Raw genomic sequence first — 113708 nt, 5'->3', positions numbered from 1 at the left:
CCGCCGAAGCACTGCGCACGCTGGTGCGCGTGCTCGGCGAGCGCCACCCCGAAGTGCCCGTCGCCGGCGGGTTCTTCGGTGCGCCGGGCGCGCCGCTTCCGGTCGCCGAGGCCGTCGACGAGCTGGTCGCCCGGGGCGCGACGCACATCGCCGCGATACCGCTGCTGCTGGCCCCGTCCGGCCCGGTGGCCGAGCCGCTGTCCGCCGCGCTGGAGCGGGCGGCCGAACGACACCCGGGGCTGCACTACGCCTGTGGCGCCGAGTTGGGACCGCACCCCCGGCTGCTGGACGCGCTGGAGCGGCGGCTGGACGAGGCGCTGGGCGCGGGCTCCCGCCGGCCCGAGGACCGGGCCCGGACGACGGTGCTGCTGGTGGGGCGCGGCGCGACCGATCCGCACGCCAACGCCGAAGTGGCCCGGGCCGCGCGGCTGCTGTGGGAGGGGCGGGGCTTCGCGGGGGTGGAGACCGCGTTCGTGGCGCAGGCGGCGCCGGACGTGCCGGCCGGGCTGGACCGCTGCCGGGCGCTGGCCGCCGCGGCTACGGGGGTGGCCGCCCCGCAGCGGCGGATCGTGGTCGCGCCGTACTTCCTCTTCCCCGGCGCCCCGTTCGAGCGGCTGTGCATGCAGACCGAGGGCTGGGCCGCGGCGCACCCGGACGTCGAGGTCTACGGCGCGCAGGCGATCGGCACCGAGCCCGAGGTCGCCGACGTGGTCATGGAGCGCTACCGGGAGATCGTGGCGAGCGGCCCGCTGCCCGGCGGGGCCGCGAAGGGCGCCGAGAACACCAAGGACGCCGACGGCGCAGCGCGGCACGCCTCGACGGCAGCGGGCGCCGGGGACCGGTGAGCATGCCGACGACCACCGACCCGGTACGCCCGCGCCACCCCGGCCCGGCCGCCCCCGAGCACCGGCCCGACGGCCGCGGTGGCGCACCGGAGGAACCCCGCACCGCCGCCGCCCCGGCGCCTTCCGAACCCGATCTGCGGCACCACGGCGACGCCGAGGTGCGGGACGCCGACGGCGGGTTGACGGACCTGGCGGTCAACGTCCGCGCGGGCACTCCCCCAGCCTGGCTCAAGGACCGGATCGCCGCGTCGCTGGACGGCCTCGCCGCGTACCCGGACGACCGGGCGGCGCGGGCGGCGGTCGCCGAGCGGCACGGCCTGCCGGTGGAGCGGGTGTTGCTGACGTCGGGCGCCGCGGAGGCCTTCGTCCTGATCGCGCGCGCGTCGGGGGCCCGCCGGCCGGTCGTGGTGCACCCCCAGTTCACCGAGCCGGAGGCGGCGTTGCGGGACGCCGGGCACGACGTCGGGCGGGTGCTGCTCACCGAGCGGGACGGCTTCCGGCTGGATCCGGGGGCGGTGCCCGAGGACGCCGACCTCGTCATCGTCGGCAACCCCACCAACCCGACCTCCGTTCTGCACCCCGCCGCATCGCTGGCCCGGCTGGCCCGCCCCGGCCGGACGCTGGTGCTCGACGAGGCGTTCATGGACGCGGTGCCCGGTGAACGGGAGACGCTGGCGGGCCGCACGGACCTGCCGGGCCTGGTCGTGCTGCGCAGCCTGACCAAGACCTGGGGGCTGGCCGGACTCCGCATCGGCTACCTGCTGGCGGCGCCGGACACCGTGGCCACCCTCCAGCGTGCGCAGCCGCTGTGGCCGGTCTCCGCCCCCGCGCTGGCCGCGGCCGAGGCCTGTAGTGCGCCCCCGGCGCTGGCGGAGGCCGCCGCGGCGGCCGAGGAGATCGCCGCGGACCGGGCCCATCTGCTGGCCCGGCTGGGCGCGTTCGGGCAGATCCGCGCGGCCGGTCCGGCGGCGGGACCGTTCGTCCTGGTCCACCTGCCGGGGGCGCAGGGGGTGCGCACCGCACTGCGGTCCCGGGGCTTCGCGGTACGCCGTGGCGACACCTTCCCCGGCCTCGGTCCCGACTGGCTCCGCCTCGCGGTACGCGACCGCGCCACCACGGACCGCCTGGTGACGGCGCTGACCGAGGTGCTGTCCGAGAGCGTGGCCGACGGCCCGCAGCACTGACCGGCGGGCCCGGCGCCGCCTCGCCGGGGACCCCGTCGCGCCACGCGCCTCGGGCTCCCCGGCGGGGGGGGTGGGGTACACCGCACCGACCGCAGGGGTCGGGGAGGCGCACCCCGGGCCGTACCCCGCACACGGCGCCCCCACAGCACCGGCACGGGGTACGGGGCCGTCAACCGCGGGCGCCCTGCGGGGCGTCGCCGCGGCGCCGACGGGCGAGGACCAGCGCACCGGCACCCGCGGCGAGCAGCAGGGCCGCGCCGCCGGCGAGGTACGGGGTGGCCGAACTGCCGCCGGTCTCCGCGAGGTTCTGCGTGCCGGACCCGGTCCGGCTCACCTCGGTGCCGCCCCCGGCGGGCTTGCTGCCGCCGCTGCTGCCGCCCGAGGAACCGCCGGTGCTGCCGCTGGTGGCGCCGCCTGTGGCACCACCGGAGGTGCCGCCGGAGCCGCTGTGGTCGGACGGCTCACCGTGCGGCGCGGTGCAGCTCGCCCGGGCGAGGGTGACCCGGCCCTGCACGTCGGCGACGTTCAGCTTCAGCGGGTTGACCGAGACGTTCAGGTCGAGTGCGGTGGCCGCGGCGCCGGTGGACGTGGTGCTCTTCTTGGACAGGTCGAGCCGCACCTCGCCCACGCCCGGCACCTTGACGTCGGTCGTACCGCCCGCCGTGAGCGTGACCTTCTTGCCGAGGACGAGCACGCTGCCGAGCACATTGGCCTCGGCGCGGGGCCGCTTGCCGGCCTCGCACACCGCTTTGGCGGTGACCTGCTGGACCTCGATCAGGGAGAGCAGCGGCAGGCCGGGCAGGTGCACCTTGGCGTGCACGAGGTTGGCGTAGCCCTCCGTCCCGCGGCGGTCGGCGGTGGCCCGGGCGGTGGCGACATCGGCCCGCAGCAGGCTGAACGGGCGGCCCTGGTCGATGCCGTCGAGCTTGACGGTGAGCGCGGTCTTGGCCGCGGTGGCCGGGGCGTGCACGTCGTTCAGGACGGCGTTCAGCGGGACGTCGAGCGTCTTGTTGAGCAGGCCGACGTTCAGGCCGGTGCGCAGCACGACCGCGTCGGCGGTCCCGCGGGCCGGGCCGTGGCCTCCGGTGGCATGGGCGGGCGCGGCGCCGAGCAGGACGGCGGGGCCGGCCGTGAGCGCCGTGGCGACGAGGGTCGCGGCGAGGCGTCCGGGCATGCCGGAGGAGGAGGTGGAGCTGCTGGACACGTGTGTGGAACCCCCACGAGAGAAGTGGAGCCGCCGGCCGCGCCGATGGGGGACATCGCGCCGGCCGACGACCTCGACCCGCACATCGTGTCCGCACTGAGGGTGAACGAGCAGCCACGTGAGGTTAGTTCACCCCAAAGGGTGGTTTCCGTGTCCGTATTCGATTCGTGTGGCACGACACCCCCTCACGCCACAGCCGCCCCACCGCAGGGGTGAGGCGGGTTGACCGCCCCCGTTCACGGTCACCGCAGCAGGGGGCGCCCCGGGGCGACACCGTCAGCCGACGACCCGCCCCCGCAGCACCACCCGGCGTGGCGCCGCCAGGACCCGGACGTCCTCGCGCGGATCGCTCTCGTAGACCACCAGGTCGGCCGAGGCACCTTCGGTGAGGCCGGGGCGGCCGAGCCAGTCCCGGGCGCCCCAGGTGGTGGCGGAGAGCGCGGCCACGGCGGGCAGCCCGGCCCTGGTCAGCTCGACGACCTCGTCGGCGACCAGGCCGTGGGCGAGGGAGCCACCGGCGTCGGTCCCGGCGAAGACGGGCACGCCGGCGTCGTAGGCGGCCCGGACGGTGTCGTAGCGGCGGGCGTGCAGACGCCGCATGTGGTCCGCCCAGCGGGGGTACTTCGCCGCGCCGCCGGCCGCGAGCTCCGGGAAGGTGGCGATGTTGACGAGGGTGGGGACGATGGCCACGCCGCGCTCGGCGAACAGCGGGATGGTGTCCTCGGTCAGTCCGGTGGCGTGCTCGATGCAGTCGATACCGGCCTCGACGAGCGGGGCGAGGGAGTCCTCGGCGAAGCAGTGGGCGGTGACCCGGGCGCCGAGCCGGTGCGCCTCGGCGATGGCGGCCTCCACCGCGCCGCGCGGCCAGCAGGCGGACAGGTCGCCCGTGGAGCGGTCGATCCAGTCGCCGACGAGCTTGACCCAGCCGTCGCCGCGGCGGGCCTCCCGGGCGACGTAGGCGACCAGGTCCTCGGGCTCGATCTCATGGGCGTAGTTGCGGATGTAGCGCTTGGTGCGGGCGATGTGGCGACCGGCGCGGATGATCCGCGGGAGATCCTCCCGGTCGTCGACCCAGCGGGTGTCGGACGGGGATCCGGCGTCGCGGATCAGCAGGGTGCCGGCGTCACGGTCGGTGAGCGCCTGCTTCTCGCTGGTCGGGTCGTCCACCGGGCCGTGGGCGTCCAGGCCGACGTGGCAGTGGGCGTCGACCAGGCCGGGCAGCACCCAGCCCTGCACGGTGGTGGCATCGCGTGCCATGGTCGGCCGGTCGTAGGTGACCCGGCCGTCGACGACCCACAGCTCGTCGCGCACGTCGTCCGGCCCGACGAGGACCCTCCCCTTGAGGTGCAGCACCGCACCTTCACTCATGGACGTCATACAGGCACTTTAGGGGGGCGCGACCCGGGCGGTGGGGGCGGTGGCCGCCGGGCGAGGGCAGGGGCGCCGGGCACACCCGCGCCAGGCATCGCACCAGGCGTCGCGCGAGGCTCGCCGGCGCGAATTCGCGCACTGTTCCAACAAAACCCACCGCATGTTCTCACGGATCGCGTCGCAGGTCTTGTCAGGCGCGTGCCCCACAGGTTTCCATGAGTCCGGTCAGACCTTCTGCAGGCGAATTTCCCTATTCTCGGAAGCGCAGCTTCCCGTATTCTTCTGCCCGCTTTTACGGAGCTCAAACGCCAAGATTTCGCTAGTGCCGAATCTCGTAATTCGGACGCATCTCGCGGGCGTTACGGAGCTGTGACCGACTACACAGGGTGCCCGTTTTGCCCCAAATCTACCGGTCAAATCGGGACGAAATTTGGACCCATCGCGTACCCGGGCGCGCCCGCGCGATAACACATCCCGCACGCTCGCGTAACCCCTGCCCGCGATGCAATTTCCTTTTCCCCTGGGTAAATTTAATTTCTATGACCGCCGCACAAGCAGACCATGCAAGTGCCCGCAGCGATATCAGAGAATTGCCGGAGGGCTTCAAGCTCGACACCCCACGAGTGGCCGACGGTGCCGCAATCTGGCGCATCGCCCGCGACTCGAAGGCACTGGACCTCAACTCGTCGTACAGCTACCTGCTGTGGTGTCGCGACTTCGCCGCCACCTCCGTCGTCGCCCGCGACGCGGCGGGGGAGCCGGCCGCGTTCGTCACCGGCTACGTCCGTCCCGAGCACCCGGAGACCCTCGTCGTCTGGCAGGTCGCCGTCGACGACGCGCACCGCGGCAAGGGACTGGCGGCCGCGCTCCTGGACGGGCTGACCACCCGCGTCGCGGACGAGCTGGGCATACGTTTCGTCGAAACCACCGTCACCCCCGACAACACGCCGTCCAACCGGCTGTTCGCGTCCTTCGCCGAGCGGCACTCGGTGCCGGTCAGGCGTGAGGTGCTCTTCGACGCGGGGCTGTTCCCCGAGCAGGGCCACGAGCCGGAGGTGCTGCACCTCATCGGCCCGTTCGCACCAGCGGCCCCCGGGCAGTAGCTCCCCCGAGCCACCGCGGCGACGACGCCGCAACGGCCGTGCGACCGGCCAGGCTCCGCCCGCCACCCGCCCGTGAGCCCGCCGGCACGGCCCGCCCCGACAGAACCTCCCCATCCCCCGCACTCATCTCCCAGGAGCATGCTGTGACCATCACCCAGCCCGATCTGAGCGTCTTCGAGACCGTTGAGTCGGAGGTGCGCAGCTACTGCCGTGGCTGGCCCACCGTCTTCGACCGCGCACAGGGCAGCCGCATGATCGACGAGGACGGGCACGTCTACCTCGACTTCTTCGCCGGTGCCGGCTCGCTCAACTACGGCCACAACAACCCGGTGCTCAAACGCGCCCTGATCGACTACATCGAACGGGACGGCGTCACCCACGGTCTGGACATGTCCACCACGGCCAAGCGGGCGTTCCTGGAGTCGTTCCAGAACATCATCCTGCGGCCGCGCGACCTGCCCTACAAGGTCATGTTCCCGGGTCCGACGGGCGCCAACTCCGTCGAGGCGGCGCTGAAGCTGGCCCGCAAGGTCAAGGGCCGCGAGTCGATCGTGTCCTTCACCAACGCCTTCCACGGCATGTCGCTGGGCGCGCTCGCGGTCACCGGCAACTCCATGAAGCGGGCCGGCGCCGGCATCCCGCTGGTGCACGGCACCCCGATGCCGTTCGACAACTACCTGGACGGGCAGGTGCCCGACTTCCTGTGGTTCGAGCGGCTGCTGGAGGACCAGGGCTCCGGCCTCAACAAGCCGGCGGCCGTGATCGTGGAGACCGTGCAGGGCGAGGGCGGCATCAACGTGGCGCGCGCCGAGTGGCTGCGGGCGCTCGCCGCCCTGTGCGAGCGCCAGGACCTGCTGCTGATCGTCGACGACATCCAGATGGGCTGCGGCCGTACGGGTGCCTTCTTCTCCTTCGAGGAGGCGGGCATCGTGCCGGACATCGTCACCGTCTCGAAGTCCATCAGCGGCTACGGCCTGCCGCTCGCGCTCACCCTGTTCAAGCCGGAGCTGGACATCTGGGAGCCGGGCGAGCACAACGGCACGTTCCGCGGCAACAACCCGGCGTTCGTCACCGCCGCCGCGGCGCTGGACACCTACTGGGCCGACGGCCAGATGGAGAAGCAGACCCTCGCCCGCGGTGAGATCGTCGAAGCGCACCTGAAGGCCATCGTCCAGGAGCACCCGGGCACCTTCGCCGAGTACCGCGGTCGCGGTCTGGTGTGGGGTCTGGAGTGCAACGACAAGCCCCTCGCCGACAAGATCGCGAAGCGCGCCTTCGAGCTGGGTCTGCTGATCGAGACCTCCGGCCCGGAGAGCGAGGTCGTCAAGCTGCTCCCGGCCCTGACGACCACCCCCGAGGAGCTGGACGAGGGCCTTCGCGTCCTCGGCCGCGCGGTCCGCGACTGCGCCTGAGCACGGCAGAGCTCCCCGACCGTTTCACAGAAAGGCACCACTCACCGTGATCGTCCGATCCTTCCAGGACATCGAAGGCACCGACCGCCACGTCAGGGCCAAGTCCGGCACGTGGGAGAGCAAGCGCATCGTGCTCGCCAAGGAGCGCGTCGGCTTCTCGCTGCACGAGACCGTGCTGTACGCCGGTACGGAGACCTCGATGTGGTACGCGAACCACATCGAGGCGGTGGTCTGCGTCGAGGGCGAGGCCGAGCTGACCAACGACGAGACCGGCGAGAAGCACACCATCACGCCCGGCGTGATGTACCTGCTCGACGGGCACGAGAAGCACACCATGCGGATCAAGAAGGACTTCCGCTGCCTGTGCGTCTTCAACCCGCCGGTCACCGGCCGTGAGGACCACGACGAGAACGGGGTGTACCCGCTGCTGACCGAGCCGGACACGGAGCCCGAGCCGGTCTGAAGTCCCCCTGCCCCGTCCGGCAGCCGAGGAGGGCACGCACCGCGTGCGTACGCCGGAATCCGTACGAGAGGAGAGGAAGGCACCACCATGACCACCGCACCCGAGCGCACCGCCGACCTGTACCCGACCCGAGGCACCGAAGAGGTGCTGCTCGACCGCAAGGACCCGGTGGTGTGGTCCGAGCCGGGGGCAGCGGGGCCGATCACGGCCGACGACCTGGCGGGGTTCGAACGGGACGGGTTCCTCGCGATCGACCAGCTGATCACCCCGGACGAGGTGGTGGGCTACCGCGCCGAGCTGGAGCGGCTGATCAACGATCCCGCGATGCGGCAGAACGAGCGCGCCATCGTGGAGTCGCGCTCCCAGGAGATCCGCTCGATCTTCGAGGTGCACAAGATCAGCGAGGTGTTCGCCCGGCTGGCGGCCGATCCGCGGGTGGTCGGGCGGGCCCGGCAGATCCTGGGGTCGGAGGTGTACGTCCACCAGTCGCGGATCAACGTGAAGCCGGGCTTCGGTGCGACCGGCTTCTACTGGCACTCGGACTTCGAGACCTGGCACGCGGAGGACGGTCTGCCGAACATGCGCACCGTGTCGGTGTCGATCGCGCTCACCAAGAACCACGACACCAACGGCGGGCTCATGATCATGCCGGGGTCGCACAGGACGTTCCTGGGCTGCGCGGGTGCCACGCCCAAGGACAACTACAAGAAGTCGCTTCAGATGCAGGACGCGGGCACGCCGTCGGACGAGGCGCTCACCAAGCTGGCGTCGGAGTACGGCATCCGGCTCTTCACGGGTGAGGCCGGTTCGGCGACCTGGTTCGACTGCAACGCGATGCACGGCTCGGGCGACAACATCACGCCGTACCCGCGCAGCAACGTCTTCCTGGTCTTCAACAGCGTGGAGAACGCGGCGGTGGAGCCGTTCGCGGCTCCGGTCCGGCGGCCGGAGTTCATCGGAGCCAGGGACTTCACGCCGGTGACGTAGCAGACGTACGGGCATCGACGTAGCAGACGTACAGGCATAGGGGTACCGGCGGCGCGGCCGCCGCACGGCAGGGACCGTGCGGCGGCCGCGCCCCGTCGTGCGCGGGGGCGGTCAGTCGTCCAGGGCCGGGTAGTCGAGGTAGCCGGTGTCGTCGCCTCCGTAGAAGCTCGCGCGGTCGGGGGTGTTGAACGGGCCGCCGGCCGCCAGCCGCCGGGGCAGGTCGGGGTTGGCGAGGAACAGCGCACCGTACGCCAGCAGATCGGCCGCGCCCTCCTCGACGAGCGCCAGCTCCTCGGGGCCGGTGGGCCGGCCGTCGGTGGCCGGGTTGAGGACGAAGGTGCCGCCGAAGCGCTTGCGCAGCCCGGCCAGCAGCTCCTGGTCCCGGACGTCGCAGGTGTGCAGATAAGCCAGGCCCAGCGGGGCGACGGCCTCGACCAGGGCGGTGTAGGTGGCTTCCGGTGCCGGCTCGGAGATGTCGTTGAAGGGGTTGCCGGGTGAGATGCGCAGGCCCGTGCGGTGGGCGCCGATCGCGTCGGCGACGGCCCTGACGACCTCGATGGCGAAGCGGGCCCGCGCCGCGTCGGAGCCGCCCCACTCGTCGGTGCGCAGATTGGTGTTGGGCGCCAGGAACTGGTGGATCAGATAGCCGTTGGCGCCGTGGATCTCCACTCCGTCGAACCCGGCGTCCAGGGCGTTCCGGGCCGCGGCGGCGAACTGGGCGATGGTCTCGGCTATCTCCGCGCCGGTCAGCTCGCGCGGGGTGACGAAGTCCGTCGGACCCTCCTGGGTGAAGCCCTGCCCGGCCGCGGCGACCGGGGAGGGCGCGACGGGCACCAGGCCGTCGGGCAGCAGCACCGGGTGGCCGATCCGACCGCCGTGCCACAGCTGCGCGAAGATCCTGCCGCCGGCGGCGTGCACGGAGTCGGTGACCGCGCGCCACCCGGCGGTCTGCTCCGGGGTGTGCAGACCGGGGGTGAGCGGGTAACCACGGCCGACGACGGCGGTCTGGGTGGCTTCGGCGATGATGAGCCCGGCCGAGGCCCGCTGGGTGTAGTAGCGGACCATGGACGGGGTGGGGACGCCGTCGGCGGTGGCGCGGTTGCGGGTCATCGGCGCCATCACGATGCGGTTGGCGAGGGGGATGCCGGCGAGGTCGACGGGGTCGAATGCGGTGGTCACTGAGGGCCTCTCAACTGCTGCTCGGGACAGGGTCGTTACCCGTTGATCATCGGCCTCAACACCACCGGCCGGCCCGCCTATTCCCACCCGACCCGCGCAGCTTGTCCCCCACCCGACCCACCCGGTTGTCCCCCGGGACCGCCTACGTCAGCAGTCCCAGCAGCCGGTCCACGTCGTCGGTGGAGTTGTAGAGGTGGAAGGCCGCGCGGAGCAGGCCGCCGCGGACCGAGATCCGTACGCCCGCCTCGGCGAGCCGGGGTTCGGCACCGGTGAGCCCCGGGGTGGAGACGATCGCCGAACCCGGCGCGGGCCGGGGGTCGAGGCCCCGGTCGGCCAGTGCCTCGCGGTAGTACGCGGCGAGCGCGGTGTTGTGGTCGTGGATGGCGGCCACGCCCAGCTCCTCGATGAGGGCGAGGGACTGCTCGGCGCCGACGTACGAGAAGAAGGCGTGCGGTTCGTCGAAGCGCCGGGCGGTGGCGGCCGGGGTGATCAGGCCGTAGTTGGAGTCGCCGCGGTCCTCGCCGGCCACCCAGCCGGCGTGCAGCGGGGCCGGCCGGTCCGGCCCGTCCGTCCGCTCCCCGCCGAACGCCAGGAAGGTCGTCCCACGCGGGCACAGCAGCCACTTGAAGGCGCCGCTGACGAGGTAGTCGAAGTCGGTGGCGCGCAGCGGCAGCCAGCCGGCGGCCTGTGTGGCGTCGACGAAGGTGCGCGCCCCGTGGGCCCGGGCGGCCTCCCGTACCGCGGTCAGGTCGGCGATCCGGCCGTCCAGCGACTGTACGGCGCTGAAGGCGACCAGCGCGGTGCCGGGGCGCACCGCGTCGGCGAGCGCCTCCAGGGGGACGGTGCGCAGGGTGATGCCGGGGTGGGTGCCGAGGGGGTTGATCAGGGAGCTGAAATCGCCTTCGGGGGCGAGGACTTCGGCGCCCGGCGGGAGCGAGGCGGCGATCAGGGCGGACTGTACGGCGACCGAGCTGCCGATGGCGACGCGCTCGGCGGGGATGTCCATCAGGCGGGCGAAGGCGGCCCGGGAGGCGGTGGCGGCCGCGAAGTAGTCGCGGCCCATGGTGCCGTGGGAGGTGGATTCGTCGACGGCCGCGCGCAGCGCGTCGGCGCTGCGGCGGGGGAGGAGTCCGCTGGAGGCGGAGTTCAGGTACGTCGTCTCGGGCGCGAATTCGGCCCCGCCGAGTGGCTCATGTCGCTGCATGATCCCACTGTGCTCGGCGGGGCCGGCCACGTCCACGGTCCCGCGGCCGCGCTCAGGCCCGGGGGACCGCGCAGCCGTCGTCCCCGCAGGTCTCCGCGTCGCCGGCGGCCAGGACCCAGGCCGCGCCGTCGGCGTGCGCGCGCTCCAGGGCCTGGCGGAAGACCTCGGCGGGCTGGCCGCCGGAGATGCCGTAGCGGCGGTCGATGACGAAGAACGGCACTCCGGTGGCGCCGAGCTCGGCGGCCGCGCGCTCATCGGCGCGGACGTCCTGGGCGTGGGCGTCGGGGTCGGCGAGGACCCGGGCGGCCTCGGCGGCGGGCAGTCCGGCGGCCACGGCGATCTCGGTCAGCACGGCGGGGTCGCCGAGCGGGCGGGCCTCGGCGAAGTTGGCGCGGTAGAGGGCGTCGAGCAGGGCGTCCTGGACACCGTGGGCCCGTGCGGCGTGCAGCAGGCGGTGCAGGTCGAAGGTGTTGCCGTGGACGCGGTCGGAGCGGTACGCAAGCCCCTCCCCCGCGGCCGCCTCGGCGACCCGGGCCTCCATGGCCTCGGCCTGGGCGCGGCTCACGCCGTACTTCGCGGCGAGCATGTCGAGCACCGGGACGTCCGTGGGGGCGGGCGCCGAGGGGTCCAGCTCGAAGGAGCGGTGCACCACCTCGACGGTGTCGCGGTGCGCGAACGCGGCGAGCCCGGCCTCGAAGCGGGCCTTGCCGATGTAGCACCAGGGGCAGGCGATGTCGGACCAGATTTCGACGCGCATGAGCTGACTTTCCTCATCGGGGACGTGTTTCGGGTCCAACGTCGTGGGGTGGCGGACTATTCCGCGGGTACCGTCCGGGCATGACCTCGCCACAGGGATTCCTCGACTTCTGGGAGACGACCGGGTCCGCCAAGACGTTCACCCATCCGCTCGACCGGGCGCTGCTGGACGCCCATGTGCCGCGGTCCGCGCGGGTGCTGGACTACGGCTGCGGCTACGGGCGGCTCACCGCCGAGCTGGTCGGGCTGGGGTACCGGGAGGTGCGCGGGGTGGACGTCTCGGCGGCGCTGATCGCGCGCGGCCGGCAGGAGCATCCGGAGCTGGACCTGATGCGGTGCCCCGGGCATCCGCTGCCCTTCGAGGCGGGCACGTTCGACGCGGCGCTGTTGTTCGCGGTGCTCACCTGCGTGCCCGGGGACGCCGAGCAGTCGACGATCGTGGCGGAGCTGGGGCGGCTGGTGCGGCCCGGCGGGGTGCTGTACCTGAGTGACGTGCCGTTGCAGGGCGACGCGCTGAACCAGGAGCGGTATGCGCGGTTCGCGGAGTGGTACGGGACGTTCGGGGTGTTCGCGACCCCCGACGGCGGGGTGTTCCGGCACCACGCGCCGGAGCGGCTGCGGGGGCTGGTACGGGCGGCGGGCTTCTCGGTGGTGGCGGAGCGGACCGGTTCGGTGGCGACGCTGGACGGGCGGACGGCCGAGCGGCTCCAGCTCATCGCCCGGCGGGAGCCGACCGGCCGGCCGGTCGCAGCTCCAGCGCCAGGGTGAGGTGGGTGGCGTCCGGGGCGGGGCGGCGGTCGGGGTCGGGGCGCCAGCCGAGGCGGCCGTAGAAGGTGCGGGCGCGGTGGTTGTGCCAGCGGACGTCGAGGACGGCGCGGGCGAAGCCGGCGGTGCGCCAGGCGCGCAGGCAGGCGATGTGCAGGGCGTGGCCGACTCCGGTGCCCCAGTGGGCCGGGTCGACATGGAGCTGATGGAGCGTCACGGTGGGGCGGGGGCGGTCGGTGCGCGGGCGGTCCCCCCGCGCCGTCGAGGCGTGCGGGAGGTAGGCGGCGACGCCGACGACGGCGCCGTGCCGGACGGCGCAGAGGGTGGGCGTGTCCGCGCGACCCAGGACGCGGTCCCAGGCGGCGTGCCGGCGGGCGTGTTCGGCGGGGGCGTCGAAGGGCGCGTCGGGGTGGCGGGCGCGGTGGTGGGCGGCGTGGGCGGCGGCGTGCAGGGCGGCGATGGCCGTCAGGTCGGCGCGGCCGGCGGCACGGATGCGGACGCCGGCCGAGGCGGCGGCCCCGTCTGACGCGCGGATGGCTACGCCTCCTCGGGACGGCCGTCGATGCGGCGGGGCAGCCCCAGCGGGTTGTCCTCGCGCAGCTCGGGCGGCAGCAGTGCGGGCGGGGCGTCCTGGTAGACGACCGGGCGCAGCCAGCGTTCGACGGCGGTGCCGCCGACGGAGGTGGCGGTGGAGGTGGTGGCCGGGTAGGGGCCGCCGTGGTGCTGGGCGGGGGCGACGGCGACGCCGGTCGGCCAGCCGTTGACGACGACGCGGCCGGCGAGCGGGGTGACCTCGGCGAGCAGCCGGGCGCCGCGGCCCCCGTCGTCGGCGCCGGCGCCCTCGGCCTCGCCAAGCTGGAGGGTCGCGGTGAGGTTGCCGGGGAGCCGGGCGAGCACGGCGCCGATCTCGGTCTCGTCGGCGTAGCGGACGAGGACGGTGACCGGGCCGAAGCACTCCTGGAGGAGGAGGTCGTGCGGTCCGTCGGCGGCCAGGCGGGCGGCGGGGACGGTGAGGAATCCGGGGCTGACGGTGTGCTCCCCGCCGGCGCCCGGGGTCACCGGGGCCTCGACGTCCGGGAGCGCGGCGCGGGTGCGGACACCGTCGAGGAACGCGTCGCGCATCCGGTCGTCGAGCAGCACCCCGGACTCGGTGTCGCTGACCGCGGCGGTCAGCGACGTCAGCAGCCGGTCGCCGCCCTCGCCCCGGGGCACCAGGACCAGGCCGGGCTTGACGCAGAACTGGCCGACACCGAGCGTCATGGAGGCGGCCAGCCCGGCGCCGATCTGCTCGGCGCGCTCCTCCGCCGCGGCCTCGGTGATCACGACCGGGTTGAGGCTGCCCAACTCGCCGTGGAAGGGGATCGGGTGCGGGCGGGCCGCGGCCTCGTCGTGCAGGGCGCGGCCGCCGCGCACCGAGCCGGTGAAGCCGGCCGCGGCGATCAGCGGATGGCGGATCAGGTCGATACCGGCCTGGAAGCCGTGCACCAGGTTCAGCAGGCCCGCCGGCAGGCCGGTGTCGCTGGCGGCGCGGCGCAGCAGCGCGGCGCACAGCTCGGAGGTGGCCGGGTGGTCCGGGTGGGCCTTGACGACGACCGGGCAACCGGCGGCGAGGGCGCTGGCGGTGTCGCCGCCGGGGACGGAGAAGGCGAGCGGGAAGTTGCTGGCGGAGTAGACCGCGACCGGGCCCAGCGGGATCCTGTAGCGGCGCAGGTCGGGGCGCGGCGGGGTGAGGCCGGGGTCGGGGCGGTCGATGCGGACGTCGAGGAACCCGCCCTGGTCGACCAGGTCCGCGAAGGTCCGCAGCTGGTAGGTGGTGCGGCCGAGTTCGCCGGTGAGCCGGCCGGGGCCGAGCGCGGTCTCGGCGTCGGCGGCCTCGATGACCGTGGCGCCGGCCTCGTCGAGGAGGTCGGCGGCGCGGCGCAGCAGGGCGGCGCGGGCGCCGCGGTCGGCGAGCGCGCCACGGGCGGCGTGCGCGGCCCGGACCGCGGTGTCCACCTCGTCGGCTGTGGCCTCCACCGCAACCTGTTCCCGCCGCTTCCCGGTGCGGGGGTCGACACTCCAGACTGGTGCTGCTGCCACCGTGCATTCCTCCCGGGCGATGCCGTGCCGAGTGGTTCCGGGCCCGATCGGTCTTGCCGCCCACTGGACGGCGTTCGATATGCTGAACGATGTCCCGGACCATGAACATCTGGGACTCTATGGCTGTCCGAACAGAGGGGTCAAGGGCGATGTCAGCTGCCGATACCGGTGGATCGCAGGTCAAGTCCGCGGTGCGGACGGTGGAGTTGCTCGAATACTTCGCCTCACGCCCCGGAATGCACTCCCTTGCCTCCGTCCAGGAAGCCGTCGGCTACCCCAAGTCCAGCCTCTACATGCTGCTGCGCACCCTGGTCGACCTGGGCTGGGTCGAGACCGACGCGACCGGCACCCGCTACGGCATCGGCGTCCGCGCGCTGCTGGTGGGCACCTCGTACATCGACGGCGACGAGGTGGTGGCCGCGGCCCGGGCGACGCTGGACCGGCTCTCCGACGACACCACCGAGACCATCCACCTCGCCCGGCTGGACGGCACCAACGTCGTCTACCTGGCCACCCGTCAGTCGCAGCACTACCTGCGCCCCTTCACCCGGGTCGGCCGGCGGCTGCCCGCGCACTCCACCTCGCTGGGCAAGGCGCTGCTGGCGACGTACACCGACGACCAGGTGCGGGCGATGCTGCCGCCGACCCTCGCGGAGCTGACCGAGCACACCCTCACCGACCGCGAGAAGCTGATCGAGGAGCTGCACGCGGTGCGCGAGCAGGGCTATGCGGTCGACCGCGAGGAGAACACCCTGGGCCTGCGCTGCTTCGGCGTCGCGATCCCCTACCGCACCCCCGCCCGGGACGCGATCAGCTGCTCGGTGCCGGTGGCCCGGCTGACCCCGGACCACGAGCAGATGATCAAGGACATGCTGTTCGACGCCCGCGACCGGCTGACGCTGGCCACCCGGCGGCTCTGACCCCACGACCGGCGGCGCCTCCCCCACACGGCGGAGGCGGCTCGTCGCTGCGGCCGAGGCGGCCGGGCCGCACCTCCGGGAGCCTTTCGGCTATGAGTCCACCGACCGGCCACGCCACCGTCGAGCCTGACCTACGCTGTGCAGATGATCGCGGGGATACGCGTGGAGATGCCGGCCTTCCCCGTGGCCCCGAACGGGCCACGGGCAGTGCCCCCATCCGGTGCCCACCGCTTCGCCGAACGCGGGGCCGCGCCGTGCCCCTGACCGGCCGGCGGCGGGCGTGGCTCCGGCTGGCCGGCGGCCGATGGGCCCATCTCATCCTGGGCGGCGCCCTGTTGATGCCGTTCTACCTGCTGACCGCGGTCGCCGTGCCGCTGCTCGTGGACGGCGCCGACCCGATGCGCGAGGTGCCCTGGCAGTTCGTCACCTTCGGCTGCGCACTGCCGCTGGCCGCGCTGGCCGGGCTGGTGTTCCCGCTGCTGCGGCCGCTGGAGGCGGCGGCGGTCCGGTCGCTGTGCGGGGTGCCGGCCGCCCGGCTGGCGGACGGACCGGCCCTCACCTGGGCGGCCCGGTGGCGCAGCGCGCTGTGGTTCGTGGCGCATCTGCTGGCCGGCGGGATCGTCAGCGGGATGACGCTGTCCGCGCCGCCGGCCGCGGTGGTGCTGATCCTGCTGCCGGTGTCGCGCCCGTTGCAGCACTCCGGGCTGCCCTGGACGGGGGCCCTGCCCAGCGTGTTCGGCCCGCTCGCCGGGCTGGTGCTGCTGGCCGTGCTCCTGGGCACCGCCTGGGCGGCGGGGGCGCTGCTGGCCCGCTGCGCCCCGGTGCTGCTGGGGCCCACGCCCGCCGACCGGCTGACCGCGGCCGAGCACCGGGCCGCGGACCTGGCGGCCCGCAACCGGCTGGCCCGCGAACTGCACGACGCGGTGGGGCACGCGCTGAGCGCGGTCACCCTTCAGGCCGCCGCGGCCCGCCGGGTCCTGGACGCGGACCCGGAGTTCGCCCGGCAGGCCCTGGCCGCCATCGAGGACACCACCCGCGAGGCGGTCGCCGAACTGGACACCGTGCTGGGCCTGTTGCGCGAGGAGGACGGCGGCGATCCGACGGCGCCGGCGCCGACCCTGGACGACCTGGACACGCTGCTGCACCGGACCCGTGCGACGGGCATGGCGGTGGCCGCAACGGTCGAGGGGCGGTGTACGGGGCTGCCGCCGGTGGTGTCGCGGGAGGCGTACCGGATCGTCCAGGAGGGCCTGAGCAATGCGCTGCGGCACGCCGGCCCGGTGCCGGTACGGCTCCGTCTGCGCCGGGACGAGCGGGAGTTGACGCTCCTGCTGGAGAACCCGTCGCCCGGCACGAAGACCGCCTCCGCCTCCCCGTCCGCCGTCCGGTCAGCCTGTTCGGGCGGCGGCCGGGGGCTGCGCGGGATCGCCGAACGGGCCCGGCTGCTGGGCGGCGAGGCGACGGCCGGTGCCGGCGACGGCGACGGCGTCTGGCGGCTGACCGCCCGGCTGCCGTTGGCCCCGGCACCGCGCGAGGAGCACGACGACGGGTTCCGGGCGGACCGCACCACGAACGAGGGGAACGGGGCATGACCACGATGCAGGACGACGGCCCGCACCAGGCCGGCGGCGACGGCGTCCGCCCACTGCGGATCGTCCTCGCCGACGACGAGCGGATGGTGCGTACCGCGCTGCGCGCGATCCTGGGCGCGGAGGCCGACATGGAGGTGGTCGGCGAGGCGGCGACCGGCGCGGAGGCGGTGCCGGTGATCCGCGAACTGCGCCCGGACGTGGTGCTGATGGACGTGCGGATGCCGGAGATCGACGGGATCCGCGCGACCGAGCAGGTGCTCGCCGGGATGGACCGGCCGCCGCGCATCATCGTCGTCACCACCTTCGAGAACGACGCCTATGTGTACGACGCGCTGCGGGCCGGTGCCAGCGGGTTCCTGCTCAAACGGTCCGGGGCGGAGGACCTGGTCCAGGCCGTGCGGCTGGTGGCGCGCAGCGACTCGTTGCTGTTCCCGGCGGCGGTGCGCCGGCTGGCCGCCCACCACGCGGGGCAGCGGGCCGCGCAGGACACGGTGCGGGCGCTGCGGGCCCGGCTGTCCGAGCGGGAGCAGGCGGTGCTGCGGCTGATGACGGCCGGGATGACGAACGCGGAGATCGCGGACCGGCTGGGGGTGGGGCCGGCCACCGTGAAGACCCATGTGGCGGGGGTGCTGGCCAAGCTCGGGGTGCGGGACCGGACCCAGGCGGTGATCGCCGCGTACGAGTGCGGGTTCGTCCGGCCGGGGTGAGCCCGCCCGGTCCGGACGGGCACGCCCAGGTCCGCCCCGGTACCCGCCCGGACCACTCCGTCACCCGAACACACCACGTCAGCGGGCCCGGCCAGGCCCCGTCGGCGTATCTGGGACTCAGGAGGCGCGGAACCCCACCCCCTTCCGTGGCGCGACGGTGTGTCACGCCCGCGCCTCGTGGAGGTCCTTGAGATGCGCTCCACCCGACTGCTCACCGGCGCCGTGCTGTCCGCCTGCGCCCTCGGCCTGACGTCCGGCACGGCGTACGCCGGTGACGTCGGTGCGGTCGGGGCCTCGCCCGACCCGGCGCGGCCCGGCAGCACGGTGTCGCTGTCCACCGCGGACTGCGGGAACGGCCGCTCCGCCCGGGTCGACGCCAGCGCGCTGGGCGGCGGCACCCTCGTCCTGACCCGCGGTTCCGGCCGGGGCCGGCTGGCCGCCCGGCTGGCGATCAGGGCCGATGTCCGGCCGGGCACCTACGGCGTGGGCGGCGCCTGCGAGGGCGGCGCGGAGATCATCGGCACGGTCCATGTCGGCTCGGGCGACGGTGGCGGCGACCGGCGCGACCGGCAGCGCGCCCGCGCCGCGCTGCCGCCGCTGGGCAGGCTGACGGCCGCCGCCGGCAGCGCCGCGGCGAGCGAGAGCGCCCCCACCACCGAGATCGCCGCCGGCACCGGCGCGCTGCTGGCCGCGGTGGCCGGCGGCATCGGGTTCCTCCGCCGCCGGCGCGCGGCCGGCCGGACCTGAGGCCGGGCCCGGCCGCCCGACGCCGCCGTCACCCCGGCTCGCGCAGCGCCTTCGCCACCGCGGCCAGGTCCGCGTCGCTCGCCAACCCCGCGTGGTAGAGCCGCAGTTCGTCGGCGCCCAGACCGGCGGCGTGGGCGGCGTCGGCGGCCAGGGTGTGCGGGCTGCCGCCCATGCCGGAGACCACGGTGAGGTTCGCGGCGACGGTCTTCACCGCGGCGGGGGACGCGGCGGAACGGTCGGCGAACGGGGCGAGGACGTCCGTGCGGACGGCGGCACCGCCGGTGCACGGCAGGACCACGCCGTCCGCGTACGTCAGCACCTCGACCGGGTCCACCCCGACGTTGGCGCCGCAGCGGTGCGCCGCCGGATCGGCGTGCAGCAGCACCCGGAAGCCGTCCGCCGCGGCGTCCCGTACGGCGCGCACCGCGGCGCGCTGAAGCGTACGGGCGGCCCGGTCCCGCCAGGTGCGCAGCACCCCGGCCGGCTCCACGCCGAGCAGCGCCTCGACGGCCGCCCACTCCCCCGCCCTCCCCCGAGGACCTCCGACGGGCTCCGGCCCCGGCGCGGCCCCGGGCGCCGGCCCGACGCCACCGGTCGTCCACAGCGGTTCCAGGGCGCGCACCACGGCGCTACGCAACTCCGGTGCGGGGATGCCCAGTTCACCGTAGCCCTCGGCGCACACCGTGCAGAAGCACACCGACATCAGGTACTGGGCCGCGCCCGACAGCGGCACTCCGGCGATCTTGTCGTGGGCGTGCAGATGGGCCAGCCCGTACCAGCCGCAGGACTCCAGCTCGGTCCCCCGGGCACCGGGTCGCACCGCGGCCTCGGCGGCGAGGTCGACGAGGTAGTCGCGCACCTCTGGGCGGGCGATGCACGGCGCCCACGGGTACCGGTCGCCGTAGGCGTTGTGGACCACGGTGGACGGATGCTCGGCGCCGAGGCGGGAGTTGTGCGCCAGGACGACCCAGGTGTGCACCTCCAGCCCGGCGTCGGTCAGCGCCCGTGCCGCCGCGCCGAAGGGGTCGGGTCCGGCCACCCAGTCCTGGGGGTGGGGCCTGAGGTCCCGGCCGGCCCAGCGGGCGGCGTCCGGCGGGTAGAGGACGGCGGCGTGCCGGGCGGTGACGATGCGGTGGTGAGGGTGGCGCGGGGTGAGGGCTCGGGCGGAGTGGTAGGCGGAGGCCAGGGTGATCTGCTGGACGCCGAGGGCGGCGAGGCGTCCGGCGGCGTGCGGGTCGCCGACCACGTCCCAGGGGTAGAGGAAGGCAGCGGTGCGCATCAGGCGCCCGCCCCCGGCCCGGCCGCCACCAGGGCCAGGCCGTGGTCGATCAGCTCGGCCAGCTCCTCAAGGTGGGCGGGCGCCGGTTCGGCGAGGGGTGGCCGGACCTCCCCGACGTCCAGGCCGCGCAGCCGTACGCCCGCCTTGACCAGCGACACGGCGTAGCCGCGGCCCCGGTTGCGCAGTTCGACCAGCGGGCGGTAGAAGCCGTCGAGCAGGCGGTCCACGGTCGCGCGATCGCTCGCGGTCAGGGCGTGGTGGAAGGCGAGGGCGATCTCGGGGGCGAAGGCGAAGACCGCGGAGGAGTACAGGCGGACACCCATGCCCAGGTAGGCGGGGCCGGTGAGCTCGGCGGTGGGCAGGCCGTTGAAGTACAGGAAGTCCGCGTCGGGGGCGTCGGTGCGGACCGCGCTGATGATCCGTTGCAGCAGGTCGAGGTCGCCCAGGCCGTCCTTGAGGCCGATGATGCCGGGCGTCCTGGCGAGGGCGGCGACGGTGGCGGGGGTGAAGACGGCGTTGTCGCGCTGGTAGACGATGACGGGGAGCGCGCTGGCGGCGGCGAGTTCGGCGTAGTGCCGCAGCAGCCCTTCCTGGTCCGCGACGACGAGGTAGGGCGGCATGGCGAGCAGCCCGTCGGCGCCGGCCTCCCGGGCGAGGCGGGCGAAGTGGACGGCGAGGGCGGTGCCGTAGCCGGTGCCGGCGACGACCGGGACGCGGCCGCCGGCCTCCTCGACGGCCGCGGCGACGCAGTCGGCGAACTCCCGGGGCGCGAGGGCGTGGAACTCGCCGGTGCCGCAGCAGGCGAAGACCGCCGCCGCGCCCGCGTCGACACCGGCCCGCACATGGGCGCGGAAGGCCGCCAGGTCCAGGGCGCCGTCGGGTGCGTACGCGGTCACGGGGAAGAACAGCAGTCCGTCGAGGCGGTCGGCGAGCTGCGGGGACCACCCAGCAGGAGCTGGGGGAGGGTGTGCGGTCACGGGCTCTCCCTGGAATGCTCGTGCATGTTTCTGATCGGCATCCATATCTCTGAACGTCAGCACGCTAGAGCAGTCACCCGCACCGGTCAAGGGCACACAACTGCCGTGACACAAGCGGATTTACCCGGTCCGTCAAGTGTCTTGACCGGCTCCGAGCCGGCTCCCTAGCGTGATCGCGCAACGCCGTCATGTCCACGCATATGAATGGCGTTCGGCATATCGTTCATGAACCGACCGTCCTTGCGGCTGCCGTGCCGCCGCGCCGCCCTGCGACCCGCACCGCAGCCCGCCCCCGTCCACCGTGACGCCCAGCCGAAGGAGTACCCACCCATGACCGCCCCCCGCACCGTTCTGCTCACCGGCGCCGCCGGCGGGCTCGGCACCCTGATGCGCGCACTGCTGCCGCCCTACGGGTACCGGCTGCGCCTCTTCGACCAGCGGCCCGTCGAGGGCGAACCGGACGCGATCACCGCCGAGTTGGCCGACGAGGAGGCGCTGCGCGAGGCGGTCCGCGGGGTCGACGCGATCGTCCACCTCGCCGGCATCTCCCTGGAGGCCCCGTTCGAGAAGGTCCTGCGCGCCAACATCGAGGGCACCTACCGGCTCTACGAGGCGGCGCGAGAGGCGGGCGTCCGCCGGGTCGTCTTCGCCTCCTCCAACCACGCGGTCGGCTTCACCCCGCGCCCCGCGGACGGCTCCGGCGCCATCCCGGTCGACACCCCCCGCCGCCCGGACACCTACTACGGCCTGTCCAAGGGGTTCGGCGAGGACCTCGCCTCGCTCTACTGGGACCTGCACGGCATCGAGACCGTCTCCGTCCGCATCGGCTCCTGCTACCCGGAGCCGACGACGGTGCGGATGCTGTCGATCTGGCTGAGTCCCGCCGACTGCGCCCGCCTGCTGCACGCCGCGCTCACCGCACCCGACGTCGGCCACACCGTCGTCTACGGCTCCTCCGCCAACACCCGCCTGTGGTGGGACCTGTCGACCGCCCGCGCCCTCGGCTACGCACCCCAGGACGACTCCGAGCCGTACGCCGCACGGCTCATCGCCGCGCAGGGCGAACTGGACCCCGGCAACCCCGAACACGCCCACCTCGGCGGCGCCTTCTGCACCGACCCGCCGCAGTGGCCGCACTGACCGCCCGCCGACGAGTGGCCCGCACCACGCCGCGGAACCCGCGCGGCCCGGGCGGCGTCCTGGTGTGTGTACCAACCCTCCGCGCAGGAACGAGGAACGCATCATGGGCATCGTCAGCTGGCTCGTACTGGGCCTGATCGCGGGCGTCGTCGCCAAGGTCCTGCTGCCCGGACGGGACCCGGGCGGACTGGTCGGCACGACCCTGATCGGCATCGTGGGGTCCTTCATCGGCGGCTGGCTCTCCACCAAGTTCCTGCACCGCCCGATACCCAAGGACTTCGGCGAGCCGTCCATGTGGATCGCGTCCATCGCCGGCGCGCTGGTCCTGCTCATCGGCTACCGGCTGCTCTTCGGCAACTCCCGCGAACGGTGAGGCCCCGGCCGGGCGGCCATCCGGCCGCAGGTAATGGAACCGCAAAGGCGAGCCGATCGTTGGTCCGGTCATGACCGCTATGACTCCTGGCTCGAACCTCCCGCTCACCGCCGCGCGGGTGGCGGTGGACGTCACCGCCCCCGTGCGGCTCGACGTGTCGGGCCTGCTGCTCGCCGCCGACGGCAAGGTCCGCTCCGACGACGACTTCGTGTTCTACAACCAGCCCGACGGACCGGGCGTGACGCACTCCGCGGCGACCGGCCGAGCGGCCGGTGGCGACACCATCACGGTGGACACCGCCGCGGTGCCCGACGGCATCGAGAAGATCGTGGTCACCGCGAGCCTGGACGCGCCCGGCTCCACCTTCGCCGGTACGGAGCCGACCGGCACGGTCCGCAACGCCGACGACGGCAGCGTCATCGCCTCGTTCACCCCGCCGCGACTGGGCCCGGAGACCGCCCTGGTGGTCGTCGAGATCTACCGCCGCGCCGGCGCCTGGAAGGTCCGCGCCGTCGGCCAGGGCTACGCCGACGGACTGGCGGGGATCGCCACCGACTTCGGCGTCAGCGTGGAGGAACCGGCCGCGCCGGCCTCCCCCAAGGACCTTCGACAGGCTCCGGTCCAGGGGGGACCCCCGTCCCCGCCCGCTCCCCCGGCCCCGGCCGCACCGCCCGCTCCCCCGGCTCCCCAAGGGACGCCCACCGCACCGCCGGCCCCCGCCGATCAGTGGGCCCCACCGACCGGTGCCCCGGCCCCGGTCGCCCCGCCGACCGCGGCAGCCGCCCCCGCGCCGGCCCCCGGCACCGGCACCGGCACCGGCACCGGCACCGGCAAGGTCAACCTCGACAAGGGCCGGGTCAACCTCCAGAAGAACCAGACGGTCTCCCTGGTCAAGGGCGGCCGCCCGCTGCTCGGTTCGGTCCGGATGGGCCTGGGCTGGGAGCCCGCCTTCCGCGGCCGGAACATCGACCTGGACGCCTCGGTCATCGCCTACGGCCCGGACCGCAAGAAGGTCGACAACTGCTTCTTCGGCAAGCTGATGATCCTCGGCGGCGCCGTCCAGCACTCCGGCGACAACCTCACCGGCGACGGCGCCGGCGACGACGAGACGATCACCGTCCACCTCGGTGGCGTCCCCCCGGAGGTCACCGGCCTGGTCTTCGTGGTGAACTCCTTCTCCGGCCAGAAGTTCTCCGAGGTCGCCAAGGCCTACTGCCGCCTGGTCGACGCCCAGACCGGCGAGGAACTGGTCCGCTTCGACCTCACCCACGCCGAGCCCCGTACGGGCGTGATGATGGCGAAGCTCATCCGCCAGTTCTCCGGCGAGTGGGAGATGACCGCGATGGGCGAGTTCGTCGACGCCCGCACGGTCCGGGGAATGGTCAAGCCGGGCGGCCAGGCGCTGTAGGAATCAGCAGGTCAGGGCACCTTTGGCGCCCGATTCGACCAATGGGCGGGTGGGTGGCTGCCTGAGAGGGAGAGCGGCACTCGCCCGGCCCATCGTGGAGATTCGCGCGTCTCTGCGCATCTCCGTGCAACGAACCGCCATGATCATCCCCCACTTCCTCTCCCACTCGGTTCCCATGAAAGCCGGCCCCGGGCCACCCACTTGGGAGGTGGGATGGCGACCCGGGGCCGGCGCTTGAGGCCCTCGTGCATGTATACAAGTGGGCCCTGCCGTTCCTCCCCTGGCGATCCAAACGGAAACAAGATCGCCAAGGGGCTGTGATGGAGGCTGCGCACCGTCGCGTCGCAGCCGACCTCATCCGTCGCCGCCTCTCTCCTCCTGGCGGGGGCGGGCAGTTCAGGCGCCGTCCTTCTTTCCTACCACCCAGACGACACCGATCACGACCAGCATGATCGTCGAGGACGTGATGATCCAGGCCATCGCCGCCTTGCTGGTCCTCGTCGTCGGGTCCTCGACCCACCGGTAGTAATCCCGGGTGATCTGGCCGCGCACCGGGGCGAGCATGAGAGGGAACATGACCATGGTCGCCGCGTACAGGTAGAGCGTGTCGGCCCACGCGTAGCTCTCGGCGAGGCCGCGTGCGCCGACGCAGACGGCCCCGATGACCGGAAACCAGAACTGTTTCTTGCGGTACTTCGGTATCTGGATGATCCACTGCATGGCGGCCAGGTTGACGAGGGTGGCACCTGCCGCGATCAGAATCCAGACGCTGGTGGACAGCGACAAAAACAAGCAGGTTCCCTTCCGGGCCGGAACCACATGTCACTTTCCGAGCCACGAAGATCTTGGCCCCACATCGGGCGCTAACAGGCAGGCCCGCAAGCCTGATCCGCGGGCCAGCATAAGGGGCCTTGATCACTTGCGACCAGTCATCGGCGGAGTCGACCATCTGAAGCCGTAGCCGTTTCGTGACCCCGGAGGGAGGCGTTCGGGGCTACGTCCGGGAGATCGCAGAGAGTACGTCGATGCCAGTGATGCCATCGCGTCGCGCGCAGTCGCGGCTGGTGGCATACGAGGCGACGCCCCGCTCCCAACAAAGGCGTCGGACGTGTCGGTAGGTGATGAGGCAGGTGGTGACGAGCTTGTGGCAGCGGGCGAACGGGCGCCAAGGAGATGAACTCACGGGGCGTCACGGCCGCTGTGGTCGGGCGAAGTAACTGCTTGCCCAGGAAGAAAGTTGACGTCGACCCACGTCCAGGCCGGGCGTGAAATGGCTGGTGCGCGGATGTCGAAGGCGGTTACCTTGTCGCTTATGCATATCTCCGATCCGCACTGACAGGTCGCCTGTCCGCTCCCGCGCCGACTCCTCGCGACGAGTGATGGTCGGCGGGGCGGAACGCTGATCCGTCATGCCCGCGCGTGACCGGACGAGGCCATGGCCAGGCGCCGGCACGCCCACTTCGGAGAACCTCATGCCAAGCCCTGACAGGGGCGGTGCGTCCTATCGCGCTGTCCTCACGCTGCCCCATGCCCGCAACTTGTTCGCCGCCGCTATGCTCGCGCGGCTCTGCTACGGACTGCTCGGCCTCCCGCTGTTGCTCGCGGTGCGGGAGGGCACCGGCTCCTACGCCACGGCCGGTGCGGCCACGGGTTTGTTCGGACTGGTAGCAGCCGTACTCGGACCCGTCAGGGCCCGGCTGGTCGAGCGTCATCACGCCGCGCTGATGCTCCTGGCCGTCTGCTACGCCTTGCTTCTGGCCGCACTGGCCGCCGCCTGTGCCGCCCGCGTACCAGCCCTGCTCACTGTCTCCCTCGCCGTACTGGCGGGGGCGTGCTCGCCCCCGGTCGGCCCGCTGATGCGGACACTGTGGGGCAAGCTGACGACGGACGAGGCTCAGCATCAGTGTGCGTTAAGCCTGGACACGGCAGCGGAGTCCACCGTCTTCGCGCTCGGTCCCGTCCTCGGTGGACTCCTCGTCGCGGCCTCCTCCGCACCGGCAGTGCTCACAGTGTGCGCGGCACTGGTCATCACCGGCTTCGGCCTGCTGGCGACGGGCTTGCGTCGGACCCCTGAGAGCGTACGTGTGGGCTCACCCGCCGCTCGCCCTCGAAGCCCCCTGCGAGCCGCAGGGTTCACACCGCTGCTGTTGCTCACGCTGGCTGTCGCACTTGTCCTGAGCCTCTTCGAGGTGGCGGTTCTCGCCGCCTGGGGAACGCTGGTGGCCGGGGTGCTGACCACCCTGTTCTCAGTCGGTGGTGTACTCGGCGGCCTGGTGTACGGCCGCCGCCGCTGGCGCGGCACCCTCGTCCGCAGACCGCTGGTACTGGCCGCCTCCTCCACAGTCTGCTACGCCCTCCCCGCAGTGGTGTACTCCGCACCAGCCGCAGGCATAGCCCTGCTGCTCGCAGGAGCGTGCACCGACGTCCTCCTGATCACGGCCTACCAACGCATCGACAGGCTCGTCCCCGAGGGCTCACGCACCGAAGCCGGCGCGTGGATCAACACCGCCTACAACCTGGGGGCAGCAATGGGGACGGCCGTCGGCGGTGTCCTCGTCGACCGCTCCGGTCCACCAGCAGCCTTCGCCGTCGCAGCTGGGCTGCTCGGCGTCTGCACGCTGATCTGCGCGCCGCTCACACTGCGGCGTCACACGATGGACGCCGCAGGAGATCCAGCACTGACCCAACCCGAACCGATGGCCGCCCCACCAGGGCCGGCCTGATCACCGGCGCCCGTGATCACTGGTACCGCAGCTTGGGGCACCGACGGAACTCGTCGACCTGTGGAGAACTGGTCCCGTTGCTCCCGACATGATGCGGTGGATGTACGACCTGGATACGCCCGCGGTGGCTGCGAGGCCGTGGGCCGTCAGGTCGGGGTTGGCGCGGCGCAGGTAGAACAGGGCGCACGGGAGGGCGTAGCCGGGTTCGCCGGGAAGCAGCGCATGGGTGGCGAAATCCGCTCTGACTACCCCGACTGTTCCTTTTCGGCCAGTTCCTCTGGCGTGCCGACGAAGGCGCGACCGCAGCCCGGCGGGAGTCGCTCGACCACCATCGCGATGGCGGCCTCCGCGGTCGGGGCGGGGCCGACGCTCTGGGACCGTGCGGGCCCGCTGACGAGGAAGCCGCCGCCCATCATCGGGGCGATGAACGGGACGTCCCAGGTCCAACGCAATTCCGTGCACCGGCTGAAGTGCAGTTCGCCCATGCCAACCCAGGGGAACAGCTGCCGTAGTCGGGGCTCGGCGTAGGCGGCGTGTAGCAACCGGCCGTCCACACGATGGGCCGTAAGCAGCTTCTGCCATGCGGCTTCGATGATGTCTTCCTCGGGTGCACCCTCCGTCATGTCTCGCATTCTGCTGGACACCGAAAGGTTTCGGCCAGCTCGCGGTGATAACTCTTGGCCCCGTTCCGGGCGCGCCTCAGCTCCGGAGGGCGAACGTTTCGTGTCGACCCGTGTGGGCCAGGCGGAGGGATTCTTCCTGGGCAAGCGCAGGAGCGGTCGCTGTACTGCCGGCGGTGTCCGGCGCGGTTCCCGCACGAGGAGGCCGTGACCGTCTGAACTTGCCTGCCGGAAGGGCGTCGCCGGGCTTCGTCGTGCCAGTTCTGTCATGCGTCGCGTTCGTTGTCTCGCGACAAGGCTTCTTTGCATGCGGTGAGGAAGTCGCTGAAGGCCGCACCTACGCTCGCGCTCACGCCGGCTTCGGAGGGGCGCCTAACCCTGTCGTCGGCCCGTCTCAGCAGTTCGGATGCTGCTTCTTCGACGGAGTCGGGTCCGAAGAGGGCGAGTTTTTTGCAGGCCACGCCGAGTTCGGCTTGTCGGAGGTATGTCTCCGTGGTGTCTCCTCCGAGCCCAGATCTGAGTAGCGCCGCGTTCCTCGTGAGGTTCATGTATGCGTCGATCACTGATGCGTAGGCGGCCCTGCGTTCTTGTCGCACCCAGTGTCTACGTTCGTTGACGGCCTGACCGGACAGCTGTTCCATCGTGGCCCGCAGGGCCGCGTCTGCGCTGTGGCGTGCTGCTCGCCAGCTGGCCCATCCGCCGACTGCGGTGCCGATGACGGCCGCGACGAAACCGATGATGGCGGCGTAGAGGGCCGCCCTCCCCTCGTCCACGTGTCCCCCTACTGCTCGTCTTCCTGCTGAGTGCCGTCGTATCCGAGGGCTTTGCCGGCTTCCAGGATGTACTCGTCGCGGGCTCCGAAGAAGTCGTGTGGTGCGTCGGCTCCGGAGTGCGGTTCGTCCGGGTTGAAGGGGTTGCAGTCGCTCAGGTGGACGACGGCTTGGTTGCCTGTTGCGACGACGCGCTGTGCGGCGATGCCGACAGCCCAGGGGCCTTCGATGTGGACCCATGGCTTGAGCACAGCCAGTTCTTGCTGCCGTTCGTCGACTCGGCGGAGGAAGTCAATGGCGTCGTTGCTGTTCCCTCGGACACGGGGGATGGCTTCGAGCAGGGCTTCTTCGCATGCGATCTGAAGGTCTTCATGACCGTAGCACCGTGCACAACTCCTGGAGCCGGAGAGCCGGAGAGCCGGATGACGAACTGCCGAAGTGGCATCTGAGCGTCGGCCGTCACGGGCTGGAGATGCGGGCAGGCCGATACCCGATGGCCGCAGTATCGCCGGCGTTGTTGGCGTGGCTGGTCAGCCTTGGGGCTGGTGGCGCCGCCGCGCACTGGCTGCTCTGACGAGGGCTACCACGATGCCCCGCCTTCCCTGGGCGGGGCATTGCCTTGGCGGCGAGTACCGCGCCAGATCGTTTAGTGATCGTTTAGTGGGGCTCGGCAGGATGTGAAGCGTCGAGAAGGATCCTTCACAGGGGACGGTATGGCCAAGCTGTATCTGGAGAAGCTCAAGTGCGTCACGACTGAGGGCTGGAGCGGCTCCGATGAGCCGAGGCTTGTTGTCCAGGATCGCGGCACTGTGTGGAATGGAACGGTGCTGGGAGATCGGATGTACACCGTCAAATACGACTGCGACTTCACGGGGACGATTGCTGTCTCTCTCGGGGAAGCCGGCGCCTCGGGTGGGGATGGCAAGCTCGGGGAGCAGTGGATTTCGGATACGCCTGGTGAACGCAGTCTGCGCTTCAGGGCGCATGGTGCTGAGTACCGGCTGCTGTATGCGGTGGAGTAGGTGGCCCGACCGGTAGCAGGTAGACGCCCGCCGGCCTCGGATGGAGTCCTGGTGTGCCGAACGGAAGATGCCCCCCGTCCAGTCCGACGGGGGGGCATCTTCGTCTCTGGATCCGGTCAGTCTCCGACGGGGTTGTGGGCACGCTTTTGGGTGCCTGGGTCACGTACTCGTTCCAGCGGCGGGGCGCGGAGCAGGCGGAGCGACTGCATGCTCAAGAACAGCTTAGGCAGGAGCAGTTGGCTGCCTACAGTGCGTTCATCGGCATCTTGATGGAGTATCGGAGGAACCTGTACTTCCGGTGGAGGCTGAAGGAAGAAGAAGCTCCGGAGGAGCAGCGCGCGCAGGAGCGGGCAGAGACGTACGTACCACCTTCGTTCGGAGGCTGAGAATGCGTTGGCGCGAGCTCGTCTGGTGACTGATGACGTCGCACCCAGGCGGCGTCACATCGGGCACCCGAGCGAACTGATCCCGCGCGGGCTGGCGGCGGGCCGTGGACGGGATGTCGAAGTGCACTCACTGCCAAGCATGGTGTGAACCGAGTGCTAATGACTGTTCGGTGGGGCTCCGGGATCCTTGACACACACGGGGCCCGACGAAATGGGGCTTCGAACGACCCACGACACAGGGGATTTCCTTGCAGATTCGATTCACTGCCATAACCATGAAGCGCGCTATTGCCGCTGCGGCCGTAGGTGTTGCTGCGTTCACCGTCCCGGTGGCTGTGGCTGGACCAGCCATGGCGGACAACCACGCGCCGATCGTGGCGGGCGACAACCACGCACCGATTGCGGCAGGCGACAGCCACCAGCCGGTCGCAGCAGGCGACAAGCACATGCCGGTCGCGGCGGACGACAACCACCAGCCGGTCGCAGCCGGCGACAACCACACGCCGCTCACAGCAGGCGACAACCACACACCCCTCGCGGCAGGCGACAACCACCAGCCGGTTGGTCGCCAGTAAGCCAGTCAGCATCCATGGGGCCGGACCGTGCCTCTCGGACCGCTGACAAGCCGGCAGTCCGTGACGACGCCGCCGAGAAGGCCCCCGCCCGGGATCGGGCGGGGGCCTTCGGGCTTGGATCCGCTCAGTCGTCGACGGGGTCGTCGACGTGCCTGAGCGCCATGCGCGCCTTCACGAGGTCGGGACCGCCAACCCGGCGACCCGGGCCAGCCGCTCGTAGGACTCCAGCAGCGCCGGGCGCTCGTAGGTACTGGTGGTGACCAGCACCTCGTCCGCGGCGCTGTCCTCGATCAGGGTGCCGAGGGCGTCGGCGACCTGCTCCTCCGTGCCGTGGATGTGGCCGCGGAGGGCGTCCTCGTAGAAGCCGCGCTCGCGCTCCGGCAGCGCCGCCGGCGCCCTCGGGTCGTCCTCGGCGGGCCGCAGCGGCGGGAAGACGCCATGGGTGCGGGAGTACGCCAGCGAGCGGGCCTCCGGCAGCAGCAGCCGGCGGGCCTCCTCGGCCGTGCCGGCCACCGCCACCGTCCCCGAGACCACGACGTACGGGCGCTCCCAGAGGCCCGAGGGGCGGAAGGCGTCCCGGTAGGCGGCGATGGCGTCCAGCACCTTGGGGCGGGTGCGGAGATCGCCGATGACCAGGGCCAGGCCGGCCCGCGCGGCGATTCCCGCACCGGCGCCGGTGGCCAGCACGAACGCCGGGATCCGCAGGCCCTCGGCGGGCCGGGCGTGGACCTGCGGATGGGCCGTCTGGGTGCCGGTGAAGTAGCCCAGCAGCTCGGCGAGCCGGTCGCCGAAGTCCTCGGCGGCGTCCTTCTCCGTGCCCAGCGCCCGGCGGATCCCGCCGGTGAAGCCCACCGAACGGCCCAGCCCCAGGTCGATCCGGCCGGGGAAGAGCGACTCCAGCACCCCGAACTGTTCGGCGACCACCAGCGGCCGGTGGTTGGGCAGCATCACCCCGCCCGTACCGACCCGGATCGTCGAGGTCGCCGAGGCCACCGCGGCGGCCAGCACCGTGGGCGCGGACCCGGCCACCCCGGGCACGCCGTGGTGCTCGGAGACCCAGAAGCGGTGGTAGCCCAGCCGCTCGGCGCGCCGCGCCAGGTCCACGGTGTCCCGCAGCGCCGCGGCCGCGGGGTGTCCTTCCCTGGTACGGGAACGGTCCAGGACCGAGAATCGTGTCGTCCGTATCGTCGAGCTCACCACCTCTCCTTCAACACCCCCAGGCCCCCAGGATTCCCCCACCCCTCCCCAGGACCGTCGACGGTCCCCGGTCTCCGCTCCGTTCGGCCGGGAACCCCCGTCGGTCCGAGGGGCCCCACCGGCCCGCACGAGGAGCGTTCGATGGCGCAGCACCCACCGCCGGCCGGCGCGGCCGGACCCGCTGACCACCCGGACGGCGCAGCGCCGGCGCCGGAGATTCCCGACCGGGTCGCCCGGACCTACGGCGAGGACGACCTGAGCACCGTCCCGGCCTTCGCCGGCGGGTTCATCAACTTCGGCTACTGGGCGGGGGTGCCGGACCTCGCCGGCCGGACGCTGACCGAGGCGGACCGGGTCCGCAGCGAGCAGGACCTCTACCGGCTGGTGCTCGCCACGTTCGACCAGGCGCCGGGCCGCACCGCCCTGGAGGTCGGCTGCGGGCGGGGGCTGGGCTGCGCGCTGGCGCTGCGGGAGTTCGCCCTGGACGCGGTGATCGGCCTGGACGCGCACCCCGACCAGATCGCCCGGGCACGGGCGGCGAACGCGGCGCTGATGGGCCGACCAGCCGACGGTCGCCCCGGTCGCCCCGGCCGGCTGGACTTCCTGCTGGGTGCCGCCGAGCGCATCCCGCTGCCCGACGGCGCCGTCGACTGCCTCTACTCCGTCGAGGCCGCCCAGCACTTCCGGGACCTGCCCGGTTTCGCCCGGGAGTCCGCCCGGGTGCTGCGGGCGGGTGGCCGGCTGACGCTGACGACCTTCTTCGCCCGCACCCCGACGGCGGCCCGTGCCCTGCCCGACCTGCTGCCGCCGTACGCCGACGGCCTGGACGTCCCGTACGTGGTCGACGAGGTCGCCGCGGTGCTGGCCGCGGCGGGCCTGACGGACGTCCGGGTGCGGGCGATCGGCGACGGGGTCTGGGAGCCGTACGACCGCTACATGGCGCAGCAGCCCGACCTCCGCGACCTGTGGCCGCGCCGCTATCTGACGGCGTACGAGACCGGGCTGCTGGACTACTACCTGCTGACCGCCGGGACGTGTGCTACGCGCCCCGGCCCTGCCGCTGCCGGCGCTGCCGCTTCCACGGGCCGGTGATGGCGAGCATGATGCCGGGCTCCTGGATGTTGGCGAACAGCGTCCGGCCGTCGGGCGAGAAGACCGGGCCGGTGAACTCGCTGAACTCCGGCGCGTCCGCGGTGCCCCCCGCCGCGCCAGCGGCTGGTGTCAACGCGAGCTCGTTGCGGGCGATCGGGTAGGTCCGGCCGTCGTCGGTGGTCCCGAACAGGTGCTGGACGCCCTCGCCGTCCTCGGCGATGATCAACCCGCCGTACGGGGAGACGGTGATGTTGTCGGGACCGTCGAAGGCGCCGTCCTTCGACGGGTCGGGGTTCACGCCCAGCAGCACCTTCAGCGTCAGGGTCCGCCGCCGCGGGTCGTAGAACCAGACCTGCCCGTCGTGCCGGACCGGGCTCTCCTCGCGGGCGTAGGAGGACACGATGTACGCGCCGCCGTCCCCCCACCACATGCCCTCCAGCTTGCGGGCGCGGGTGACCTGACCGTCCGTGAACTGCTTGCGCACCGAGACGCTCCGGGCGTCGCGGTCGGGAACCGGTGTCCAGTCGACGCCGTAGACGGTGCCGGCCTTGGTGGCGCGGGAGAGGTCGTCGACGAACCGGCCGCCGGAGTCGAAGCACGTGAAGGCCGCCAGCACACCGGCGTCGTCGGCGAGGGTGCCCAGCCGGCCGCGGCCGTGGTGGAAGCCGTGCGGCGGGGTCCAGCGGTAGAGCAGGCCGTTGGGGCCGGCGGCGTCCTCGGTCAGGAACAGGTGGCCGCGCTGCGGGTCGACGACGACGGCCTCGTGGGCGTAGCGGCCCAGCGCCTTGACGGGCCGGGGGTCACGGCCGGCGCGGACGTCGTGCGGGTCGACCTCGAAGACGTACCCGTGGTCCTTGGTCATGCCGTGCTGGCCGGCCTTGTCCTCGGTCTCCTCGCAGGTGAGCCAGGTGCCCCAAGGGGTGGTGCCGCCCGCGCAGTTGGTGGACGTGCCGGCGATGCCGACCCACTCGCCGACCGGCGTGCCGTCCTTGGCGACCTCGACGACGGTGCAGCCGCCGGCGGCCGCCGGGTCGTAGACCAGTCCTTCGGCGAGCGGCACCGGGTGCGGCCAGTCGGTGCGCGGGCCCTTGAGCTCGTGGTTGTTGACCAGGAGGGTGGTACCGCGGTGACCGGCGAAGGTGCCGGTGCCGTCGTGGTTGGACGGGGTGGGCTCACCGCTGTCGAGCGTGGTGACGCCGGAGTGGGTGACGATCCGGTACGAGAACCCGGCGGGCAGCGCCAGGATGCCCTCCGGGTCCGGGATCAGCGGGCCGTAGCCGACACCGTGGCCGTCCGCCGCGCCCGCCGCACCGTCCGGGCCGGCGTCCGGTGCGCCCTCGGCGATGGCCCCCGGCGCGGTGGCCAGCACGCCCACGCTGCCGGCCAGCGCGACCCCCGCGCCGGTGAGGGCGGAACGCCTGGCGAAGTCTCTCCGGGTGAGCGACATTGTCATCTCCTGGATGGCCGGTTTCTACTCCCCTGTGCCTGCGTCGCACACGCTCTCGTGCGCCCTCGAACTCCAGTTGAACGGGGCGCGACATCCAGGAAGCGATCGGGGCGGGCCGGGCCCTCACCGGCCCGGCCCGCCCCGTGGCGTCGAGGGGGCGTCAGCCCTGCCGCGAGCGGGCCTTGAACGCGGCCTTGCGGGCCTCCTTGGCGGACTTCTTGTCGGGGTGCAGCCGGCCCATGGCCTCCAGGACGTCGGCGGTGGCCGGGTGGTCCACCCGCCAGACGCTGTCGAAGAACCCGCTGTGCTGGACGGTCAGGCCCGTGACCAGATCGCGCAGTTCGGCTTCGGTGTCCTCGTCGGCGCTGTCCAGTTGGGCCGCGAGGGTGTCCACCGTCAGCCAGAAGATCATGTCCTGGGACGGTTCGGGGATGCCCGGCAGGCCGCGCTCGGCGAGCCAGACCCGGGCCAGGCCGCCCAGCTGCCGGTCGTCGAGCACCTCGCGCAGCCCGGCCTCGGCCTCCGGTGCGACCAGGGAGAGGGTCTGCTGGGCGGCGAGCCGGCGGCGCGGGGCGCCCGGGTCGTCGCCGCGGGCGGCCGCGAGCAGGTCCCGGGCGGCCTCCAGCGGCGTCCGGGCGGCGAGCCACTGCTCGGACTCGATGCGGGCGAGCCCCTCGGGGTAGTCGGGCAGCGCGTCCAGGAGGACCTCGGCGCCCTTGTCGGCGAGGTCGCCGACCGCCGGGGCGTGCACACCGGCGTCCAGCAGCCGGGCGCGGACCGCGTAGACGCCGAGCGGGGTGAGCCGGACCAGGCCGTAGCGGGAGACGTCCTCGTCGGTGAGCGGCTCGGCCGGATCGGAGCCCGCCGAAGGTCGCTGCGGGAGGGTCGTCTCGCCCTGCTCGTCCAGCTCCTCGATGAGCGCCTCGTCGACGGGTCGGTAGGCGACCAGGCCGATCGGCTCCAGCACCCGGAACTGGTCGTCCAGGCGCATCATCGCGTCGGAGACCTCTTCGAGGATGTCGTCGGTGGGCTCGTCCATGTCGTCCGGAACGATCATGGAGGCGGCCAGCGCGGGCAGCGGCACGTCCTGGTCGGGACGGTCGGCGAGGGCGGTGAGGAGGTAGAGGTTGCCGAGGATGCCGTCGAGCAGCTCGGCCTCCTCCTCCGGGTTCCAGTCGAGCGCGTCCAGGTCCAGCTCGCCGCCCTCGGTGAGCTGGTCGGCGAGGTCGGCGAGGTCCGGGGCGGCCGCGTCGGCGAGCACGGTCTCCATGCCGCCGAGCCAGATGTCGAGGACGTCCTGGGGGCTGCCGGAGGTGAGCAGGCTCAGTTCCTCGCCCGGGGTGGCGGTGCCCACGGCGGCGTCGTCGGGCAGCTCGGCGCCGTCCTCGGCGCTCCCGGGGGTCGCCGTCCCCTCGGACTCCTCGATCTCGACCAGCCCGGTGTCCACGGCGAGCTGCCAGGCCTCGGCGGTGTAGGCCGGCCCGTCCTCGTCGTCGGCGAGCCCCAGGTGCTCGGTGGCGGCGGCCAGTGCGTCCTGGAGGATCTCCCCGCCCACGCCCACCGGGACGCCCCGCTCGGCCCAGCGGGCGAGCTTGGCGGCCCGGGCCATCAGGGGGGCGCTCAGCGCGTCCCGGGCCAGCTCCGCTTCGGAGTGCAGCCGCACCGGCGGCAGGGTGGGGCGGTCTGCGGACATCGGCTGCTCAGCTCCTCGGGCGGACTACGGCTGGGGTACCTCCCAGCGGTAGCTGGGGAGTGCGCCGCCCAAGCGTAGACGGAATTCTCCGTATCTCGGACGGTTCACCCCCACGCCACTCGCCGGTCACCCGGAGAACCTTGACAACTCCCTTGCGCACACCGGAGATTGACGCGCGTAGCGCGCAGGGTCCGGCCTCCGCGCACAGATTGCCGTGACCCCTCACATTCACCCCCCATTCCCCCTCGGAGGCATGCATGCCGTCCCGTCGTCCGCTCCGCAGACCGGCCACCATCGGTGTGGTGGTCGCCGCCGCCCTCGCCGGCGGACTGCTGACCGCCACCCAGTCCGCGTCCGCGGCCGGCACCCGGATCCACGACATCCAGGGCAGCACCCGAATATCCCCGCTGGCCGGGAAGCAGGTCAGCGGCGTGCCCGGCACGGTCACCGCGGTCCGCGCGTTCGGTTCGTCGCGCGGCTTCTGGGTGCAGGACCCGCACCCGGACGACGATCCGGCCACCAGCGAGGCGGTCTTCGTCTTCACCGGCAAGCAGACGCCCGAGGTGAGCGTCGGCGACGCGATCACCTTCGCCGGCACGGTCAGCGAGTACTACCCGGGCGGCAAGGACGCCGGGTCGCAGTCGGTCACCGAGATCACCGGCGCCACCTGGAAGACCCTCTCCACCGGAAACCCGCTGCCGGCCGCCTTCCGGCTCAACCCGGCCTCGGTGCCGAACCGTTACGCCCCCGACGCGGGCGGCAAGAGCATCGAATCCCTGCCGCTGCACCCCTCCTCGTACGCGCTGGACCGCTACGAGTCGCTGGAGGGCATGCGGGTCTCGGTGTCCGACGCCCCGGTCGTCGGGCCGACCAGCCAGTACCACGAGCTGTGGGTGACCGCCGAGCCGAAGCACAACCGCACCGCCCGCGGCGGCACGCTGTACCGCTCGTACGCGGACCCCAACGGCGGCCGGATCAAGGTGGCCTCCCTGATTCCCTTCTCCCAGCGGCCGTTCCCGGTGGCCGACGTCGGCGACCGACTGACCGGCACCACCGCCGGGCCGCTGGACTACGACGGCTTCGGCGGCTACGCCCTCCAGGCCACCGAGCTCGGCACGCTCGCCGACCACAGCGCGGCACCGGAGACCACCCGCAAGCAGAAGCCCGACGAGCTGGCGGTGGCCACCTACAACGTCGAGAACCTCTCCCCCGCCACCCCGCAGGCGAAGTTCGACCGGCTGGCCAAGGCGCTGGTGCACAACCTCTCCACCCCCGACGTCGTCGCCCTGGAGGAGGTGCAGGACGACAGCGGGCCGACCGACGACGGCACGGTCACCGCCGGGGACACCCTCACCAAGCTCACCGACGCGATCAAGGCGGCCGGCGGCCCGGCGTACGCCTGGCGGCAGATCGACCCGGTCAACGACCAGGACGGCGGCCAGCCCGGCGGCAACATCCGGGTCGCGTTCCTGTTCAACCCCGCGCGGGTGTCCTTCACGGACGTCAAGGGCGGGGACGCCACCACCCCGGTGAAGGTCGTCGCCGACCACGGCCGGGCCACGCTCTCCGCGTCCCCCGGCCGGATCGCGCCCACCGACCCGGCGTGGAAGACCAGCCGCAAGCCGCTGGTCGGCCAGTTCTCGCTGAAGAGCCGCCCGGGCAGCCGGGTGTTCGTGATCGCCAACCACTTCAACTCCAAGGGCGGCGACCAGGGCCTGGACAGCCGTTTCCAGCCACCGGCGCGGAGCTCGGAGACCCAGCGCACCGCGCAGGCGAAGCTGGTCAACGCCTTCGTGAAGGACCTGCTGGCGAAGGACCCCAAGGCCGAGGTCGTGGTGGCCGGTGACCTCAACGACTACCCGTTCTCGCCGGCGCTGAAGGACCTCACCGCGGGCGGTGTGCTCACCGACCTGGTGAACGGGCTGCCGGCCGCCGAGCGGTACGGCTACGTGTACAACGGCAACTCGCAGGTGCTCGACCACATCCTCACCAGCCGGCAGCTGTCCCGGCCCGACTACGACATCGTGCACCTCAACGCCGAGTACGCCGACCAGGCCAGCGACCACGATCCGCAGGTGCTGCGCATCCGGCCGTGACCAGGCGCCGGTCACCCTGCGTCATGCGGACGTCACCCGATCGGCCCCGGTCCAGGGGCCGGCTGTCGCCGAGAGTGCGCTACTGGAACACGTAAGCAACATTCGGCGAGACATGAGGAGTCATCATGCCGAAGGCGCAGAACCGTAAGTCGGGCAACAAGGACCGTGCCGCCGAGCGGCGCTCCGACCAGCAGAAGCGGAGGTCGTCGGAGGAGTCCGCATCCGAGCGCACCCAGGACCTGAAGCGTTCGCGGAACGGCCTGACTGACGCGTGATGGGCCTGTGAAGCCCGGGCGGCCGTCGCACCGACAGGTGCGGCGGCCGCTCCGCGTTGCCCGGACGCGTCCGCCCCGAGGCCGCGCCGCCCGGGCGGCACTCCCCCAATCCCGTAGCAACCCTTAAGAGATAACCCAGCACAACTAAGTGGACGTGAACGATGGGAAGATCGCACACTGCGGACATGGACCCTGTGACCGCACCCCTGGCACCGCCCGTGGCCGCCGCACCGTTCGGCCGTGCCGCCGTCGCCATGATCACCCCGTTCACCGCCGACGGAGCGCTCGACCCGGCCGGCGCACAGGCGCTCGCCGTCCCCCTCGTCGACGAGGGCGGGTGCGACGCGCTGGTGCTGAGCGGGACCACCGGCGAGTCCCCCACCACGTCGGACGCCGAGAAGGAGACCCTGCTGCGGGCCGTCGTCGAGGCGGTCGGCGACCGGGCGCGGATCACCGCCGGGGTCGGCACCAGCGACACCCGGCACTCCGTCGCCCTGGCCCGCGGCGCCGAACGGGCGGGCGCACACGGCCTGTTGGTGGTCACGCCGTACTACTCGCGGCCCACCCAGGAGGCCGTCGCCCACCACCTGCGCACGGTGGCGGACGCCACCGGACTGCCGGTGATGCTCTACGACATCCCCGGCCGCACCGGCACCGCGCTGACCGCCGAGACACTGCTGCGGCTGGCCGACCATCCGCGGATCGGGGCGGTCAAGGACTGCGGTTACGACCTGCTGAAGTCGTCGAAGGTGCTGGCCGGGACGGGGCTTGCGTACTACGCGGGCTGCGACGAGCAGATCCTGCCACTGCGGGCGCTCGGCGCCACCGGCTGCATCAGCACCGCCGCCAACGTCGCCCCCGGGGCCGTCCGCGCCGTCCTGGACGCCTATGACGCCGGTGACACCGCCGGGGCGGCCCGCCGTCAGCTCGCGCTGGTTCCGCTGGTCGAGGCGGTCACCGGTTCTCAGACGCCCGGCGCGGTCGCCGTGAAGGCGCTGCTGGGGCACCTCGGGCTGCCCGCCGGGCCGGTCCGCGGCCCACTGCTGGACGCGGACGACCTGCTCACCAGCCGGCTGGTGGACGCCCTGCGGACGACCCTGGACCGGACTGCGGATGCGGGTACGGGGGTGCCTGCGGCGACCGGGGCGGCTGTCCCTGGGTAGCCGCGAACGGGGCGGGCGCCGGGCCGAAGCCGGCCTCGCCGGCGGCCTCGTCCGGCGCGGGCGGCTCCTCGGCCGGCACCAGGTCCCGCACCAGCAGCGTCGCCCCGGCCACCGCGCCCGGCATCAGCACCACCGCGATGAACGGGACCAGGAAGAGCAGCACGAGGGGGGTGCCGAAGCCGACCGCGAGCCCCTTGCGGCCGCGCAGCAGCCGCAGCCGCTCGCGCACCGGGACCTCCCGGCGCTGCATCGCCACCGAGGTCAGCTCGACGGCGAGGAAGAAGCCCGAGACGCAGAAGCCGATCGCGGGGATCACGGTCTGGCCGAGGAACGGCACGAATCCGAGGGCGAACAGCAGGATCCCGAACCCCGCGGCCCGCAGCAGCACATGGACGCTGTCCCGCAGGGCGGTCCAGATCTCCTGCCACAGCGGCCGGTCCGGGCCGGGCGGGCAGTACCCCTCGCTCTCCTCGACCTTCTCCGAGAGCGACTCGTAGAAGGGGTCGCCGATCAGCAGCGTGACGGCGGTGAAGGTGAGCACCGACAACGTCAGCCCGCCGGCGAACAGCAGGGCCACGAACACCCCGCGCAGCAGGCCCTGCCAGGGCGAGCCCCAGTCGTCGGCGAACGGCGTGGCCCAGGCGGCGAGGTCGCCGGACCAGATGGCGAGGGCGGTGAGCACCGCGGCGTACAGCACCAGCGCGATCAGCGCCGGAATCAGCCCGAAACCCCACCACCGGCCGTGCTGGGCGACCCAGCGCTGGCCCTTGCCCAGATACCGTATCCCCGCCGCAAGATCACGCATGACGCACAGCCTAGCGGCGCCCGGACGGGGCGGGCACCGGGTGGCCGGGGCGCCCGGGAGGCGAGGGCGCCGGCGGCCCGCCCGACGGCCGACGGCCCGGCGGAGCGTCTCCGCCGGGCCGTTGCCGTTGCCGCGTCCGCTCAGTTGTGGCTGTGCAGGATCTCGTTGAGGCCGCCCCAGGCCGCCTTGTTCGGCCGGGCCTCGACCGTGCCGGTGGTGGAGTTGCGGCGGAAGAGGATGTTGTCGCCGCCGGAGAGCTCCGCGGCCTTGATGATCTGCCCGTCGGGCATGGTGACGCGGGTGCCCGCGGTCACGTACAGGCCGGCCTCGACGACGCACTCGTCGCCCAGCGCGATGCCGATGCCGGACTCGGCGCCGAGCAGGCAGCGCTCGCCGATCGAGATGATCTGCTTGCCGCCGCCCGACAGGGTGCCCATGGTCGAGGCACCGCCGCCGATGTCGCTGCCGTCGCCGATGACCACGCCCGCGCTGATCCGGCCCTCGATCATGGAGGTGCCCAGCGTGCCGGCGTTGAAGTTGACGAAGCCCTCGTGCATGACGGTGGTGCCGGCCGCCAGGTGGGCGCCCAGGCGGACCCGGTCGGCGTCCGCGATCCGCACGCCGGCGGGCGCGACGTAGTCGGTCATCCGCGGGAACTTGTCGACGCCGGTGACCTGAAGGTGCAGCCCCTCGGCACGGGCGTTGAGGCGCACCGTCTCCAGCCGGTCGACGACCACCGGGCCCAGCGAGGTCCAGGCGACGTTGGCGAGCAGACCGAAGATGCCCTCCAGGTTCTGGCCGTGCGGCTTGACCAGCCGGTGGCTGAGCAGGTGGAGGCGGAGGTAGACGTCGTGCGCGTCCAGCGGCTTGTCGTCGAGGGAGGAGATGACCGTCCGGACGGCGATGACCTCGACCTCGCGGACCGGGTCGGGACCGATCGCCTTGAGCACGGCGGCGCCCAGCAGTTCGACGGCGCGCTCGTCGTCGAGGCGCTCGGTGCCGGCCGGGCCGGGGCCCTCGGCGGTCGCGCCGACCAGCTCGGGCGCCGGGAACCAGGTGTCGAGAACGGTGCCGTCGGAGGCGACGGTGGCGAGCCCGGCGGCGACGGCGCCGGGGATGGGGGCACCTCCCTGCCCCTTCAGGGCTTGGGGGAGGGGAACGGAAGTAGCAGCATCGGTCATGTCCGAAACCTAACCGGAGGGCGCCCACCGAGGCGAACCGGTCTCAGCGATCGGTCCCGCTCCGTACGGTCGCACAACCGCCTTCGTAGGGCCGCACGAGCGCGGCCGCCGCGGCACCGCCCGCGGGTTTCGGCGCGGACGACCGTGCCCGCCGTCGCGTACGGTCGTGCACATCCCGGTCGCGGTCAGTCGGCCTTCGGCGCCAGCCGGGCCAGGGCCGCGCTCAGCGCCTCCGTACGGGGCCGGTAGCGGGTGTTGTGGAACGCGCGGATCAGCCAGTCGCCGCCCGCGGGCTCCCGCGAGATGTCCGACCCGCAAGGTGACGCCCTGCTGCCGCAGCACGCCGACAGCTGAGGACGAACTGCGGGTCCTGTTGCGCTACTTCACCGCCGCGGCGCCAGCGCTGCGGGCCGCCACCGCGGAGACCAAGGGGCTGGCCGAGGGCTGACGCCACGCGGCGGGCGGGCACACAAACGGCCGTGCCCGCCAGATAGGACTGGCGGGCACGGCCGTGGGGACGCTCGCGCGGTGCGGGACCGCGTCAGACGTTGAAGCCCAGCGCGCGAAGCTGCTCGCGACCGTCGTCGGTGATCTTGTCCGGGCCCCACGGGGGCATCCAGACCCAGTTGATCTTCAGCTCGTTGACGATGCCGTCCGTGGCGGACTTCGCCTGGTCCTCGATGACATCGGTCAGCGGGCAGGCCGCGGAGGTCAGCGTCATGTCGATGGTGGCGATGTTGGCGTCGTCGATGTGGATGCCGTAGATCAGCCCGAGGTTGACCACGTCGATCCCCAGCTCGGGGTCGACGACGTCGTACAGCGCCTCGCGGACCTCTTCCTCGGATGCCGGCTTGGTGGTGGTCGGGGTGTCGGTCATGCGGTCTTTGCCTCCTCGGAGAGCGCCTTGGCCGTGGCGTCCTTCCAGGCCATCCAGCTGAGCAGGGCGCACTTCACGCGCGCCGGGTACTTGGAGACGCCGGCGAACGCCACCGCGTCCTCCAGCACCTCCTCCATCGCGTCGTCCGGTTCGACCTGCCCCTTGGACTGCATCAGCTCCAGGAACGTCTCCTGGATCTTCTGCGCCTCGCGGAGCTCCTTGCCGACCAGGAGGTCGTTGAGCACCGACGCGCTGGCCTGGCTGATGGAGCAGCCCTGGCCCTCGTAGGACACGTCCTCGATCGTCGCGCCGTCCAGTCGCACGCGCAGCGTGATCTCGTCACCGCACGTGGGGTTGACGTGGTGCACCTCGGCGTCGCCGTCCCGAAGACCGCGCCCATGGGGGTGCTTGTAGTGGTCCAGGATGACGTCCTGGTACATGGAATCCAGCTTCACGGCTCAGTCAGTCCTCGTCCTCATCCGCTGTGCCTTATTAACCGAAAAAGTTGCGGACGTGCTCCAGGCCCTCGACCAGGGCGTCGACCTCGGCCGGGGTGGAGTACAGGTAGAACGACGCTCGCGTGGTCGCAGGAATTCCGTAGCGCAGGCAGACCGGACGCGCGCAGTGGTGCCCCACCCGGACCGCTATGCCCTGCTCGTCCAGCACCTGGCCGACGTCGTGCGGATGGATGTCGCCGAGGGTGAAGGAGATCGTCGCCCCGCGGTCCTCGGCCGTGCTCGGGCCGATGATCCGCAGGTCGGGAACCTCCAGCAGCCGCTTGACGGCGTACTCGGTGATCGCGTGCTCATGCGCGGCGATCTTGTCCATACCGATCGAGGTGAGGTAGTCCACGGCCGCGCCGAGGCCGACGGCCTGGGCGATCGGGGGCGTACCGGCCTCGAACTTGTGCGGCGCCGGGGCGTATGTCGAGGAGTGCATCGAGACGGTCTCGATCATCTCGCCACCGCCCAGGAACGGCGGGAGGTCCTCCAGCAGCTCCTGGCGGCCCCACAGCACGCCGATGCCGGTCGGGCCGCACATCTTGTGGCCGGTGAAGGCCACGAAGTCGGCCTGGAGCGCCTGCACGTCCAGCACCATGTGCGGGGCGGCCTGCGAGGCGTCGATGCAGACCAGCGCGCCGACCTCCTGGGCACGGCGGATGATCGTCTCGACCGGGTTGATGGTCCCCATCAGGTTGGAGACCAGGGTGAAGGAGACGATCTTCGTCCGGTCGGTGATGACCTCGTCGATGTTCGACAGATCGAGCCGGCCGTCGTCGGTCAGACCGAACCACTTCAGCTTCGCGCCGGTGCGCTGCGCGAGCAGCTGCCACGGGACGATGTTGGAGTGGTGCTCCATCTCGGTGATGACTATCTCGGTGTCGCGGTCCACCCGGTAGGGCTCATCGGCCCAGCCGAGCATGTTCGCCACGAGGTTGAGCGACTCCGAGGCGTTCTTGGTGAAGATCACCTCGTTGCGGCTCGGTGCGTTGATGAAGGCGGCCACCTTGTCGCGGGCGCCTTCGTAGAGCGCCGTGGCCTCCTCGGCGAGCACATGCACGCCGCGGTGGACGTTGGCGTTGTGGCGTTCGTAGTACGCGTTCAGGGCGTCGAGGACCTGGCGCGGCTTCTGCGACGTCGCCGCGTTGTCCAGGTACACGATCTTCTTCCCGTCGTGGACCTGACGGTCCAGGAGGGGGAAGTCCTTGCGGATCGCCTCTGTGTCGAGGAGGCCCGGCAGCTGTGTCACGCGGTGGTACCACCCTTCACGTATGCCTCGTAGCCCTCGGCCTCCAGCTTGTCCGCCAGCTCCGGGCCGCCGGACTCGGCGATCCGGCCGTTGGCGAAGACGTGGACGTGGTCGGGCTTGATGTAGCGGAGGATCCGGGTGTAGTGGGTGATGAGCAGCGTGCCCACCTGACCCGTCTCGCGGACCCGGTTGACGCCCTCGGAGACGATCCGCAGCGCGTCGACGTCCAGACCGGAGTCGGTCTCGTCGAGGATCGCGATGGCCGGCTTGAGCAGCTCCAGCTGGAGGATCTCGTGGCGCTTCTTCTCACCGCCGGAGAAGCCCTCGTTGACGTTCCGCTCGGCGAACGCGGGGTCCATCTGGAGGCGCTCCATGGCCTCCTTGACCTCCTTGACCCACAGCCGCAGCTTGGGGGCCTCGCCGCGGATCGCGGTGGCGGAGGTGCGCAGGAAGTTGGAGACCGAGACGCCGGGCACCTCGACCGGGTACTGCATGGCGAGGAAGACGCCGGCCCGGGCGCGCTCGTCGACGGACATCTCAAGGACGTCCTCGCCGTCGAGGGTGACCGTGCCACCGGTGATCGTGTACTTGGGGTGACCCGCGAGCGAGTAGGCGAGGGTCGACTTGCCGGAGCCGTTGGGGCCCATGATGGCGTGCGTCTCGCCCTGCTTCACGGTCAGGTCGACGCCCTTCAGGATCTCGCGCTGGCCGTTCTCGGCCTCGACGGAGACGTGCAGGTCGTGGATCTCAAGCGTTGCCATGGGTGACTCAGGACTCCTGGGTGACGGAGACGAGCACGTCGTCCCCTTCGATCTTTACGGGGTATACGGGGACGGGGCGCGTCGCGGGAAGGCCGTTCGGCTTGCCGGTGCGCAGGTCGAAGCTCGAACCGTGCAGCCAGCACTCGATCGAGCAGTCCTCGACCTCGCCCTCCGAGAGGGAGACGTTCGCATGCGAGCAGATGTCGTTGATCGCGAACACCTCGCCCTCGGTGCGGACCAGGGAGACGGGGACGCCGTCGAGCTCCACCCGCTTGGGGGTGTCCTCCTCCAGCTCGCTGAGCGCCGCTGCGCGTACGTAGCTCATGCCGCGGACGCTTCCAGCTCGGCCTCGATCTTGCTCATCAGCCGCTCCTCGACGTCCGCGACCCCGATCTGCTGGACCAGCTCGGCGAAGAAGCCGCGCACGACCAGCCGGCGGGCCTCCTCGGCGGGGATGCCGCGGGCCATCAGGTAGAAGAGCTGCTCGTCGTCGAAGCGGCCGGTCGCCGAGGCGTGGCCGGCGCCGACGATCTCGCCGGTCTCGATCTCCAGGTTGGGCACCGAGTCGACCCGCGCGCCGTCGGTCAGGACGAGGTTGCGGTTGAGCTCGTAGGTGTCCGTGCCGGTCGCCGAGGCCTGGATCAGGACGTCGCCGATCCAGACGGCGTGCGCGTCCTCGCCCTGCAACGCGCCCTTGTAGGTCACGTGGGAGCGGCAGTTGGACGCCTCGTGGTCGACGAAGAGGCGGTGCTCGTGGTGCTGGCCCTGCTCGGTGAAGTACAGGCCGTAGAGCTCGGCCTCGCCGCCGGGGCCGGCGTAGGTGATCCGCGGGTGCAGGCGCACCAGGTCGCCGCCGAAGGTGACGACCACGGACTTGAAGGTGGCGTCCCGGCCGACCAGGGCGTTGTGCTGGCCGGTGTGGACGGCGTGGTCGTCCCAGTCCTGGACGGAGACGACGGTCAGCTTGGCGCCGTCACCGAGGAGGTAGTCGACGTTGGCGGCGAGCACCGCGTCACCGGTGTGGTCGATGACCACGACCGCCTCGGCGAACGCGCCCAGCTCGATGACCTGGTGGCCGAAGGCCGTACCGCCCTCGCCGTGGACGGCGATCCGGATCGGCTCGGTCAGCACGGTCTCCTTGGGGACCGTGACCACCGACGCCTTCTCGAACGTGCTGTACGCCTGGGCGGCGACCCGGTCGACGGGCCTGCCGGCCTTGCCGACCCGCGGGTCGGTGCGGTCGACCAGCTCGTGGGTGACGCCCTCGGGCGCGGTGATGTCGATCTTCAGGTCGGGACCGCCGGCCACGGCGCTGCCGTCGTGCAGGCCCTTCAGGCGGGCGAGGGGCGTGAAGCGCCACTCCTCCTCGCGGCCGTGCGGCACCGGGAAGTCCGCCACGTCGTAGGACGGCGGGGCGCTCATCCTCGTGGCGACGGTGGACTCCGCGGCCACCGCGATGGAACCGGTGGTCGTGGAACCCGCCGGGATGTTCTGAGCCTCAGCCATGGCTGTCGTCGTGCTCGCTTTCTGCGTTCAGGGAGTCAGTCGCTGCTGGGGGCCGGCGTCAGCCGACCGCACCTTCCATCTGCAGCTCGATCAGCCGGTTGAGCTCCAGTGCGTACTCCATCGGCAGCTCACGGGCGATCGGCTCGACGAAGCCGCGCACGATCATTGCCATGGCCTCCTGCTCGCTCAGGCCGCGGCTCATCAGGTAGAAGAGCTGGTCCTCGCTGACCTTGGAGACGGTCGCCTCGTGGCCCATGGAGACGTCGTCCTCGCGGACGTCGACATAGGGGTAGGTGTCCGAGCGGGAGATGGTGTCCACCAGCAGGGCGTCACACAGCACGTTGGACTTGGAGCCCGCGGCGCCCTCGCCGATCTCGACCAGACCGCGGTAGGAGGTCCGGCCGCCGCCCCGCGCCACCGACTTGGAGACGATGTTGGAGGAGGTGTTCGGCGCCATGTGGACCATCTTGGAACCGGCGTCCTGGTGCTGGCCCTCGCCCGCGAAGGCGATGGACAGGGTCTCGCCCTTGGCGTGCTCGCCCATCAGGTAGACCGCCGGGTACTTCATCGTCACCTTGGAGCCGATGTTGCCGTCGACCCACTCCATGGTCGCGCCCTCGTAGGCGACGGCACGCTTGGTGACCAGGTTGTAGACGTTGTTCGACCAGTTCTGGATGGTCGTGTAGCGGCAGCGGCCGCCCTTCTTGACGATGATCTCGACCACCGCGGAGTGCAGCGAGTCCGACTTGTAGATCGGCGCGGTGCAGCCCTCGACGTAGTGGACGTAGGCGTCCTCGTCGACGATGATCAGCGTCCGCTCGAACTGGCCCATGTTCTCGGTGTTGATCCGGAAGTAGGCCTGGAGCGGGATGTCGACGTGCACGCCCTTGGGGACGTAGATGAACGACCCGCCGGACCACACCGCGGTGTTCAGCGACGCGAACTTGTTGTCGCCGACCGGGATGACCGTGCCGAAGTACTCCTGGAAGAGCTCCGGCTGCTCCTTGAGCGCGGTGTCGGTGTCCAGGAAGATGACACCCTGCTTCTCCAGGTCCTCGCGGATCTGGTGGTAGACCACCTCGGACTCGTACTGCGCGGCGACACCGGCGACCAGGCGCTGCTTCTCCGCCTCGGGGATGCCGAGCTTGTCGTAGGTGTTCTTGATGTCCTCGGGCAGCTCCTCCCAGGAGGCGGCCTGCTGCTCGGTGGAGCGGACGAAGTACTTGATGTTGTCGAAGTCGATGCCCGACAGGTCCGAGCCCCACTGCGGCATGGGCTTCTTGTCGAACAGCTTCAGCCCCTTGAGGCGGAGCTTGAGCATCCACTCCGGCTCGTTCTTCTTCGCCGAGATGTCGCGGACGACCGCCTCGGAGAGACCGCGCTTCGCCGAGGCGCCGGCCACGTCGGAGTCGGCCCAGCCGTATTCGTACGTGCCCAGACCCTCAAGTTCAGGGTGAGCAGTCTCCGTGGGGAGCGTCATGCGGGGTTCCTCCCGGCCGTGCTTGCAGATGCTGTGGTGGTCCTGGTGGGGTGCTCACCGGTGTGGTGAGCCGCCTTGCCCCGCTTGGAGATGCTTCCGGCCTTCGGGATGAAGGTCGTGCACACTCCGTCGCCGTGGGCGATGGTGGCAAGGCGCTGTACGTGGGTCCCGAGCAAACGGGAGAAGACCTCGGTCTCCGCCTCGCACAGCTGCGGGTACTGCTCGGCGACGTGGGCGACCGGGCAGTGGTGCTGGCAGAGCTGTTCACCGAGCTGGGGATTGGGCGCACTGCGCGCCGTAGCAGCGTACCCGTCCGCGGTCAACGCCTTCGCAAGGGCCTCGGTACGGTCCTCCGGCTCGGCGCTCTCGACCGCCTTGCGGTAGCCCTCGGCCTGCTCGGCGAGCCGCGCCCGGGCGAATGCGGCGACGGCCGCCTCGCCCTCCTCCCCGCCGCCCGCGCTCTGCGCGATCCAGCGCAGGGCGTCGGTGGCGAGCTGGTCGTACGCCTGGTCGAAGGCGTCCCGCCCGCAGTCGGTGAGGGCGAAGGCCTTGGCCGGGCGGCCCCGGCCGCGGGTGCCGTAGACCCGCTTCTCGCGGGGCTCGACGACGCCCTCGGCGGCCAGGGCGTCCAGATGACGGCGGACGGCGGCCTGGGTCAGCTCCAGCCGGAGGGCGAGCTCGGCCGCGGTGGACGGACCGTGGTCGAGGATGGAGCGGGCGACCCTGTTGCGGGTGCCCTGCTGCTCGTCGTGCGGGGCGTGCCTGGGCTGCTCGGCCGGCCCGGACGCAGAGGGGGCCGGCCCGGCGGTCTCGCCGACCGCGGGTCCTCGCTGGTCCTCGCTCCCGTATTTCACAACGCCATTGTTGCGTAATTCGTCAAACCGATTCAAGCCTCACCCCGGCCGGCGAGTGGTGGCCTGTATCACTTAGGCATACCTAATTCAAGTCCCCCTCGGGATGCCCGAAAGGGGTGCCGACCTGCGAGGGTGCACCACGCGCCGGCCCCTTGCCGATCACGGCCCGCGCGGCTCGCACGGCCCAGCAAGCGATTTCGGCGGGCACCGCCGGACCGGTGAACCGGAAGGTCGCACTCCGTTCCCCGTCCCCCGATCCCGCGTCATCCCCCGTCGCCGGCCACCGCCCCCGTTGCCGCCCGCCCGCTCCGTCTTCGTAGACTGCCCGCCATGCGCAGCAGCTCCCCGGGGGGCGCCCCCCGGAACCCCGGCCGAGAGCCTGCCGTCGAGATCGTCGGCCTGGTCAAGCGGTACGGCACCAAGACCGCCGTGGACGGACTCGACCTGACCGTCGCCCGCGGCTCGGTGACCGCCGTCCTCGGCCCCAACGGCGCCGGCAAGACCACCACCGTCGAGACCTGCGAGGGATACCGCCGCCCGGACGCCGGCCGGGTCCGCGTCCTGGGCCTGGACCCGGTCGCCGACGCCGCCGCCCTGCGCCCCCGGATCGGCGTGATGCTCCAGTCCGGCGGCGTCTACGCGGGCGCCCGGGCCGAGGAGATGCTGCGGCACACCGCCACCCTGCACGCCCACCCGCTCGACGTCGGCGCGCTCGTCGAACGCCTCGGCCTGGGCAGCTGCGGCCGGACGCCCTACCGGCGGCTCTCCGGCGGTCAGCAGCAGCGCCTTGCGCTGGCGATGGCCGTGGTGGGCCGCCCCGAGCTGGTCTTCCTCGACGAGCCGACGGCCGGCCTCGACCCGCAGGCCCGCCGCGCGACCTGGGACCTCGTCCGGGAGCTGCGCGCCGACGGCGTCAGCTGCGTGCTCACCACCCACTTCATGGACGAGGCCGAGCAGCTCGCCGACGACGTCGCGATCATCGACGGCGGGCGGGTGATCGCCCAGGGCAGCCCGGACGAGCTGTGCCGGGGCGGCGCGGAGAACAGCCTGCGCTTCACCGGACGGCCGGGCCTCGACCTCGCCTCGCTGCTCAAGGCGCTGCCCGCGGACAGCCTGGCCACGGAGCTCACGGCCGGCACCTACCGCGTGCACGGCAAGATCGACCCGCAACTGCTGGCCACCGTCGCCTCGTGGTGCGCACAGAACGGGGTGATGCCGGACGCGATAGCCGTGGAGCGGCACACCCTGGAGGACGTCTTCTTGGAGCTCACCGGTAAGGAGCTGCGCGCATGACCGCCACCGAAGCCGAGGCCGGCGCGGGCACCGGCACCTTCGCCCCGCGGCCCGGTGCGGCGCCGCTGCCCCGGATGATCCGCGCGCAGGCGGCCCTGGAGACCAGGATGCTGCTGCGCAACGGCGAGCAACTGCTGCTGACCGTCGTCATCCCGACGCTGCTGCTGGTGCTGTTCTCCGCCGTGGACATCGTCGACACCGGGAGCGGGAGGCCGGTGGACTTCCTCGCACCGGGCGTCCTCGCGCTGGCCGTGCTGTCCACGGCGTTCACCGGCCAGGCCATCGCCACCGGCTTCGAGCGCCGATACGGGGTCCTCAAGCGGCTGGGCGCCTCCCCGCTGCCCCGCTGGGCCCTGATGACCGCCAAGACCTGCTCGGTGCTGGTCACCGAGGTCCTCCAGATCGCGCTGCTGACCGCGATCGCCTTCGCACTGGGCTGGTCCCCGCACGGCAACCCGGTCCCGGTGGTCGGACTGCTCGTCCTCGGCACCGCCGCCTTCTCGGGCCTGGGCCTGCTGATGGCCGGGACGCTGAAGGCCGAGGCGACGCTGGCCGCCGCCAATCTGGTCTTCCTGCTGCTGCTCGTCGGCGGCGGCGTGATCGTCCCGCTGGACAAGTTCCCCCATGCGGCCCAGCAGGTGCTGCACCTCCTGCCGATCTCCGCCCTGTCGGACGGCCTGCGCGACGTCCTCCAGCACGGCGCCGGAGTGCCCTGGTCCGACCTCGGGATCCTCGCCGTGTGGGCCGTGCTGGGGCTGGGCGCGGCGGCGAAGTTCTTCCGCTGGGAGTAACCCGGGGACCGCACGCCCCGGGAGGCCCCCCGTACAGCACCGGGCACACCGGACCCCTCGTACAGCACCATCCCCGGGAGCCGACTCCCCGGACCCCTCGTGAAAACTTGCACAAGCCGCCGCCTACGATGGCTCCCGTGCCGAATTCGCTGAATCCCCTTGAGCTGATCGCCCGTCGCTGGCAGCCGTCCGCGCGCTTCGTGGAACGGGCCGCGCTCGCCGCCGTCGTGATGGCCATCGTCATCGTGGTCACCGGCGGCGCGGTCCGGCTCACCCAGTCCGGCCTGGGCTGCTCGACCTGGCCCAAGTGCACCCCGGACAGCCTCACGCCGACCGCCGCGATGGGCATCAACGGCCTCATCGAGTTCGGCAACCGCCTGCTGACCTACGTCCTGTGCGCCTTCATCGGGCTGTTCATCGTGGCCGCACGGGCCCGCTCGCCCCGCCGCCGCTCGCTCACCCGGCTCGGCTGGGCACAGTTCTGGATCGTGATGGGCAACGCGGTCTGGGGCGGCATCGTCGTGCTGACCGGCCTGAACCCGTACCTCGTCGCCGCGCACTTCCTCCTCACCACCACCCTGCTCACGGTCTGCGTCCTGTCCTGGCAGCGGGCCAGGGAGGGCGACGAGGAGCCGCGCGACGTGGTCGCCCGGCCGGTGCGGCAGCTGGCCTGGCTGCTGGTCCTGGCCACCGGCGCCCTCACTGTCATCGGCACGGCCGTCACCGGCGCCGGCCCGCACGCGGGCGACGCGCACAAGGTCCACCGCATCCCGCTGAACTGGCAGGAGATCACCCAGCTCCACGTCGACTTCGTCTACATCGTGGTCGGCCTGAGCGTCGCGATGTGGTTCACGCTGCGGGCCGTCAAGGCGCCGGCCGCCCCGCGCCGCGTGGTCCTGCTGCTGTTCGGCTCCCTGGCGCTCCAGGGCGTCATCGGGTACGTGCAGTACTTCCTCGGCCTGCCGGAGCTGGTGGTGGGGCTGCACATGTTCGGCTCCACGCTGGTGTGGATCTGCGTGCTGCGGCTCCTCCTCGCGCTGCGCGACCGCGGTCCGCTCCAGGAGGAGGACCCCGCCGAGCCGGCCGCGGACGGTGCGCACGAGGCGCTCGACGCTCAGGTGGCCTCCGCGCCCAGCCGGTAGACCCGGCGCGCCGTCCCGGACGCGATCATCGCGATGATCCGCCGGCCGTCCTCCGGCCCGCACAACCCCTCGGTCGTCCACTCCCGCACCAGGCGCTCCATGGCGCGCAGGAAGAAACGGGCGCCGGTCACATAGAGCTCCGGCAGCCCGCGGGCCCCGGACGAGAACAGCAGCTTGCCGAACGGCGCCTGCGGCAGGGTCTCCTCCGGGCGCGGGCCGGCGTCCGCGTAGACATGCGCATGGGCGGCGGCGAGCTGGGCCGCGCGGCGGTGGTGCGGCGCCGCGGGAAGCAGCACGAGGTCCGCGCCGATGCCGGTGGTGGCGCCGAGGAAGGCCGCCAGCCGCTGCGGGTCGGGGCAGTGCAGCTGGACGGGCAGGCCGGTGGCCACCGCGCTCCACAGCAGGTGACGGACGAGGGCGGGTTCGGCCAGCCGGTCTCCGGGGCGGCGGGCGCGCAGCCAGCGGTCCGCGGCGCGGCGCACCTCGCCGGCCTCCGGTGCGTGGCCGTCGCAGTAGCTGGCGCCGGAGGCGAAGGCGGTGGCGTGCTGAGCCGCCGCGTAGAGGGCCTCGGCGGTGTAGCCGATGAAGGAGTCGACGCTGCCGGAGGTGTCGGCGACCTGCTCGGCGAGCGGTTCGAGCCGTACGACCTCGTGGGCGCGGGCGTCGGCGGCGGTGGCGATCTCGTTGGCCGAGGTCAGGTCGCTGGGGGTGCCGGCCTCCAGCAGGAAGGTGCCGATGCCGGAGCCGCGCAGCAGCATCCGGCCGGCCTGGTACGCGCCCACCTCACGCCTGCGGGCCAGGTAGCGGGCCGGCGGGCAGTGCGGCTCCAGGCCGAGCAGCGGAGGGCACCAGCGGCGTATCGCAAGCCCGGTGACGCTGTCGAAGTAGCTGGTGCCGGCGGGGGCCGGGCCATGGGCGCCGACCGCGGCGGCCAGATGAGTCTCGAACGATCCCAGGCCGAGTTCGCCGTGCACCGCACCGTGGCTGTACTGATCGATGAGCGGTGGCCGATCTACCGGGGAGGCATGGCCGTCCATCCGCTCCTCCTCGCCGTAAGCCCACCAGGCGTGGCCGAAGCGCCGCGCCTGGTGGGCTTAACGGACGAGGTGGTGGTGAGGTAGCGGGCTCCGTTCGTGGCGTGCGCCCCGGCGGCGCCGTACCCGAACCTCAGGAGTTGGCCGGGCCGCCCACCTGGATGCCCGCCATCCGGGACCACTCGTACCGACCGGTGCGCACCTTGGCGGCGAGCTCGCCGTCGAAGTCGTCCTGGAGGGTGATGCCGGCCCGGGCGGCGGCGTCCTGGGCGGAGCCGAAGGTGTCCGCGACGAGGTTGCCCCACTCGCCGTTGGCCCCGACGAGGGCGATCCGGGTGCGACCGCGGCCGATGTGCGCGAGCTGGCCCTCGGCGCTGCCGCCGTGCGCGTCGGCGAAGGCGCGGATCTGCTTGGCGAGCTTCGCCGTGCGCTTGTCGATCTTGTCGGCCTTGCCGACCTGGTCGCTGGCCGCCGCCGGCTGCTCGTCCGCCTGCTGGATGTCTGCCATGGACAGCATGCTACCCGCCGGTAATCAGCGAAGGAAGGGATCCACGGCGACGGCGACGAACAGCAGGGAGACATAGGTGATGGACCAGTGGAACAGCCGCATCTCCTTGAGCTTGGCGCCCGTGATCCCGGCCTTGGCGCGGGCCTGGAGGGCGTGCGCCTCCTTGAGCCAGAAGGCACCGCAGGCGGCCGCGACGGCGGTGTAGAACCAGCCGGTGTAGCCGAGCGGCTGGAGCAGCAGCGAGACGCCGACCATCACCCAGCTGTAGAGGACGATCTGCCGGGCCACGACCTTGTTGCCGGCGATGACCGGCAGCATCGGCACGCCGACCCGCTCGTAGTCGTCCTTGGCCTTCATCGACAGCGGCCAGTAGTGCGGCGGCGTCCAGAAGAAGATGACCAGGAAGAGGACGAGCGCGGCCCAGGAGACCGAGTTCGTCACCGCGGACCAGCCGATGAAGACCGGCATGCAGCCCGCGATACCGCCCCAGACGATGTTCTGCGAGGTGCGCCGCTTGAGGATCATCGTGTAGACGATCACGTAGAAGAGCAGCGCCCCGAGGGACAGCATCGACGACAGCGGGTTGACGAACGCCCAGAACCAGGCGGTGGAGCCGACCGTGAGCACGGACGCGAAGACCAGGCACTCGCGCGGCGAGACCATGCCGGTCACCAGCGGACGCTGCGAGGTGCGGTCCATCAGCGCGTCGATGTCGCGGTCGATGTACATGTTGAAGGCGGCGGCGCCACCGGCGGAGAGGTATCCGCCGATGCAGGTCGCCAGCACCAGCCACAGATCGGGGACGCCGCCGGCCGCCAGGAACATCACCGGGATCGTCGTCATCAGCAGCAACTCGATGACGCGCGGCTTGGTGAGCGCCACGAACGCCTTGACACGGGCCCCGAAAGGACGGTGGCCTTGACCCCCGGGGCTCTGAGAGAGCTCCCCCACAGCCTCAATGGCGTGGGCGGTACCCCCACCCGCAGGACGGGATTCGACGGCCGTCACGCACACCCCTGGAAGTAACATCAGCGGCTCCCGCCGCGGAAGAGATAAGGCTTGCAAGCCCGTCCGGCCGTGTAGACCCGGCACTTGCTTGCGCGTACCACGCCACTTTAGACGTTGGCCATAGAGCGACCTTCGCGGGGGTGGGGTCGTGTTGAGAGCCGGGCCTCGACCGGCACCGGCGCCTCCCCCGGGCGCGGGCCCGGCGCTTTCGCCAGGCGTTCGCCCGCCGTTCAGGAGGCGAACGCGACCCCTGCCCGGCAGTCTGGTCGTATGGCCGTCACCCCCGGCCCCGGAATGCCCGAGCCCCCGAATTGGTTGCCCAAAGCGACGAGTAGCCCCTGTCGCCACCCACCGACTGAGCGCCACGAACATCGACTGAGCGTCGAAAAGGCGCACGCCCTTGCGGGGGTAGGCTCGACACCGCCTGTCGGACACACCGTCCGCGGCCATCGACATGTGGAGAGGAGCCCTGACTCAGGGTGAGCACCAAGCCGACCACCACAGATTTCGAGTGGACCGATGTGGACCAGCGGGCGGTGGACACCGTCCGCGTCCTGGCCATGGATTCCGTGCAGAAGGTCGGTAACGGCCATCCGGGTACGGCCATGAGCCTGGCTCCCGCCGCGTACGTGCTGTTCCAGAAGCTGATGCGGCACGACCCCGCGGACCCGAACTGGACCGGCCGCGACCGGTTCGTCCTCTCCGCGGGCCACTCCAGCCTGACCCTCTACATCCAGCTCTACCTCGCCGGCTACGGCCTGGAGCTGGACGACCTGAAGGCCTTCCGGACGTGGGGCTCCAAGACCCCCGGCCACCCGGAGTACGGCCACACCGCCGGCGTGGAGACCACCACCGGCCCGCTGGGTCAGGGTGTCGCCAACGCCGTCGGCATGGCGATGGCCGCCCGCTACGAGCGCGGCCTGTTCGACCCCGAGGCGCCCCAGGGCTCCTCGCCGTTCGACCACCACATCTTCGCCATCGCCGGTGACGGCTGCCTCCAGGAGGGCATCTCGGCCGAGGCGTCCTCGCTGGCCGGCCACCAGGAGCTCGGCAACCTCATCCTGCTGTGGGACGACAACCACATCTCGATCGAGGGCGACACCGAGACCGCCATCTCCGAGGACACCGAGAAGCGCTACGAGGCCTACGGCTGGCATGTGCAGCGGGTGGAGCCCAAGGAGAACGGCGACCTCGACCCCGAGGCCCTGTTCCACGCCATCGAGGCCGCGAAGGCGGTGACCGACAAGCCGTCGTTCATCGCGATGCGCTCGATCATCGCCTGGCCGGCCCCCAACGCCCAGAACACCGAGGCCGCGCACGGCTCGGCCCTGGGCGAGGAGGAGGTCGCGGCCACCAAGCGCGTCCTGGGCTTCGACCCGGAGCAGCACTTCGAGGTCGCCGACGAGGTGATCGCGCACACCCGCGGCGCCCTCGACCGCGGCCGGGACGCCCAGAAGGAGTGGGAGAAGTCCTTCGCCGCCTGGCGCACCGCCACCCCCGAGCGCGCCGCGGAGTTCGACCGGATCGCCGCGGGCGAGCTGCCGGCGGGCTGGGAGGACCACCTGCCGGCGTTCGAGACCGGCAAGTCCGTCGCCACCCGCGCCGCCTCCGGCAAGGTGCTGCACGCCCTCGGCGCGGTGATCCCGGAGCTGTGGGGCGGCTCGGCCGACCTCGCCGGCTCCAACAACACCACGATCGACAAGACCTCGTCGTTCCTCCCGGCGGACAACCCGCTGCCGGAGGCCGACCCGTACGGCCGCACGATCCACTTCGGCATCCGCGAGCACTCCATGGCCGCGGAGATGAACGGCATCGCGCTGCACGGCAACACCCGCATCTACGGCGGCACCTTCCTGGTGTTCTCCGACTACATGCGCAACGCCGTCCGACTGTCCGCGCTGATGCACCTGCCGGTGACGTACGTCTGGACGCACGACTCCATCGGCCTGGGCGAGGACGGCCCGACCCACCAGCCGATCGAGCACCTCGCCTCGCTGCGCGCCATCCCGGGCCTGAACATCGTCCGCCCGGCCGACGCCAACGAGACCGTCCTCGCCTGGCGCGAGATCCTCAGGCGCTACACCAAGGAGTTCGGCGTGGGGGCCCCGCACGGCCTGGCGCTGACCCGTCAGGGCGTGCCCACGTACCCGGCCAACGAGGGTGTGGCCAAGGGTGGTTACGTCCTGTTCGAGGCCGAGGACGCCGACGGCCGGCCGGCCGAGCCGCAGATCGTGCTGATCGGCACCGGCTCCGAGGTGCAGCTCGCCGTCGAGGCGCGCGAGCAGTTGCAGACCGCGGGCGTGCCCACCCGGGTGGTGTCGATGCCGTCCGTCGAGTGGTTCGACCAGCAGGACCAGGCCTACCGCGACAGCGTGCTGCCCCCGGCCGTCAAGGCCCGGGTCGCCGTCGAGGCCGGCATCGGCCTGACCTGGCACCGCTTCGTCGGTGACGCCGGACGCATCGTGTCGCTGGAGCACTTCGGCGCCTCGGCCGACGGCAAGGTCCTGTTCCGCGAGTTCGGGTTCACCGCCGACGCGGTCGCCGCCGCCGCCCGGGAATCGCTGGCAGCCGCCGCGCGCTGACGCACGTACACACACAAGTAGGAGATGCAGAACCCATGACAGACGCACTCAAGCGCCTCTCCGACGAAGGCGTCGCGATCTGGCTGGACGACCTGTCGCGCAAGCGCATCACGTCCGGCAACCTCGCCGAGCTGATCGACCAGCAGCACGTCGTCGGCGTCACCACGAACCCGTCGATCTTCCAGAAGGCGATCTCCTCGGGCGACGGCTACCAGCAGCAGGTCGCCGACCTCGCCGCCCGCAAGGTCACCGTCGACGAGGCGATCCGCATGATCACCACGGCGGACGTCCGGGACGCCGCCGATGTGCTGCGGCCGGTCTTCGACGCCACCGGCGGCCAGGACGGCCGGGTCTCCATCGAGGTCGACCCGCGCCTGGCGCACAAGACCGTCGCGACCGTCGCCGAGGCCAAGCAGCTGGCCTGGCTGGTGGACCGCCCGAACACGCTGATCAAGATCCCGGCCACCAAGGCCGGCCTCCCGGCGATCACCGAGGTCATCGGGCTGGGCATCAGCGTCAACGTCACGCTGATCTTCTCGCTGGAGCGCTACCGCGAGGTCATGGACGCCTACCTGGCCGGTCTGGAGAAGGCCAAGGCCGCGGGCCTGGACCTGTCCCTGATCCGTTCGGTGGCGTCGTTCTTCGTGTCCCGGGTGGACACCGAGATCGACAAGCGCCTGGACAAGCTGGGCACGGACGAGGCCAAGGCCCTCAAGGGCAAGGCCGCGCTGGCCAACGCCCGCCTGGCGTACCAGGCGTGCGAGGAGGTCTTCTCCTCCGAGCGCTGGGCCGCCCTGGACAAGGCCGGCGCCCACAAGCAGCGCCCGCTGTGGGCCTCGACCGGCGTCAAGGACCCGGCCTACAAGGACACCCTGTACGTGGACGAACTGGTCGCCCCGGGCACGGTCAACACCATGCCGGAGGCCACCCTGGAGGCCACCGCGGCGCGCGGCGAGATCACCGGTGACACGGTGCGCGGCACATACGAGGCGGCCCAGGCCGACCTGGACGCGCTCGCCGGGCTCGGGATCTCGTACGACGAGGTCGTGCAGCTCCTGGAGGACGAGGGCGTGGAGAAGTTCGAGGCGTCCTGGAACGACCTGCTCAAGTCGACCGAGGCGGAGCTCAAGCGCCTCGCACCTTCGGAGGGCTGAACCCTTGACCGCTGTTCATGGAGCGAACCCGCTTCGTGACGCCGCGGACCGACGGCTCCCGCGCATCGCGGGGCCGTCGGGCCTGGTCATCTTCGGCGTCACGGGCGATTTGTCCCGTAAAAAGCTGATGCCCGCCGTCTACGACCTGGCCAACCGCGGACTGCTGCCGCCGGGCTTCTCCCTCGTCGGGTTCGCCCGCCGCGAGTGGGAGCACGAGGACTTCGCGCACGAGGTGTACACGGCCGTCAAGGAGCACGCCCGTACGCCGTTCCGCGAGGAGGTCTGGCAGCAGCTGGTCCAGGGCTGCCGCTTCGTCCAGGGCGACTTCGGCGACGACGACGCCTTCGAGACGCTCAAGAACACCATCAACGACCTCGACAAGGCGCAGGGCACCGGCGGCAACTTCGCCTTCTACCTGTCCGTGCCGCCGAAGTTCTTCCCCAAGGTCGTCCAGCAGCTCAAGAAGCACGGGCTGGCCGACCAGACGGAGGGCTCCTGGCGCCGCGCGGTCATCGAGAAGCCCTTCGGGCACGACCTGGAGAGCGCCCGGGAGCTCAACCGGATCGTCCACGAGGTCTTCCCGCCCAACGAGGTCTTCCGGATCGACCACTACCTGGGCAAGGAGACGGTCCAGAACATCCTGGCGCTCCGGTTCGCCAACACCATGTTCGAGCCGCTGTGGAACCGCGGCTACGTCGACCATGTGCAGATCACGATGGCCGAGGACATCGGCATCGGCGGCCGGGCCGGCTACTACGACGGCATCGGCGCCGCCCGTGACGTCATCCAGAACCACCTCCTCCAACTGCTCGCACTGACCGCGATGGAGGAGCCCGCCTCCTTCGACGCGGACGCGCTGGTCGCCGAGAAGACCAAGGTGCTGGGCGCCGTCCGGCTGCCCAAGGACCTCGGCAAGGAGACCGTGCGCGCCCAGTACGCGGCGGGCTGGCAGGGCGGCGAGAAGGCCGTCGGCTACCTCCAGGAAGACGGCATCGACCCCAAGTCGAAGACCGACACCTACGCCGCGATCAAGCTGTCGATCGACAACCGGCGCTGGGCCGGCGTCCCCTTCTACCTGCGCACCGGCAAGCGGCTGGGCCGCCGGGTCACCGAGATCGCGGTGGTCTTCCAGCGCGCCCCGCACTCCCCCTTCGACCACACCGCCACCGAGGAGCTGGGACAGAACGCCCTGGTCATCCGGGTACAGCCGGACGAGGGCGTGACCGTGCGCTTCGGCTCCAAGGTGCCCGGCACCTCGATGGAGGTCCGGGACGTGTCGATGGACTTCGCCTACGGCGAGTCCTTCACGGAGTCCAGCCCCGAGGCGTACGAGCGCCTGATCCTGGACGTGCTGCTGGGTGACGCCAACCTCTTCCCGCGACTGGAGGAGGTCGAGCTGTCCTGGAAGATCCTCGACCCGATCGAGACGTACTGGGACAAGCACGGCAAGCCCGCGCAGTACCAGGCGGGCACCTGGGGCCCGGCCGAGGCGGACGAAATGCTCGCACGAGACGGACGGAGCTGGCGTCGGCCATGAAGATCGATCTGACGGAAACCACGTCCAGCAAAATCAACAAGGCGCTGGTGGAGGGCCGTCGCGCGGTCGGCACCCCGGCCATCGGCATGGTGCTCACGCTCGTCATCGTCACCGACGAGGAGAACGCCTACGACGCCCTGAAGGCCGCCAACGAGGCGTCCCGCGAGCACCCCTCGCGGACCCTCGTGGTCATCAAGCGGGTCAGCCGGTCGCCGCGCGACCGCGCCAAGCCCCGCCTGGACGCCGAGGTGCGGGTCGGCACGGAGGCCGGCACCGGCGAGACGGTCGTGCTGCGGCTGTACGGCGAGGTGATCGACCACGCCCAGTCCGTGGTGCTGCCGCTGCTGCTGCCGGACGCCCCGGTCGTGGTCTGGTGGGCGGTGAACGCCCCGCTGGACCCCGCCAAGGATCCGCTCGGCGCGCTGGCGCAGCGCCGGGTCACCGACGCCTACGCCTCCGAGCAGCCCATCGAGGAGCTGTCGGCGCGTGCGGAAACGTACACTCCCGGCGACACCGACCTGTCCTGGGCGCGTATCACCCCGTGGCGTTCGATGCTGGCGGCGGCGCTCGACCAGGCGCCGTGCACGGTCACCTCGGCCGAGGTGACCGGCGAGGAGTTCAACCCCAGCTGCGAGCTGCTCGCCATGTGGCTGGCCAGCCGGCTGAACGTCCCGGTGAGCCGCAAGGTGTCGGCCGGCCCCGGTCTGACCGCCGTACGGATGGAGTCCAGCAGCGGCTCGATCGTGCTGGACCGCCCGGACGGTTCGCTGGCCACGCTCTGTATGCCCCAGCAGCCGGACCGCAATGTGGCCCTCAAGCGGCGGGAGACCTCGGAGCTGCTCGCCGAGGAGCTGCGCCGGCTCGACCCGGACGACACCTACGCCACCGCGCTGAAGTTCGGCGTGGCCCGGCTCGGCGACGGGCAGCCGGCCCAGCCGCCCGCCGGTGAGCCGGCCGCGTCCGGTGACGGCCCGGCCAAGCCCGCGGCGAAGAAGGCCCCCGCCAAGTCCGCCAAGAAGGCGGCCACCACGTGAGTGCTCCGCAAGTCGTCGTCCATCGCGACAAGGAGCTGATGGCCAAGGCCGCGGCGGCCCGGCTGATCACGAAGATCGTGGACGCCCAGGCCGCCCGCGGCTCCGCCTCCGTGGTCCTGACCGGCGGGCGCAACGGCAACGGGCTGCTCGCGGCCCTCGCCGAGGCGCCCGCCCGGGACGCGGTGGACTGGTCCCGGCTCGACCTGTGGTGGGGGGACGAGCGCTTCCTGCCGGAGGGGGACCCCGAGCGCAACGTCACCCAGGCGCGTGCGGCGCTGCTGGACGGCGTGCCGCTGAACCCGGCACGGGTGCACCCGATGGAGCCCGCCGGTGGCCGCTTCGGCCATGACGCGGACTCGGCCGCCGAGGCGTACGCCCTCGAACTCGCCGCCGCGGCCGGGCCCGAGGACCACGCGGCGGTCCCGTCCTTCGACGTCCTGCTGCTGGGCGTCGGCCCGGACACCCACGTCGCCTCGCTCTTCCCCGAGCTGCCGGCCGTGTACGAGCAGGAGCGGACGGTGGTGGGTGTGCACGGCGCGCCGAAGCCGCCGCCCACCCGCATCACGCTCACCCTGCCCGCGATCCGCGCGGCGCGGGAGGTCTGGCTGCTGGCCGCCGGCGAGGACAAGGCCAACGCCGCGGCCATCGCGCTCTCCGGCGCGGGCGAGGTCCAGGCCCCGGCGGCGGGCGCCCGCGGCCGCAGCCGGACCCTGTGGCTGCTGGACGAGGCGGCCGCCTCCCGGCTGCCGCGGAACCTGTACCCGCCGGCCTCGCCCTGAAGGACGTCGCGCACCGGCGAGGGCCCCACACACCACCGGTGGTGTGTGGGGCCCTCGCCCTTCTCCGCGCCTAGGCCAGGCCCTGGGCCGGACCGGCCCTCAACGGGACCGCATCGTCCGGTACGTGGCGACCAGGCCGGCCGTCGAGGCGTCCAGGCCGGGCACCTCGGCGCCTTCGGTGAGCGCGGGCTCGACCCGCTTCGCGAGGACCTTGCCGAGCTCCACGCCCCACTGGTCGAAGGAGTCGATGTTCCACACCGCGCCCTGGACGAACACCTTGTGCTCGTAGAGCGCGATCAGCTGCCCGAGCACGGACGGGCTGAGTTCCCGGGCCAGGATCGTGGTGGTGGGGTGATTGCCCTGGAACGTCTTGTGCGGCACCAGCTCCTCGGGCACGCCCTCGGCGCGCACCTCGTCCGGCGTCTTGCCGAAGGCCAGCGCCTGGCCCTGGGCGAAGAGGTTGGCCATCAGCAGGTCGTGCTGGGCGACCAGGCCGGGCAGCAGGTCGTCGACCGGCCGGGCGAAGCCGATGAAGTCGGCCGGGATCATCTTCGTGCCCTGGTGGAGCAGCTGGTAGTAGGCGTGCTGGCCGTTCGTGCCGGGCGTGCCCCAGACGACGGGGCCGGTCTGCCAGCCGACGCGGTGGCCCTGGCGGTCCACGGACTTGCCGTTGGACTCCATGTCCAGCTGCTGGAGGTACGCGGTGAACTTGGAGAGGTAGTGGCTGTACGGCAGCACCGCATGCGACTGGGCGCCGCAGAAGTTGCCGTACCAGATGCCGAGCAGGCCCATCAGCAGCGGGGCGTTCTCCTGCGGCGGGGCGGTCTGGAAGTGCTCGTCGACGAGGTGGAAGCCGGCCAGCATCTCGCGGAACCGCTCCTTGCCGATCGCGACCATCAGCGACAGGCCGATCGCGGAGTCGAACGAGTAGCGTCCCCCGACCCAGTCCCAGAACTCGAACATGTTGTCCGGGTGGATGCCGAACTCGGTGACCTTCTCGGCGTTGGTAGACAGGGCCACGAAGTGCTTGGCCACAGCTTCGTTGCCGGCCCCGAGACCGGCCAGCAGCCAGTCCCGCGCCGAGGTGGCGTTGGTGATCGTCTCGATGGTGGTGAAGGTCTTCGAAGCGACGATGAACAGCGTCTCGGCCGGGTCCAGGTCGCGGACCGCCTCGTGCAGGTCGGCGCCGTCCACATTGGAGACGAAGCGGAACTGCATGTCCCGGTGGGTGTACGCGCGCAGCGCCTCGTAGGCCATCGCCGGGCCAAGGTCCGAGCCGCCGATACCGATGTTGACGACGGTCTTGATGCGCTTGCCGGTGTGGCCCTTCCAGTCGCCGGAGCGGACCCGGTCGGAGAAGGTGCCCATCTTCGTCAGGACGGCCTGCACGGCCGGGACGACGTTCTCCCCGTCGCTCTTGACCACCGCCGAGCCGGGCGCGCGCAGCGCGGTGTGCAGCACGGAGCGCTGCTCGGTGTTGTTGACCTTCGCTCCGCGGAACATCGCGTCCCGGAGCTCCGCCACGCCGGTCGCCGAGGCCAGATCGCCCAGCAGCCGCAACGTCTCGTCGGTGACCAGGTGCTTGGAGTAGTCCAGGTGCAGATCGCCGACCTGGAGGGTGTAGCGCTCGGCGCGCGCGGGGTCCCGCTCGAACAGTTCGCGCAGCTGCACCTCCCCCAGTTGCTCCCGGTGCTTGGACAGCGCGGTCCACTCAGGCATCTGGTCGAGCCTGCTGCGGCCTTCTGCGTTCATCTGGGACATCAGCCTTCTTCGTCTCGTACCGGCCCCGCCGTCTCCCAACCTAATTGATCAGCGCGCGGTATGAGGTATCTGTCCGCCGTCGGTCGAGGGGCTGTCGGGGGCCTGACGAACCGGTGTCGGCGCGGCGGCGCCGAGGCCCGACGGCGCGGCGACCGGCAGCGCCGGGGTGTTGACGGCGCACGACACCCGGCCCCACCCCAACTCCCGCATGCCGACGAGATGTTGACGAGATGCTGGCGAGACAGAGCCGACCGGCCGCCACGGGTGCCCGAACCGCCCCCGCGGGTGCCCGGTCGGAAGGGCGGTGCGCGGTGGCGGGCGCCGCCGTAACGCGGCCGGCCCGGCCGGAGGGGGATCTCCCTCCGGCCGGGCCGGTCGTCGTGCGTACGGTTCCGTCAGATCTCACCGCGGAGCTTGGCGAGCGCCTCCGCGAGGATCGCCTCGCCGTCGGCGTCGCTACGGCGCTCCCGGACGTAGGCGAGGTGGGTCTTGTAGGGCTCGGTGCGCGGCGGGTCCGGCGGGCTGTCCCGGTCCTTGCCGGCCGGGAAACCACAGCGCGGGCAGTCCCAGGTGTCCGGAACCTGCGCATCGCCGGCGAAGCTGGGCTGCGTCTCGTGCCCGTTGGAGCACCAGAAGGAGATGCGGATGCGCGGCGCGGACTCACCGCGCTCGGCCTCCCCCATCGGCCCCGCCCCGACCCGACTTCCTCGGATCGCGTTGCCACTTGCCACGGTCGTAACTCCCTGCGTAATGGTGCTGCAAAGCCTTCACATCAGCTGCGCTGCGGAACGCCACAGTCTACGTAAGGCCCAACGCGCGTCCAGTGAGCGGAGTTACCCGTCCAAGGACGCCGCCCTCATGATAGGCCGCGCCTCCGACGGGATGTCAGCTGCCGAGCTTCATCAGGACGCCGAGGACGACGATGCAGGCGAACCACAGCAGACCGACCACGATGGTGATGCGGTCCAGGTTGCGTTCGGCGACCGAGGAGCCGCCGACGGTGGACTGCATGCCACCGCCGAACATGTCGGACAGACCGCCGCCCTTCCCCTTGTGCATGAGCACCAGCATCATCAGCAGCAGGCTGAAGACGATGAGGGCGATCGAGAACCCGATGACCACGGCTGGACCAACTCTCTAGGACTGACGGACGGACGTACGGATCAAGAACGGATCAAGACATACAGATCAAGATCCATGGAACATATGGTGCGGGGCCGGGGACGGCGCTGCTGCACCGGTCCCGGCCCCGACAGGGTACGACGAGGGCTCCCCCTCGTCATAGCTGCTACTGGTCGCGGAAGCGGACGATCTTCACAAACTCGTCGGCGTCCAGCGACGCACCGCCGATCAGCGCGCCGTCGACGTCGGGCTGCGCCATGATCGCCGCGACGTTGCCGGACTTGACCGAGCCGCCGTACTGGATGCGGACCTTGTCGGCCAGCTCCTGGCCGTAGAGCTCGGCGAGGCGGCCCCGGATCGCCCCGCAGACCTCCTGCGCGTCCTCGGGGGTGGCGACCTCGCCGGTGCCGATGGCCCACACCGGCTCGTAGGCGATCACGATGGTCTCGGCCTGCTCGGCCGGCACGTCCTTCAGACCGCCGTCGAGCTGCGCGAGGGTGTGCGCGACCTGGTTGCCGGCCTTGCGGACGTCGAGGCCCTCGCCGACGCACAGGATCGGGGTGAGGCCGTGCCGGAAGGCCGCCTTGACCTTGGCGTTGCAGATCTCTTCGTTCTCGCCGTGGTACTGGCGGCGCTCGCTGTGGCCGACGGCCACGAACGTGCACTTGAGCTTGGCGAGCATGGCGCCGGAGATCTCACCGGTGTAGGCACCGGAGTCGTGCGCCGAGAGGTCCTGGGCGCCGTACTTGATCTTGAGCTTGTCGCCGTCGACCAGCGTCTGCACCGAGCGCAGGTCGGTGAACGGCGGCAGCACCGCGACCTCTACGGCGTCGAAGTCCTTGTCGGTGAGGGCGAAGGCGAGCTTCTGGACGTGCGCGATGGCCTCGAGGTGGTTGAGGTTCATCTTCCAGTTGCCCGCCATCAGCGGGGTGCGGTCACTCACGGTTGTTCAGTCCTCCAGTGCGGCAAGGCCGGGGAGCGTCTTGCCTTCGAGGTATTCGAGGCTGGCGCCGCCACCGGTCGAGATGTGGCCGAAAGCATTCTCGTCGAAGCCCAGCAGCCGGACCGCGGCGGCACTGTCACCGCCGCCGACGACGGTGAAGGCGTCCGACTTCAGCAGGCCCTGCGCAACGGCCTTGGTGCCGCCGGCGTAGTCGGGGTGCTCGAAGACGCCCATCGGGCCGTTCCAGAAGACGGTGGCCGCGTCGACGAGCTTCGCGGCGTAGAGCTCGCGGGTCTTCGGGCCGATGTCCAGCCCTTCCTTGTCGGCCGGGATGGCGTTCGCGGCGACGACCTCGGGGTGGGCCGGGGCCTTGGTCTTCAGGTCCGGGAATTCGGCCGAAACCAGCACGTCGACGGGGAGCACGAACTCCACGCCGCGCTTCTCGGCCCGCGCCAGGTACTCCAGGCAGGTCGGGACCTGGTCCTCCTGGAGCAGGGAGATGCCCACCTCGTGGCCCTTGGCCTTGAGGAAGGTGTACGCCATACCGCCGCCCACCAGGATGCGGTCGGCCTTCTCGATCAGCTGGTCGATGACGGCGAGCTTGTCGGAGACCTTGGCGCCGCCGAGCACGACCACGTAGGGGCGCTTGACGTCCTCGGTGAGCTTCTTCAGGACGCCGACCTCGGTGGCGATCAGGTCGCCGGCGGCGTGCGGAAGCCGCTTGGGGAGGTCGTAGACGGAGGCGTGCTTGCGGTGCACGGCGCCGAAGCCGTCGCCCACGTACAGGTCGGCCAGGGCGGCCAGCTGGTCGGCGAAGGCGCCGCGCTCGGCGTCGTCCTTGCTGGTCTCACCGGCGTTGAAGCGCAGGTTCTCCAGGACGGCCACCCGGCCGTCGGCCAGGCCCGCGGACACCGACCGGGCGGACTCGCCGACCGTGTCGGTCGCGAACGCCACGTCCTGGCCGAGGAGTTCGCCCAGCCGCTCGGCCGCCGGGGCCAGCGAGAACGCCGGGTCCGGGGCGCCCTTGGGGCGGCCCAGGTGGGAGGCGACGATCACCTTGGCGCCGCGCTCCACGAGCTTGGCGATCGTCGGGGCGACGGCGCGGATCCGGCCGTCGTCGGTGATGGTGGTGCCGTCCAGCGGCACATTCAGGTCGGCGCGGACGAAGACCCGCTTACCGGCTACCTGGAGGTCGTCGATCGTCTTCATGAGGAGTGACTCCATCACATGGGTCGGTCGGTCACGGAACGGGGCCCGTACGACGCGTCCTCGCGCCGTACGAGCCCCGTCCCCACATCTCGGTGCCTCGGGTGTCAACCAGAGATCAGAGCTGGCCGCCGACGAAGGCGGTCAGGTCCACCAGGCGGTTGGAGTAGCCCCACTCGTTGTCGTACCAGCCGACGACCTTGACCTGCTTGCCCTGAGCCATCGTCAGGGAGGAGTCGAAGGTGCAGGAGGCCGGGAAGTTCACGATGTCCGAGGAGACGATCGGGTCCTCGGTGTACTCCAGGATGCCCTTGAGCTGGCCCTCGGCGGCCTTCTGGAAGGCGGCGTTGATCTCGTCCTTGCTGACCTCGCGGTCGAGCTCCAGGACCAGGTCGGTGACCGAACCGGTGGGGACCGGCACGCGCATGGCGATGCCGTCCAGCTTGCCCTTGAGCTGCGGGAGGACCAGGGCGGTGGCCTTGGCGGCACCGGTCGAGGTCGGGATGATGTTCTCCGCGGCGGCGCGGGCGCGGCGCAGGTCGCTGTGCGGGAAGTCCAGGATGCGCTGGTCGTTGGTGTAGGCGTGGACCGTGGTCATCAGGCCCTTGACGATGCCGAAGTTCTCGTCGAGCACCTTCGCCATCGGCGCCACACAGTTGGTGGTGCAGGAGGCGTTGGAGATGACGTGGTGGTTGGCCGCGTCGTACTTGTCGTTGTTGACGCCCATCACGATGGTGATGTCCTCGCCCTTGGCGGGCGCGGAGATCAGGACCTTCTTGGCGCCGGCGGCGAGGTGCTTCGCGGCGTCCTCGCGCTTGGTGAAGATACCGGTCGACTCGATGACGATGTCGGCGCCCAGCTCGCCCCAGGGGAGGTTGGCCGGGTCGCGCTCGGCCATCGTCTTGAAGGTCTGGTCGCCGACCGTGATGGTGTCGTCGGTGTGGCTGACATCCTGCTTGAGGCGACCCAGAATGGTGTCGTACTTCAGCAGGTGGACCAGGGTGGCGTTGTCGGTCAGGTCGTTGACACCGACGATCTCGATGTCCGCACCCTGCTCCAGGAGCGCGCGGAAGTAGTTGCGACCAATGCGGCCGAATCCGTTGATGCCTACGCGGATCGTCACGAACCGATCTCCTCGTTGGTACGCCGGCGCACTTACCGGCGAGCTGTATGGGATGTCCCCGACCGCCTCCGACCCTACCCCCTGAACGAGACGTACGTGACATTGACAAAAGCGCTTCCGTAGTCTCAAACGAGCGCTCTCGGCCGCCTCGTTCGCCGCCTGCCCGCGCCTCCCCCGACGGCACCGCTGCGGAAGTGACGCCGGGGAGCGAGGGGGACGCCGACGGCGTACCGGGCACGGGGCCGTCAGCCGACCATGCCCTCGGCGAGCTCCTCGGAGAGGTTGGACTCCGTGCCGGGGATGCCCAGGTCCTGGGCGCGCTTGTCGGCCATCGCCAGCAGACGGCGGATCCGACCGGCGACCGCGTCCTTGGTCAGCGGCGGGTCGGCGAGAGCGCCCAACTCCTCCAGGGAGGCCTGCTTGTGCTCCATGCGCAGTCGGCCGGCCGCCGCGAGGTGCTCGGGGACCTCCTCGCCGAGGATCTCCAGGGCCCGCTGGACCCGGGCGCCGGCGGCGACCGCGGCCCGCGCCGAGCGGCGGAGGTTGGCGTCGTCGAAGTTCGCCAGGCGGTTGGCGGTGGCCCGGACCTCGCGGCGCATCCGCCGCTCCTCCCAGGCGAGCACCGACTCGTGGGCGCCGAGCCGCGTCAGCAGCGCGCCGATCGCATCACCGTCACGGACGACGACACGGTCCACGCCGCGCACCTCACGGGCCTTGGCGCCGATGCCCAGCCGGCGGGCGGCCCCGACCAGGGCGAGCGCCGCTTCGGGGCCGGGGCAGGTGACCTCCAGGGAGGACGAGCGGCCCGGTTCGGTGAGCGAGCCGTGCGCCAGGAAGGCACCGCGCCAGGCCGCCTCGGCGTCGCAGGTCGCACCGGAGACCACCTGCGGCGGCAGACCGCGGATGGGGCGGCCACGGCCGTCCACCAGACCGGTCTGGCGGGCCAGCTGGTCGCCGCCGGCCACCACGCGTACCACGTAGCGGCTGCCGCGCCGCAGCCCGCCGGGGGCCATCACCACCAGGTCGGAGCTGTGGCCGAAGATCTCCAGGATGTCCTTGCGCAGCCGGCGGGCGGCGATGCCCGTGTCCAGCTCCGCCTCGATCACAATGCGTCCGCTGACCAGGTGCAGTCCACCCGCGAACCGCAGGATCGACGAGACCTCCGACTTCCGGCAGCAGGTCCGGGTGACGGGGAGCCGGGAGATCTCATCCTTCACCGCAGCCGTCATCGCCATGGGCCGATCCTTCCATGCATCCGAAAAATACGGTCGTACGCGGCTGCCAGCAGCTCCGGGTCGTGCCGGTCGGGGGCTCCCCCGGCGCTCGACCGGGCGTCGTCTCCTTGTGCGGCGACCGTCGCCAGCTCGACCTCGCTGCCGACGAGCTGCTTGGCGGCAACCGTCAGACCGTCGATGTCGAGCACGGCGGCCCTGTCGGCCAGCACCACGTCGAAGGCGAGTTTAGGGGCGTGTCGGGCCAAAACCTCCAAATGACGCTGCGGGGAGAAGCCATCGGTTTCGCCGGGTTGCGGCGCGAGGTTGAGCGAGAGGACCTTCCGGGCCTTCGTCTCCTCCAGCGCCTCGCGCAGCTCCGGCACCAGCAGGTGCGGGATCACGGAGGAGAACCAGGAGCCGGGGCCGAGCACCACCCAGTCGGCGTCGCGCACCGCGGCGACCGCCTCGGGGACGGCCGGCGGGTCCTCGGGGACGACGTGGACGGCCTGCACCTCACCGGGGGTGAGCGCGACGGTGGCCTGGCCACGGACCGTGGAGACCTCGTCCGGGCGCTCCGGATCGTGGCCCCTGACCTGGGCCTGGAGCTCCAGGGGCACCGCCGACATGGGCAGTACCCGGCCGTGCGCGCCGAGCAGCCTGCCGACCAGGTCGAGCGCCTGGACGTGGTCGCCCAGCTGCTCCCACAGGGCGACGATCAGCAGATTGCCGACCGCGTGGTCGTGCAGCTCGCCCTCGCTCTGGAAGCGGTGCTGGATGACCCGGGCCCAGGTCTGGCCCCAGTCGTCGTCGCCGCACAGCGCGGCCAGCGCCTTGCGCAGGTCGCCGGGCGGCAGCACGCCCAGTTCGTCGCGGAGCCGGCCGCTGGATCCGCCGTCGTCGGCGACCGTGACGACGGCCGTCAGATCACCCGTGATGCGGCGCAGCGCGGCCAGCGACGCGGACAGGCCCATGCCGCCGCCGAGCGCCACCACCTTGGGCGTGGCGCCCTTGCTCGCACGGCCGCTGGGGACGAATCTGCGGACCCGGCGCAGCCGTGGTGTACCCCTGCTCACTCGCGCCCCATGTCCCGGTGGACAACGACGGTTTCCACCCCTTCGGAGACCAGGCGGCGGGCCAGCTTCTCGGACATCGCGACGCTGCGGTGCTTGCCGCCCGTACAGCCGACGGCGATGGTCACATAGCGCTTGCCCTCGCGGCGGTAGCCCTCGGCGACGATGCGCAGCAGCTCGGCGTAGCCGTCCAGGAACTCCTTGGAGCCGGGCTGGCTGAAGACGTAGCCGGAGACCTCGTCGTTCAGGCCGGTGAAGGGCCGCAGCTCGGGGACCCAGTGCGGGTTGGGGATGAAGCGGCAGTCGATGACCATGTCGGCGTCGACCGGCAGGCCGTACTTGAAGCCGAAGGACATGACCGTGGCGCGCAGTTCGGGCACCTCTTCGCCGGCGAACTGGGCGTCCATCTTGGCGCGCAGCTCATGGACGTTGAGGCTGGAGGTGTCGATGACCAGGTCGGCGTCGCCGCGCAGTTCGCGCAGCAGATCGCGCTCGGCGGCGATGCCGTCGACGATCCGGCCGTCGCCCTGGAGGGGGTGCGGGCGGCGCACCGACTCGAAGCGGCGCACCAGGGCCTCGTCGGAGGACTCCAGGAAGACGATGCGGCGCTTGACGTTCTGTGCGTCCAGGGTCGCCAGGGACTCCTTGAGGTTGGCGAAGAAGCGGCGGCCGCGGACGTCGACGACGACCGCGATCCGGGCGACGTTGCCCTGCGAGCGGGCCCCCAGGTCGACCATCGGCGGGATCAGCTCGGGCGGGATGTTGTCGACGACGAACCAGCCGAGGTCCTCCAGGCACTTCGCGGCCGTGCTGCGGCCGGCGCCGGACATCCCGGAGATGATCACCAGCTCGGGGATGGCGGCGCTCTCTCCCTGGTCGGACTCGCGCATCGTGCCCGTACTCACCTGTGCACCGTCTCTCTCGGTTTCCTGCGTCTCGTGCTCTGTACTCATCGTTCCTGCCCCCGTTCTGCCGACAACGCGGCCGGTGGGACCCCGTCATCCTCAATGATCTCTCCTGTGGCGGTGTTCACCGCAGGAGCGGACGGTGCCGCCCCGGCCAGTGCCGCGACGACCGTCTCCGCCGTCTTCCGGCCGACGCCCGGGACCTCGCAGATCTCGTCGATCGTCGCGGCCCGGAGCTTCTTCAGCGAACCGAAGTGCTTGAGCAGCGCCTGGCGGCGGGTGTCGCCCAGGCCCTCGACGGTGTCGAGCGGCGAGGTCTTCAGCCGCTTGCCGCGCTTGCTGCGCTGGTAGGTGATGGCGAAGCGGTGGGCCTCGTCACGGACCCGCTGGAGGAGGTAGAGGCCCTCGCTGCTGCGCGGCAGCACCACCGGGTCGTCGTCCGCGGGCAGCCAGACCTCTTCGAGGCGCTTGGCCAGGCCGCAGACCGCGACGTCGTCGATGCCGAGCTCGTCCAGGGCCCGCCGGGCCGCCGCGACCTGCGGGGCGCCGCCGTCGACCACCACGAGCTGGGGCGGGTAGGCGAAGCGCTTGGGGCGGCCGTCGTCGTCGACGGGGCGGCCGGCGGCCGGATCCGCGCCGTCCCCGTCCGCCTCTGCCGCCGGGAGGCCCTCGGCCGGCTCCTCGGTCCACTCGCCGGACTTCTGCTTCTCCTGGAGGTAGCGCTTGAAGCGGCGACCGATGACCTCGTGCATGGACCGGACATCGTCCTGCCCCGCGAAGCCCTTGATCTGGAAGCGGCGGTATTCGCTCTTCCGGGCGAGACCGTCCTCGAACACCACCATCGAGGCGACCACGTCCTCGCCCTGGAGGTGGGAGATGTCGAAGCACTCGATGCGCAGCGGCACCGAGTCCAGGCCGAGGGCCTCGGCGATCTCTTCGAGGGCCCGGGAGCGGGTGGTCAGGTCGGAGGCGCGCTTGGTCTTGTGCAGGGCCAGCGCCTGCTGGGCGTTGCGGCCGACGGTGGCCATCAGGTCCTTCTTGTCACCGCGCTGCGGGATGCGCAGCGAGACCTGGGAGCCGCGGCGCTGGGTGAGCCACTGGGCGATCGGTTCGACCGGCTCGGGGAGCGCCGGGACCAGGACCTCCTTGGGAACCGCGTCGCCCTGCTCCTCGCCGTACAGCTGCTGAAGGGCGTGTTCGACGAGGTCGCCGGTGGTGACCGCCTCGACCTTGTCGGTGACCCAGCCGCGCTGGCCGCGCACCCGGCCGCCACGGACGTGGAAGATCTGGACCGCGGCCTCCAGTTCGTCCTCGGCGACGGCGATCAGGTCGGCGTCGGTGGCGTCCGCGAGCACCACGGCGTTCTTCTCCATGGCCCGCTTGAGCGCGCCTATGTCGTCGCGCAGCCGGGCGGCGCGCTCGTACTCCATCTCCTCGGCGGCGTCCTGCATCTGCCGCTCCAGGCGGCGGATGTACGCACCGGTGCGGCCGGCCATGAAGTCGCAGAACTCCTCGGCCAGTTCACGGTGCTCGTCGGCGGAGATCCGGCCGACGCAGGGGGCCGCGCACTTGCCGATGTAGCCCAGCAGACAGGGGCGGCCGATCTGGGCGGAGCGCTTGAAGACACCGGCGGAGCACGTCCGCACCGGGAAGACACGGAGCATCAGGTCGACGGTCTCGCGGATGGCCCAGGCGTGGGCGTACGGACCGAAGTAGCGCACGCCCTTCTTCTTGGCGCCGCGCATGACCTGGACGCGCGGGAACTCCTCGTTGAGGGTCACCGCGAGGTACGGATAGCTCTTGTCGTCGCGGTACTTGACGTTGAAGCGGGGGTCGAACTCCTTGATCCAGCTGTACTCCAGCTGGAGCGCCTCGACCTCGGTGGAGACCACGGTCCACTCCACGGAGGCGGCGGTGGTCACCATCGTCCGCGTACGCGGGTGGAGGGCCGCCAGGTCCTGGAAGTAGTTGGCCAGGCGCTGGCGCAGGCTCTTGGCCTTGCCGACGTAGATGACGCGGCCGTGCTCGTCGCGGAACTTATAGACCCCCGGCGAGTCGGGGATCTGTCCCGGCTTGGGTCGATAGCTGCTGGGGTCTGCCATGAACACCACCCTACTGACCGCCACCGACAATCACGGTTTCCGGACCGCTTCCGTTCCGGGCCGGGGCGGTTACGGGCGGTGGGGGGGCTCCGGCACGGGCCGGCGGGGGGGGTGGGGCGGGGACGCGGGCGTCACGCCCCCTCCCCGAGGGGGGAGGGGGCGTGGGGGCCACCTCGGTGCCCGCCACCCGGCGGGGCCGCACGGCCCCGCCGGGCGCGCTGGCTCACCGGCGCACCGGCTCAGCGGCCGCTGTGCCGCCTGCGCAGCGCCGCCGTGGCCGACAGCCCCAGGGCCAGCAGGGCGGCCGCGCCCGCCACGGTGGTGGCGGCGATCACCGGGAGGCCGTCGGCCGCGACCGCACCGGCCGCGACGGGCTGCCGGGCGGCCTCCGCCCGGCCGGCGGACGGCTTGCCGGCGGGCCCGTGGGCGGCGGCAGGCCCCTCGGCCGGCCCCGCCGCCGCGGAACCGTCCGCCGGCCCGTAGCCGCCCGCCTCGCCGCGCTTGTCGTACGCCGAGCCGGGGAGCTTGTCCCGGTACGCCTTCGTCACCCGCTGCCGGTACGCGGCGAGGGTGGTGCCGTGCGCGCCGACCGCCGTGCGGGCGGTGGCGTTCAGCGGCTCGATGCGGTCACCCCGCTGGAGGTACCAGGCGTCGATCTGCGGCTCGTGGAAGACCGTGCCGGCGGCGTCCCGGTCGGTCCCGGCCGCGGTGTAGCGGATCTCGTCGTCCCCACTGGCGATGTTGACGACCTTCCAGGCGCCGGCCTGCCGCGCGGTCCACACGGAGGCGGTGCGGCCGTCGGGGGCGACGGCCTTGCTGGCGAGGAACTCCAGCCGGGCGACCGGGGCGTCGGCCTTGCCGCGGACGAAGTCCGGGGACAGGGCGTAGACGGGGACGGTGCCGCCCTCGATGTGCGGGGCGGCCTGGGAGGCGCCCGGGGCGAGGGCGCGGGCGCCGCTGCGCTTGCGGTCGGCGGCGAAGAAGCGGGCGAGGGTCTCCAGGGTCGCGGGGGCGGTGGCCGCCTCGCGGGCGGCGGCGACGCTCGCCCGGGCCGGTGCCTGCGGCGCGGGTACGGGTGCGGCGGACGCGACCTGCGGGGCGAGCCCGACGACGGCGGTGGCGACCGCTCCGGCGGCGACGGCGCGCAGGGCGGTTGCGGTGCGCGCGGTGGTGCGCTTCGTCATGGCGTCAGGCCCCTATCCGGTAGAGGGAGTGCGTCCAGGAGAAGGAGCTGCCGTCCACGTAGTAGTCGAAGTCCCCCCAGTTGTAGCGGTTGTTGCTGCCCCAGGGGTCGCCCCAGTAGAGCCAGCCGCGGTCGGCGTCGTAGCCGTAGACGACGTGCATGTGGCCGCCGCCCGAAGACCACTGGATGCGGGTCTCGACGGGGCGGTTGGCGTTGATCTCGTTCTGGACGGTGCCGTAGCGGAGCCAGCCCGACACATAGGAGCCGGAGTTGATGCCCATCCAGTCGAACGCGTTCTGCACATCGGCCAGGGTGGCCTGGTTGTTGGGGCAGGAGCTTCCCTGTGTGCGGTTGAACGCGGCGTTGCAGAACTGGTTCTGGCTGTACGTCCTGCCGTACCAGGACGCGATGGTGTTCCCGGAGGCGGCCCAGCACCAGTTGGTCTGCTCCTGGGCCTGCATGGTGATGTCGAGGCGGTTGGCGGCGAGCGGTGCGGCCGCGGTGTCCACGGTGGTGACGGCGGTCGCCGGGCGGGCGTGGGGGGTGGCCGCGGCGGCGTTCGTCCCGGGGAGCGTGGTCAGTGCGACGGCGGTGAGTGCCGCGGCCGACAGCCATCTGCGGCGGGAACTGCGCGCGAGGGGCGCACGGGTCATGGCGTTCCTCCCGATGGGGGGTGAGGGGGAGAGAGGAGCGCATCCGGATGCTTGCGAAGGAGCATCGGGTGTTGTCGCAGGCAGGTCAACACGCTTGAATGCGGAAGGACATGGGGGTGTGGACGAACGGGCCCGGATGTGAACGGCCGGTGCCCGGCGTACTGCAGTGAACAGGCAGGAAGAGCACGCGGCGCGCGATCCGGTTGTGAACGTTCACCCGCGCGCCGGAGGATTGAGGCAATGGCACAGAACGCTCCCCAGTCGGCCGAGCTGACACAACTGCTGCGGACCGGACCGTTCCATCTCGCACTGCGCTCCGCGCTCACCGCCCGGGGGCTCGCCCTCACTCGCGTCCAGCACAAACTCGCCCAGCGCGGCATCACCATCGGGGTGACCAGCCTCAGCTACTGGCAGCAGGGCGCCCGGCGGCCGCAGCGCCCCGAGTCGCTGCGGGCGGTGCGTGCCCTGGAGGAGGTCCTGGACCTGCCGGCGCACTCCCTGCACCGGCTGCTGGTCCCGGAGGGCGGCGCCCGCCCGGAGTTCGAGCGGCCGGCCACCCGCTCGTACCGCTCGCTGGTGGCGCCCGCCGACGCGTTGCAGCGGCTCTTCGCCGAGCTGGAGACCCCTGCGGACGGCGGGCTGCACACCGTGGGGCACCACGAGTGGGTGCGGATCGGACCCGAGCGCCAGCTGGTCGAACGGGAGTCGCTCCAGGTGGTGCGGGCGCACCGGGACGGTGTGGACCGCTACGTCGCCATCCATCGGGGCGAGACGGGCTGCGAGCCGTCCCGGGTGCGGGTGCGGACCGGGGAGAACTGCCGGCTGGGCCGGGTGCGGGGGAACGCGGAGGCCGGGGTGGTGGTCGCCGAGCTGCTCTTCGACACCCGGCTGCGAGCCGGTGACACCCATGTCTTCGGCTACGCCTTCGAGGACGGCAGCGGCGGCCCGAGCGTCGAGTATCTGCGCGGTTTCAGCTTCGCCGGCGGCCAGTACGTCCTTCAGGTGCGCTTCGACGGGGCCGCGTTGCCGGTGCGCTGCCGCCGCTTTGCCCAGGTCTCCGCGGGCGCCCCGCGCAGCGCCCAGCAGGAGCTGACGCTGAGCGGCCGGCACCACTCCGTCCACCTGGTGGAGCAGGGGGTACGGCCCGGAATACTCGGCGTCGGGTGGGATTGGGGATAAGGCGGCACGGGGTGGGACTGGGGATAGTTCGGCATGGGGTGGGACTGGGGATGACGCGGCACCGGCCGGGGCTGGCGGTGGCGGTGGTCGTGCGGGGCCGGTTCAGCCCGCCACCAGCGTGCCGTTCTTGACCTTGACCGGGACCTCTTCCAGTGGGCGGGTCGCCGGGCCCTGGGCGACCTTGCCCGTGGTCGCCTCGAAGCGGCTGCCGTGCAGCGGGCAGACGCCCTGCCCCTTCTCGATCTTGTTCAGGATCGCGCCCATGTGCGTGCACACGATGCTGAAGCACTTGAACGCGCCCTTGGTGGGCTGTGAGACCAGCAGCCGCTGGGCGCCGTAGAGCTTGGCGCCGCCGACCGGCACCTCCGCGGCCGGGCCCAGCTCGACCGGCGCGTCCGAGGACGGCCGGTTGCTCGACTGCTCCCCCGAGGCGCAGGCGGCGGCGCCGAAGCACACGGCGCCCGCGAGCGCGGCCCCGCGCAGCACGGTCCGACGGTCGGGGGACGCACTCATGTCGCAACTCCTGATCAGTGGGGCGGCGCCGGACTCCTGATCAGTGGGCGGCGCCGACGCCCGACGATACCGGGGCGGTGTGCGCGCCGACGCAGCGGTCCGCCGCGTCCCTCAGCAGGTCCGCTTCGACCTCCTCCAGGCTGGGCCCTTCGGTCTCCGGTTGGCCTCCGGTTGGTCTCCGGCAGCAGCCGGTGGACGAAGGGGAAGGCCGGCAGGGTGGTACCGGCGAAGCGTGCGCGTAAACGCTTACGCAAGCGTTTACGTTTGCGGGTCGATACTCGTAGGGTGTTGAACTCGCGGGACGGGGCCGTGCCGGGAGCGGCCCGTGGGCGCCGGCGTGGCGCCCGATACGCGGGGAGGAGGAGCGGGATGACGACGATGACGGACGTGGCACGGCGGGCGGGGGTCTCCGTCGCCACGGTCTCGCACGTGCTGAACGACACCCGGCCGGTGCGCCCGGACACCCGGGCCGCGGTGCTCGGTGCCATCGAGGAGCTCGGCTACACCCACAACACCCTGGCCCGCTCGCTGGTCACCTCCCGCACCCGCTCGATCGGCCTGGCGGTGTCCGCGATCAGCAACCCGTACTTCACCGAGATCCTCCAGGGCGTCGAGGCCGGGGCGCTCCAGGCCGGCTACAGCCTGCTGATCGCCGATCCGCACGACGATCCGCGGCACGAGCGCACGGTCGTCCGACTGCTGCACGAGCGGCGGGTGGACGGAATGATCGTCGCGCCGTCCGCGGAGCCCGCGGAGATGGTCGGGTATCTGGCCCGGCGCGCGGTGCCGGCGGTCTTCCTGGACCGGTTGGTGGGCGACGAGCACGACCAGGTGTGCGCCGAGAGCACCGGCCCGGTGCGCCACCTGGTGGAGCACCTGGCCGACCTGGGGCACACCCGGATCGGGCTGGTGGCCGGCCTGCCCGGCCTCAGCACGACGACCGAGCGGGTCCAGGGCTACCGCGAGGGGCTGCGCGCCCGCGGACTGCCGTTCGCGCCCGAGCTCCTCGCCGGCGGCAACTCCGAGGCGGAGGGCGCGCAGGACGCCACCCGCCGGCTGCTCGCCGCGCCGGAACCGCCCACCGCACTGATCACCGCCAACAACGCGATGACGATCGGTGCGCTCCGGGCGCTCAGCGAACTGGGCCTGGAGGTGCCCCGGGACATCGCGCTGGCCTGCTTCGACGACTTCTCCTGGGCCGACCTCTTCACCCCCCGGCTGACCGCGATCGCCCAGCCGAGCAAGGACATCGGGGCCGCGGCGGTCCGGCTGCTGCTGGAGCGCCTGGAGGCACCGGACCGGCCGCCGCGCACGCTCCGCCTCCCCTGCACCTTCGTGCACCGCACCTCCTGCGGCTGTGCCGCACCCGCCCCGGCCACTCCCCCGGCCGCCCCGGAAAGGAACCGCACCCCGTGATCGTCGTCGCCGGCGAGGCGTTGATCGACCTCGTCCCCAGCCCACAGGCCCCTTCCCCGGACCGCCGTTCCCCGGACCACCGCTCCCTGGACGGGGAGTTGCCGCCGCTGCTGCCGCGGCGCGGCGGCGGGCCCTACAACACCGCGGTCGCGCTGGGACGGCTGGGTTCGCCCACCGCGTTCTGCTCGCGCATCTCCACCGACGCCTTCGGCGAGGCGCTGCTGCGCGGACTGCACGGCGCCGGGGTGGACACCTCGCTGGTGCAGCGCGGCGGTGAGCCGACCACCCTTGCGGTGGCGGACATCAGCCCGGACGGCTCGGCGGGCTACGGCTTCTACGCCGACGGCACCGCGGACCGGCTCTTCACCCTGCCGCCGGCGCTGCCCGACGCGGTCCGGGCGCTGTCGCTGGGCACCTGCTCGCTCGTACTGGAGCCGGGCGCGAGCGCGTACGAGGCGCTGCTGCGGCGCACCGCCGCACGCGGTGTCCTCACCGCGCTGGACCCCAACATCCGGCCCGGCCTGATCTCCGACCCGGACGCCTACCGGTCCCGTTTCCGCTCCTGGCTGCCCGACGTCACGCTGCTGAAGCTGTCGGAGGAGGACGCGCTGTGGCTGGCGGGATCGGGCAACGGGCCGGTTCCGCCGGCCCGGCCCGATGGGGGTCCGGCCGGCCGGTCGGAGCCGGACCTCGGGGAGCGCGGAAGGCCCTTGGGGGAGGGCGGGGACTGGGAGACGGTGACTGCGGCCGCCCGGGAGTGGCTGGGCGCGGGACCCGCGGCGATCGTGATCACCCGGGGCGGGGACGGGCTGACGGTACTGACGCCGGACGGCGCCGCGCGGACCGTCCCCGGCGAGCGGGTCACGGTGGTCGACACGATCGGCGCCGGCGACACCGTCAATGCGGCGCTGCTGCACCGTCTGGACGCCCATGGCGCCCTCTCCCGCGCCGGCCTCGCCGCCCTCGGCGAGGGCGACTGGCAGGACATCCTGGGCTTCGCCGCCCGTGCGGCCGCCATCACCTGCTCGCGGGCGGGCGCGGAGCCGCCGTTCGCCGCGGAGCTGGCGGCGTAACCGGGCGGTCAATACGGCGCCGACGCGGCGCACCCAGCCCGCGCCGGGTGCGGAGTGTACGGAGGGCTGGGGGCGGCCGGCGCGCGCTGGATGCGCGGGGCCGGGGTCGTCAGGCTCCGTCGGCGTCCGGGGCCGCGGGGGCCGATCGGGGCATCAGGTCGGTACGGTCCAGGACCGGGCAGCCGAGGGCCGCGGCGAGATGGACCCTCTGACGGCCCGTCAACCGATTGCTGAAGATCACCGCGGCGGCCTCCGTCGCGGCGCGCTCGGCGGCGAGGGCGCGGAGCTTGCCGGACCCCAGGACCGTGGTGGCCGAGAGGGGACGGCTCATCGCCCGTACGCCACCGCGGGAGACACCGCGGCGCTGTACGTGGCTGCCGGCGACCACCGCGCCCCGCGCCGCCAGCTCGGCGGCCAGCGCCGCCATCACCGTGGCGGGGTCGGGTACCGAGGCCGGGAACAGGCCGGCGATCAGGACCGTACGGCCGGCCAGCTCCGGGAGGGTGGGCGGTGCCGGCCGCCGGCCCCGACGTGGCCTCGCCCCGCCGCCCGGCACCCGTATCCGTCGCCCGGAGCGGGCACGCGGCAGCGCGCCGTGCCTCCGGCCGCGACCACTGCTGCGCACCGAGCTCCCTCTCCCCCGCATCCGAGGCGCTCCGGTCCGCCGTCCTTCCGTGCCGGCGACGGGCCGGGCACCGACCCCCTCCGCGGACGGGGGCCGGTGACGGCGCTGGTCGAACGGCCCGCTGACGGCGGGCCGTTCGGCCTTCAGGACGTGCGGGTCCGCGACGTCGTCTTCTTGGCCGCGGTCTTCTTCGCGACGGTCTTCTTGGCCGCGGCCTTCTTGGCGGCCGGCTTCTTCGTCCCCGGGTTCGCCGCCGGTCCCGGGTTCCCCGCCGAGCCCGCCACCGTCGCGGCGTCACTGACCCGGTCGCCGAGGATCTCCCGGAGGAACTTGCCGGTGTGGCTGGCCGGGATCGACGCGATCTCCTCGGGCGTGCCCTCGGCGACGACCAGTCCGCCGCCGTTGCCGCCCTCGGGGCCCATGTCGATGATCCAGTCCGCCGTCTTGATCACATCGAGGTTGTGCTCGATGACGATCACCGTGTTGCCCTTGTCGACCAGCCCGGACAGCACCTTGATCAGCTTGCTGATGTCGTCGAAGTGCAGACCGGTGGTCGGCTCGTCGAGGACGTAGACCGTGCTGCCCGTCGAACGCTTCTGGAGCTCGCTGGCGAGCTTGACGCGCTGCGCCTCACCGCCGGAGAGCGTCGGCGCGGACTGTCCCAGGCGGACGTAGCCGAGACCGACCTCGTTGAGCGTCTTGAGGTGCCGGGCGATGGTCGGCACCGCCTCGAAGAAGCTCAGCGCCTCCTCGATGGGCATGTCCAGCACCTCGGCGATGGACTTGCCCTTGTAGTGGACCTCCAGCGTCTCGCGGTTGTAGCGCGCACCGTGGCAGACCTCGCACGGGACGTACACGTCCGGCAGGAAGTTCATCTCGATCTTGATCGTGCCGTCGCCGGAGCAGTTCTCGCAGCGGCCGCCCTTGACGTTGAACGAGAAGCGTCCCGGCAGATAGCCGCGGACCTTGGCCTCCATCGTCTCCGCGAAGAGCTTGCGGACGTGGTCGAAGACACCGGTGTACGTGGCCGGGTTGGAGCGCGGGGTGCGGCCGATGGGCGACTGGTCGACATGCACGACCTTGTCCACCAGGTCGTCGCCCGCGACCCGGGTGTGCCGGCCCGGCACCGACTTGGCGCCGTTCAGCTCGCGCGCCAGGTGGGTGTAGAGGATGTCGTTGACCAGCGTCGACTTGCCGGAGCCGGAGACGCCGGTGACGGCGGAGAACACCCCGAGCGGGAACGAGACGTCGATGTCGCGGAGGTTGTTCTCCTTCGCGCCGTGGACCGTCAGCTGCCGCTTGGGGTCGGCGGGCCGTCGGATGTCCGGTGTCGCGATGGCCTTCTTGCCGGACAGGTACTGGCCGGTGATCGACTCCTTGTTGGCCAGCAGCTGCTTCATCGGGCCGCTGTGCACGACCTTGCCGCCGTGCTCACCGGCGCCCGGGCCGATGTCCACGACCCAGTCCGCGACCTTGATGGTGTCCTCGTCGTGCTCCACCACGATCAGGGTGTTGCCCATGTCCCGCAGCCGCACCAGGGTTTCGATCAACCGGTGGTTGTCGCGCTGGTGCAGACCGATCGACGGCTCGTCGAGGACGTAGAGCACGCCGACCAGACCCGAACCGATCTGGGTGGCGAGGCGGATGCGCTGGGCCTCACCGCCGGAGAGGGTGCCGGCCGCGCGGTTCAGCGAGAGGTAGTCCAGGCCGACGTCGACCAGGAACTTCAGCCGCTCGTTGACCTCCTTGAGGACCCGCTCGGCGATCTTCTTCTCGCGGGCGTCGAGCTTCATGTCCCGCAGGAAGTCGGCGCAGTCGCTGATCGACAGGGCCGCGACCTCGGCGATCGACTTCCCCTGGATCGTGACGGCGAGCACGATGGGCTTGAGCCGGGTGCCCTCACACGTGGGGCAGGGCACCTCGCGCATATAGCCCTCGAAGCGCTCGCGACTGCTGTCGCTCTCGGCTTCGGAGTGCCGCCGCTTGACGAACGGCACGGCGCCCTCGAAGGGCGTGGTGTAGGCCCGCTGGCGGCCGTACCGGTTGCGGTAGCGCACCTCGATCTGGGTCTTGTGGCCGTACAGCAGCGCCTTCTTGGCGCGGGCCGGCAGCCCGGCCCAGGGGATGTCCGTACGGAATCCGAGGGCGTCCGCCAGCGCGCCGACCAGGCGGCCGAAGTAGTCCTTGGTGTGGCCGCCGGACCAGGGGTGGATGGCGCCCTCGTCGAGCGAGCGGTCCTCGTCGGGGATGATCAGCTCGGCGTCGACCTCCATCCGCGTGCCGATGCCGGTGCAGTCCGGGCAGGCGCCGAAGGGCGAGTTGAAGGAGAAGGAGCGGGGCTCCAGCTCCTCGAAGGACAGGTCGTCGTAGGCGCAGTACAGATGCTCCGAGTACATCCGCTCGCGCTGCGGGTCGTCCGGCTCCAGGTCGACGAAGTCGAGGATGACCATGCCGCCGGAGAGCCCGAGGGCGGTCTCGACCGAGTCGGTCAGGCGGCGCTTGGCGCTGTCCTTGACCGTGAGGCGGTCGACGACCACCTCGATCGTGTGCTTCTCCTGCTTCTTCAGCTTGGGCGGCTCGGCGAGGTGGATCGTCTCCCCGTCGACTCTCGCCCGGCTGTAGCCCTTGGTCTGGAGGTCGGCGAAGAGATCGACGAACTCGCCCTTGCGCTCGCGCACCAGGGGGGAGAGCACCTGGAAGCGGCTGCCCTCCGGGAGCTCCAGCACCTTGTCGACGATGGCCTGCGGCGACTGCCGGGCGATCGGCCGCGCGCACTCGGGGCAGTGCGGCTTGCCGATGCGGGCGAAGAGCAGGCGGAGGTAGTCGTAGACCTCGGTGATCGTGCCGACCGTCGAGCGCGGGTTGCGCGAGGTCGACTTCTGGTCGATCGAGACCGCGGGGGACAGGCCCTCGATGAAGTCCACATCGGGCTTGTCCATCTGCCCGAGGAACTGCCGGGCGTAGGAGGAGAGCGACTCGACATAGCGCCGCTGCCCCTCGGCGAAGATCGTGTCGAAGGCGAGCGAGGACTTGCCCGACCCGGAGAGGCCCGTGAAGACGATCAGGGAGTCGCGGGGGAGGTCGAGCGAGACGTTCTTGAGGTTGTGCTCGCGAGCGCCACGGACGATGAGACGGTCGGCCACGCCGGTCGGCACCTTTCTTGGAGAGGGGCGGGAGCCGCGGCTCTGCGTCCGCCGCTCGATGAGTGAGCAGAGGCGGCGGAGCGGAGCGGAGCCCCCGCCCCAGGGTATGGGGCCCGCCGCGGCACTGTCTTTGGGATGCCACACACGAGCCTATAGCACGCGCATTCGATTTACGGGGCCCGTCAGCCCTCTTCACCCAAACGTGTGGCGGCGCCACAACCTTCCCGCCCCGCCCCACGCCCGTACGCTGCGCAAACGCCGCCCCGCGCGGAAGGGGCCGGCACGCAACCCGGCGGGCGCCCCACCCCGGCCGGCTCAGCCGGAACCCGGCAGCGCTCGCTCCAGCGCGTCGAACGTGCTCCGCAGCACCTCCACCTGCTCAACGGCGACCTCGTCCACCGGGTCACCCGCGAGCTGCCGGACCGCGGCGTGCGCGTACGCGGCCCGGATCCCCGCGACGATCAGCGCCGCGGCCAGCCGGGCGCGCTGGTCGGGCCGCCCACCCCCGACGCCCCCATCCCCACCCCTGCCCCTGTCCCCGCCCTCGTCCCCGTCGGCAGCCTCGACGAGGAGCCCGGCGAGGACGTCCTCCAGCTCCTCGACCGCCTCGCGTCCCCGCGCCCGCAGCGCCGGCGAGTCCAGCACCGTGCGCCAGAAGTGCGCGAACCCCTCCCCCACCCCGGCCAGGGGGTGCCGCTGCGCCAGCAGGTCGAGGGTGAGCCGGCGCAGCGCGGTCAGCGGCGACTCGCCCGCGGCGCGCTCCCGGACGGCGCGGGTGAGCAGTTCGCGCCCCTCCGGGATCCGGTCGAGGAAGAGGTCCTCCTTGCGCGGGAAGTAGTTGAAGACGGTCATCGTGGAGACTTCGGCGGCCCGCGCCACCTCGGCGACGGTGACGTTGTCGAAGCCGCGCTCGATGAACAGCAGGGTGGCCTCGCCGGAGATCCGCTGCCGGGTGCGCAGCTTCTTGCGCTCGCGCAGCGACAGCCGCCCGTCCTCCTCGCCGAAGCCGGTCTCCGCCCATCGGCCGCCGACCCGCCCGTCACCGGTCCCCTCGGCGCCGTCGCGCCGCCGCTCATCCGCCATGGCCGGAATTCTAGGCCGCCCTCCGAAAAATTTTTTACCCACAACAAATTTTTAGTGACTACAATCCCGACCATGACCCATGACGCAGACGTAGTCGTGGCAGGGGGCGGCCCGGTGGGGCTGATGCTCGCCTGCGAACTGGCACTGGCGGACGTCTCGGTCGTCGTCCTGGAGCGACTGACCGAGGTGGACACGAAGATCAAAGCGGGGGCGATCAACTCCCCCAGCGCGGAGGCCTTCTACCGGCGCGGGATGCTGCCCGAGCTGGCAGAGGTGCAGCGCGGCGCCATCGAGAAGTTCGGCGCGTTCCTGCGGCAGCGGCAGACCGCGGGCGCCGCCGGGGTGAAGCTGCCGCCGAGGTTCGCCGGTCACTTCGCCGGCATCATGCTGCGCGGCGACCTCCTGGACACGTCCGACCCGGACTTCGACGCCCCCGGACCGGCCGGCGAGGTCGGCCTGGTGCCCCAGGAGGCCCTGGAACGGCTGTTGGCCGACCGCGCGGCCGAGCTGGGCGTCGACCTGCGCCGCGGGGTCACGCTCACCGGCTTCGACGCCGACGAGGACGGCGTCCATGTGCACACCTCCGCGGGGTCGCTGCGCACCGGCTGGCTGGTGGGGTGCGACGGCGGGCGCAGCACGGTGCGCCGGCTCGCCGGCTTCCCGTTCCCCGGTACCGCTCCCGAGATCACCGGCCACCAGGCCCTCGTGGAGATGACCGGCTCCGAGGAGCTGGGGGCCGGCTGGAACTGGACCGAGACCGGGACGTACGCCCACGGCCCGATGCCCGGGCGGATCCTCACCGTGGAGTTCGACGGACCGCCCGCGGACCGCGAAGCGCCCGTCACCGCCGAGGAGTTGGAGACGTCCCTCCGGAACGTCTCGGGGGTCGAGGGGGTACGGATCCACAAGGTCCTCTCGGCGACCCGGTTCACGGACAACGCCCGCCAGGTGCCCGACTATCGGGCGGGCCGGGTGCTGCTGGCCGGCGATGCGGCGCATGTGCACTCGCCGTTCGGCGGCCAGGGGCTGAACCTCGGCCTCGGCGACGCGATGAACCTGGGCTGGAAGCTGGCCGCCACGGTGCGCGGCTGGGCACCGGAGGGGCTGCTCGACACCTACACCGCCGAGCGGCACCCGATAGGCGCCTGGGTCCTCCAGTGGACCCGGGCCCAAGTGGCGCTGATGCGGCCGGAACCGCACGCCCGGGCGCTGCGCGAGGTGATCGCCGAACTGACCGGCACAGTCGCCGCCACCACCTTCTTCGCCAAGAAGATCTCCGGGGTCTGGCAGCGGTACGAGCTGCCGGGGGACCATCCGCTGACCGGCCGGAGCGCGCCCGACCTGGAGCTCTCCGACGGCAGCCGGCTCGCGGACCATCTGCGCGGCGGGCAGGGGCTGTTGCTCGACCTCGCCGACGACGCGGACCTGCGCGGGCGCGCCGCCGGGTACGGCGACCGGGTGCGGCTGCTGACCGCCGGCTGTCCGAAGCGGCCCGACCTGGCCGGGATCCTGGTGCGGCCGGACGGCTGCACCGCCTGGGCGGCGGACGCGCCCGGCTCCGGCGGTGCGCCTGACGAGCTGGACGAGCTGGACGAGCTGGACGAGCTGGACGTCGCGCTCGGGCAGTGGTTCGGCACCCCCGCCGCAGCGGCGGCCTGAGGGCCGAAAACCGGCCATGGGCGTCGCACGGTCGGTCGCTCCGGCCGCCGTGCGCCGCCCGCCCCGCCCGCGTACGCCCCCGATCGGTGCCGGCCGACTCCCTAACTCGCCCCGGTGGCGCTAGCGTCGAACCATGACCGTCACCCCGCCAGCATTCCCGCACGATGTGGCAGCCGTCCGCGAGGCCACCGACCGGCTCCTGGTATCGGTGAGCAAGCTCGACGACGCGGCGATCGGCGAACCGTCGTTGCTCCCCGGTTGGACCCGCGGCCACGTCCTGGCCCATGTGGCACGCAACGCCGACGCCCTGGTCAACCTCCTCACCTGGGCGCGTACGGACGTCGTCACGCCCATGTACGCAAGCGACGGGGCCCGCGACGCCGATATCGCGCGCGACGCCGACCGCCCCCTGGCCGCGCATCTGGACGACCTCAGGGAGAGCGCCGCGCGGTTCGACGCGGCGGCCGACGCGCTGCCGGAGGCGCGCCGGTCGTTCGAGGTCGAGATGCGCAACGGCGTCGTCGAGCGGGCCGACCGGCTGCCGCTGCGCCGGCTCGCCGAGGTCGAACTGCACCACGTCGACCTCGGCGTCGGCCACACCGTCGACCAGCTGTCGCCGGACTTCCTCGACAGCGAGCTGGCGTTCCTCGCCACGATCAAGTTCGCCGGCCATCCCGGCCTGCCCGCCCTGGAGCTGCACGCCGACGACGGTCGCCGGTGGCGCACCGGGCGCCCGGACACCGGCGCCGGCAGCGGGGCCGGGCCCGTGGTGGTCTCGGGGTCCCGGGCGGCCCTGGTGGGCTGGCTCACCGGCCGCGGCGACGGCACCGCACTCGACACCCACGGATCCGCGCTGCCTGTCGTACCCCCGCTCTAGAGTGGATTCATGGCCTACAGCGGAGCAGTGAAGGTCGGCGGAGCGGCCGACGTGCATGAGCTGACCGACGTGATGATCTCGAAGGTCGCGGTCGGCCCCACGGACAACAACGCCTATGTGCTGCGGTGCCGCGCGACCGACGAGCAGTTGCTGATCGACGCGGCCGCGGAGCCGCGCACCCTCCTCGCCCTGATCGGCGACAGCGGCCTGACGTCCGTGGTCACCACGCACCGGCATGGTGACCACTGGGGCGCGCTGCGCGAGGTGGTCGACGCGACGGGCGCGCGGACGTACGCGGGTCGGTACGACGCCGAGGGCATCCCCGTCCCCACGGACGTCCTGGTCGACGACGGCGACACCCTCACCGTCGGCCGGGTCCGGCTGACCGCGCGCCATCTGGTCGGCCACACCCCCGGCAGCATCGCGCTGATCTACGACGACCCGCACGGTCCCCCGCACCTGTTCACCGGCGACTGCCTGTTCCCCGGCGGCGTCGGCAACACCTGGGGGAACGCGGAGAACTTCACCAGCCTGATCGACGGCGTACAGGGCAAGCTCTTCGACCAACTCCCCGACGAGACCTGGGTCTATCCGGGCCACGGCAACGACACCACCCTCGGCGCCGAGCGTCCGCACCTCGCGGAGTGGCGCGCGCGGGGCTGGTAGCCGCGGGCGGACCCGGCACCGTACGGCGGGCGGGCTCCCGGCGGCCGAAGGCGGGGAGGCACTCCCTGATCAGGGGTGTCTCCCCGCTCTCCATGAGCCGCCGGCACCGTCAGGCGTCGATGCGCTCCTTGGTCTCCGCCTCCGCCGCCTGCTTCTTCGAGGCGCGCAGGCTGGTGATCGTGGTGACGACGAGCACGGCGCAGATGACGCCCAGGGAGACCGGAATGCTGATCTCCGGGACGGCGACGCCGGACTCGTGCAGGGCGTGCAGGACGAGCTTCACGCCGATGAAGCCCAGGATGATCGACAGGCCGTAGGAGAGGTGGACCAGCTTCTTCAGCAGTCCGCCGATCAGGAAGTACAGCTGCCGCAGACCCATCAGGGCGAAGGCGTTGGCGGTGAAGACGATGTACGGGTCCTGGGTGAGGCCGAAGATCGCCGGGATGGAGTCCAGCGCGAAGAGGACGTCGGTGGTGCCGATCGCCAGCATGACGATCAGCATCGGCGTCATCAGCCGCTTGCCGTTCTCGACGATGAACAGCTTGGTGCCGTGGTACCTGTCGGTCGAGGGGAAGCGCTTCTCGACCATCTTCAGGAAGCGGTTCTCCTCGAACTCCTCGTCCTGCTCCTCGGCGCGCGCTTCCTGGATGAGCTTCCACGCGGTCCAGATGAGGAACGCGCCGAAGAGGTAGAACACCCAGGAGAAGTTGGCGATGATCGCGGCGCCGGCGCCGATGAAACCGGCTCGCAGCACCAGCGCGATCAGCACGCCGACCATCAGGACCCGCTGCTGGTAGATCGTCGGTACCGCGAACTTCGCCATGATCAGTACGAAGACGAAGAGGTTGTCGACGCTCAGCGACTTCTCGGTGATGAAGCCTGCGAAGAACTCACCGGCCGGCGCGGCGCCGCCGAACAGCAGCAGTCCGAGGCCGAAGAGCGCGGCGAGGGTGATCCAGACGGCGGTCCAGATCCCGGCCTCCTTGAGGGAGACCTCGTGCGGTTTGCGTCCGCCGATGAAGAAGTCGGCGGCTATCAGGGCGCACAGACCGAGAACGGTCAGCACCCACAGGGTCAGGGAAACGTCCACTGCTCCTCCGGCAGAGTCGTACGGCACTCACAGCGTCGTCGCTGCCGGAGGTCTCTTCCGCCCCGTTCCGTCCAGGGAACGGGGCCGACGCCCCGGGATCTCGTCACACTCGCAATCCGTGATGACGGGTACGTCGTAGCGGGAATACTCCCCTCCGCACAAGAGAGAGTAAAGGAAGACCAAGGAAGAGTAAAGGGGTAGGCAAAAGCGCTGGTCAAGGGCGCTTCGGTGGATGCTCGTCCGCGGGTCGGGCCGCCCGGCGGGCCGCCGCGACCCGGCCCAGAACCTGGCGCAGTACCTCGCTGCCCCTGGGGACGAGCGGCGGCTCGTACGTCCAGGCATGGCCCACCCAGGGGTCGGCCAGATGTGCGTCGGGCACCGGAGTGATCCTCAGTAGGGACCGCCACAGCGGATCCAGGACCGGGCCGTACTCCCGGGCCTGGGCGCGGTCGGCGACCAACATCAGATGCACCCCGACCCCGGGGCCCTCGTCGGCCAGGTAGCGGAGCTGGGTGAGGGCACGGTCGTCGAAGCCGTGCGGGAAGTCATGGACGATCAGCAGCTGTTCGGCGATGTCCAGATCCGGCGGCAGGGCGTCCGCGGCCCGGCTGCGCACGGCCATCTGGACGAGGTCCACCCGGCGGATCAGCCCTTCCAGGACCGCCGCCACGCCCTTCGCCCCGGGAGGCGGGGCCGCGGGCAGCGCCCCGGTCTGAAGCAGCGGGGCGAGCGCGGGCGCCGCCGTGCCGCCCGGGTCGATGACCTGGACCGTGAAGTCTCCGGCGGGGTGGACGGCGAGCAGCCGGGCGGCGATCGCGACGGCGGTGTCCATGGCGAGCCGACGCAGCGCGGCCTCGTCCGGCGGACCGTCGATCAGCGCGCTGCCCAGCTCCCGCCGCCCGTACTCACGCTCGGGGTCGGCGCCGCCCCGGAGGAAGGAGTCGGGACCGCTGTCGATCCACAGACCGCGCTCCAGGGGGAGCCGTACAAGCATGGGGATGCGCAGGTCCAGGACCTCCGGGAGGTGCAGATCGCCCAGGCGCAGCGCCATCGGCCGCTCCTGTGGAGCGTGGTGGCCGTGCCACACGGGGTTGTCCCAGCGGGCGAAGGCGGGCGGCAGCGCGGGCTCCACCACCGCCGACTCGGCCGTGAGCTGGGCCAGGTCGCGGTCGAGGGCGGCGCGGGCCTGGGTGAGAAGGGTGGCGTGTTTGTCGCGGGCGGCGGCGCGGGCGGCGTCGGCGGCCGTGCCGAGGCGGTTGCGGGGGTCGGCGAGGACCCGGTCGAGCTCCTGCTCCAGCCGGGACTCGGCGAAGTCGGACGCGCTGCGGTAGGCCGCGACCGAACGCGCCAGGTCCTCGAACATGCCCCAGACCTGGTTGTAGAGCCGCTCCTCCATGCTCCATCCGGCGGCGTCCCCGGCCACGGGGGTCGGGGGGCCGTCGGGGGCGCTGTCGGGGGCCGCGGCCGGGACGGTGGACCCGGCGGCCGGTTCCGGGGCGGTGGGTGCGGGGGTGCTGCGGCGCTCGGGATGCCGGTAGTCGACGGGACGGCCGGGTGTGGGGGCGGCTTTGGACTTGGCGGCGGACCCGGCGGCGGGGGCGGCCTTGGCGGCCGGTCCGGGCTTGGCTGCGGGGTCGGTCGCCGCGTCCCTGCCGGCGCCCGTGCCGGACGCCGCCGGGTCGGTCACGCCTGCCGGGCCGTCAGTCGCCGGCGTGGTCCCGGAGTCGGAGCGTTCCGTGGCGGGTGGAGCGGTCGGTCCGGCGCCGGCGCGGGCGCCCCCTCCGGGCTGCTCGGAACGACCCGCCGTGACGGGGGCGGGCGCGGGGACCGCGCGGGCGTGCCCCTGCCGGACCGCCTCCTCGATCTCCGCGGCCAGCTCCGCCGCCTGCGGCAGGCCCTGATCGCGCAGCATCGCGGGGAGGCCGTCGGCGTAGCCCTGGCCCACCGCGCGCACCTTCCACGCGCCCTGCCTGCGGTACAGCTCCAGTGCGACGACGGCGGACTCGGGGCCGAGGCCGGTGATGGTGTAGCCGGCGAGGGGCGCGCCGTCGAGCCCGGTGACCGTGACGGACGGCGCGGCGGTGGCACCGAAGGTGGTCAGAGTGCCGATCCCGGTGGGCAGCGCCAACAGCACGCTCACCCGGTGGACGGCATCGGGCAGTGCGTCCAGGTCGACCGCGATGCGGTGCTCGGCGGCCGCCTGACGGGGGACCTCGATACCGGTGCGGCGGGGCGCGCCCGGATGGGCCACCGCCTCGACGCCGGAGAGCCTGCCCTGCTCGTCGCCGAGCGTCACGCCGGCCACGACGGGGCCGCCCGCCGCGATCCTGACCTCCACCCGGGTCCGGTCCAGTGGATGGTTCTGCCCCCGGACCAGCTCGGCCGTCATCGTCGTTCCCCCTGGTTGTGGTACGTCCCGGGGCCGGCCCGGGCCGGCGGGCCCAGGTGTGCGGCGGCGCGGCCCGGGTGCGCGCTGCCGCGGCGTGTGGTGACTACAGGTGCGGCAGGATCGCCGGCACCAGGTCCTGGAACGTCCGACCGGCGGAGGGCTCACCGATGGCGGTCATCTGCCAGCCGTTGCCGACGCGGTGCACCTTCGACATGACCTGGGCGGTGTAGTCGCCGCCGCCCGTCAGGGTGTAGCGGGCCAGCTCCTGACCGGTGGTCTCGTCGACCAGACGGCAGAAGGCGTCCTGCACCTCGGCGAAGGTCTGGCCGGTGAAGGAGTTGACGGTGAACACGATCTGGTCGATGTGCACCGGCACCCGCATCAGGTCCACCAGGATCGCCTCGTCGTCACCGCCCTGGCCCGCGCCGCCGACCAGGTTGTCGCCGGTGTGCCGGACCGCGCCGTCGTCGCTGACCAGGTGCTGGAAGAAGACGACGTCGATCGGCTTCTTGTCGGCGAAGAGCACCGCCGAGGCATCGAGGTCGATCTCGTTGGTGCGCCGACCGAACAGGCCACGGCGCGGCGCCGAGCGCCACCCCAGTCCCATCCGCACCGCGGTCAGCGTGCCTCCGTCGGACTTCTGCAGGCTGATGCCCTGCCCCTTGGACAAATTGACCGACACGCGCCGTCCCCTCTCTGTACTGTCCCCGCCCAGCTTTCCGGCGGCTGCTTCGACCCTACGCACGACGGCGGGCCGGGGGCGCTCCGGCCCCGCGTATTGTGGCGTTTCTGCAACACCGGGGCGGCTCGACCCGGCCGCCCCGGGCCCGTCACTTCACCCCGGCCTCCCTCATCTGCCGCAGCTCCTTCTTCAGTTCGCTCACTTCGTCACGGAGCCTGGCGGCCACCTCGAACTGCAACTCGGCCGCGGCGGCCCGCATCCGCTCCGTCATCTCCTCGATGAGCTCGGCCAGTTCGGCGGCGGGACGGTCCGTCAGCACCTCGCCGGCCTTGCCGCCCTTGCCCTTCGCGGCCTTCCCGCCCTGGGCGCCGAGCGCCGGGACCGGCGCCTTGCCCTTGGCGTCCTTGCCCTGGCCCGCCTTGCGGTACCCGCTGCCCAGCAGCTCCTGGGTGTCGATCTCCTCCCGGGCGATCGTCGCGACGATGTCGCCGATCTTCTTGCGGAGCGGCTGCGGATCGATGCCGTTCGCCTTGTTGTACGCCAGCTGCTTCTCCCGGCGGCGATTGGTCTCATCGATGGCCTTCTCCATCGCCCGGGTGATCTTGTCGGCGTACATGTGCACCTGTCCGGAGACGTTGCGCGCCGCACGGCCGATCGTCTGGATGAGCGCCGAGCCCGAGCGCAGGAAGCCTTCCTTGTCGGCGTCCAGGATCGCCACCAGGGAGACCTCGGGGAGGTCGAGGCCCTCTCGCAGCAGGTTGATGCCGACCAGCACGTCGTACTCACCCGCGCGCAGCTCGCGCAGCAGCTCCACGCGCCGCAGGGTGTCCACGTCGCTGTGCAGGTAGCGGACCTGGATGCCCAGCTCCAGGAAGTAGTCCGTGAGGTCCTCGGCCATCTTCTTGGTGAGGGTGGTGACCAGGACGCGCTCGTTCTTCTCCGTGCGCAGCCGGATCTCGTGCACCAGGTCGTCGATCTGTCCGTCGGTGGGCTTGACCACCACCTCCGGGTCGACCAGGCCGGTCGGGCGGATGATCTGCTCCACGAACCCGTCGCTCCGGGCGAGCTCGTACGGGCCGGGGGTCGCGGACAGGTAGACCGTCTGGCCGATCCGCTCCAGGAACTCCTCCCACTTCAGCGGGCGGTTGTCCAGGGCGGACGGCAGCCGGAAGCCGTGGTCGACCAGGGTGCGCTTACGGGAGGCGTCGCCCTCGTACATGGCGCCGATCTGCGGGACGGTGACGTGCGACTCGTCGATGACCAGCAGGAAGTCGTCCGGGAAGTAGTCGATGAGGGTGTTGGGCGCGGAGCCGGGCTCACGGCCGTCCATGTGCATCGAGTAGTTCTCGATGCCCGAGCAGGAGCCGATCTGCCGCATCATCTCGATGTCGTACGTGGTGCGCATCCGCAGCCGCTGGGCCTCCAGCTGCTTGCCCTGCTTCTCCAGCGTGGCGAGGCGGTCCGCCAGCTCGGCCTCGATGCCTGCGACGGCCCGCTCCATGCGCTCCGGGCCGGCGATGTAGTGGCTGGCCGGGAAGATGTACAGCTGCTGGTCCTCGCTGATGACCTCGCCGGTGAGCGGGTGCAGGGTGGAGAGCGCCTCGATCTCGTCGCCGAACATCTCGATCCGCACGGCGAGCTCCTCGTAGACCGGGAAGATCTCGATGGTGTCGCCGCGGACCCGGAAGGTGCCCCGGGTGAAGGCCACGTCGTTGCGGGTGTACTGGATGTCGACGAAACGGCGCAGCAGCTGGTCGCGGTCGATCTCGTCGCCGACATTCAGGGGGACCATCCGGTCGACGTACTCCTGCGGCGTACCCAGGCCGTAGATACAGGACACCGAGGCGACCACGACGACGTCACGCCGGGTGAGCAGCGAGTTCGTCGCGGAGTGGCGCAGCCGTTCGACCTCCTCGTTGATGGAGGAGTCCTTCTCGATGTACGTATCGGACTGCGGGACGTACGCCTCGGGCTGGTAGTAGTCGTAGTAGGAGACGAAGTACTCGACGGCGTTGTTCGGCAGCAGCTCACGGAATTCGTTGGCGAGCTGGGCCGCGAGGGTCTTGTTGGGCGCCATGACGAGCGTCGGGCGTTGCAGCTTCTCGATCATCCACGCGGTGGTCGCCGACTTGCCGGTGCCGGTCGCACCCAGCAGGACGACATCCTTTTCACCCCCGCGGATGCGCCGCTCCAGCTCGGCGATGGCCGCCGGCTGGTCGCCATTGGGCTGGTAGGGGCTGACGACCTCGAAAGGCGCCACCGTGCGTTCGATCTTTGATACGGGCCGCATGGGATCCACCGTACGACCCGCCACTGACAATCGACGCGGCAACTGCTCCGACCTGCGGTGACGTGGGGGTGCCGGCGGGTGCTCGCGCCCCGCTCCCCGGCCGCTGCGGCGCGGGGCGGCGACGGTGGTGCGCGGGTACGTCCGCCGCACGGCCGACCGGGCCCCAGACCCGGTCCGCCCCCGTCCCGTCCGTGCCGGACGCATGCGCACGGAGCAGCGACCTCGATCCCTCCTTTTTCGGCATATCACCAAAACCGGTCACAAGCGCGATGGGTGACGCACCATCGCACAAGATGCGCGGATGCCGCACCTCCGGCAAGTTGGACGGCGTCGGGGCGCACGTCTGTTGCACGGCTTATCCGGGCATCCTGCAACTACGGACGCTCCGCACGGAACCACCGGCCCCTTCTCGTTCAGCGCCCGGCCACCGCACGACCGCCTCCCGCCACGGCCCGGCCGCGAGCCTCTGCCCTTCCGATCCCGGTTCACTTCACGTCACCTCACGCCAACGACGTCACGAGGAGTCCGTATGCGTATCCGCCCCGTCGCCACCGTTGTCGCCGGTGCGCTCATGGGTCTGTCCGCGCTCGTCCTCTCCGCACCCGCCGCCCAGGCCGCACCGCACGGACACACTCCGGAGACGGTCGCCCACCGCGGCGCCTCGTCGTACGCGCCCGAGAACACCCTCGCCTCCATCGACGAGGCCGCCCGGCTCGGCATCGAGTGGGTCGAGAACGACGTCCAGCGCACCAAGGACGGCGAGCTGGTCATCCTCCACGACAACTCCCTCGCCCGGACCACCAACGTCAAGAAGGTCTTCCCCGACCGCTCCCCCTGGAACGTCGCGGACTTCACCCTCAAGGAGATCGAGAAACTCGACGCGGGCAGCTGGTTCGGACCGCAGTTCCAGGGTGAGCGGGTGCCCACCCTGGAGGACTACATGGACGAGGTCGAGCACAACGACCAGAGCCTGCTGATGGAGCTCAAGTCGCCGGAGCTCTATCCCGGCATCGAACGTCAGACCCTCCGGGAGCTGCACCACTTGGGGTGGCTGGACAGGGACCACGTCAAGCACCGCCTGATCATCCAGAGCTTCAACGCCGACACCCTCCAGACGGTCCACTCCCTGCGGCCCGACGTCATGACGGGCTTCCTCGGCAATCCGTCCGTCGCCGACCTGCCGAAGTACGCGAAGTACTGCGACCAGATCAACCCCGTCCACACGGCGGTCACCCCGGAGTACGTCGCGGCCGTGCACGGCCTGAGGGGTCCGCACCGCCGTTCGCTGGACCTGTACACCTGGACCGTCGACGACCCGGCCACCGCGGTGAAGGTCGCCGATCTGGGCGTCGACGGGATCATCACCAACAAGCCCGACGTGGTGCGCGACGCGGTGGAGGGCCGGGACCAGGGCCACGACTGAGCGCCCGGAGCCGACGGGGAACCGGGCGCCGGCGAGGTCGCCGACCCGTTCCCCCGTCGTGGTGCCGTCCCCGGCGCGTTGTCAGTGGGTCGTCCTACCCTGATCAGGTGACGCACTCCGAGCAGGTTCCCGTACCGGCGGCGGGGCACGTGGCCCGCCGCGACTGGTCCTGGACGTGCCTGACCACCCCGATCGGCCCGCTGCTCCTCGCCGCGACCCGCGAGGGCCTGGCCCAGGTCGTCTTCCACGCCGACGAGCGGACGGCCCGCCGCGCGCTGACCCGTCTGGAGCAGTTCTTCGGCGGCCCGCCGCAGCCGGAGACACCGCCATTGGCGACGGCCGCCGCCGAGCTCACCGCCTACTTCTCCGGGGAGCTGCGGTCCTTCACCGTCCCCCTGGACTGGTCGCTCTCCGCCGGCTTCAACGCCCGGGTGCTGCATGCCCTGGCCGACGGCGTCCCCTACGGCAGCGTGGTCGGCTATCAGGACCTCGCCGACCGGGTCGGGGAGCCGGGCGCGGCCCGCGCGGTGGGCGCGGCGATGGGCTCCAATCCGCTGCCGGTCGTCGTGCCCTGCCACCGCGTCGTCGCCAGCGACGGCGGGATCGGCGGCTTCGGCGGCGGTCTGGAGACCAAGCGTCTGCTGCTGGCCCTCGAAGGCGTGCTGCCCGCCCCGCTCTTCTGACCCCGACCGTCGTCGGCCCTCACCGAGGCCGGCTCCTACGAAAGCAGTGCCATGTCCCGCCAGATCGCCCTGCTCCGCGGCATCAACGTCGGAGGCCACAACTCCTTCCCCAAGGCCCGGCAGCTGGCGCTGGCCGAGTCCCTGGGCTTCACGGACGTCTCCGTCCTGCTGCAGACCGGCAACCTCGTCTTCACGGACCCCGGGACGCCGCCCGAGGAGACGGCGCGGCTGCTGCACGACCGGATCGCCGCCGATCTCGGCCTGGACGTGCCGGTCGTCGTCCGCACCCGCGACGAGCTGGCCGCCGCGATCGACGCCAACCCGTTCCCGCAGGCCGTGCCGGAGCCCAAGAGCCTGCACGTCACGTTCCTGTCGGCAGCGCCGACGGACACCTCACGGCTGGAGGCCCTCGACGAGGCCGCGTTCGTGCCCGATCGGTTCCGGCTGATCGGGCGCGAACTGTACCTGTGGTGCCCGGGCGGCATCGGCCGCTCCAAGCTCGCCGAGCGGGTGAGCCGCGCCCCGCTCGGGGTGACGGCGACAGCCCGTAACTGGAACACCGTCACCAAGCTGCTCGCCCTGGCGGACGGCTGACGCCACCGGCGCCCCCGGTGGTCAGCGCCAGCCGTAGCGCTCGCGCAGCCGGTTCACGACCAGGTTGAAGCGGCCCCGGTCCAAGGCGCACGCCTCGCGGCGCATCCCGGCCGGATGCACCCGCAGCACCCGGTCCACCGCCACCCACGAGTCACGCCCCGCCCGGTCCCACGGGCCGGCGCCGAGGGGAACCCACTCCCGGTCGTTGGCGTGCCGCTTGCTGGACAGCTGCACGGCCAGCAGCGTCCCGCCCGTCTCCCGGGCCACGACCAGCACCGGCCGGTCCTTGCCCCGGCCGTCGTTCTCCTCGTAGGGCACCCAGGTCCACACGATCTCCCCGGGGTCAGGGTCGCCGTCCGGGTCGGGTGCGTAGGCCGTCGTCACGGTGCCGACGGAGCGCGCGTGGGCCTCCACGGTCGCGTTGGGCCCGTGCCTGCCGGGCAGCGCGTCGGAGGGGTCGGAGGGGTCGGATGCATGGAAAGAAGTCGTCACGCCCTCACGCTAACCGCCGCCCTGAGCAGGGCCGTCACCGGTCCTCGGTCCGCGCTCCACGATCGATTGTCAGTGGTCGCCCGTACGGTTTTCAGCAGCGGGGGACGGCCGTCGGAGCCGCCCGGGGAGGGGAGAGCCATGTCCGAGACCACGACGTACCTGGAGCTGTCGCAAGAGGGCGGCGGCGCCCACAAGTTCTACGAGGTGACGGTGGAGGGCACGGTCGTCTCGGTGCGCTACGGGCGCATCGGCGCGGCCGGCCAGCAGCAGACCTCGACGTTCCCGACGCGGGAGAAGGCCCAGGCCGCGGCCGCGAAGAAGATCGGCGAGAAGGTCCGCAAGGGCTACGCGCCCGCGGTCCAGGGACAGCGCGCCGCCCGGCCAGTGACGCGCCGTCAGGTCTCCTCCGCACCGTCCACGGCCCGCGCGGTCGCACCGGTGCTGTGGCGGTTCCGCACCGGCGCCGCGGCCTTCGGCATCCACATCGCCGAGGACCGCTGCTGGGTCGGCAACCAGAGCGGCGACGTCTACACCCTCGGCCACGACGGCGAGGTGCTGGCGCGCTACCAACTCCCCGACGGCGTCAAGTGCCTGGTGGCGGACGACTTCTGGATCTACGCCGGGTGCGACGACGGCACGGTCTACGACCTCTCCTCGAAACTCCCCTTCGCCGCCTATGCCATCGCGCCCGACGTCGACATCTTCTGGCTGGACATCCACGAGGGCATCCTCAACGTCGCCGACCGCAGCGGCGGTCTGACGGTCATCGACCACGAGGACGAGTACCAGTGGTCGCGGCGCAGCACCGGACAGCAGGCCTGGATGGTCCGGCGCGACGAGCACGCCGTCTACCACGGCCACCACCGCGGTGTGACCGCCTACGCGGCGGACGGCAGCGGGGAGTTGTGGCACACCCCGACCACGGGCGCGGTGCTGTTCGGCTGGCAGGAGGACGACGCGGTGTACGCCGGCACCGACCGGCGGGTGGTGCAGCGGCTGGCGAAGGACGGCGGGGCACTGGAGGCCACGTACCCGTGCGACACCGTCGTCTACTCGTGCGCCACGGCCCCCGGTGGCCGCTACGTCTTCGCCGGCGACTCCGCCTCCTCGGTGTACTGCTTCACCGCCGACGGCACCCGACTGTGGAAGCTGGGCACGGGCGGCGGATCGGCGCTGTCGATGCAGTATCTGGACGAGAAGCTCTACATGGTCACCACCGACGGCTCCCTGGTGTGCGTAGACGTGAGCGACGCGGCGATCGACGCCGCCCGGCAGGGCACGGTGCCGGTGGCCAGGGATGTGAAGTCGGCCGCCGCGCTGCCCACGTACGCCCCGTCGGCCACGGTGCAGACGGTGGCCACCACGGCGGCCTCGGGGATCGTGGTGGAGTGCGTGCAGGAGGCCGGCCGGCTGCGCGTCCATGTGCTCTCCGACGGCTTCGAGCCGTCCTGGAACGTCCAGTTCCCGCGCCACATACGCCGGGCCGGAGCACGGTACGTCGTCGACGACCTGTCGGCGGCCTCGGGCGGGTTCTACCGCGTCCGGGGCGAGATCCGGCAGCTCGTCTGAGGCCGGGGCCCGGCGCTCAGCCGAGCCCGCTCCAGGCCGGCCGGCGGGGGTCGTCGACCCGCACGACGATGTCCGCCGCCTCCTCGGGCCGGGTCTCGGCCTCGTAGCGCGCGAAGGCGGGCAGCGTCCAACGCTGGTCCTCCGGGGTGAGCCGGACCAGCGCGGCCGGCGACAGCTTCAGGTGGACGGTGAGATCGAAGGGGAACCAGTGACCAAGCAACAGGGGACCGTGCAGCAGCAGGACGCCGCCGGGCGGCAGCGTCACGTACCCGCTGCGCGTCGCACGGTCCGCCACCGGATCCCACAGGTCCGACAGCACCCGCCCGGTGCCGCCCGGCTCCAGCGGCTGGAACACCTCGCGCCACAGCGCCTGCCGGTCGAACCACGCGTCGTGGTAGGCGTCGGGGTCCTCGCGGCCGTATTCGAGGCGCAGCGAGGCGGGGCGCAGGAAGCCGAAGGCGCCGGCCTTGTGCACCGACCGCCCCCGGATCCGCAGCGCCTCGGCGAGCCGCCCGGCGAGGTAGCCGGGCGCGCTCGCGGCACCTCCCTGCTCAAGCGAGGCCGAGAGCCCGAGGGCGGGAGCCCCGTCGATGCCCACTCTCAGCCAGCGGCTCCCGTCCGCCGCCTCCATAGTGGCGAGGCGCTCGGCGAGCGCGTCGATGAGCCTCTCCCAGGTGATCGCTTCCAGCCGCACCCCGCCATTCTGCCCGGCGGAGACGTCCTGGGCCCGGCCGGTCAACCGGAGAGCGGCCGCTCCGGCGGCGTGCCGAGGTGGAGGCCCGAGACGACGCCGGCCTGGATCACCGTGCCGTGCTGGACACCGCCGCTGATGGTGTTGTGCACCTCCCGCACCGCCGCCGAGTCGTCCGCGGGCGCCACCTCATCGAGCAGGGCGCGCAGTTCGGCCGCCGCGGCCGGGTCCTCGCTCAGCAGCCTGCGCAGCCGCAGCCGCCAGGCCGCGGTCACCCCGGCCACCGCGTCCCGGTCGCCTTCCTCCTGGGCCACCACGAGGTCGGCGCGCGCGGCGTCCAGTTCGGCGACGAGCGCCTCCTCGTCGGCCGCGCCCCGCCGCCGGGCGAGGAAACCGGCCATGCGGCGGCGGACCGCCGTCCAGCCCTCCGTCGCCATCTGCTGCACCAGCGTGGTCGCCCCTGCCGTGGCGAGCGCCACCAACTCCGCTTCCATCAGACCCCCTTGTGCGTGGTGTGCGTGGTGTGCGTTGTCCGTGCCCCAGTGTGACCGCGGTTCAGGCCCCGCCCGCGTCCGGCCGCGCCGCTCCGTAGCGGCTGAGTTCGGCCGCCGCCTCCTTCGTCGCCTCGATGACGCCGCCGGGAGCCACCGGCATCACGGACTTCTGCTTGAGCAGCAGGACCGCCCCCATGATGGAGCCGTCCCACATGATCGGCGCGGCACAGGAGTTCCAACCGGCCATGCACTCCTCGTACCCGAGCGCGTAGCCGAGGTCGCGCACCTCCGCGAGGGACGCCACCAGCGCGTCGTTGTCCCGGTAGACGCCGGGTCCTGCCTGGTCCGGTACGGGCTCGGCCAGCACCCGCTGCTGGAGCACCTCGGGGAGGTAGGCGAGGATCGTCCGCCCGGAGGCACCGGTGCGCAGGGACCGCGTCACGGACAGCACGTCGCGCGGCGTCATGCCGAGTTCGGCGAGGTCGGAGTCGCCGACGGCCATGTCGATGCACTGCCGTTGTGCACCGGAGAACGGGGCGACCATGTACAGGAAGGCCAGCCCCCCGTCGGTGGCCGTCCGCAGCTCGCCGAGGACCGTCTGCGCGCCGTCGAGGCGGTGGTCGAGCGCCGTGAAGGCGAGCTGGGCGGCCGAGGTGCGCAGCCGGTAGAGACCGCGGTCGACCCGCTCGAAGATCCGCTGGTAGATACCGGACTGGAGGATGCGGTAGACGACCGAGTCGTCCAGGCCGGTGAACTCGGCTATCTCGCCGGGTCCGTGGGCGGATCCGCCCAGTTCGGCGAAGGCCGTCTGGACGAGGAAGACCCGCTCGGCGTGGCCGGTTCCCGACGTCCGGGAACCCGCCGACGCCGTGCCCTTGGCCGTCTGACGCGTCGTCTTGGCGCGGCCCGGGGTCCCCGGAGCCCTCGTGGTGCCCGGCGCTGTGGTGCTGTTGCCCATCGTGTGCTCTCTCCCCTGGCAGTGTTCCGCGGCCGTGGCCGCACGGCAGTTCCGCTACGAGCCGGCGCCCCCGTCGCGCACGGCTCGGACGGCGGCCCCCGGCGGACGGTTCCGGCATGCGCCCCCGGAGGCGTTGTGCCCGTCCGGTGCCGCGGGCTACCGGAATTATCGGGTGACGTCCAGGGCCAGCTTCCCGGTCGGGGTGCGGGCCGCCAGGTCGTGGTGCGCCCGGGCCGCGGCACCGAGCGGGTGGACGGCGCCGATCAGCGTCCTGAGGGAGCCGTCGGCCACCGCGTCGAACAGCGCCTTCATGGAGGTCGGGAGCGCCGTGCGGTCCGCGTAGAGCTGCGGCAGCCAGAAGCCCGAGACGGTGAGCGACCGCTGCATCAGGTCCCGGGTCGGCACGCTCGCCAGGTCGCCGCCGGCGAATCCGTACACCGCGAGCCGGCCGCGCGGGGCGACGGCGGCGAGGGTCCGCGCGAAGGTGGCGCCACCGGTCATCTCCAGCGCCGCCTGGACCGGGCCGCCCGCCGCGTCCAGGATGCGCTCCGTCAGGTCCTCGGCGGTCGAGTCGACGACCGCGTGGGCGCCCAACTCCCGTGCCAGCTCGCGCTTTTCCGGGGTGCCCGCGAGGCCGATCACCCTCGCGCCGGCCCGCGCGGCGAGCTGGACAGCCAGCGAGCCCACGCCGCCCGCCGCGGCCGGTACGACGACGGTCTCGCCCTTGGTGATCCGCAACGAGGTGAAGAGCAGGTGCCAGGCGCTGTTGCCCTGGAGCGCCAGCGCGACGGCCTGTTCGTCGCTGACGGCGTCGGGGACGTCCCAGGTGACGCGGCGGTGCAGCAGGGTCCGCTCGGCGTACCCGCCGCCCCGGCAGAGGCCGACGACGCGCCGCCCGCCGTCCACGGTCCCCACGACCTCGTTGCCGGGTATGTACGGCAGCTCGACGGGCGCCAGATAGGAGTCCCCCCGTACGTGCACGTCCGCGTAGTTGATGCCGGCCAGGCTCACCTCGACCAGTGCGTGGCCGGTGCGGGGCGCAGGCTCGGGGACGTCCTCCAGGCGCAGCACGTCCGGGCCCCCGAATTCTCGCATCACGATCGCGCGCACATCTCTCCCTCACGTTCTCCGGTGCGGTGCCCGCACAGGGTAAGCACGGCGCTCACAGGACCGCGTGCGCCCGATCATTTCGCGCCAACCATTCGGTGCTTCCCACGCGTTTCCCCCGCTCCGCACGAGATTTTCCCGGCCGCTTTCTCGCGACGTGAGAAAGTAGCGCGGCACTTTCCACCCATTGCTCCGTTTTGCTTCGGATCTACCCATCGGTATTTCCCGGGTGGCTCTGTCGCACCTCTCGCTCAAACATGGCTATCGGATGTGATCGCCGCCGCCTACGATCCCGAATTGTGTCCGCCGTTGACCAGTTGTGACGGCCGCGTCCCCAGGGGCGGAGTGCGCTCTGCGAGGCAGCTGCGCTCGCCCCCACACCCGGTGATACGGGCGGGTGGCGGAGGACGTGGCCGCGCACGGGGCAGCCCGGGCACGGCCTGAGGGGGAATCATGATGGGGAAATCGGGGGGCGGCAGGCCGGCGATCGCGCCGGCCTGCCGGGACCCACAACGAGCACAACCACGTCCACCGGCACCTCTGCGCATCCTGCGGACCGCGACCGCGTCTCTGCCGCCCTCCCTGCCGTCGTCGCTGGCGGCCTCGTTCACGGCCGCCACCGACGCCGTCATCGCCGCCGCACGCCGGCACTCCCGACCGTATGCGGCACCGCCCTATCTGGACGGTTCCCGCTCGCGCCGGGGGACCGTGCGCCGCCGAGAAAGGGACCGCCCATGAACCCGTCGAGCCACCCGAGCAGCAGCGGGCTTCAGTTCACCCACCCCTATCTGGCCGTGGTGCTCGGCGGCGGCTTCACCGGCATGCTCACCGCCGCGGCACTGGCCGAGCACGCCGACGTCATCGTCGTCGAGCGCGAACGGCTGTCGCGGACCCCCGCCCTGCCCACCGACCTCCCGCAGGCCCGGCACGCCCATCTGCTGGCCGCCGACGGCGCCCGGATGGTCGACGCCCTGCTGCCCGGCAGCGTCGATCGGTGGCTCGCCGAGGGCGCCCGCCGGGTACCGATGCCGGCCGAACTCGCCGCCCGCACACCGCAGGGCTGGTTAGGCCGCCGGCGCATGCCGTACCTGATCGCGTGCTCCCGCGATCTGCTCGACCGGGCCGTCCGCCAACAGGTGCCCACCCTGCCCGGCGTCACGGTGCTCGACGGCACCGAGGCGGAGCAGCTGACCGGCACCGCGGAACACATCACGGGGGTCCGGGTCCGGGACACCACGACCGGCGAAACGTATCGGCTCGACGCCGATCTCGTCGTCGACGCCACCGGCCGGCACTCCACCACCCAGGACCGGCTCCGGCTCCTGGGGCTGCCCCCCGCCGGCGAGGACGTCACGGACTCCGGGACGGTCTCGGCGACCCGTATCTTCCGCGCACCGGACGGCACCCAGCACCTCCCGGTGCTCACCTCCCGCTCGGCCCACCACGCCCAGCTCCCCGTGCGCACCGGCCCCGCCCGCGCGGTGCCCGCCTCGACGGCGACCCTGGTCCCCATCGAGGGCGGCCGCTGGCTGGTCACCCTCACCGGCACCGGAGACGACCGGCCGACCGAACACGCCGGTCGCTTCGCGCCGTTCGCCCGCCGCACCGGCAACTCCGCCATCGGCGACCTGATCGCCGACGCCGAACCGCTGAGCGAGGTGCGGCTGACCCGCGACACCTCCAGTCGACGACGGCGCTACGACCGACTGCCGTCCTGGCCCACGGGGTTCGTCGCGCTCGGCGGCGCCGTGGTCTCGCTGAGCCCGGACTTCGGCCAGGGACTGTCCATCGCCGCGCACAGCGCCGCCGCCCTCCGCGAGGCGCTGCGCCGGCACGGCATGGACGATCCGGCCCTCGCCCGGAAGGTACAGCGCACCATCGGCCGCATCGTCCAGGAACCCTGGGCGCTGACCACCGGCGAGGCCCTGCACTCCCCCGCCACCGCGCACCCCGCGGTCTGCCGCGCCTACGCCGACGTCGTCACCCCGTCCGTCCGCGCCGCGCGCTTCCTGCCCCGTTCGGCGGCGCTGCGCCTGCTGCGCGGCACGTCGCGGATCCGCCCGGTGCGGGGCCGGACCGCGGACTGGGACACCCCGCCGATATCCGTCCCACCGCCCCTGTCGACCACGACCGAACCGTCCCCGGCCACCGGGCCGCGCCCTCCCTCCTGAGGAGGCTCCCCGGGAGGGCGAAATTCGGTCGCTGCGCCGTCCCGCCGTCGATCACAGTGGTTCCGGGGCGGCGCACCGGGCGGCGTCCGACGCAGTGCGCAGGAACGGGGAACGGGCATGTCGACGCTGCGCGTCACGGTCGAGGAACTGACGATTCATGAGCATCCGAACGCCGATGCGCTGGAGCTCGCGCAAGTGGGGCTCTACCGGGCGGTCGTCGCCAAGGGCGCCTATCGGACCGGCGACCTCGCCGTGTACATACCGGAACAGGCCGTGCTCCCCGAGGAGCTGGTGGCCGAACTGGGCCTGACGGGCAAGCTGGCCGGCTCCGCTGCCAACCGGGTCAAGGCGATTCGGCTGCCTGACCTACCTCGCCCATGGCCAGCGCGTCCTGGTGACGTCGAAGGGGCTCGGGGCGCAGCGGCTGGCGCTGGCCGAGGATCCGAAGAACCTGTACTGGCGTGCGGTGCGCGGCCATGACCTCGCTCGGGTCGCCGCGGAGATCGCCGCGGAGCTGGGGGCGTCCCGGGTCGGCGTGTACGGGGAGGTCTACGGCGACGGCGTCCAGGACCTCGGGTACGGCGCGGACAGTCGGCGCGGGGAGCCCGGCTACGCGGCGTTCGACGTCGCGGTGGACGTGGACGGGCGGCTGCGGTGGCTGGATCCGAAGGAGCTCGAGGCGGTGCTGGACGGCAGGCTTCCGCTGGTGCCGACGCTCTACCACGGCCCCTATGACCCACGGCGGGTGATGGAGCTGGCCGAGGGCCGGGAGACGGTGTCCGGGCGTGCGGTGCACATCCGGGAGGGCGTGGTGGTGCGTCCGCTCAAGGACCGCTACAGCTCCGAGTTGGGTGGCCGGGCCATCGCCAAGGTGGTCAGCGGTGCCTATCTGACGCGTAAGGGCGGCACGGAGTTCGAGTGACGCGGCGCGCGTGACGGCTGGGGCCGGCGCGCCCGGCCGTCACGGGGCTGCGGAGGCCGGTCTTCCGTCACGGGTCGGCGGTGGCCGGTCTTCCGTCACGGGTCGGCAGTGGCCGGTCTTCCGCCGCAGGTCGGCGGTGGTGGGTTCTCCGTCACGACTCGGCGGTGACTGGTCCCGTCGTGGGTCGGGTGCGGCTGGATCTGTCGCTCTCCTGCGGCGGGAGCCCCAGGAGGCGGCGGGCGAGGGTGAGTGGCGCCTGCGGGTCGCGGGTGGGCGCGGCGGCATGGGACCGGTGCGCGGGGCGGCGTTCGACGGTGGTGGTGCCGGTGTCGGATTCCAGCGCCGGTGCGTAGCCGGCGGCGCGCAGGGCGTCCAGGGTGGCGGCCGGCGGGCGGGCGCTGACCAGGACCGTCGGGGCGATGGTGCGCAGCGCCAGGTCGCGCAGGGCGCGGTGCGCGGCGAGTTCCTTGACGAGGGTCTCGTCGTCGGAGCGGATGCAGCAGCCGGCGGGCACGACCCGCATCCGGCCGTGGGTGCGGGCGGCGTCCTGGACGAGGTAGCGCAGCGGCTGCGGCAGCTCGCCGGTCGCCGAGGCGCGGGTGAGGTCGTCGAGGAGGCCGTCGGCGGTGTGGCCGATGTCCAGCGCGCGGCGTACGGAGGCGGGGGTGAAGCGCCAGGTGACGGCGTGCCCTTCGGACTCGCGGTCGGCCGTGGCGGCGAGCAGGCCGTCGAGTGCGGCGGCGGGACGGCCGGGCACCACGGCGGTCAGGTCGGCCTGGAAGTGGGCCTGTTCGAGCAGGGGCGGGAGCAAGTCGGTGAGCGCCGCGTCGAGGGCGTGCGGATCGGACAGCAGCGCCCGACCGAGGGGGGTGAGCGTGCCGTGGGCGACGAGGCCAAGGTGGGCGGCTTCGTCGAGGGTGTGGGTGGCACGTTCCTCGGCCAGTGGCTGGGCGGTGACGGCGAGAGGCCGGTGCCAGTCCGCTGCCCGGAGGAGTCCGCGCAGCGGGTCGCCGGTGGCCTGTGCGTCCTGCCCCGGATGCGATGACGCCGCGCGTGGCGAGGGAGGAAGGGGCGCGCCGAGGGGGGCGCCGGCCAGCGCGGCGAGGAGGGCGTGCCGGAGCGCGGGCGCGTGCCGGTCGTGGCCGCGGACCAGCGCGGTGGGGGTCTCCCCGAAGGGGGTGTGGGTGGGGACGGCCCACAGGGCGGACCAGGCGGCCAGGACGGGGGCGAGGCGCTGACCCGGCGGGCGGTCCAGCCAGTCGTCGTAGGCGCTGGTGGGGAGGGCGGTGATGCCGGCCGGGGTGCGGGTCAGGGCGATCAGGCCGGCGGCGAGGGCGAGATCCAGCAGGAGCCGGGTGTGCGGTTCGGTGGCGCCGGCCGCCGTGGCCAGCCGCTTGATCTCCCGTACGGTCAGGCCGCCCGATTTGCGCAGCGCGGCGGGCTGCGCGGCGAGGGAGGCCAGCAGGCGCTCCACGGTGGCGGCGAGGGTGGCCGCGGCGGCCCGGGACTCGTCGTGCAGCGAGGTCGCGGGGAGCACCGCGGCGGGCGTAGCGGGGTCGGTGGTGGTCTTTGGGGCGAGGTACGGGGCGTCGGGGCGGAACGGGCCGAGGTCGTGGGCGGCCAGGAGCTGCGGGGTCCGCGGCGGGACGACGACGGCACCGTCCTCGGTCGGGGCGGCGAGTCCGTCGTCGTAGAGCGCTCGCAGGGCGGCTTCGGCGGCGGGGCGGGCGGGCCCGGTGGCGTCGAGGGCGGTGAAGACGTCCTCGGGTGGGACGGGTGCGGTGGCCAGTTGCGCGAACGACAGCCGGTGCGCCATCAGGGACTGGTAGTCGGCGCCCGGGGCGGGCGCGGTGGGACCGGGGGCGTCCCGGGCGGCGCGCTCCTGGCTGATGCGGGCGGTGGTGGCGAGCACGTGCAGCCTGGGGTGGTCGAGGTGCAGCACCAGGTGGTGGAGGGTCTCGTAGGACCACAACGCGCTTGCCAGGCCGCGTATTTCGGTGGGTGCGGGACGGCGGGAGAGCGGCTCGGCGTGGCGGGTGAGGAGCGCGGCGAGCTGCTCGGGGGTGCGCTGGGCGAGGGACCGGGTGAGTGTGTCGAGACCTTCCACGGCCTTGAGGTTAGTCATCGTGCGAGGAGGGTGGTCAGGGCGCCCACGGGGTCGGCGTCGGCGGGTCCGGTGGGCCACCAGTCCTCGGCGCCGGGCTCGGACTCGTAGGGGTACCAGCGATTGTCGTGGCCGAAGCGGAGCTGGATGCCGCGGTCGGCGTCGGTGAGGTGGTTGTGGCGCGGCCGCAGGGCGGGGAGGTCCGCGGCGATCAGGGCGCTGCGGGCCCGGTCGAAGTCGCCGGCCGGGGGGTTCCAGGTGCCCTCCAGGAGGGCCAGGCCCTCGGAGCCGCCCTGACGCCAGGCGGCGACGGCGCGGGCCACGTCGGTGGACGTACGGCCGGTGGCCGCCGCGAGGTCGCGGTAGAGGGCGCGGGTGGCGGAGGTGAGTCCCGCGGTGGGGTGGGCGGTGGCGGCCAGGCGGAGGGCGTCCTCCCATGGAGGGAGGTCCGGGAACGGGCTCTGGTGGGCCGACCGTCCGCCGTCGGCGCCCCGGGATGCGGTCGCGGAGAGGCAGGCGTGGGCGCGGCCGGCGGCGTCGGCGGCCAGGAAGGCGAGCGCGGCGGGGTCGAACGGGGCGCCGTCCGCGTCCGGCAGGACGGGTGGGTGGCCGGGGTGCGGGGGCACCGGGAGGGGCGGCGGGAGCGGCGGCCGGGTGCGGTCGGCGAGGGCCGCGCGGGCGAGGACGGTGGGAGCTGAGGGCGCCCGCTGCGCCGTGGGCTCGACGCGGCCGGCACCGGGGGCGCCGGTTCCTTCGCCGGTGGCGGTGCGTGCGAGCCCTCGCTGTCCGCGGCCGTCGGCGGCCGGTCGTGGGGTGGCGAGCGGGTGTGCGCGGGTCTCATGGGCGGTCAGGGCCGCGTTGCGGCGGGAGAGTTCGTCGAGGAGTTCGCGCTCGCCCCGGCCGCGCATCAGCAGCAGGACGAACGGGTCCGCGTCGAGGAGTCTGGCCACCTGGAAGCAGAGCGCGGCGGCGTGTTTGCAGGGCCGCCCGTGGTCGGGGCACGAGCATCGGGGAACGAGGTCGCCCGGCCCCGGCAGGAGGCGCACCTCGCCGTCGGCCAGCTCCCGGGGCAGCTTCTTGGCCAGCAGGGCGGCGAGCCGGCCGGGCTCCGCGGCGATCGCGTCCAGCAGGCCGTGCCACTCCTGGTCGGTGAGGGTGCTGAGGCGGATGTCGGCGGTGTAGGGGCGCGGCCGGCTGCCGCGTACGGTGGCGATGATGCGGCCCGGGGTGACGTTGATGGTGTCGACGTGCCCGTCGCGGGCGTACGTCCGGCCGCGGGCGAGGCGGGCGCTGTCGAGGGCGGTGGTCTCCAACGCGTCCAGCCAGGCGCTTCCCCACCAGGTTTCGGCGAACAGCCCCCGGGCGCCGGTTCTGGCCGGCAGGGGCGGGAAGGTACGCGAGCGGTCCGCGCGGGCCAGTCGGTCCGCGACGGCGGCGCGTCCGGAGGAGGGGCCTCCTGACGAGGGGCTTCCTGACGACGGGCCTCCGAAAGCGGAGCCTCCGGAGGTGGGGAGACGGCTCATCCGGGCCTCCTCAGGGACACGAGGTCTGCCAGCTCGGCATCGGACAGTTCGGTGAGCGCGGTCTCCCCTCCGGAGAGCACGGCGTCCGCGAGTGCCCTTTTGGCGCTGAGCAGTTGGGCGATGTTGTCCTCGACCGTGCCCTCGGCGATCAGGCGGTGCACCTGGACGGGCTGGGTCTGGCCGATGCGGTACGCGCGGTCGGTGGCCTGCTCCTCCACCGCCGGATTCCACCAGCGGTCGTAGTGGATGACATGGCCGGCACGGGTGAGGTTCAGGCCCGTTCCGGCCGCCTTCAGGGACAGCAGGAAGACCGGGGCCTGCCCGGACTGGAAGCGGTCCACCATCCTCTCCCGTTCGGCGACGGGGGTCCCGCCGTGCAGCAGCTGGGCCGGGACGCCGCGCGCCGCGAGGTGACGTTCGAGCAGCCGCGCCATGTCCACGTACTGCGTGAAGATCAAGGTGGCGCCGCCCTCGGCGAGGATGGTGTCCAGGAGTTCGTCGAGGAGTTCGAGCTTCCCGGAGCGCGCGGCCAGCCCCGGAGCGGCCTCCTTCAGGTACTGCGCGGGGTGGTTGCAGATCTGCTTGAGGGCCGTGAGCAGCTTCATGACCAGGCCGCGGCGGGCGATGCCCTCGGCGGTCTCGATCCGGGCAAGGGTCTCGCGGACCACCGCCCGGTACAGCGCGGCCTGTTCGCGGCCCAGCGCCACCGGGTGGTCCGTCTCGGTCTTGGGCGGGAGTTCCGGCACGATGCCGGGGTCGGACTTCTTGCGGCGCAGGATGAACGGGCGGACCAGCCGGGCCAGTCGCTCGGTCGCCTCGGGGTCCTCGCCGCCCTCGACCTCGCGGGCGTGCAGCGCGCGGAACGTCTTCAAGGGGCCGAGGAGTCCCGGCGTCGTCCAGTCCAAGAGGGCCCACAGCTCGGAGAGGTTGTTCTCGACCGGCGTGCCGGTGAGGGCGATGCGGGCCGGCGCCTTGATGTCGCGCAGCGCTCTGGCCGTCGAGGAGCGCGGGTTCTTCACGTGCTGGGCCTCGTCGGCCACCACCCACGCCCAGCTGCGGGCGGCCAGTTGGGCGGCGCTGCTGCGCATCGTCCCGTACGTCGTCAGGACGAAGCCTCCGCCCAGGTCGTCGAGGCTGCGGCCGGTGCCGTGGAAGCGGCGCACGGGCGTGCCGGGGGCGAAGCGCTCGATCTCCCGCTGCCAGTTGCCGAGGAGCGAGGCGGGGCAGACCACCAGGACCGGCGCGGTGGGGCGCCGGTGTCGATGGAGCGCGATGACGGTGAGGGTCTTGCCCAGGCCCATGTCGTCGGCGAGGCAGCCGCCGAGGCCGAGGGACGTCATGGTGTCGAGCCAGGCCACGCCCCGTAGTTGGTAGTCGCGGAGGGTCGCCCGGAGCCCGGGCGGCTGGGACAGCGGGCGGGGCGGCGCGGTGAGGCGGCCGCGCAGCGCGGCGAGCGCCCCCAGGGGCACCACCTCGACCTGCTCGCCATCCACCTCCGCGGTGCCGTTGAGCGTCGCGGCGAGGGCGTCGACCGGATCCAGATGGCCCAGTTCCCGCTTGCGGGCCTTGCGTACGAGCCCGGGATCCACCAGGACCCACCGGTCACGCAGCCGGACAACGGGGCGATGGGCCTCGGCGAGGGCGTCCATCTCGGCCTCCGTGAGCGGCACGCCGTCCATCGCCACCTGCCAGCGGAACCGGGCCAGTTCATGGGCGTCGAAGAAGCCGAATCCATCCGCGGCGGTGCCCGGTGCCGGGCGCAGCACCGCCGTCGCGGTCAGCCCACGGGCGAGTTCCCTGGGCCAGTGGACGGCCACTCCGGCGGCACCCAGGCGGGGCGTGGCCTCCCCCAGCAGGTCGGACAACTCGTCCTCGCTGAGCGGCAGTACGTCGGGGACCGGCCGCTCCAGGAGGCGGCCGAGCGGCGGCCAGACGCGGGCGGCTCGGCGGAGCACCAGGAGGGTGTCGACCCGGGAGCGCGGCCCGAAGTGGTCCGGGCCCACGCCCTCCCACAGGGTGCCGGCGTCGGCCATCAGGGTCGGGTCGGTGAGGCTGTGCACCTGTAGGACGGCCGCCGCCGCGCTGCGCTCCTCGCTCTCGCCGGCCCCGACCTCCTCCACCCTGTCGAAGAGCTTGTGCGGCGCGAGGTCGAGGCGCAGGGAGAGCCGCACCCCGGCATCGACCCCGGCCGCGACCTCGGCGGCCCACTCCCGGGCGCCCGGCACGTGCTGGGGCGCGCTCGCGGCGAACGGCGCGCCGGCCACGAGTCCGGCTCCGGGCGTGCGCGGCAGCGCGTCGACGACCGCGTCCACATAGCGCCGCACCAGGGCCTCGGGGTCGTGCAGTTGGAGCGGGCTGGTGCCGGGCAGCGGCGCCGCGTAGGCCTCGGCGGGCATGGCGGCGGCGATGGCCCGCAGGTGTGCGATGTCCTCCGGGTCGAGGGGGCCGGCACGCCAGGCGTCGACGTCGTCGCCGGTCAGTCCGGGCAGGAGTCTGCCGCGGGCGGCGAGTTGCAGCGCATGCAGGGTGGCCGCGCCCCAGCAGGCGGCGGCCGGGTCGGCGTCCGGGTCGTGCCGGGCACGGATCAGCAGCGGCACGGCCGCGGCGAGCGGGAGCAGCAGCGCCGGGACCGTACGACCGCGCGCACCGTTGCCGTGCCGGCGGGCGACGGTCAGCGGTCCGGTCGCCACCACACCGTCCGCACCCGGCGCCGAGCCGTCCGCTCCCCCACTTCCGAGGTCCGGGAGCGGACCGCCGTCGGGCCGCCAGAGGGCGATCTTTCCGATGCGCGGCGGCTGGTCGGGCAGAAAGACCGCGGCGCAGCGGACCGCCGCGGCGTACCCGTCGCCCTCCCCCGGCCTCGTCGCTCCGTCCCGCACCGTCCTGCCCTTCGTCCGTGCCCTGTGTCGGCCTGCTCCGGCCCTGATCCGACCCTGCTCTGGCCTCTTCTCCCGCCGCGTCTCCGGCCCTTCCCCGCCGGCCGCGTGGCCACGTGTGGGGCTGCCACGCCTGGCCCGCCGTGCGCCGCCGACCTGCGAGTCTACGGGCGCCCCCACCGGGCTCCCGGCCCCTGCTGTTCCTCCTCCAGCCCTCCCGCTCCAAGCCCTCCCGCTCCGCTCCCGCCGAGCCGCCACGGCAGCCGGCCCTGCTCGCATTCGATGGAATCCGATGGAATCCGATGGAAGCAGACGCCACTGACAACGCGCCCCGACCACCGCCCCCGCACCCGCACCCGCACCCGCACCCGCACCCGCACCCGCACCCGCACCCGAGTTATCCACAGGCCGGAGCAAAGCCCTCGCCCGCCCGCCGAAATCCCTTACAGTCAGTGACGATATCACTCTCAGTAATCGACAGGCGACATGGACGAGGAGTCCCCAATGACCACCCACCCCTCAACCCCCGGCCCCCTCCACCACCCCACCCCCGAGCAGCACGCCGCCGCGGAAGCCTTCCGCGCCGGCTCCCCCCTCGTGATCCAGGCCGGCGCCGGGACGGGCAAGACCACAACCCTCGCGATGCTCGCGCACGCGGCACGGCGCCAGGGCCGACTCGGCTGGTACATCGCCTTCAACAGAGCGGTCGCCCGCCACGCCGCCCGCGCGTTCCCCACCCAGGTGGCCTGCACCACCGCCCACGCCCTCGCCTACACCTCCGTGAGCCGGAAGTACCGGGCGCGGCTGAAAGCCCCCCGGCGGGCCGGCTGGCGCACGGGCGCGACGCTGGGCATCGACGACGGCATCTCCGTCCGCATCGGCGCCCGCAAGGTCAACCACAAGGCGCTCTCCCACACGGTCCTGCGCACCGTCACCCGGTTCTGCCAGTCGGCGGACCGGGAGATCGCCGCCCACCATGTGCCGCCCCTGCGCGGCGCCGAATCCGAGCCGCTGCGCGCCCACCTCGCCGACCTCTGCCTTCCCTACGCGCGCAAGGCCTGGGCCGACCTGCACCATCCGGACCACGGCGCCGTCCGCTTCGAACACGACCACTACCTGAAGATGTGGGCACTGAACGAACCGGTCATCCCGACCGACTTCCTGTTGCTGGACGAGGCACAGGACACCAACCCGGTGGTCGAGCAGGTCTTCACGGCCCAGCGGGACCATGCCCAGCTGGTGCTGGTCGGGGACTCCGCACAAGCCATCTACGGCTGGCGCGGGGCACGGGACGTCATGACCGGATTCGACGGCAGACAGCTCACCCTCTCCCGCTCCTTCCGCTTCGGGCCGGCACTGGCCGCCGAGGCCAACCGCTGGCTGACGATCGTCGGCGCACCGATCCGGCTCACCGGTTCGCCCCACCTGGAAACGGAGTTACGCCCGATCCGGGATCCGGAGGCCATCCTGTGCCGGACGAACGTGGGGGCGATGGTCGAGGTCATACGGCAACTGGCCGCTCATCGCCGGGTCGCGCTCGGCGGCGGCCAGGAGCTGAGCGCCCTCGCCCACGCCGCACACAACCTCGAAGCCGGCCGTCGCACCGGCCATCCCGAGCTGATGCTGTTCGAGACCTGGCCGGAGCTCCGCGAGTACGCCGAGTGCGACCCGGCCGGCCGGGACCTGCTGCCGCTGGTTGAGCTCATCGACGAGCACGGCACGGAAGCCGTACTACGCGCGGTGGACCGGCTCTCCCCCCAGGACTCCGCCGAGGTGACGGTCTCCACGGCGCATCGGGCCAAAGGCCGGGAGTGGGCCAGCGTGCGCATCGCGGACGACTTCACCGGACTCGATGACCTCGACGAACGTGACGAGGACGGAGCGCCGCTCCCCGGGCCGATCGACCCCGACGAGGCGCGCCTGGCGTACGTCGCGGTGACCCGCGCCCGATCACTGCTCGACATCGGCGGGCTGTCCTGGATCAACAGCCACCCGGCCGGCGACCCCCGCCTTCCAGAGAGCAGGCCGCAGACATGACGGCTCCGTACGACGAAAAGGACGAAAGGGGGGGTCGGAAGGACGCGTGACGGACTCGGCGATCGGGAGGATGCTGGAAGGAGGAGATGGGTGCCGATGCGTACCGGAGATGAGCCACTGCACGCGCGCAGCCCGCTGAGAATGCGCTGTGGGCTGGCGCTGTGGGGACTGCTGTGGGCCATCGCCGGGGCCGTGGCCTTCGCCGATTTCGGCCGTCCGGAGTGGGCCGCGGCGTGTGCCACCCTGGCCCTGGTGGCGGCGACGGATCTGGTCATGGTGATCCGCCACATCCACCAGGGAGCGCACTACCAGCCGGGCAGGGACGTACCGCCGTACGAGCCCGACCGGGGCCGGAACAACGTGTTCGGCACGCGGAACGACTCCGGCCGCCGGCGCGACACCAGGCCGTAGCGCGCAGCGCCCCGCGACACCTGCTGCTGAGGGCGCTGAGGGCCGGAACCACGCTCGCCCGGGCGGCGCGCGGTGCGGGTGGGGAGTTCCCTACGAGCTGAGTTCACCCTTGCCGGTGTCCTCACCTGCGAAGCGGGCCGCCCTGAGGAACTCCGGGCGCGCCTCAAGGGCAGCCGCCAGCCGGAAGTGGCGCAGCGCCTCATCCGAACGGTTGGCGCGTTCCAGGGTGCGGCCGAGTGCGAAGTGGGCGAACGCGTTGTCCGGCTCACGCTCCAGCACGATCTGGAACTCAAGTTCCGCCGGCCGGAGTTGAGCGGAGAGGAAGAAGGCGCGGGCACGCAGCAGTCGGGCCGCGGTGTTCTCGGGGTGTGCGGCAATGACCGAATCCAGCAGCCGGATCGCGCCGCGTGGGTCACGGGCCGCCAACAGCTGCTCCGCGGCACGGAAGTCGATGACATGCGTCTCAGGGCTGCTCTCGGGCACTGCCTGCTCCTCTCGGACGCCGTCGCCAACCGCACAGCTACAGAGCCATGCACGGCGACGGACCGTTCGGCATTACTGGGGCCACAACAAACCCGCCGGACGCGGCATTCCCCGACCAGCCGGGCCTCAACCGACCGGCGATCCCTGTGTTGCCGTGCCGCGACACGGCGCGGCACCTCACGGCATCACACGGCACCGCGCGCCCCGGAACAAACGCAACTCGACGGAGGAGGAGGTGGAGGGTGGGGGCGGGGGGCGGGGGGGGGGCGGGGGCCCCGGAGGAGGAGCACCCCCCCCCCCCCCCCCCCCCCCCCCCCCCCCCCCCCCCCCACCCCCCCCCCCCCCCCCCCCCCCCACCACACCCCCACGACAAA

General features: G+C 72.3%; 103 protein-coding genes and 1 pseudogene (1 of these 104 running past the window's edge). 45 read left to right on the top strand and 59 right to left on the bottom strand.

The genetic code is table 11. From position 1 onward, the window contains the following. Together AB0C96_RS13155 and cobC are read left to right on the top strand one after the other, a co-directional pair. Nucleotides 1-845: the 3' portion of a sirohydrochlorin chelatase gene (locus AB0C96_RS13155; RefSeq protein ID WP_362916694.1), read on the top strand. 55 nt of this gene lie to the left of the window's left edge; only the last 845 of its 900 coding nucleotides appear in the window; the start codon falls outside the window, past its left edge; it ends in the stop codon at nt 843-845. A 2-nt stretch (nt 846-847) separates the two neighbouring features. After that, entirely contained in the window at nt 848-2029 is a 1182-nt protein-coding gene (cobC, locus tag AB0C96_RS13150) for an Rv2231c family pyridoxal phosphate-dependent protein CobC (protein ID WP_362916692.1), read from the top strand. Nucleotides 2030-2198: 169 nt separating this feature from the next. Here cobC and AB0C96_RS13145 read toward each other — a convergent pair whose 3' ends face one another. After that, entirely contained in the window at nt 2199-3203 is a 1005-nt protein-coding gene (locus tag AB0C96_RS13145; protein ID WP_362916845.1) for an SCO1860 family LAETG-anchored protein, read from the bottom strand. Nucleotides 3204-3509: 306 nt separating this feature from the next. Beyond that, nucleotides 3510-4601, bottom strand: coding sequence for an amidohydrolase family protein (locus AB0C96_RS13140; protein WP_362916843.1), 1092 nt, complete (start codon nt 4599-4601; stop codon nt 3510-3512). Between the two features lie 542 nt (nt 4602-5143). Here AB0C96_RS13140 and ectA point away from each other — a divergent pair. The 4 genes from ectA (at nt 5144) to thpD (ending at nt 8569) form a co-directional block, all read left to right on the top strand. Continuing rightward, nucleotides 5144-5707, top strand: coding sequence for a diaminobutyrate acetyltransferase (gene ectA, locus AB0C96_RS13135; RefSeq protein ID WP_362916690.1), 564 nt, complete (start codon nt 5144-5146; stop codon nt 5705-5707). A 143-nt stretch (nt 5708-5850) separates the two neighbouring features. After that, nucleotides 5851-7119, top strand: a complete 1269-nt coding sequence (gene ectB / locus AB0C96_RS13130; RefSeq protein WP_362916688.1) for a diaminobutyrate--2-oxoglutarate transaminase — start codon at nt 5851-5853, stop codon at nt 7117-7119. Nucleotides 7120-7165: 46 nt separating this feature from the next. Next, a complete protein-coding gene (locus tag AB0C96_RS13125) occupies nt 7166-7582 on the top strand; it encodes an ectoine synthase (RefSeq protein ID WP_362916686.1) in 417 nt (138 codons plus the stop codon). 87 nt (nt 7583-7669) lie between these two features. Further along, complete coding sequence (gene thpD, locus AB0C96_RS13120) at nt 7670-8569, top strand: ectoine hydroxylase (RefSeq protein ID WP_362916685.1); 900 nt, start codon at nt 7670-7672, stop codon at nt 8567-8569. 111 nt (nt 8570-8680) lie between these two features. Here the strand turns inward: thpD and AB0C96_RS13115 are convergent, their stop codons facing one another. The 3 genes from AB0C96_RS13115 to AB0C96_RS13105 all read right to left on the bottom strand — a co-directional run bounded on the left by AB0C96_RS13115 (nt 8681) and on the right by AB0C96_RS13105 (nt 11709). Next, nucleotides 8681-9748 (bottom strand): alkene reductase, encoded by a 1068-nt coding sequence (locus AB0C96_RS13115; protein WP_362916683.1) that lies wholly within the window; start codon nt 9746-9748, stop codon nt 8681-8683. Between the two features lie 142 nt (nt 9749-9890). Beyond that, nucleotides 9891-10952 (bottom strand): aminotransferase class V-fold PLP-dependent enzyme, encoded by a 1062-nt coding sequence (locus AB0C96_RS13110; protein ID WP_362916681.1) that lies wholly within the window; start codon nt 10950-10952, stop codon nt 9891-9893. A 52-nt stretch (nt 10953-11004) separates the two neighbouring features. Beyond that, nucleotides 11005-11709, bottom strand: a complete 705-nt coding sequence (locus tag AB0C96_RS13105; RefSeq protein WP_362916679.1) for a DsbA family oxidoreductase — start codon at nt 11707-11709, stop codon at nt 11005-11007. An 80-nt stretch (nt 11710-11789) separates the two neighbouring features. Between AB0C96_RS13105 and AB0C96_RS13100 the strand changes: the two genes are divergently transcribed. Beyond that, nucleotides 11790-12476 (top strand): class I SAM-dependent methyltransferase, encoded by a 687-nt coding sequence (locus tag AB0C96_RS13100; protein ID WP_362916677.1) that lies wholly within the window; start codon nt 11790-11792, stop codon nt 12474-12476. Here AB0C96_RS13100 and AB0C96_RS13095 read toward each other — a convergent pair. After that, complete coding sequence (locus tag AB0C96_RS13095; RefSeq protein WP_362916841.1) at nt 12421-12819, bottom strand: GNAT family N-acetyltransferase; 399 nt, start codon at nt 12817-12819, stop codon at nt 12421-12423. The two genes, AB0C96_RS13100 and AB0C96_RS13095, sit on opposite strands and share 56 nt — an antisense overlap. Here AB0C96_RS13095 and AB0C96_RS13090 point away from each other — a divergent pair. After that, nucleotides 12742-12999 (top strand): hypothetical protein, encoded by a 258-nt coding sequence (locus tag AB0C96_RS13090; protein ID WP_362916849.1) that lies wholly within the window; start codon nt 12742-12744, stop codon nt 12997-12999. The two genes, AB0C96_RS13095 and AB0C96_RS13090, sit on opposite strands and share 78 nt — an antisense overlap. Nucleotides 13000-13010: 11 nt before the next feature. Here AB0C96_RS13090 and AB0C96_RS13085 read toward each other — a convergent pair whose 3' ends face one another. Further along, a complete protein-coding gene (locus tag AB0C96_RS13085) occupies nt 13011-14552 on the bottom strand; it encodes an aldehyde dehydrogenase (NADP(+)) (protein ID WP_362916675.1) in 1542 nt (513 codons plus the stop codon). 149 nt (nt 14553-14701) lie between these two features. Here AB0C96_RS13085 and AB0C96_RS13080 point away from each other — a divergent pair, with 149 nt between their 5' ends. The 4 genes from AB0C96_RS13080 to AB0C96_RS13065 all read left to right on the top strand — a co-directional run bounded on the left by AB0C96_RS13080 (nt 14702) and on the right by AB0C96_RS13065 (nt 18518). Beyond that, entirely contained in the window at nt 14702-15472 is a 771-nt protein-coding gene (locus tag AB0C96_RS13080) for an IclR family transcriptional regulator (protein WP_362916673.1), read from the top strand. 338 nt (nt 15473-15810) lie between these two features. Beyond that, entirely contained in the window at nt 15811-17064 is a 1254-nt protein-coding gene (locus AB0C96_RS13075; protein WP_362916839.1) for a histidine kinase, read from the top strand. After that, nucleotides 17061-17771, top strand: a complete 711-nt coding sequence (locus AB0C96_RS13070) for a response regulator transcription factor (protein WP_362916671.1) — start codon at nt 17061-17063, stop codon at nt 17769-17771. The genes AB0C96_RS13075 and AB0C96_RS13070 overlap by 4 nt, the downstream gene beginning before the upstream one ends. 192 nt (nt 17772-17963) lie before the next feature. After that, complete coding sequence (locus tag AB0C96_RS13065; RefSeq protein WP_362916669.1) at nt 17964-18518, top strand: hypothetical protein; 555 nt, start codon at nt 17964-17966, stop codon at nt 18516-18518. 28 nt (nt 18519-18546) lie between these two features. On the opposite strand, the gene AB0C96_RS13060 is transcribed toward AB0C96_RS13065, so the two are convergent. Both AB0C96_RS13060 and AB0C96_RS13055 read right to left on the bottom strand, forming a co-directional pair. After that, a complete protein-coding gene (locus AB0C96_RS13060; RefSeq protein ID WP_362916667.1) occupies nt 18547-19797 on the bottom strand; it encodes a hypothetical protein in 1251 nt (416 codons plus the stop codon). Next, entirely contained in the window at nt 19797-20774 is a 978-nt protein-coding gene (locus AB0C96_RS13055; protein ID WP_362916665.1) for a 5-dehydro-4-deoxyglucarate dehydratase, read from the bottom strand. The genes AB0C96_RS13060 and AB0C96_RS13055 overlap by 1 nt, the downstream gene beginning before the upstream one ends. Nucleotides 20775-21104: 330 nt before the next feature. Here AB0C96_RS13055 and AB0C96_RS13050 point away from each other — a divergent pair, with 330 nt between their 5' ends. The 3 genes from AB0C96_RS13050 (at nt 21105) to AB0C96_RS13040 (ending at nt 23695) form a co-directional block, all read left to right on the top strand. After that, nucleotides 21105-21914 carry an NAD(P)-dependent oxidoreductase gene (locus AB0C96_RS13050; RefSeq protein ID WP_362916663.1) on the top strand — a complete coding sequence of 270 codons (810 nt, stop codon included), beginning with the start codon at nt 21105-21107 and terminating at the stop codon, nt 21912-21914. Between the two features lie 103 nt (nt 21915-22017). Further along, nucleotides 22018-22287, top strand: coding sequence for a GlsB/YeaQ/YmgE family stress response membrane protein (locus tag AB0C96_RS13045; protein ID WP_362916661.1), 270 nt, complete (start codon nt 22018-22020; stop codon nt 22285-22287). Nucleotides 22288-22366: 79 nt separating this feature from the next. Beyond that, complete coding sequence (locus tag AB0C96_RS13040; protein WP_362916837.1) at nt 22367-23695, top strand: TerD family protein; 1329 nt, start codon at nt 22367-22369, stop codon at nt 23693-23695. Nucleotides 23696-24091: 396 nt separating this feature from the next. Here AB0C96_RS13040 and AB0C96_RS13035 read toward each other — a convergent pair whose 3' ends face one another. Next, nucleotides 24092-24481, bottom strand: a complete 390-nt coding sequence (locus AB0C96_RS13035; protein WP_362916659.1) for a hypothetical protein — start codon at nt 24479-24481, stop codon at nt 24092-24094. Between the two features lie 752 nt (nt 24482-25233). Between AB0C96_RS13035 and AB0C96_RS13030 the strand changes: the two genes are divergently transcribed. Next, the gene (locus AB0C96_RS13030) at nt 25234-26418 is read left to right on the top strand and encodes an MFS transporter (protein WP_362916657.1); all 1185 of its coding nucleotides are present in this window, start codon (nt 25234-25236) and stop codon (nt 26416-26418) included. A 245-nt stretch (nt 26419-26663) separates the two neighbouring features. Here AB0C96_RS13030 and AB0C96_RS13025 read toward each other — a convergent pair whose 3' ends face one another. The 3 genes from AB0C96_RS13025 to AB0C96_RS13015 all read right to left on the bottom strand — a co-directional run bounded on the left by AB0C96_RS13025 (nt 26664) and on the right by AB0C96_RS13015 (nt 28059). Then, on the bottom strand, nt 26664-27041 hold the full coding sequence (locus tag AB0C96_RS13025) for a DUF6193 family natural product biosynthesis protein (protein ID WP_362916655.1): 378 nt from the start codon (nt 27039-27041) through the stop codon (nt 26664-26666). A 263-nt stretch (nt 27042-27304) separates the two neighbouring features. Continuing rightward, the gene (locus tag AB0C96_RS13020) at nt 27305-27811 is read right to left on the bottom strand and encodes a hypothetical protein (protein ID WP_362916653.1); all 507 of its coding nucleotides are present in this window, start codon (nt 27809-27811) and stop codon (nt 27305-27307) included. An 8-nt stretch (nt 27812-27819) separates the two neighbouring features. Then, on the bottom strand, nt 27820-28059 hold the full coding sequence (locus AB0C96_RS13015; RefSeq protein WP_362916651.1) for a hypothetical protein: 240 nt from the start codon (nt 28057-28059) through the stop codon (nt 27820-27822). Nucleotides 28060-28521: 462 nt separating this feature from the next. Here AB0C96_RS13015 and AB0C96_RS13010 point away from each other — a divergent pair, with 462 nt between their 5' ends. Together AB0C96_RS13010 and AB0C96_RS13005 are read left to right on the top strand one after the other, a co-directional pair. Beyond that, nucleotides 28522-28830: a hypothetical protein gene (locus AB0C96_RS13010; protein ID WP_362916649.1), complete on the top strand. Its 309-nt coding sequence runs from the start codon at nt 28522-28524 to the stop codon at nt 28828-28830. A gap of 736 nt (nt 28831-29566) precedes the next feature. Continuing rightward, nucleotides 29567-29791, top strand: coding sequence for a hypothetical protein (locus tag AB0C96_RS13005; protein WP_362916647.1), 225 nt, complete (start codon nt 29567-29569; stop codon nt 29789-29791). 171 nt (nt 29792-29962) lie between these two features. Here the strand turns inward: AB0C96_RS13005 and AB0C96_RS13000 are convergent, their stop codons facing one another. Next, nucleotides 29963-30988, bottom strand: coding sequence for an MsnO8 family LLM class oxidoreductase (locus AB0C96_RS13000; RefSeq protein WP_362916645.1), 1026 nt, complete (start codon nt 30986-30988; stop codon nt 29963-29965). 141 nt (nt 30989-31129) lie between these two features. Here AB0C96_RS13000 and AB0C96_RS12995 point away from each other — a divergent pair, with 141 nt between their 5' ends. Beyond that, nucleotides 31130-32080, top strand: a complete 951-nt coding sequence (locus tag AB0C96_RS12995) for a class I SAM-dependent methyltransferase (RefSeq protein WP_362916644.1) — start codon at nt 31130-31132, stop codon at nt 32078-32080. Here AB0C96_RS12995 and AB0C96_RS12990 read toward each other — a convergent pair. Beyond that, entirely contained in the window at nt 32028-33527 is a 1500-nt protein-coding gene (locus tag AB0C96_RS12990; protein WP_362916642.1) for an alkaline phosphatase PhoX, read from the bottom strand. The genes AB0C96_RS12995 and AB0C96_RS12990 overlap by 53 nt on opposite strands. Nucleotides 33528-33687: 160 nt before the next feature. Continuing rightward, complete coding sequence (locus tag AB0C96_RS12985; RefSeq protein WP_362916640.1) at nt 33688-35220, bottom strand: hypothetical protein; 1533 nt, start codon at nt 35218-35220, stop codon at nt 33688-33690. A gap of 257 nt (nt 35221-35477) precedes the next feature. Here AB0C96_RS12985 and AB0C96_RS12980 point away from each other — a divergent pair, with 257 nt between their 5' ends. The 3 genes from AB0C96_RS12980 to dapA all read left to right on the top strand — a co-directional run bounded on the left by AB0C96_RS12980 (nt 35478) and on the right by dapA (nt 38754). Continuing rightward, a complete protein-coding gene (locus tag AB0C96_RS12980; RefSeq protein WP_362916638.1) occupies nt 35478-37316 on the top strand; it encodes an endonuclease/exonuclease/phosphatase family protein in 1839 nt (612 codons plus the stop codon). 125 nt (nt 37317-37441) lie between these two features. Then, nucleotides 37442-37591: a hypothetical protein gene (locus tag AB0C96_RS12975; RefSeq protein WP_362916636.1), complete on the top strand. Its 150-nt coding sequence runs from the start codon at nt 37442-37444 to the stop codon at nt 37589-37591. Between the two features lie 185 nt (nt 37592-37776). Next, nucleotides 37777-38754 carry a 4-hydroxy-tetrahydrodipicolinate synthase gene (dapA, locus tag AB0C96_RS12970; RefSeq protein ID WP_362916634.1) on the top strand — a complete coding sequence of 326 codons (978 nt, stop codon included), beginning with the start codon at nt 37777-37779 and terminating at the stop codon, nt 38752-38754. On the opposite strand, the gene AB0C96_RS12965 is transcribed toward dapA, so the two are convergent. Together AB0C96_RS12965 and dapD are read right to left on the bottom strand one after the other, a co-directional pair. Then, nucleotides 38654-39559, bottom strand: a complete 906-nt coding sequence (locus AB0C96_RS12965) for an EI24 domain-containing protein (RefSeq protein WP_362916632.1) — start codon at nt 39557-39559, stop codon at nt 38654-38656. The genes dapA and AB0C96_RS12965 overlap by 101 nt on opposite strands. 140 nt (nt 39560-39699) lie before the next feature. Beyond that, nucleotides 39700-40740 (bottom strand): 2,3,4,5-tetrahydropyridine-2,6-dicarboxylate N-succinyltransferase, encoded by a 1041-nt coding sequence (gene dapD, locus AB0C96_RS12960; RefSeq protein WP_362916630.1) that lies wholly within the window; start codon nt 40738-40740, stop codon nt 39700-39702. Nucleotides 40741-41059: 319 nt separating this feature from the next. On the opposite strand from dapD, the gene AB0C96_RS12955 reads away from it, so the two are divergent. Further along, complete coding sequence (locus AB0C96_RS12955) at nt 41060-41188, top strand: hypothetical protein (protein WP_362916628.1); 129 nt, start codon at nt 41060-41062, stop codon at nt 41186-41188. Nucleotides 41189-41281: 93 nt separating this feature from the next. Here AB0C96_RS12955 and AB0C96_RS12950 read toward each other — a convergent pair whose 3' ends face one another. Genes AB0C96_RS12950 through AB0C96_RS12915 form a run of 8 tightly spaced genes read right to left on the bottom strand, consistent with a single transcriptional unit; the run spans nt 41282 to nt 47967 of the window. After that, nucleotides 41282-41617, bottom strand: coding sequence for a metal-sulfur cluster assembly factor (locus AB0C96_RS12950; RefSeq protein WP_033270552.1), 336 nt, complete (start codon nt 41615-41617; stop codon nt 41282-41284). Then, nucleotides 41614-42072 (bottom strand): Fe-S cluster assembly sulfur transfer protein SufU, encoded by a 459-nt coding sequence (gene sufU, locus AB0C96_RS12945; protein ID WP_362916626.1) that lies wholly within the window; start codon nt 42070-42072, stop codon nt 41614-41616. Before sufU ends, AB0C96_RS12950 begins: the two co-directional genes overlap by 4 nt. A gap of 37 nt (nt 42073-42109) precedes the next feature. After that, a complete protein-coding gene (locus AB0C96_RS12940; RefSeq protein WP_362916624.1) occupies nt 42110-43366 on the bottom strand; it encodes a cysteine desulfurase in 1257 nt (418 codons plus the stop codon). Then, entirely contained in the window at nt 43363-44127 is a 765-nt protein-coding gene (gene sufC, locus AB0C96_RS12935) for a Fe-S cluster assembly ATPase SufC (protein ID WP_362916622.1), read from the bottom strand. The genes AB0C96_RS12940 and sufC overlap by 4 nt, the downstream gene beginning before the upstream one ends. A gap of 7 nt (nt 44128-44134) precedes the next feature. Beyond that, entirely contained in the window at nt 44135-44452 is a 318-nt protein-coding gene (locus AB0C96_RS12930) for a non-heme iron oxygenase ferredoxin subunit (protein ID WP_362916621.1), read from the bottom strand. Next, nucleotides 44449-45633, bottom strand: coding sequence for a Fe-S cluster assembly protein SufD (gene sufD, locus AB0C96_RS12925; protein ID WP_362916619.1), 1185 nt, complete (start codon nt 45631-45633; stop codon nt 44449-44451). Before sufD ends, AB0C96_RS12930 begins: the two co-directional genes overlap by 4 nt. A gap of 58 nt (nt 45634-45691) precedes the next feature. After that, nucleotides 45692-47113, bottom strand: coding sequence for a Fe-S cluster assembly protein SufB (sufB, locus tag AB0C96_RS12920; RefSeq protein ID WP_362916617.1), 1422 nt, complete (start codon nt 47111-47113; stop codon nt 45692-45694). Next, complete coding sequence (locus AB0C96_RS12915) at nt 47110-47967, bottom strand: ArsR family transcriptional regulator (protein ID WP_362916615.1); 858 nt, start codon at nt 47965-47967, stop codon at nt 47110-47112. The genes sufB and AB0C96_RS12915 overlap by 4 nt, the downstream gene beginning before the upstream one ends. A gap of 330 nt (nt 47968-48297) precedes the next feature. On the opposite strand from AB0C96_RS12915, the gene AB0C96_RS12910 reads away from it, so the two are divergent. The 3 genes from AB0C96_RS12910 (at nt 48298) to AB0C96_RS12900 (ending at nt 51193) form a co-directional block, all read left to right on the top strand. Beyond that, complete coding sequence (locus tag AB0C96_RS12910; protein ID WP_362916613.1) at nt 48298-49260, top strand: ABC transporter ATP-binding protein; 963 nt, start codon at nt 48298-48300, stop codon at nt 49258-49260. Further along, complete coding sequence (locus tag AB0C96_RS12905) at nt 49257-50051, top strand: ABC transporter permease (protein ID WP_362916611.1); 795 nt, start codon at nt 49257-49259, stop codon at nt 50049-50051. Before AB0C96_RS12910 ends, AB0C96_RS12905 begins: the two co-directional genes overlap by 4 nt. A gap of 137 nt (nt 50052-50188) precedes the next feature. Next, entirely contained in the window at nt 50189-51193 is a 1005-nt protein-coding gene (locus AB0C96_RS12900; protein WP_362916609.1) for a COX15/CtaA family protein, read from the top strand. Here the strand turns inward: AB0C96_RS12900 and AB0C96_RS12895 are convergent. The 3 genes from AB0C96_RS12895 to AB0C96_RS12885 all read right to left on the bottom strand — a co-directional run bounded on the left by AB0C96_RS12895 (nt 51166) and on the right by AB0C96_RS12885 (nt 53764). Further along, nucleotides 51166-52230 carry an amidohydrolase gene (locus AB0C96_RS12895; protein ID WP_362916607.1) on the bottom strand — a complete coding sequence of 355 codons (1065 nt, stop codon included), beginning with the start codon at nt 52228-52230 and terminating at the stop codon, nt 51166-51168. The two genes, AB0C96_RS12900 and AB0C96_RS12895, sit on opposite strands and share 28 nt — an antisense overlap. Before the next feature lie 130 nt (nt 52231-52360). Further along, nucleotides 52361-52744, bottom strand: coding sequence for a hypothetical protein (locus AB0C96_RS12890; RefSeq protein WP_362916606.1), 384 nt, complete (start codon nt 52742-52744; stop codon nt 52361-52363). 15 nt (nt 52745-52759) lie between these two features. Further along, the gene (locus tag AB0C96_RS12885; RefSeq protein WP_362916604.1) at nt 52760-53764 is read right to left on the bottom strand and encodes a heme o synthase; all 1005 of its coding nucleotides are present in this window, start codon (nt 53762-53764) and stop codon (nt 52760-52762) included. Nucleotides 53765-54222: 458 nt separating this feature from the next. Here AB0C96_RS12885 and tkt point away from each other — a divergent pair, with 458 nt between their 5' ends. Genes tkt through pgl form a run of 5 tightly spaced genes read left to right on the top strand, consistent with a single transcriptional unit; the run spans nt 54223 to nt 60829 of the window. After that, the gene (gene tkt, locus AB0C96_RS12880; protein WP_362916603.1) at nt 54223-56325 is read left to right on the top strand and encodes a transketolase; all 2103 of its coding nucleotides are present in this window, start codon (nt 54223-54225) and stop codon (nt 56323-56325) included. Nucleotides 56326-56360: 35 nt separating this feature from the next. Continuing rightward, nucleotides 56361-57479: a transaldolase gene (gene tal / locus AB0C96_RS12875; protein WP_362916601.1), complete on the top strand. Its 1119-nt coding sequence runs from the start codon at nt 56361-56363 to the stop codon at nt 57477-57479. 4 nt (nt 57480-57483) lie between these two features. Next, nucleotides 57484-59016, top strand: coding sequence for a glucose-6-phosphate dehydrogenase (zwf, locus tag AB0C96_RS12870; protein ID WP_362916600.1), 1533 nt, complete (start codon nt 57484-57486; stop codon nt 59014-59016). After that, nucleotides 59013-60050: a glucose-6-phosphate dehydrogenase assembly protein OpcA gene (gene opcA, locus AB0C96_RS12865; protein WP_362916599.1), complete on the top strand. Its 1038-nt coding sequence runs from the start codon at nt 59013-59015 to the stop codon at nt 60048-60050. Before zwf ends, opcA begins: the two co-directional genes overlap by 4 nt. Next, on the top strand, nt 60047-60829 hold the full coding sequence (pgl, locus tag AB0C96_RS12860; protein ID WP_362916598.1) for a 6-phosphogluconolactonase: 783 nt from the start codon (nt 60047-60049) through the stop codon (nt 60827-60829). The genes opcA and pgl overlap by 4 nt, the downstream gene beginning before the upstream one ends. A 99-nt stretch (nt 60830-60928) precedes the next feature. Here pgl and pgi read toward each other — a convergent pair whose 3' ends face one another. The 13 genes from pgi to AB0C96_RS12795 form a co-directional block, all read right to left on the bottom strand. Beyond that, nucleotides 60929-62581, bottom strand: coding sequence for a glucose-6-phosphate isomerase (gene pgi / locus AB0C96_RS12855; protein WP_362916835.1), 1653 nt, complete (start codon nt 62579-62581; stop codon nt 60929-60931). 57 nt (nt 62582-62638) lie between these two features. Continuing rightward, nucleotides 62639-62800: a hypothetical protein gene (locus AB0C96_RS12850; protein ID WP_362916597.1), complete on the bottom strand. Its 162-nt coding sequence runs from the start codon at nt 62798-62800 to the stop codon at nt 62639-62641. Between the two features lie 185 nt (nt 62801-62985). Further along, entirely contained in the window at nt 62986-63321 is a 336-nt protein-coding gene (locus AB0C96_RS12845; RefSeq protein ID WP_016578660.1) for an RNA polymerase-binding protein RbpA, read from the bottom strand. Between the two features lie 154 nt (nt 63322-63475). Continuing rightward, nucleotides 63476-63712, bottom strand: coding sequence for a preprotein translocase subunit SecG (gene secG, locus AB0C96_RS12840; protein ID WP_362916595.1), 237 nt, complete (start codon nt 63710-63712; stop codon nt 63476-63478). Between the two features lie 166 nt (nt 63713-63878). Beyond that, nucleotides 63879-64655, bottom strand: a complete 777-nt coding sequence (gene tpiA / locus AB0C96_RS12835; protein ID WP_362916593.1) for a triose-phosphate isomerase — start codon at nt 64653-64655, stop codon at nt 63879-63881. Nucleotides 64656-64661: 6 nt separating this feature from the next. Continuing rightward, nucleotides 64662-65864 carry a phosphoglycerate kinase gene (locus AB0C96_RS12830; protein ID WP_362916591.1) on the bottom strand — a complete coding sequence of 401 codons (1203 nt, stop codon included), beginning with the start codon at nt 65862-65864 and terminating at the stop codon, nt 64662-64664. Between the two features lie 115 nt (nt 65865-65979). Continuing rightward, nucleotides 65980-66984, bottom strand: a complete 1005-nt coding sequence (gap, locus tag AB0C96_RS12825; protein WP_362916589.1) for a type I glyceraldehyde-3-phosphate dehydrogenase — start codon at nt 66982-66984, stop codon at nt 65980-65982. Between the two features lie 245 nt (nt 66985-67229). After that, the gene (whiA, locus tag AB0C96_RS12820) at nt 67230-68219 is read right to left on the bottom strand and encodes a DNA-binding protein WhiA (protein ID WP_362916587.1); all 990 of its coding nucleotides are present in this window, start codon (nt 68217-68219) and stop codon (nt 67230-67232) included. Further along, the gene (yvcK, locus tag AB0C96_RS12815; protein ID WP_362916585.1) at nt 68210-69271 is read right to left on the bottom strand and encodes a uridine diphosphate-N-acetylglucosamine-binding protein YvcK; all 1062 of its coding nucleotides are present in this window, start codon (nt 69269-69271) and stop codon (nt 68210-68212) included. The genes whiA and yvcK overlap by 10 nt, the downstream gene beginning before the upstream one ends. Further along, nucleotides 69268-70221, bottom strand: a complete 954-nt coding sequence (gene rapZ / locus AB0C96_RS12810) for an RNase adapter RapZ (protein ID WP_362916583.1) — start codon at nt 70219-70221, stop codon at nt 69268-69270. The genes yvcK and rapZ overlap by 4 nt, the downstream gene beginning before the upstream one ends. Then, the gene (uvrC, locus tag AB0C96_RS12805; RefSeq protein ID WP_362916581.1) at nt 70218-72275 is read right to left on the bottom strand and encodes an excinuclease ABC subunit UvrC; all 2058 of its coding nucleotides are present in this window, start codon (nt 72273-72275) and stop codon (nt 70218-70220) included. The genes rapZ and uvrC overlap by 4 nt, the downstream gene beginning before the upstream one ends. Before the next feature lie 239 nt (nt 72276-72514). Further along, entirely contained in the window at nt 72515-73459 is a 945-nt protein-coding gene (locus AB0C96_RS12800) for a hypothetical protein (RefSeq protein WP_362916580.1), read from the bottom strand. Nucleotides 73460-73463: 4 nt separating this feature from the next. Next, nucleotides 73464-74111 carry a papain-like cysteine protease family protein gene (locus tag AB0C96_RS12795; RefSeq protein WP_362916578.1) on the bottom strand — a complete coding sequence of 216 codons (648 nt, stop codon included), beginning with the start codon at nt 74109-74111 and terminating at the stop codon, nt 73464-73466. Between the two features lie 240 nt (nt 74112-74351). Between AB0C96_RS12795 and AB0C96_RS12790 the strand changes: the two genes are divergently transcribed. Then, entirely contained in the window at nt 74352-75290 is a 939-nt protein-coding gene (locus AB0C96_RS12790; protein ID WP_362916576.1) for a hypothetical protein, read from the top strand. A 102-nt stretch (nt 75291-75392) separates the two neighbouring features. On the opposite strand, the gene AB0C96_RS12785 is transcribed toward AB0C96_RS12790, so the two are convergent. Beyond that, nucleotides 75393-75803, bottom strand: coding sequence for a Rieske (2Fe-2S) protein (locus AB0C96_RS12785; protein WP_362916574.1), 411 nt, complete (start codon nt 75801-75803; stop codon nt 75393-75395). A 369-nt stretch (nt 75804-76172) separates the two neighbouring features. Between AB0C96_RS12785 and AB0C96_RS12780 the strand changes: the two genes are divergently transcribed. Next, on the top strand, nt 76173-77219 hold the full coding sequence (locus AB0C96_RS12780) for a LacI family DNA-binding transcriptional regulator (RefSeq protein WP_362916572.1): 1047 nt from the start codon (nt 76173-76175) through the stop codon (nt 77217-77219). After that, the gene (locus AB0C96_RS12775) at nt 77216-78292 is read left to right on the top strand and encodes a carbohydrate kinase (RefSeq protein WP_362916570.1); all 1077 of its coding nucleotides are present in this window, start codon (nt 77216-77218) and stop codon (nt 78290-78292) included. The genes AB0C96_RS12780 and AB0C96_RS12775 overlap by 4 nt, the downstream gene beginning before the upstream one ends. A gap of 109 nt (nt 78293-78401) precedes the next feature. Here AB0C96_RS12775 and AB0C96_RS12770 read toward each other — a convergent pair whose 3' ends face one another. From AB0C96_RS12770 to AB0C96_RS12760, 3 genes are all read right to left on the bottom strand, one after another. Further along, nucleotides 78402-78917 carry a hypothetical protein gene (locus AB0C96_RS12770; RefSeq protein WP_362916568.1) on the bottom strand — a complete coding sequence of 172 codons (516 nt, stop codon included), beginning with the start codon at nt 78915-78917 and terminating at the stop codon, nt 78402-78404. Nucleotides 78918-79060: 143 nt separating this feature from the next. Beyond that, complete coding sequence (gene uvrA, locus AB0C96_RS12765) at nt 79061-82060, bottom strand: excinuclease ABC subunit UvrA (protein WP_362916566.1); 3000 nt, start codon at nt 82058-82060, stop codon at nt 79061-79063. 315 nt (nt 82061-82375) lie between these two features. Beyond that, nucleotides 82376-83143: a TetR/AcrR family transcriptional regulator gene (locus tag AB0C96_RS12760; RefSeq protein ID WP_362916564.1), complete on the bottom strand. Its 768-nt coding sequence runs from the start codon at nt 83141-83143 to the stop codon at nt 82376-82378. Between the two features lie 72 nt (nt 83144-83215). Here AB0C96_RS12760 and AB0C96_RS12755 point away from each other — a divergent pair, with 72 nt between their 5' ends. The 3 genes from AB0C96_RS12755 to AB0C96_RS12745 all read left to right on the top strand — a co-directional run bounded on the left by AB0C96_RS12755 (nt 83216) and on the right by AB0C96_RS12745 (nt 86345). Next, on the top strand, nt 83216-84802 hold the full coding sequence (locus AB0C96_RS12755) for an FAD-dependent monooxygenase (protein WP_362916562.1): 1587 nt from the start codon (nt 83216-83218) through the stop codon (nt 84800-84802). 133 nt (nt 84803-84935) lie between these two features. Next, on the top strand, nt 84936-85679 hold the full coding sequence (locus tag AB0C96_RS12750; protein WP_362916560.1) for a maleylpyruvate isomerase family mycothiol-dependent enzyme: 744 nt from the start codon (nt 84936-84938) through the stop codon (nt 85677-85679). A gap of 9 nt (nt 85680-85688) precedes the next feature. Continuing rightward, the gene (locus AB0C96_RS12745) at nt 85689-86345 is read left to right on the top strand and encodes an MBL fold metallo-hydrolase (protein WP_362916558.1); all 657 of its coding nucleotides are present in this window, start codon (nt 85689-85691) and stop codon (nt 86343-86345) included. Between the two features lie 109 nt (nt 86346-86454). On the opposite strand, the gene AB0C96_RS12740 is transcribed toward AB0C96_RS12745, so the two are convergent. The 4 genes from AB0C96_RS12740 to uvrB all read right to left on the bottom strand — a co-directional run bounded on the left by AB0C96_RS12740 (nt 86455) and on the right by uvrB (nt 92796). Beyond that, nucleotides 86455-87435 carry a TerC family protein gene (locus tag AB0C96_RS12740; protein WP_362916556.1) on the bottom strand — a complete coding sequence of 327 codons (981 nt, stop codon included), beginning with the start codon at nt 87433-87435 and terminating at the stop codon, nt 86455-86457. A 214-nt stretch (nt 87436-87649) separates the two neighbouring features. After that, nucleotides 87650-89824: a TerD family protein gene (locus AB0C96_RS12735; RefSeq protein ID WP_362916554.1), complete on the bottom strand. Its 2175-nt coding sequence runs from the start codon at nt 89822-89824 to the stop codon at nt 87650-87652. Nucleotides 89825-89927: 103 nt separating this feature from the next. Continuing rightward, complete coding sequence (locus AB0C96_RS12730; RefSeq protein WP_362916552.1) at nt 89928-90506, bottom strand: TerD family protein; 579 nt, start codon at nt 90504-90506, stop codon at nt 89928-89930. Nucleotides 90507-90654: 148 nt separating this feature from the next. After that, a complete protein-coding gene (gene uvrB / locus AB0C96_RS12725; protein WP_362916550.1) occupies nt 90655-92796 on the bottom strand; it encodes an excinuclease ABC subunit UvrB in 2142 nt (713 codons plus the stop codon). Nucleotides 92797-93325: 529 nt separating this feature from the next. On the opposite strand from uvrB, the gene AB0C96_RS12720 reads away from it, so the two are divergent. The 3 genes from AB0C96_RS12720 (at nt 93326) to AB0C96_RS12710 (ending at nt 95496) form a co-directional block, all read left to right on the top strand. Continuing rightward, the gene (locus tag AB0C96_RS12720) at nt 93326-94219 is read left to right on the top strand and encodes a glycerophosphodiester phosphodiesterase family protein (protein WP_362916548.1); all 894 of its coding nucleotides are present in this window, start codon (nt 93326-93328) and stop codon (nt 94217-94219) included. Between the two features lie 107 nt (nt 94220-94326). Further along, nucleotides 94327-94902 carry a methylated-DNA--[protein]-cysteine S-methyltransferase gene (locus tag AB0C96_RS12715; protein WP_362916546.1) on the top strand — a complete coding sequence of 192 codons (576 nt, stop codon included), beginning with the start codon at nt 94327-94329 and terminating at the stop codon, nt 94900-94902. Nucleotides 94903-94953: 51 nt separating this feature from the next. Then, the gene (locus AB0C96_RS12710; protein ID WP_362916544.1) at nt 94954-95496 is read left to right on the top strand and encodes a DUF1697 domain-containing protein; all 543 of its coding nucleotides are present in this window, start codon (nt 94954-94956) and stop codon (nt 95494-95496) included. Between the two features lie 21 nt (nt 95497-95517). Here the strand turns inward: AB0C96_RS12710 and AB0C96_RS12705 are convergent, their stop codons facing one another. Further along, entirely contained in the window at nt 95518-95988 is a 471-nt protein-coding gene (locus AB0C96_RS12705; protein ID WP_362916542.1) for a type II toxin-antitoxin system PemK/MazF family toxin, read from the bottom strand. Nucleotides 95989-96126: 138 nt separating this feature from the next. Between AB0C96_RS12705 and AB0C96_RS12700 the strand changes: the two genes are divergently transcribed. Then, nucleotides 96127-97557: a WGR domain-containing protein gene (locus AB0C96_RS12700; RefSeq protein ID WP_362916540.1), complete on the top strand. Its 1431-nt coding sequence runs from the start codon at nt 96127-96129 to the stop codon at nt 97555-97557. Nucleotides 97558-97573: 16 nt separating this feature from the next. Here the strand turns inward: AB0C96_RS12700 and AB0C96_RS12695 are convergent, their stop codons facing one another. From AB0C96_RS12695 to AB0C96_RS12680, 4 genes are all read right to left on the bottom strand, one after another. Then, nucleotides 97574-98251: a uridine kinase gene (locus AB0C96_RS12695; protein WP_362916538.1), complete on the bottom strand. Its 678-nt coding sequence runs from the start codon at nt 98249-98251 to the stop codon at nt 97574-97576. Between the two features lie 41 nt (nt 98252-98292). After that, nucleotides 98293-98742 (bottom strand): hypothetical protein, encoded by a 450-nt coding sequence (locus tag AB0C96_RS12690; protein WP_362916536.1) that lies wholly within the window; start codon nt 98740-98742, stop codon nt 98293-98295. A gap of 61 nt (nt 98743-98803) precedes the next feature. Further along, nucleotides 98804-99700, bottom strand: a complete 897-nt coding sequence (locus AB0C96_RS12685) for an IclR family transcriptional regulator C-terminal domain-containing protein (protein WP_362916534.1) — start codon at nt 99698-99700, stop codon at nt 98804-98806. A 165-nt stretch (nt 99701-99865) separates the two neighbouring features. After that, entirely contained in the window at nt 99866-100810 is a 945-nt protein-coding gene (locus AB0C96_RS12680; protein WP_362916532.1) for a zinc-binding dehydrogenase, read from the bottom strand. Between the two features lie 731 nt (nt 100811-101541). Here AB0C96_RS12680 and AB0C96_RS12675 point away from each other — a divergent pair. Both AB0C96_RS12675 and AB0C96_RS12670 read left to right on the top strand, forming a co-directional pair. Continuing rightward, on the top strand, nt 101542-102978 hold the full coding sequence (locus AB0C96_RS12675; RefSeq protein WP_362916530.1) for an FAD-dependent monooxygenase: 1437 nt from the start codon (nt 101542-101544) through the stop codon (nt 102976-102978). 117 nt (nt 102979-103095) lie between these two features. Beyond that, nucleotides 103096-103900, top strand: a pseudogene (locus tag AB0C96_RS12670) (RNA ligase (ATP)). Nucleotides 103901-104051: 151 nt separating this feature from the next. On the opposite strand, the gene AB0C96_RS12665 reads toward AB0C96_RS12670, so the two are convergent. The 3 genes from AB0C96_RS12665 to AB0C96_RS12655 are packed head-to-tail and all read right to left on the bottom strand — an operon-like array spanning nt 104052 to nt 110406. Beyond that, nucleotides 104052-106025 carry a helicase-associated domain-containing protein gene (locus AB0C96_RS12665; protein ID WP_362916528.1) on the bottom strand — a complete coding sequence of 658 codons (1974 nt, stop codon included), beginning with the start codon at nt 106023-106025 and terminating at the stop codon, nt 104052-104054. Beyond that, entirely contained in the window at nt 106022-107527 is a 1506-nt protein-coding gene (locus AB0C96_RS12660) for an SWIM zinc finger family protein (RefSeq protein WP_362916526.1), read from the bottom strand. The genes AB0C96_RS12665 and AB0C96_RS12660 overlap by 4 nt, the downstream gene beginning before the upstream one ends. Next, nucleotides 107524-110406, bottom strand: a complete 2883-nt coding sequence (locus AB0C96_RS12655) for a DEAD/DEAH box helicase (protein WP_362916524.1) — start codon at nt 110404-110406, stop codon at nt 107524-107526. Before AB0C96_RS12655 ends, AB0C96_RS12660 begins: the two co-directional genes overlap by 4 nt. A gap of 501 nt (nt 110407-110907) precedes the next feature. Here AB0C96_RS12655 and AB0C96_RS12650 point away from each other — a divergent pair. Continuing rightward, a complete protein-coding gene (locus tag AB0C96_RS12650; RefSeq protein WP_362916522.1) occupies nt 110908-112440 on the top strand; it encodes a UvrD-helicase domain-containing protein in 1533 nt (510 codons plus the stop codon). A gap of 96 nt (nt 112441-112536) precedes the next feature. Then, nucleotides 112537-112851 (top strand): DUF6343 family protein, encoded by a 315-nt coding sequence (locus AB0C96_RS12645; RefSeq protein ID WP_362916520.1) that lies wholly within the window; start codon nt 112537-112539, stop codon nt 112849-112851. Between the two features lie 90 nt (nt 112852-112941). Here the strand turns inward: AB0C96_RS12645 and AB0C96_RS12640 are convergent, their stop codons facing one another. After that, entirely contained in the window at nt 112942-113334 is a 393-nt protein-coding gene (locus AB0C96_RS12640; protein ID WP_362916518.1) for a tetratricopeptide repeat protein, read from the bottom strand. Nucleotides 113335-113708 lie beyond the last annotated feature (374 nt).

It is taken from the genome of Streptomyces sp. NPDC048506 (genome assembly GCF_040651315.1).
Lineage (GTDB): Bacteria > Actinomycetota > Actinomycetes > Streptomycetales > Streptomycetaceae > Streptomyces.
This window is presented reverse-complemented; position numbering and strand designations above follow the sequence as displayed.

What these genes read in the sequence shown, in the direction of transcription:
- cobC (WP_362916692.1), top strand. Translation starts at nt 848, where the DNA reads ATGCCGACGACCACCGACCCGGTACGCCCGCGCCACCCCGGCCCGGCC.
- AB0C96_RS13145 (WP_362916845.1), bottom strand. Translation starts at nt 3,203, where the DNA reads ATGCCCGGACGCCTCGCCGCGACCCTCGTCGCCACGGCGCTCACGGCC.
- AB0C96_RS13140 (WP_362916843.1), bottom strand. Translation starts at nt 4,601, where the DNA reads ATGAGTGAAGGTGCGGTGCTGCACCTCAAGGGGAGGGTCCTCGTCGGG.
- ectA (WP_362916690.1), top strand. Translation starts at nt 5,144, where the DNA reads ATGACCGCCGCACAAGCAGACCATGCAAGTGCCCGCAGCGATATCAGA.
- thpD (WP_362916685.1), top strand. Translation starts at nt 7,670, where the DNA reads ATGACCACCGCACCCGAGCGCACCGCCGACCTGTACCCGACCCGAGGC.
- AB0C96_RS13110 (WP_362916681.1), bottom strand. Translation starts at nt 10,952, where the DNA reads ATGCAGCGACATGAGCCACTCGGCGGGGCCGAATTCGCGCCCGAGACG.
- AB0C96_RS13105 (WP_362916679.1), bottom strand. Translation starts at nt 11,709, where the DNA reads ATGCGCGTCGAAATCTGGTCCGACATCGCCTGCCCCTGGTGCTACATC.
- AB0C96_RS13100 (WP_362916677.1), top strand. Translation starts at nt 11,790, where the DNA reads ATGACCTCGCCACAGGGATTCCTCGACTTCTGGGAGACGACCGGGTCC.
- AB0C96_RS13080 (WP_362916673.1), top strand. Translation starts at nt 14,702, where the DNA reads ATGTCAGCTGCCGATACCGGTGGATCGCAGGTCAAGTCCGCGGTGCGG.
- AB0C96_RS13075 (WP_362916839.1), top strand. Translation starts at nt 15,811, where the DNA reads ATGCCGTTCTACCTGCTGACCGCGGTCGCCGTGCCGCTGCTCGTGGAC.
- AB0C96_RS13070 (WP_362916671.1), top strand. Translation starts at nt 17,061, where the DNA reads ATGACCACGATGCAGGACGACGGCCCGCACCAGGCCGGCGGCGACGGC.
- AB0C96_RS13065 (WP_362916669.1), top strand. Translation starts at nt 17,964, where the DNA reads ATGCGCTCCACCCGACTGCTCACCGGCGCCGTGCTGTCCGCCTGCGCC.
- AB0C96_RS13060 (WP_362916667.1), bottom strand. Translation starts at nt 19,797, where the DNA reads ATGCGCACCGCTGCCTTCCTCTACCCCTGGGACGTGGTCGGCGACCCG.
- AB0C96_RS13050 (WP_362916663.1), top strand. Translation starts at nt 21,105, where the DNA reads ATGACCGCCCCCCGCACCGTTCTGCTCACCGGCGCCGCCGGCGGGCTC.
- AB0C96_RS13045 (WP_362916661.1), top strand. Translation starts at nt 22,018, where the DNA reads ATGGGCATCGTCAGCTGGCTCGTACTGGGCCTGATCGCGGGCGTCGTC.
- AB0C96_RS13040 (WP_362916837.1), top strand. Translation starts at nt 22,367, where the DNA reads ATGACTCCTGGCTCGAACCTCCCGCTCACCGCCGCGCGGGTGGCGGTG.
- AB0C96_RS13025 (WP_362916655.1), bottom strand. Translation starts at nt 27,041, where the DNA reads ATGACGGAGGGTGCACCCGAGGAAGACATCATCGAAGCCGCATGGCAG.
- AB0C96_RS13010 (WP_362916649.1), top strand. Translation starts at nt 28,522, where the DNA reads ATGGCCAAGCTGTATCTGGAGAAGCTCAAGTGCGTCACGACTGAGGGC.
- AB0C96_RS13005 (WP_362916647.1), top strand. Translation starts at nt 29,567, where the DNA reads ATGGCGGACAACCACGCGCCGATCGTGGCGGGCGACAACCACGCACCG.
- AB0C96_RS12995 (WP_362916644.1), top strand. Translation starts at nt 31,130, where the DNA reads ATGGCGCAGCACCCACCGCCGGCCGGCGCGGCCGGACCCGCTGACCAC.
- AB0C96_RS12990 (WP_362916642.1), bottom strand. Translation starts at nt 33,527, where the DNA reads ATGTCGCTCACCCGGAGAGACTTCGCCAGGCGTTCCGCCCTCACCGGC.
- AB0C96_RS12985 (WP_362916640.1), bottom strand. Translation starts at nt 35,220, where the DNA reads ATGTCCGCAGACCGCCCCACCCTGCCGCCGGTGCGGCTGCACTCCGAA.
- AB0C96_RS12980 (WP_362916638.1), top strand. Translation starts at nt 35,478, where the DNA reads ATGCCGTCCCGTCGTCCGCTCCGCAGACCGGCCACCATCGGTGTGGTG.
- AB0C96_RS12975 (WP_362916636.1), top strand. Translation starts at nt 37,442, where the DNA reads ATGCCGAAGGCGCAGAACCGTAAGTCGGGCAACAAGGACCGTGCCGCC.
- dapA (WP_362916634.1), top strand. Translation starts at nt 37,777, where the DNA reads ATGGACCCTGTGACCGCACCCCTGGCACCGCCCGTGGCCGCCGCACCG.
- AB0C96_RS12965 (WP_362916632.1), bottom strand. Translation starts at nt 39,559, where the DNA reads ATGCGTGATCTTGCGGCGGGGATACGGTATCTGGGCAAGGGCCAGCGC.
- dapD (WP_362916630.1), bottom strand. Translation starts at nt 40,740, where the DNA reads ATGACCGATGCTGCTACTTCCGTTCCCCTCCCCCAAGCCCTGAAGGGG.
- AB0C96_RS12950 (WP_033270552.1), bottom strand. Translation starts at nt 41,617, where the DNA reads ATGACCGACACCCCGACCACCACCAAGCCGGCATCCGAGGAAGAGGTC.
- sufC (WP_362916622.1), bottom strand. Translation starts at nt 44,127, where the DNA reads ATGGCAACGCTTGAGATCCACGACCTGCACGTCTCCGTCGAGGCCGAG.
- AB0C96_RS12930 (WP_362916621.1), bottom strand. Translation starts at nt 44,452, where the DNA reads ATGAGCTACGTACGCGCAGCGGCGCTCAGCGAGCTGGAGGAGGACACC.
- sufD (WP_362916619.1), bottom strand. Translation starts at nt 45,633, where the DNA reads ATGGCTGAGGCTCAGAACATCCCGGCGGGTTCCACGACCACCGGTTCC.
- sufB (WP_362916617.1), bottom strand. Translation starts at nt 47,113, where the DNA reads ATGACGCTCCCCACGGAGACTGCTCACCCTGAACTTGAGGGTCTGGGC.
- AB0C96_RS12910 (WP_362916613.1), top strand. Translation starts at nt 48,298, where the DNA reads ATGCGCAGCAGCTCCCCGGGGGGCGCCCCCCGGAACCCCGGCCGAGAG.
- AB0C96_RS12905 (WP_362916611.1), top strand. Translation starts at nt 49,257, where the DNA reads ATGACCGCCACCGAAGCCGAGGCCGGCGCGGGCACCGGCACCTTCGCC.
- AB0C96_RS12895 (WP_362916607.1), bottom strand. Translation starts at nt 52,230, where the DNA reads ATGGACGGCCATGCCTCCCCGGTAGATCGGCCACCGCTCATCGATCAG.
- AB0C96_RS12890 (WP_362916606.1), bottom strand. Translation starts at nt 52,744, where the DNA reads ATGCTGTCCATGGCAGACATCCAGCAGGCGGACGAGCAGCCGGCGGCG.
- AB0C96_RS12885 (WP_362916604.1), bottom strand. Translation starts at nt 53,764, where the DNA reads ATGTTACTTCCAGGGGTGTGCGTGACGGCCGTCGAATCCCGTCCTGCG.
- tal (WP_362916601.1), top strand. Translation starts at nt 56,361, where the DNA reads ATGACAGACGCACTCAAGCGCCTCTCCGACGAAGGCGTCGCGATCTGG.
- opcA (WP_362916599.1), top strand. Translation starts at nt 59,013, where the DNA reads ATGAAGATCGATCTGACGGAAACCACGTCCAGCAAAATCAACAAGGCG.
- pgi (WP_362916835.1), bottom strand. Translation starts at nt 62,581, where the DNA reads ATGAACGCAGAAGGCCGCAGCAGGCTCGACCAGATGCCTGAGTGGACC.
- AB0C96_RS12850 (WP_362916597.1), bottom strand. Translation starts at nt 62,800, where the DNA reads ATGCGGGAGTTGGGGTGGGGCCGGGTGTCGTGCGCCGTCAACACCCCG.
- AB0C96_RS12830 (WP_362916591.1), bottom strand. Translation starts at nt 65,864, where the DNA reads ATGAAGACGATCGACGACCTCCAGGTAGCCGGTAAGCGGGTCTTCGTC.
- whiA (WP_362916587.1), bottom strand. Translation starts at nt 68,219, where the DNA reads ATGGCGATGACGGCTGCGGTGAAGGATGAGATCTCCCGGCTCCCCGTC.
- rapZ (WP_362916583.1), bottom strand. Translation starts at nt 70,221, where the DNA reads ATGAGTACAGAGCACGAGACGCAGGAAACCGAGAGAGACGGTGCACAG.
- uvrC (WP_362916581.1), bottom strand. Translation starts at nt 72,275, where the DNA reads ATGGCAGACCCCAGCAGCTATCGACCCAAGCCGGGACAGATCCCCGAC.
- AB0C96_RS12800 (WP_362916580.1), bottom strand. Translation starts at nt 73,459, where the DNA reads ATGACGAAGCGCACCACCGCGCGCACCGCAACCGCCCTGCGCGCCGTC.
- AB0C96_RS12795 (WP_362916578.1), bottom strand. Translation starts at nt 74,111, where the DNA reads ATGACCCGTGCGCCCCTCGCGCGCAGTTCCCGCCGCAGATGGCTGTCG.
- AB0C96_RS12790 (WP_362916576.1), top strand. Translation starts at nt 74,352, where the DNA reads ATGGCACAGAACGCTCCCCAGTCGGCCGAGCTGACACAACTGCTGCGG.
- AB0C96_RS12785 (WP_362916574.1), bottom strand. Translation starts at nt 75,803, where the DNA reads ATGAGTGCGTCCCCCGACCGTCGGACCGTGCTGCGCGGGGCCGCGCTC.
- AB0C96_RS12780 (WP_362916572.1), top strand. Translation starts at nt 76,173, where the DNA reads ATGACGACGATGACGGACGTGGCACGGCGGGCGGGGGTCTCCGTCGCC.
- AB0C96_RS12760 (WP_362916564.1), bottom strand. Translation starts at nt 83,143, where the DNA reads ATGGCGGATGAGCGGCGGCGCGACGGCGCCGAGGGGACCGGTGACGGG.
- AB0C96_RS12755 (WP_362916562.1), top strand. Translation starts at nt 83,216, where the DNA reads ATGACCCATGACGCAGACGTAGTCGTGGCAGGGGGCGGCCCGGTGGGG.
- AB0C96_RS12750 (WP_362916560.1), top strand. Translation starts at nt 84,936, where the DNA reads ATGACCGTCACCCCGCCAGCATTCCCGCACGATGTGGCAGCCGTCCGC.
- AB0C96_RS12745 (WP_362916558.1), top strand. Translation starts at nt 85,689, where the DNA reads ATGGCCTACAGCGGAGCAGTGAAGGTCGGCGGAGCGGCCGACGTGCAT.
- AB0C96_RS12735 (WP_362916554.1), bottom strand. Translation starts at nt 89,824, where the DNA reads ATGACGGCCGAGCTGGTCCGGGGGCAGAACCATCCACTGGACCGGACC.
- uvrB (WP_362916550.1), bottom strand. Translation starts at nt 92,796, where the DNA reads ATGCGGCCCGTATCAAAGATCGAACGCACGGTGGCGCCTTTCGAGGTC.
- AB0C96_RS12720 (WP_362916548.1), top strand. Translation starts at nt 93,326, where the DNA reads ATGCGTATCCGCCCCGTCGCCACCGTTGTCGCCGGTGCGCTCATGGGT.
- AB0C96_RS12710 (WP_362916544.1), top strand. Translation starts at nt 94,954, where the DNA reads ATGTCCCGCCAGATCGCCCTGCTCCGCGGCATCAACGTCGGAGGCCAC.
- AB0C96_RS12700 (WP_362916540.1), top strand. Translation starts at nt 96,127, where the DNA reads ATGTCCGAGACCACGACGTACCTGGAGCTGTCGCAAGAGGGCGGCGGC.
- AB0C96_RS12690 (WP_362916536.1), bottom strand. Translation starts at nt 98,742, where the DNA reads ATGGAAGCGGAGTTGGTGGCGCTCGCCACGGCAGGGGCGACCACGCTG.
- AB0C96_RS12685 (WP_362916534.1), bottom strand. Translation starts at nt 99,700, where the DNA reads ATGGGCAACAGCACCACAGCGCCGGGCACCACGAGGGCTCCGGGGACC.
- AB0C96_RS12675 (WP_362916530.1), top strand. Translation starts at nt 101,542, where the DNA reads ATGAACCCGTCGAGCCACCCGAGCAGCAGCGGGCTTCAGTTCACCCAC.
- AB0C96_RS12665 (WP_362916528.1), bottom strand. Translation starts at nt 106,025, where the DNA reads ATGACTAACCTCAAGGCCGTGGAAGGTCTCGACACACTCACCCGGTCC.
- AB0C96_RS12660 (WP_362916526.1), bottom strand. Translation starts at nt 107,527, where the DNA reads ATGAGCCGTCTCCCCACCTCCGGAGGCTCCGCTTTCGGAGGCCCGTCG.
- AB0C96_RS12650 (WP_362916522.1), top strand. Translation starts at nt 110,908, where the DNA reads ATGACCACCCACCCCTCAACCCCCGGCCCCCTCCACCACCCCACCCCC.
- AB0C96_RS12645 (WP_362916520.1), top strand. Translation starts at nt 112,537, where the DNA reads ATGCGTACCGGAGATGAGCCACTGCACGCGCGCAGCCCGCTGAGAATG.